The 111443-nt window shown below is 63.0% G+C and carries 116 protein-coding genes, 1 tRNA gene, 2 pseudogenes and 2 riboswitches (2 of these 121 running past the window's edge); of the genes and pseudogenes, 41 read left to right on the top strand and 78 right to left on the bottom strand.

Annotation, left to right across the window (positions count from 1 at the left end; all coding sequences use genetic code 11):
* The 4 genes from gntR to AC56QX_RS18195 form a co-directional block, all read right to left on the bottom strand.
* Nucleotides 1-433: the 5' end (the start) of an HTH-type transcriptional regulator GntR gene (gene gntR, locus AC56QX_RS18210; RefSeq protein WP_497109789.1), read on the bottom strand. The gene continues 596 nt to the left of window position 1, outside the view; 433 of the gene's 1029 nt are visible here — the first part of the coding sequence; the start codon lies at nt 431-433; its stop codon lies beyond the left edge, outside the window.
* 131 nt (nt 434-564) lie between these two features.
* The gene (locus AC56QX_RS18205; protein ID WP_497109787.1) at nt 565-1794 is read right to left on the bottom strand and encodes an MFS transporter; all 1230 of its coding nucleotides are present in this window, start codon (nt 1792-1794) and stop codon (nt 565-567) included.
* 193 nt (nt 1795-1987) lie between these two features.
* Entirely contained in the window at nt 1988-2764 is a 777-nt protein-coding gene (locus tag AC56QX_RS18200) for a FadR/GntR family transcriptional regulator (protein ID WP_497109785.1), read from the bottom strand.
* A gap of 115 nt (nt 2765-2879) precedes the next feature.
* Complete coding sequence (locus tag AC56QX_RS18195; protein ID WP_497109783.1) at nt 2880-3776, bottom strand: NAD-dependent epimerase/dehydratase family protein; 897 nt, start codon at nt 3774-3776, stop codon at nt 2880-2882.
* A 119-nt stretch (nt 3777-3895) separates the two neighbouring features.
* Between AC56QX_RS18195 and AC56QX_RS18190 the strand changes: the two genes are divergently transcribed.
* A complete protein-coding gene (locus AC56QX_RS18190; protein WP_497109782.1) occupies nt 3896-4834 on the top strand; it encodes an NAD(P)-dependent oxidoreductase in 939 nt (312 codons plus the stop codon).
* Between the two features lie 20 nt (nt 4835-4854).
* Here AC56QX_RS18190 and AC56QX_RS18185 read toward each other — a convergent pair whose 3' ends face one another.
* On the bottom strand, nt 4855-5637 hold the full coding sequence (locus tag AC56QX_RS18185; RefSeq protein WP_497109780.1) for a FadR/GntR family transcriptional regulator: 783 nt from the start codon (nt 5635-5637) through the stop codon (nt 4855-4857).
* Nucleotides 5638-5818: 181 nt separating this feature from the next.
* On the bottom strand, nt 5819-6808 hold the full coding sequence (locus tag AC56QX_RS18180) for a sugar-binding protein (RefSeq protein WP_497109778.1): 990 nt from the start codon (nt 6806-6808) through the stop codon (nt 5819-5821).
* A 441-nt stretch (nt 6809-7249) separates the two neighbouring features.
* Here AC56QX_RS18180 and AC56QX_RS18175 point away from each other — a divergent pair, with 441 nt between their 5' ends.
* The 11 genes from AC56QX_RS18175 to AC56QX_RS18125 all read left to right on the top strand — a co-directional run bounded on the left by AC56QX_RS18175 (nt 7250) and on the right by AC56QX_RS18125 (nt 17376).
* Complete coding sequence (locus tag AC56QX_RS18175; RefSeq protein WP_497109776.1) at nt 7250-7993, top strand: ATP-binding cassette domain-containing protein; 744 nt, start codon at nt 7250-7252, stop codon at nt 7991-7993.
* A 61-nt stretch (nt 7994-8054) separates the two neighbouring features.
* The gene (locus tag AC56QX_RS18170) at nt 8055-9053 is read left to right on the top strand and encodes an ABC transporter permease (protein WP_497109774.1); all 999 of its coding nucleotides are present in this window, start codon (nt 8055-8057) and stop codon (nt 9051-9053) included.
* 209 nt (nt 9054-9262) lie between these two features.
* Nucleotides 9263-10090, top strand: coding sequence for a helix-turn-helix domain-containing protein (locus AC56QX_RS18165; RefSeq protein ID WP_497109772.1), 828 nt, complete (start codon nt 9263-9265; stop codon nt 10088-10090).
* A 118-nt stretch (nt 10091-10208) separates the two neighbouring features.
* Complete coding sequence (locus AC56QX_RS18160; RefSeq protein WP_497109770.1) at nt 10209-10652, top strand: SRPBCC family protein; 444 nt, start codon at nt 10209-10211, stop codon at nt 10650-10652.
* An 11-nt stretch (nt 10653-10663) separates the two neighbouring features.
* On the top strand, nt 10664-11458 hold the full coding sequence (locus AC56QX_RS18155; protein WP_497109768.1) for an FAD binding domain-containing protein: 795 nt from the start codon (nt 10664-10666) through the stop codon (nt 11456-11458).
* A gap of 61 nt (nt 11459-11519) precedes the next feature.
* A complete protein-coding gene (locus tag AC56QX_RS18150; RefSeq protein WP_497109766.1) occupies nt 11520-12002 on the top strand; it encodes a (2Fe-2S)-binding protein in 483 nt (160 codons plus the stop codon).
* A 12-nt stretch (nt 12003-12014) separates the two neighbouring features.
* Nucleotides 12015-13382 carry a xanthine dehydrogenase family protein molybdopterin-binding subunit gene (locus AC56QX_RS18145; protein ID WP_497109765.1) on the top strand — a complete coding sequence of 456 codons (1368 nt, stop codon included), beginning with the start codon at nt 12015-12017 and terminating at the stop codon, nt 13380-13382.
* Nucleotide 13383: 1 nt separating this feature from the next.
* Nucleotides 13384-14388, top strand: coding sequence for a xanthine dehydrogenase family protein molybdopterin-binding subunit (locus AC56QX_RS18140; protein WP_497109763.1), 1005 nt, complete (start codon nt 13384-13386; stop codon nt 14386-14388).
* Between the two features lie 8 nt (nt 14389-14396).
* Nucleotides 14397-15278 carry an AAA family ATPase gene (locus AC56QX_RS18135; protein ID WP_497109761.1) on the top strand — a complete coding sequence of 294 codons (882 nt, stop codon included), beginning with the start codon at nt 14397-14399 and terminating at the stop codon, nt 15276-15278.
* 92 nt (nt 15279-15370) lie between these two features.
* Nucleotides 15371-16489 (top strand): vWA domain-containing protein, encoded by a 1119-nt coding sequence (locus AC56QX_RS18130; RefSeq protein WP_497117800.1) that lies wholly within the window; start codon nt 15371-15373, stop codon nt 16487-16489.
* Nucleotides 16489-17376, top strand: a complete 888-nt coding sequence (locus tag AC56QX_RS18125; protein ID WP_497117799.1) for an amidohydrolase family protein — start codon at nt 16489-16491, stop codon at nt 17374-17376. Before AC56QX_RS18130 ends, AC56QX_RS18125 begins: the two co-directional genes overlap by 1 nt.
* Nucleotides 17377-17422: 46 nt before the next feature.
* On the opposite strand, the gene AC56QX_RS18120 is transcribed toward AC56QX_RS18125, so the two are convergent.
* From AC56QX_RS18120 to AC56QX_RS18065, 12 genes are all read right to left on the bottom strand, one after another.
* Nucleotides 17423-18688, bottom strand: a complete 1266-nt coding sequence (locus AC56QX_RS18120) for an ABC transporter substrate-binding protein (RefSeq protein ID WP_497109760.1) — start codon at nt 18686-18688, stop codon at nt 17423-17425.
* A 24-nt stretch (nt 18689-18712) separates the two neighbouring features.
* Entirely contained in the window at nt 18713-19543 is an 831-nt protein-coding gene (locus tag AC56QX_RS18115) for a carbohydrate ABC transporter permease (RefSeq protein ID WP_497109759.1), read from the bottom strand.
* On the bottom strand, nt 19540-20463 hold the full coding sequence (locus AC56QX_RS18110; protein ID WP_497109758.1) for a carbohydrate ABC transporter permease: 924 nt from the start codon (nt 20461-20463) through the stop codon (nt 19540-19542). Before AC56QX_RS18110 ends, AC56QX_RS18115 begins: the two co-directional genes overlap by 4 nt.
* Nucleotides 20456-21613, bottom strand: a complete 1158-nt coding sequence (locus AC56QX_RS18105; RefSeq protein WP_497109757.1) for an ABC transporter ATP-binding protein — start codon at nt 21611-21613, stop codon at nt 20456-20458. The genes AC56QX_RS18110 and AC56QX_RS18105 overlap by 8 nt, the downstream gene beginning before the upstream one ends.
* Entirely contained in the window at nt 21610-22446 is an 837-nt protein-coding gene (locus AC56QX_RS18100; RefSeq protein WP_497109755.1) for a metallophosphoesterase family protein, read from the bottom strand. The genes AC56QX_RS18105 and AC56QX_RS18100 overlap by 4 nt, the downstream gene beginning before the upstream one ends.
* 245 nt (nt 22447-22691) lie before the next feature.
* Complete coding sequence (locus tag AC56QX_RS18095; RefSeq protein WP_091581186.1) at nt 22692-23099, bottom strand: carboxymuconolactone decarboxylase family protein; 408 nt, start codon at nt 23097-23099, stop codon at nt 22692-22694.
* Between the two features lie 383 nt (nt 23100-23482).
* The gene (locus AC56QX_RS18090; protein ID WP_497109754.1) at nt 23483-24979 is read right to left on the bottom strand and encodes a sugar ABC transporter ATP-binding protein; all 1497 of its coding nucleotides are present in this window, start codon (nt 24977-24979) and stop codon (nt 23483-23485) included.
* A complete protein-coding gene (locus AC56QX_RS18085) occupies nt 24979-26028 on the bottom strand; it encodes an NHL repeat-containing protein (RefSeq protein WP_497109753.1) in 1050 nt (349 codons plus the stop codon). Before AC56QX_RS18085 ends, AC56QX_RS18090 begins: the two co-directional genes overlap by 1 nt.
* Nucleotides 26025-28148: an ABC transporter permease gene (locus AC56QX_RS18080; protein ID WP_497109752.1), complete on the bottom strand. Its 2124-nt coding sequence runs from the start codon at nt 28146-28148 to the stop codon at nt 26025-26027. The genes AC56QX_RS18085 and AC56QX_RS18080 overlap by 4 nt, the downstream gene beginning before the upstream one ends.
* An 80-nt stretch (nt 28149-28228) precedes the next feature.
* A complete protein-coding gene (locus AC56QX_RS18075) occupies nt 28229-29254 on the bottom strand; it encodes a sugar ABC transporter substrate-binding protein (protein WP_477224542.1) in 1026 nt (341 codons plus the stop codon).
* A gap of 64 nt (nt 29255-29318) precedes the next feature.
* A complete protein-coding gene (locus AC56QX_RS18070) occupies nt 29319-30305 on the bottom strand; it encodes an ABC transporter permease (RefSeq protein ID WP_497109751.1) in 987 nt (328 codons plus the stop codon).
* Between the two features lie 269 nt (nt 30306-30574).
* Nucleotides 30575-32008: a DHA2 family efflux MFS transporter permease subunit gene (locus tag AC56QX_RS18065; RefSeq protein WP_497109749.1), complete on the bottom strand. Its 1434-nt coding sequence runs from the start codon at nt 32006-32008 to the stop codon at nt 30575-30577.
* A gap of 121 nt (nt 32009-32129) precedes the next feature.
* On the opposite strand from AC56QX_RS18065, the gene AC56QX_RS18060 reads away from it, so the two are divergent.
* Nucleotides 32130-33131 carry an ornithine cyclodeaminase family protein gene (locus tag AC56QX_RS18060; protein WP_497109748.1) on the top strand — a complete coding sequence of 334 codons (1002 nt, stop codon included), beginning with the start codon at nt 32130-32132 and terminating at the stop codon, nt 33129-33131.
* Nucleotides 33128-34636 (top strand): HAL/PAL/TAL family ammonia-lyase, encoded by a 1509-nt coding sequence (locus AC56QX_RS18055; RefSeq protein ID WP_497109747.1) that lies wholly within the window; start codon nt 33128-33130, stop codon nt 34634-34636. The genes AC56QX_RS18060 and AC56QX_RS18055 overlap by 4 nt, the downstream gene beginning before the upstream one ends.
* Here the strand turns inward: AC56QX_RS18055 and AC56QX_RS18050 are convergent, their stop codons facing one another.
* Genes AC56QX_RS18050 through AC56QX_RS17985 form a run of 14 tightly spaced genes read right to left on the bottom strand, consistent with a single transcriptional unit; the run spans nt 34637 to nt 48718 of the window.
* A complete protein-coding gene (locus AC56QX_RS18050; protein ID WP_497109746.1) occupies nt 34637-35440 on the bottom strand; it encodes a 3-methyl-2-oxobutanoate hydroxymethyltransferase in 804 nt (267 codons plus the stop codon).
* A 53-nt stretch (nt 35441-35493) separates the two neighbouring features.
* The gene (locus AC56QX_RS18045; RefSeq protein WP_497109745.1) at nt 35494-35805 is read right to left on the bottom strand and encodes a MocE family 2Fe-2S type ferredoxin; all 312 of its coding nucleotides are present in this window, start codon (nt 35803-35805) and stop codon (nt 35494-35496) included.
* 27 nt (nt 35806-35832) lie between these two features.
* Complete coding sequence (locus tag AC56QX_RS18040; RefSeq protein ID WP_497109744.1) at nt 35833-36915, bottom strand: fatty acid desaturase family protein; 1083 nt, start codon at nt 36913-36915, stop codon at nt 35833-35835.
* Between the two features lie 49 nt (nt 36916-36964).
* On the bottom strand, nt 36965-38140 hold the full coding sequence (locus tag AC56QX_RS18035) for an aldose 1-epimerase family protein (RefSeq protein WP_497109742.1): 1176 nt from the start codon (nt 38138-38140) through the stop codon (nt 36965-36967).
* A 10-nt stretch (nt 38141-38150) separates the two neighbouring features.
* Entirely contained in the window at nt 38151-38933 is a 783-nt protein-coding gene (locus tag AC56QX_RS18030; protein ID WP_497117798.1) for an ATP-binding cassette domain-containing protein, read from the bottom strand.
* The gene (locus tag AC56QX_RS18025; protein WP_497109741.1) at nt 38930-39934 is read right to left on the bottom strand and encodes an ABC transporter permease; all 1005 of its coding nucleotides are present in this window, start codon (nt 39932-39934) and stop codon (nt 38930-38932) included. The genes AC56QX_RS18030 and AC56QX_RS18025 overlap by 4 nt, the downstream gene beginning before the upstream one ends.
* A gap of 58 nt (nt 39935-39992) precedes the next feature.
* Nucleotides 39993-40937: a sugar ABC transporter substrate-binding protein gene (locus AC56QX_RS18020; RefSeq protein ID WP_497109740.1), complete on the bottom strand. Its 945-nt coding sequence runs from the start codon at nt 40935-40937 to the stop codon at nt 39993-39995.
* 25 nt (nt 40938-40962) lie between these two features.
* Nucleotides 40963-41877, bottom strand: a complete 915-nt coding sequence (locus AC56QX_RS18015; RefSeq protein ID WP_497109739.1) for a sugar phosphate isomerase/epimerase family protein — start codon at nt 41875-41877, stop codon at nt 40963-40965.
* A 55-nt stretch (nt 41878-41932) separates the two neighbouring features.
* Entirely contained in the window at nt 41933-43018 is a 1086-nt protein-coding gene (locus AC56QX_RS18010) for a Gfo/Idh/MocA family protein (RefSeq protein WP_497109738.1), read from the bottom strand.
* A 35-nt stretch (nt 43019-43053) separates the two neighbouring features.
* Entirely contained in the window at nt 43054-44115 is a 1062-nt protein-coding gene (locus AC56QX_RS18005; protein ID WP_497109737.1) for an ABC transporter ATP-binding protein, read from the bottom strand.
* A 1-nt stretch (nt 44116) separates the two neighbouring features.
* Nucleotides 44117-45208, bottom strand: coding sequence for an ABC transporter ATP-binding protein (locus tag AC56QX_RS18000; RefSeq protein ID WP_497109736.1), 1092 nt, complete (start codon nt 45206-45208; stop codon nt 44117-44119).
* Nucleotides 45205-46164 (bottom strand): carbohydrate ABC transporter permease, encoded by a 960-nt coding sequence (locus AC56QX_RS17995; protein WP_497109735.1) that lies wholly within the window; start codon nt 46162-46164, stop codon nt 45205-45207. The genes AC56QX_RS18000 and AC56QX_RS17995 overlap by 4 nt, the downstream gene beginning before the upstream one ends.
* Entirely contained in the window at nt 46161-47021 is an 861-nt protein-coding gene (locus tag AC56QX_RS17990) for a carbohydrate ABC transporter permease (RefSeq protein WP_023769530.1), read from the bottom strand. Before AC56QX_RS17990 ends, AC56QX_RS17995 begins: the two co-directional genes overlap by 4 nt.
* Complete coding sequence (locus AC56QX_RS17985) at nt 47018-48718, bottom strand: ABC transporter substrate-binding protein (protein ID WP_497109734.1); 1701 nt, start codon at nt 48716-48718, stop codon at nt 47018-47020. The genes AC56QX_RS17990 and AC56QX_RS17985 overlap by 4 nt, the downstream gene beginning before the upstream one ends.
* Nucleotides 48719-49075: 357 nt before the next feature.
* Between AC56QX_RS17985 and AC56QX_RS17980 the strand changes: the two genes are divergently transcribed.
* Nucleotides 49076-50104: a LacI family DNA-binding transcriptional regulator gene (locus AC56QX_RS17980; RefSeq protein WP_497109733.1), complete on the top strand. Its 1029-nt coding sequence runs from the start codon at nt 49076-49078 to the stop codon at nt 50102-50104.
* Here AC56QX_RS17980 and AC56QX_RS17975 read toward each other — a convergent pair.
* The 9 genes from AC56QX_RS17975 to AC56QX_RS17935 form a co-directional block, all read right to left on the bottom strand.
* Nucleotides 50101-50580 (bottom strand): aconitase X swivel domain-containing protein, encoded by a 480-nt coding sequence (locus AC56QX_RS17975; RefSeq protein WP_497109732.1) that lies wholly within the window; start codon nt 50578-50580, stop codon nt 50101-50103. The genes AC56QX_RS17980 and AC56QX_RS17975 overlap by 4 nt on opposite strands.
* Nucleotides 50577-51827: an aconitase X gene (locus AC56QX_RS17970; RefSeq protein ID WP_497109731.1), complete on the bottom strand. Its 1251-nt coding sequence runs from the start codon at nt 51825-51827 to the stop codon at nt 50577-50579. Before AC56QX_RS17970 ends, AC56QX_RS17975 begins: the two co-directional genes overlap by 4 nt.
* Before the next feature lie 74 nt (nt 51828-51901).
* A complete protein-coding gene (locus AC56QX_RS17965; protein WP_497109730.1) occupies nt 51902-52969 on the bottom strand; it encodes an ABC transporter ATP-binding protein in 1068 nt (355 codons plus the stop codon).
* Complete coding sequence (locus tag AC56QX_RS17960; protein ID WP_497109729.1) at nt 52969-53757, bottom strand: ABC transporter permease; 789 nt, start codon at nt 53755-53757, stop codon at nt 52969-52971. The genes AC56QX_RS17965 and AC56QX_RS17960 overlap by 1 nt, the downstream gene beginning before the upstream one ends.
* A complete protein-coding gene (locus tag AC56QX_RS17955; protein WP_497109728.1) occupies nt 53757-54626 on the bottom strand; it encodes an ABC transporter permease in 870 nt (289 codons plus the stop codon). The genes AC56QX_RS17960 and AC56QX_RS17955 overlap by 1 nt, the downstream gene beginning before the upstream one ends.
* A 67-nt stretch (nt 54627-54693) precedes the next feature.
* Entirely contained in the window at nt 54694-55755 is a 1062-nt protein-coding gene (locus AC56QX_RS17950; RefSeq protein ID WP_497109727.1) for an ABC transporter substrate-binding protein, read from the bottom strand.
* Nucleotides 55756-55793: 38 nt separating this feature from the next.
* Nucleotides 55794-56777: a PfkB family carbohydrate kinase gene (locus AC56QX_RS17945; RefSeq protein ID WP_497109726.1), complete on the bottom strand. Its 984-nt coding sequence runs from the start codon at nt 56775-56777 to the stop codon at nt 55794-55796.
* Complete coding sequence (locus AC56QX_RS17940; RefSeq protein ID WP_497109725.1) at nt 56774-57817, bottom strand: ADP-ribosylglycohydrolase family protein; 1044 nt, start codon at nt 57815-57817, stop codon at nt 56774-56776. Before AC56QX_RS17940 ends, AC56QX_RS17945 begins: the two co-directional genes overlap by 4 nt.
* A gap of 3 nt (nt 57818-57820) precedes the next feature.
* Entirely contained in the window at nt 57821-58546 is a 726-nt protein-coding gene (locus AC56QX_RS17935; protein WP_497109723.1) for a GntR family transcriptional regulator, read from the bottom strand.
* 189 nt (nt 58547-58735) lie between these two features.
* Here AC56QX_RS17935 and AC56QX_RS17930 point away from each other — a divergent pair, with 189 nt between their 5' ends.
* The 3 genes from AC56QX_RS17930 to AC56QX_RS17920 all read left to right on the top strand — a co-directional run bounded on the left by AC56QX_RS17930 (nt 58736) and on the right by AC56QX_RS17920 (nt 60919).
* Nucleotides 58736-58993 carry a hypothetical protein gene (locus AC56QX_RS17930; protein ID WP_096447729.1) on the top strand — a complete coding sequence of 86 codons (258 nt, stop codon included), beginning with the start codon at nt 58736-58738 and terminating at the stop codon, nt 58991-58993.
* A gap of 206 nt (nt 58994-59199) precedes the next feature.
* Entirely contained in the window at nt 59200-59493 is a 294-nt protein-coding gene (locus tag AC56QX_RS17925; RefSeq protein ID WP_497109722.1) for a hypothetical protein, read from the top strand.
* Between the two features lie 355 nt (nt 59494-59848).
* Nucleotides 59849-60919 (top strand): sensor histidine kinase, encoded by a 1071-nt coding sequence (locus AC56QX_RS17920; protein WP_497109721.1) that lies wholly within the window; start codon nt 59849-59851, stop codon nt 60917-60919.
* 6 nt (nt 60920-60925) lie between these two features.
* Here the strand turns inward: AC56QX_RS17920 and AC56QX_RS17915 are convergent, their stop codons facing one another.
* The 14 genes from AC56QX_RS17915 to AC56QX_RS17850 form a co-directional block, all read right to left on the bottom strand.
* Nucleotides 60926-61411 (bottom strand): pyridoxamine 5'-phosphate oxidase family protein, encoded by a 486-nt coding sequence (locus AC56QX_RS17915; protein ID WP_497109720.1) that lies wholly within the window; start codon nt 61409-61411, stop codon nt 60926-60928.
* A gap of 17 nt (nt 61412-61428) precedes the next feature.
* A complete protein-coding gene (locus AC56QX_RS17910; RefSeq protein WP_497109719.1) occupies nt 61429-61602 on the bottom strand; it encodes a hypothetical protein in 174 nt (57 codons plus the stop codon).
* A 270-nt stretch (nt 61603-61872) separates the two neighbouring features.
* Nucleotides 61873-62037, bottom strand: coding sequence for a DUF3309 family protein (locus tag AC56QX_RS17905; RefSeq protein ID WP_080680761.1), 165 nt, complete (start codon nt 62035-62037; stop codon nt 61873-61875).
* Nucleotides 62038-62223: 186 nt separating this feature from the next.
* Nucleotides 62224-62763: a hypothetical protein gene (locus AC56QX_RS17900; RefSeq protein ID WP_497109718.1), complete on the bottom strand. Its 540-nt coding sequence runs from the start codon at nt 62761-62763 to the stop codon at nt 62224-62226.
* Between the two features lie 345 nt (nt 62764-63108).
* Nucleotides 63109-63735 (bottom strand): hypothetical protein, encoded by a 627-nt coding sequence (locus AC56QX_RS17895; RefSeq protein ID WP_497109717.1) that lies wholly within the window; start codon nt 63733-63735, stop codon nt 63109-63111.
* 557 nt (nt 63736-64292) lie between these two features.
* Nucleotides 64293-64988 carry a methyltransferase family protein gene (locus tag AC56QX_RS17890; RefSeq protein WP_497109716.1) on the bottom strand — a complete coding sequence of 232 codons (696 nt, stop codon included), beginning with the start codon at nt 64986-64988 and terminating at the stop codon, nt 64293-64295.
* Nucleotides 64989-65154: 166 nt separating this feature from the next.
* Entirely contained in the window at nt 65155-66171 is a 1017-nt protein-coding gene (locus tag AC56QX_RS17885; RefSeq protein WP_497109714.1) for an ABC transporter substrate-binding protein, read from the bottom strand.
* Nucleotides 66164-66931, bottom strand: coding sequence for an ABC transporter ATP-binding protein (locus tag AC56QX_RS17880; RefSeq protein ID WP_497117797.1), 768 nt, complete (start codon nt 66929-66931; stop codon nt 66164-66166). The genes AC56QX_RS17885 and AC56QX_RS17880 overlap by 8 nt, the downstream gene beginning before the upstream one ends.
* Nucleotides 66928-67749, bottom strand: a complete 822-nt coding sequence (locus AC56QX_RS17875) for an ABC transporter permease (RefSeq protein WP_497109713.1) — start codon at nt 67747-67749, stop codon at nt 66928-66930. The genes AC56QX_RS17880 and AC56QX_RS17875 overlap by 4 nt, the downstream gene beginning before the upstream one ends.
* A gap of 33 nt (nt 67750-67782) precedes the next feature.
* Nucleotides 67783-68391 (bottom strand): YkoF family thiamine/hydroxymethylpyrimidine-binding protein, encoded by a 609-nt coding sequence (locus tag AC56QX_RS17870; RefSeq protein WP_497109712.1) that lies wholly within the window; start codon nt 68389-68391, stop codon nt 67783-67785.
* Nucleotides 68382-68495: riboswitch (TPP riboswitch) on the bottom strand. (Overlaps the previous gene by 10 nt.)
* Before the next feature lie 173 nt (nt 68496-68668).
* Nucleotides 68669-68995 carry a hypothetical protein gene (locus tag AC56QX_RS17865; protein ID WP_497109711.1) on the bottom strand — a complete coding sequence of 109 codons (327 nt, stop codon included), beginning with the start codon at nt 68993-68995 and terminating at the stop codon, nt 68669-68671.
* Between the two features lie 70 nt (nt 68996-69065).
* On the bottom strand, nt 69066-70136 hold the full coding sequence (locus AC56QX_RS17860; protein ID WP_497109710.1) for a formyltransferase family protein: 1071 nt from the start codon (nt 70134-70136) through the stop codon (nt 69066-69068).
* Nucleotides 70137-70453: 317 nt separating this feature from the next.
* Entirely contained in the window at nt 70454-70972 is a 519-nt protein-coding gene (gene msrA / locus AC56QX_RS17855; protein ID WP_497109709.1) for a peptide-methionine (S)-S-oxide reductase MsrA, read from the bottom strand.
* A 174-nt stretch (nt 70973-71146) separates the two neighbouring features.
* Nucleotides 71147-72694 carry a glycosyltransferase family 39 protein gene (locus tag AC56QX_RS17850; RefSeq protein ID WP_497109708.1) on the bottom strand — a complete coding sequence of 516 codons (1548 nt, stop codon included), beginning with the start codon at nt 72692-72694 and terminating at the stop codon, nt 71147-71149.
* Nucleotides 72695-72892: 198 nt separating this feature from the next.
* On the opposite strand from AC56QX_RS17850, the gene AC56QX_RS17845 reads away from it, so the two are divergent.
* Together AC56QX_RS17845 and AC56QX_RS17840 are read left to right on the top strand one after the other, a co-directional pair.
* Nucleotides 72893-73600, top strand: a complete 708-nt coding sequence (locus AC56QX_RS17845; protein ID WP_497109707.1) for a hypothetical protein — start codon at nt 72893-72895, stop codon at nt 73598-73600.
* Between the two features lie 70 nt (nt 73601-73670).
* A complete protein-coding gene (locus AC56QX_RS17840) occupies nt 73671-75071 on the top strand; it encodes a flavin monoamine oxidase family protein (RefSeq protein ID WP_497109706.1) in 1401 nt (466 codons plus the stop codon).
* Between the two features lie 127 nt (nt 75072-75198).
* Here the strand turns inward: AC56QX_RS17840 and AC56QX_RS17835 are convergent, their stop codons facing one another.
* The 6 genes from AC56QX_RS17835 to AC56QX_RS17810 form a co-directional block, all read right to left on the bottom strand.
* The gene (locus AC56QX_RS17835; RefSeq protein WP_497109705.1) at nt 75199-75669 is read right to left on the bottom strand and encodes a GNAT family N-acetyltransferase; all 471 of its coding nucleotides are present in this window, start codon (nt 75667-75669) and stop codon (nt 75199-75201) included.
* 152 nt (nt 75670-75821) lie between these two features.
* Nucleotides 75822-76139, bottom strand: a complete 318-nt coding sequence (locus AC56QX_RS17830) for a hypothetical protein (RefSeq protein WP_497109704.1) — start codon at nt 76137-76139, stop codon at nt 75822-75824.
* Nucleotides 76140-76236: 97 nt separating this feature from the next.
* Complete coding sequence (locus AC56QX_RS17825; RefSeq protein ID WP_497109702.1) at nt 76237-76431, bottom strand: hypothetical protein; 195 nt, start codon at nt 76429-76431, stop codon at nt 76237-76239.
* Nucleotides 76416-76655, bottom strand: a complete 240-nt coding sequence (locus tag AC56QX_RS17820) for an ABC transporter permease (protein ID WP_497109701.1) — start codon at nt 76653-76655, stop codon at nt 76416-76418. The genes AC56QX_RS17825 and AC56QX_RS17820 overlap by 16 nt, the downstream gene beginning before the upstream one ends.
* Nucleotides 76652-76852, bottom strand: coding sequence for a hypothetical protein (locus AC56QX_RS17815; protein WP_497109699.1), 201 nt, complete (start codon nt 76850-76852; stop codon nt 76652-76654). The genes AC56QX_RS17820 and AC56QX_RS17815 overlap by 4 nt, the downstream gene beginning before the upstream one ends.
* A 2-nt stretch (nt 76853-76854) precedes the next feature.
* Nucleotides 76855-77595, bottom strand: coding sequence for a glycoside hydrolase family 108 protein (locus AC56QX_RS17810; RefSeq protein ID WP_497109698.1), 741 nt, complete (start codon nt 77593-77595; stop codon nt 76855-76857).
* Between the two features lie 327 nt (nt 77596-77922).
* Here AC56QX_RS17810 and AC56QX_RS17805 point away from each other — a divergent pair, with 327 nt between their 5' ends.
* On the top strand, nt 77923-78936 hold the full coding sequence (locus AC56QX_RS17805) for a class I SAM-dependent methyltransferase (RefSeq protein WP_497109696.1): 1014 nt from the start codon (nt 77923-77925) through the stop codon (nt 78934-78936).
* 282 nt (nt 78937-79218) lie between these two features.
* Nucleotides 79219-80358, top strand: a complete 1140-nt coding sequence (locus tag AC56QX_RS17800) for a class I SAM-dependent methyltransferase (RefSeq protein ID WP_497109694.1) — start codon at nt 79219-79221, stop codon at nt 80356-80358.
* A gap of 416 nt (nt 80359-80774) precedes the next feature.
* Here the strand turns inward: AC56QX_RS17800 and AC56QX_RS17795 are convergent, their stop codons facing one another.
* A complete protein-coding gene (locus AC56QX_RS17795; RefSeq protein WP_497109693.1) occupies nt 80775-82880 on the bottom strand; it encodes a hypothetical protein in 2106 nt (701 codons plus the stop codon).
* 175 nt (nt 82881-83055) lie between these two features.
* Between AC56QX_RS17795 and AC56QX_RS17790 the strand changes: the two genes are divergently transcribed.
* Nucleotides 83056-83871, top strand: coding sequence for a class I SAM-dependent methyltransferase (locus AC56QX_RS17790; RefSeq protein ID WP_497109691.1), 816 nt, complete (start codon nt 83056-83058; stop codon nt 83869-83871).
* A gap of 151 nt (nt 83872-84022) precedes the next feature.
* Here AC56QX_RS17790 and crcB read toward each other — a convergent pair whose 3' ends face one another.
* Complete coding sequence (crcB, locus tag AC56QX_RS17785) at nt 84023-84490, bottom strand: fluoride efflux transporter CrcB (protein WP_497109689.1); 468 nt, start codon at nt 84488-84490, stop codon at nt 84023-84025.
* Between the two features lie 69 nt (nt 84491-84559).
* Nucleotides 84560-84622, bottom strand: a riboswitch (Fluoride riboswitch).
* Between the two features lie 266 nt (nt 84623-84888).
* On the opposite strand from crcB, the gene AC56QX_RS17780 reads away from it, so the two are divergent.
* The 3 genes from AC56QX_RS17780 to AC56QX_RS17770 all read left to right on the top strand — a co-directional run bounded on the left by AC56QX_RS17780 (nt 84889) and on the right by AC56QX_RS17770 (nt 85766).
* Entirely contained in the window at nt 84889-85158 is a 270-nt protein-coding gene (locus tag AC56QX_RS17780) for a hypothetical protein (protein WP_497109688.1), read from the top strand.
* Between the two features lie 49 nt (nt 85159-85207).
* Complete coding sequence (locus AC56QX_RS17775) at nt 85208-85369, top strand: DUF3309 family protein (RefSeq protein WP_477443496.1); 162 nt, start codon at nt 85208-85210, stop codon at nt 85367-85369.
* 91 nt (nt 85370-85460) lie between these two features.
* Nucleotides 85461-85766: a hypothetical protein gene (locus tag AC56QX_RS17770; RefSeq protein ID WP_497109686.1), complete on the top strand. Its 306-nt coding sequence runs from the start codon at nt 85461-85463 to the stop codon at nt 85764-85766.
* Nucleotides 85767-85774: 8 nt separating this feature from the next.
* Here the strand turns inward: AC56QX_RS17770 and AC56QX_RS17765 are convergent, their stop codons facing one another.
* Nucleotides 85775-86200 carry a DoxX family protein gene (locus tag AC56QX_RS17765; RefSeq protein ID WP_497109685.1) on the bottom strand — a complete coding sequence of 142 codons (426 nt, stop codon included), beginning with the start codon at nt 86198-86200 and terminating at the stop codon, nt 85775-85777.
* 223 nt (nt 86201-86423) lie between these two features.
* On the opposite strand from AC56QX_RS17765, the gene AC56QX_RS17760 reads away from it, so the two are divergent.
* The gene (locus AC56QX_RS17760; RefSeq protein ID WP_497109684.1) at nt 86424-86792 is read left to right on the top strand and encodes a VOC family protein; all 369 of its coding nucleotides are present in this window, start codon (nt 86424-86426) and stop codon (nt 86790-86792) included.
* A gap of 57 nt (nt 86793-86849) precedes the next feature.
* On the opposite strand, the gene AC56QX_RS17755 is transcribed toward AC56QX_RS17760, so the two are convergent.
* Nucleotides 86850-87809 carry a prohibitin family protein gene (locus tag AC56QX_RS17755; RefSeq protein WP_497109683.1) on the bottom strand — a complete coding sequence of 320 codons (960 nt, stop codon included), beginning with the start codon at nt 87807-87809 and terminating at the stop codon, nt 86850-86852.
* A gap of 768 nt (nt 87810-88577) precedes the next feature.
* Between AC56QX_RS17755 and AC56QX_RS17750 the strand changes: the two genes are divergently transcribed.
* The 4 genes from AC56QX_RS17750 (at nt 88578) to AC56QX_RS17735 (ending at nt 90079) form a co-directional block, all read left to right on the top strand.
* Entirely contained in the window at nt 88578-88757 is a 180-nt protein-coding gene (locus AC56QX_RS17750) for a DUF3606 domain-containing protein (RefSeq protein ID WP_027052489.1), read from the top strand.
* Between the two features lie 262 nt (nt 88758-89019).
* Complete coding sequence (locus AC56QX_RS17745; protein ID WP_497109682.1) at nt 89020-89478, top strand: GFA family protein; 459 nt, start codon at nt 89020-89022, stop codon at nt 89476-89478.
* Between the two features lie 107 nt (nt 89479-89585).
* Entirely contained in the window at nt 89586-89822 is a 237-nt protein-coding gene (locus tag AC56QX_RS17740) for a DUF982 domain-containing protein (protein ID WP_497109681.1), read from the top strand.
* An 11-nt stretch (nt 89823-89833) separates the two neighbouring features.
* A complete protein-coding gene (locus AC56QX_RS17735; RefSeq protein WP_497109680.1) occupies nt 89834-90079 on the top strand; it encodes a DUF982 domain-containing protein in 246 nt (81 codons plus the stop codon).
* Between the two features lie 83 nt (nt 90080-90162).
* Here AC56QX_RS17735 and AC56QX_RS17730 read toward each other — a convergent pair whose 3' ends face one another.
* The 4 genes from AC56QX_RS17730 to AC56QX_RS17715 all read right to left on the bottom strand — a co-directional run bounded on the left by AC56QX_RS17730 (nt 90163) and on the right by AC56QX_RS17715 (nt 91927).
* A complete protein-coding gene (locus AC56QX_RS17730; RefSeq protein WP_497109678.1) occupies nt 90163-90297 on the bottom strand; it encodes a hypothetical protein in 135 nt (44 codons plus the stop codon).
* 83 nt (nt 90298-90380) lie between these two features.
* A complete protein-coding gene (locus tag AC56QX_RS17725; protein ID WP_497109677.1) occupies nt 90381-90668 on the bottom strand; it encodes a hypothetical protein in 288 nt (95 codons plus the stop codon).
* A 111-nt stretch (nt 90669-90779) separates the two neighbouring features.
* Nucleotides 90780-91301: an MgtC/SapB family protein gene (locus tag AC56QX_RS17720; RefSeq protein ID WP_497109676.1), complete on the bottom strand. Its 522-nt coding sequence runs from the start codon at nt 91299-91301 to the stop codon at nt 90780-90782.
* 224 nt (nt 91302-91525) lie between these two features.
* Nucleotides 91526-91927 carry a hypothetical protein gene (locus AC56QX_RS17715; RefSeq protein WP_497109675.1) on the bottom strand — a complete coding sequence of 134 codons (402 nt, stop codon included), beginning with the start codon at nt 91925-91927 and terminating at the stop codon, nt 91526-91528.
* Between the two features lie 3 nt (nt 91928-91930).
* Between AC56QX_RS17715 and AC56QX_RS17710 the strand changes: the two genes are divergently transcribed.
* Both AC56QX_RS17710 and AC56QX_RS17705 read left to right on the top strand, forming a co-directional pair.
* A complete protein-coding gene (locus AC56QX_RS17710; RefSeq protein WP_497109674.1) occupies nt 91931-92227 on the top strand; it encodes a hypothetical protein in 297 nt (98 codons plus the stop codon).
* Nucleotides 92228-92261: 34 nt separating this feature from the next.
* Nucleotides 92262-92335, top strand: a tRNA-Gln gene (locus AC56QX_RS17705).
* 1586 nt (nt 92336-93921) lie between these two features.
* On the opposite strand, the gene AC56QX_RS17700 is transcribed toward AC56QX_RS17705, so the two are convergent.
* Both AC56QX_RS17700 and AC56QX_RS17695 read right to left on the bottom strand, forming a co-directional pair.
* On the bottom strand, nt 93922-94119 hold the full coding sequence (locus AC56QX_RS17700) for a hypothetical protein (RefSeq protein WP_497109673.1): 198 nt from the start codon (nt 94117-94119) through the stop codon (nt 93922-93924).
* 1673 nt (nt 94120-95792) lie between these two features.
* The gene (locus tag AC56QX_RS17695; protein ID WP_497109671.1) at nt 95793-95957 is read right to left on the bottom strand and encodes a hypothetical protein; all 165 of its coding nucleotides are present in this window, start codon (nt 95955-95957) and stop codon (nt 95793-95795) included.
* 280 nt (nt 95958-96237) lie between these two features.
* Between AC56QX_RS17695 and AC56QX_RS17690 the strand changes: the two genes are divergently transcribed.
* Nucleotides 96238-96444: a hypothetical protein gene (locus AC56QX_RS17690; protein WP_497109670.1), complete on the top strand. Its 207-nt coding sequence runs from the start codon at nt 96238-96240 to the stop codon at nt 96442-96444.
* A 5-nt stretch (nt 96445-96449) separates the two neighbouring features.
* On the opposite strand, the gene AC56QX_RS17685 is transcribed toward AC56QX_RS17690, so the two are convergent.
* Nucleotides 96450-97577 (bottom strand): sensor histidine kinase, encoded by a 1128-nt coding sequence (locus AC56QX_RS17685; RefSeq protein WP_497109668.1) that lies wholly within the window; start codon nt 97575-97577, stop codon nt 96450-96452.
* Nucleotides 97578-97656: 79 nt separating this feature from the next.
* Nucleotides 97657-97896, bottom strand: coding sequence for a hypothetical protein (locus tag AC56QX_RS17680; RefSeq protein WP_497109667.1), 240 nt, complete (start codon nt 97894-97896; stop codon nt 97657-97659).
* A 273-nt stretch (nt 97897-98169) separates the two neighbouring features.
* Between AC56QX_RS17680 and AC56QX_RS17675 the strand changes: the two genes are divergently transcribed.
* Both AC56QX_RS17675 and AC56QX_RS17670 read left to right on the top strand, forming a co-directional pair.
* Nucleotides 98170-98475, top strand: coding sequence for a hypothetical protein (locus AC56QX_RS17675; protein ID WP_497109666.1), 306 nt, complete (start codon nt 98170-98172; stop codon nt 98473-98475).
* Between the two features lie 191 nt (nt 98476-98666).
* The gene (locus AC56QX_RS17670; protein ID WP_497109665.1) at nt 98667-99668 is read left to right on the top strand and encodes an aldo/keto reductase; all 1002 of its coding nucleotides are present in this window, start codon (nt 98667-98669) and stop codon (nt 99666-99668) included.
* A 47-nt stretch (nt 99669-99715) separates the two neighbouring features.
* Here the strand turns inward: AC56QX_RS17670 and AC56QX_RS17665 are convergent, their stop codons facing one another.
* Nucleotides 99716-100246 (bottom strand): dihydrofolate reductase family protein, encoded by a 531-nt coding sequence (locus tag AC56QX_RS17665; RefSeq protein ID WP_497109664.1) that lies wholly within the window; start codon nt 100244-100246, stop codon nt 99716-99718.
* Between the two features lie 161 nt (nt 100247-100407).
* Here AC56QX_RS17665 and AC56QX_RS17660 point away from each other — a divergent pair, with 161 nt between their 5' ends.
* The gene (locus tag AC56QX_RS17660; RefSeq protein WP_497109662.1) at nt 100408-100662 is read left to right on the top strand and encodes an aldo/keto reductase; all 255 of its coding nucleotides are present in this window, start codon (nt 100408-100410) and stop codon (nt 100660-100662) included.
* A 338-nt stretch (nt 100663-101000) separates the two neighbouring features.
* Here AC56QX_RS17660 and AC56QX_RS17655 read toward each other — a convergent pair whose 3' ends face one another.
* From AC56QX_RS17655 to AC56QX_RS17645, 3 genes are all read right to left on the bottom strand, one after another.
* Nucleotides 101001-101816, bottom strand: a complete 816-nt coding sequence (locus AC56QX_RS17655; protein ID WP_497109661.1) for an oxidoreductase — start codon at nt 101814-101816, stop codon at nt 101001-101003.
* 70 nt (nt 101817-101886) lie between these two features.
* Nucleotides 101887-103188, bottom strand: coding sequence for a beta-ketoacyl-ACP synthase II (gene fabF / locus AC56QX_RS17650; protein ID WP_497109659.1), 1302 nt, complete (start codon nt 103186-103188; stop codon nt 101887-101889).
* A gap of 47 nt (nt 103189-103235) precedes the next feature.
* On the bottom strand, nt 103236-103814 hold the full coding sequence (locus tag AC56QX_RS17645; protein ID WP_497109657.1) for a TetR/AcrR family transcriptional regulator: 579 nt from the start codon (nt 103812-103814) through the stop codon (nt 103236-103238).
* Nucleotides 103815-103945: 131 nt separating this feature from the next.
* Here AC56QX_RS17645 and AC56QX_RS17640 point away from each other — a divergent pair, with 131 nt between their 5' ends.
* From AC56QX_RS17640 to AC56QX_RS17625, 4 genes and pseudogenes are all read left to right on the top strand, one after another.
* On the top strand, nt 103946-105010 hold the full coding sequence (locus AC56QX_RS17640) for an efflux RND transporter periplasmic adaptor subunit (protein WP_497117796.1): 1065 nt from the start codon (nt 103946-103948) through the stop codon (nt 105008-105010).
* Nucleotides 105010-108107, top strand: a pseudogene (locus AC56QX_RS17635) (efflux RND transporter permease subunit). Before AC56QX_RS17640 ends, AC56QX_RS17635 begins: the two are co-directional and overlap by 1 nt.
* A gap of 88 nt (nt 108108-108195) precedes the next feature.
* Nucleotides 108196-109137 (top strand): alpha/beta fold hydrolase, encoded by a 942-nt coding sequence (locus AC56QX_RS17630; protein WP_497109655.1) that lies wholly within the window; start codon nt 108196-108198, stop codon nt 109135-109137.
* Between the two features lie 61 nt (nt 109138-109198).
* A pseudogene (locus tag AC56QX_RS17625) lies at nt 109199-109576 on the top strand (efflux RND transporter permease subunit); the annotation flags it as partial.
* Between the two features lie 218 nt (nt 109577-109794).
* Here the strand turns inward: AC56QX_RS17625 and AC56QX_RS17620 are convergent.
* On the bottom strand, nt 109795-111443 hold the 3' portion of the coding sequence (locus AC56QX_RS17620; RefSeq protein WP_497109654.1) for an AI-2E family transporter. 370 nt of this gene lie beyond the right edge of the window; the window shows 1649 of its 2019 coding nt (coding positions 371-2019); its start codon lies beyond the right edge, outside the window; its stop codon occupies nt 109795-109797.

The raw sequence follows: 111443 nt of genomic DNA, 5'->3' as shown, positions 1-111443 counted from the left end.
GCAGTCTTCGCGAGGTTGGCGTCTGGTCGATGCCGGCGACGATGAGTGCTGCCGGCCGCTGCGAGCCGAACACCTGTAGGAGCCGCTCTTCCTCGAGGCCGGAATAATGCGTGTTGCCGAGCTGGATGCGGAATGGACTGTCCGACAGGCTGTCATAGATGCCGCGCACCACTTCGGCGAAGACGTTGTTGGTGAGCGACGGCACCAGCACGCCGAACACCTCGGCGCGCGCCGAGGCCAGCGCCCGCGCATTGGGGTCCGGCACATAGCCGAGCTCGTCGACGGCGGCCTGGATCTGGCGGCGCAATTCCTCGGAGACACGCTCCGGCTCGCGCAGCGCGCGCGACACGGTGATGGCGCCGACGCCGGCCTTGCGCGCGACATCCGATATGGTCGGGCGGCCGCCGCCCCGGCGCGAGCGCGGCTTGATCAAGGCCACTGCCCGCAGCCGCCGAAGCGCACCCGCAATACGATCATCTGAGCTGTCGCCATCTCACCGGCCTGTTGCGCACCCCTGGGCCTCTGGGGTCGCGCAGTGCCTGCCTATTGTCAAGCCGAGGTGTCTCAGGCCGCTATGACAGCCCTTTGCCTTGCCTTCCACATGAACAGCCCGACAGCCAGTATGTTCAGCAAATTCCAGGCGATGCCGTTGAGGAAGGCAGCGGCGTAGGAACCGGTCAGGTCGTAGATCCAGCCCGACATCCAGCCGCCGATCGCCATACCGAAAATCGTCGCCATGATGACGATGCCGATACGCTGACCAGCCTCCTTGGCGGGCAGATAGTCGCGGACGATGATCGCATAGCAAGGCACGATGCCGCCTTGCGACAGGCCGAACACCAGCGACACGACATAGAGCGAGGCGAGCCCGTCGAAAGGGATGTAAAACAGCAGCGACAGGCATTGCAGGACCGAGCCGATAAGCAGCGTCTTCACGCCTCCGATGCGGTCGGCGAGAAAGCCGGAGGCAAGCCGGCTGACGACGCCCGCCGCCATCATGATCGACAGCATATCGGCGCCATGCGCCATGCCATAACCGAGATCCATGCAATAGGCGACGATGTGCACCTGGGGCATTGACATCGCTACGCAGCAGCCGAGGCCGGCGACGACCAGCAGCCCCTGCAACGCCGCCGGCGACATCGGCATCGGCTGCACGGGCCGGCTTCCCGGCGAACCGGCGGCCGCCGCCTCCGGAGCCCCGCGCCGCAGCAACAGTACCAACGGCACCATGGTGACCAGGCAGAAGATGCCGATCGCCGCATAGGTGAAGCGCCAGCCTTCCGCCTTGATCAGCGTGGGCATGATGGTTGGCCAGAGCGCGCCGGCGAGATAGTTGCCGGCCGCCGCCGCCGTGACGGCGACGCCGCGCCGGCGGTTGAACCAGTGCGAGATATCGGCGATCAGCGGCCCGAAGATCACCGACGTGCCGACACCGATCAGCACGCCCTGCGCAAGGGTGAATTGCAGGATCGAGGTCGACAGCGCGGCAAGCATTAGGCCGGCGGAGAGCGCCACGGAAGAAATCAGCGCCGGTATCCAATAGCCCATGCGGTCGATGGCGCGGCCGACCAGTACATTGCCGGCGGCAAAACCAACCATGGTCGCGGTGTAGGGCATGGATGCCGCCGCACGGTCGACGCCGAACTCGGCTTGCACGGCGGGCAACACCACGACGACAGCCCACATGCCGACCGCGCCGATCGTCGCCAGCACCATCGAGATGGCGAGCCGCATCCAGGCGTAGGAGCTGTCGACGCCGGGGCTGGCCTGGCTCAAGTCGGTTCGGGTCAAAGGCGTTTTCCTGTCGGCTGTCTCGAAAACCGGCTGCCGTTTGCGCCACTATCGGCACATTCTCAGGAGGCAGCAGCGCCACGGCGGGCAAATCCGTGGCTCCAGACCTGAAGTATGTGCAAAGACCTACCGCCGGGATCGCTCGCAAATAGGCAAATAGCCAGAGCAATCATGCTGCTGGCTGATTGGTTGTCTAACGCGACTTGATAACGTGGTCAGTGTTGGCGAGCAGCTTGCGCACCGCTGCCCGTGCGGCGTCCGGTCGCTGCAGGCGGATATTCTTCTCGATCGCCTCATGCAGCTTCTGCGCATGATTGAGATCGTCGACCGCCCGCGTCGTATAGGCGAACAGGTGATCGAAAGCGGATTCGATCAGCACGCCGAGCGGCACCAGCAGATCGTTGCCCGAGGCCCGCAGGATGGCAAGATGGAAGCGCGTGTCGGCACGCGTGCGCTCCTGCAGGCTGGCGGCCTCCCCCATCTCGCGGCAGGCCTGGCTGATCTCGGCCATCTGCTCGTCGGTCCGCCGCATGGCGGCGAAGGCGGTCGCCTCCGGCTCGATGATGTGGCGGAACTCCTGCACCGTCTTCAGGAACACCTCGCGGTCCGGCGACGTCGCGTACCAGGCGAGCACGTCGCGATCGAGCAGGTTCCAGCGCTCCTTCGGCTCGACCCAGCTGCCGATCTTGGGGCGTGAGGCCAAAAGGCTCTTGGCCATCAGCATCTTGATCGCTTCGCGCACAGCCGAGCGGCTGACGCTGAAGGTCTCCGACCATTTGGCTTCGTTGGGCAATATGGTGCCGGGCGGATAGTCGCCGCGCACGATCCGCAGGCCAATCTCGCTGGCCAGCGACGTGTGCACGCTGGCGCCCGGAATGCGCGCCGCATCGGCCCGGCGAACACCGGCCGGGCGCTCGACGGCAGCCGCCTTTTTCGGCGATTTTTCCTTGTTCGGCTTCGCGTCCCGCATATGCCTCAGAAAGGCCGGTTTACAGAAGCTGTCAAGCACCACCGAACGGTTGAGCCGCAAAGCGCGCCGCTATGCACAGCCCAGCCCCATTTACCGCTCGCTCCGTTGGGCATGCTCAGGCGGTTTTGACGTATTTGCGCCAGCTGTGTTCCGGGCGGAAGCCCAGCATGTCGCGTGCCTTGCGGTTCGACAGCAGCGTCTCGTATTCACCGAGTTCGGCCTTGACCGGCACGTCGGGATAAAACCGCTTCAGGAGTTCAGCCGTCGGCAGATCGGACGAGGTGTCGTCATTGGCGGCGTTGAACACCTGGAAGCCGAGGCCGTCCTTCTCGACGGCGCGCAGGGTGATCTGGCCGAGGTCGCGTGCATCGACATAACTCCAGGCGATCCGCTTGCGGAAACCGGGATCGGCGAACCATTTCGGGAACAGCGAATATTCGTGCGGCTCGATGACATTGCCGATGCGCAACGCATAGATGTCCGTGCCATTGCGCTGGGCGAAGGCACGAGCCGTCTTCTCGTTGACGATCTTGGACAGCGCATAACTGTCCATCGGGTCGACGTCATACGCCTCGTCCAGCGGGAAATATTGGGGATCGCGCGGTTCGTTGGCGAACACCAGGCCGTAGGTCGTCTCGCTGGAGGCGATGATCACCTTGCGGATGCCAAGCTTCACCGCCGCCTCGATGACATTGTAGGTGCCCATCGCGTTGATGCGGAACACCTCATTGTCGGGCGTGATCATGATGCGCGGGATAGCGGCGAAATGCACCACCGCATCCACCGGCTGCGGCCGCAGCGACGGATCGAATTCGTGCAGGCCCATATAGCTCGACAGCGCGTTGAACACCTGCCCGCTGTCGGTGATGTCGGTGATCAGCGTGCGCACCTTGGGATTGTCGAGCGGCTTGGTGTCGATGTTGAGCACCTGGCAGCCCTGCTCGACAAGATATTGCACGACATGACGCCCAGCCTTGCCGCTGCCGCCGGTGAACATGATCCGCTTCGTCATTCTGGTCTCCATGACAGGCTCTGGAATTCCCGTCTATTGTCAGACAATATTGCTTTCTGCAACCGTATATGGCTAAAACGGCGGTGCAATTATCGATAATCCGGGATAGGAACGACGACATGAACACCTCCGCCGCGCGCGAAAAGATCGGCTTCATCGGCCTTGGCCTGATGGGGCACGGTATCGCCAAGAACATCGTCGACAAGGGTTATCCCCTGACATTCCTTGGCCGTAAGAACCGCAAGCCGGCGGAGGATCTGCTGGGCCGGGGCGCCAAGGAAGCCGCCACTTCGCGCGATGTGGCAGTGGCGTCCGATATCGTCTTCATCTGCGTCACCGGTTCACGCGAAGTCGAAGCCATCATCCGCGGCCCCGGCGGCCTCAAGGAAGGCTTGAAAAAAGGCTCGGTCGTCGTCGATTGCTCGACTTCCGATCCAGTTTCGACCGTGGCGCTCGCCGCGGAACTGAAGGAGATCGGCGTCGACTTTGTCGATGCGCCGCTCAGCCGCACGCCAAAGGAAGCCTGGGAAGGCACGCTCGACGCCATGGTCGGCGCCCCCGACGCTCTCTTTGCCCGGGTCAAGCCGGTGATCGAAACCTGGGCTGGCCGCATCGTCCATATCGGCGACACCGGCGATGGCCACCGCATGAAACTGCTCAACAATTTCATCTCGCTGGGCTATGCCGCCATCTATTCCGAGGCGCTGGCTCTGGCCGAAAAGGTCGGCATCTCACCGCCGCGCTTCGACAGCGTCATCCGCAACGGCCGCATGGATTGTGGCTTCTACCAGACCTTCATGCGCTGGACGCTGGAAGGCGACCGTGACGCCCACAAATTCACCATCGCCAACGCCTTCAAGGACCTGACTTATCTCGAGTCCATGGCGGGTGCGGCCGGCATCGCCAACCCGCTCGGCAATGCCACCAAGAATTCCTTCGCCGGCGCCCATGCCACCGGCCCGGCCGAACAATTCGTGCCGATGCTGGCGACCCATATCGCCAAGGTGAATGGGGTGGACCTGATGCCGACGAAGGATGGCAAGAAGCAGACGATCTGAAGCGCGAACGGCCGGCCGGTCTACCGCCGCCGGCTTCCGATCCCCTCATCGGTGTCGGCGAGCAGCTTGTGCACGGCATTGCGGGCCGCCGCCGGCCGTTGCAGGCGGATGCTCTTCTCGATCGCCTCGTGCAGTTTCTGCGCCCGCCGCTGATCACCGACCTGGCGCGTGGTGAAGACGAAGAGATGGTCGAGCGCGGACTCGATCAGCACGCCGAGCGGCACCAGAAGGTCGTTGCCCGAGGCCCGCAGGATAGCAAGGTGAAAGCGCGTGTCGGCACGGATGCGTTCCGGCAGGTTCGCAGCCTCCCCCATCTCGCGGCAGGCCAGGCTGATCTCGGCCATCTGCTCGTCGCTGCGCCGCATGGCGGCAAAGGCGGAGGCTTCGGGTTCGATGATGTGGCGGAACTCCTGCACGGTGCGCAGGAACGCTTCGCGGTCGGGCGCGGTCGCGTACCAGGCAAGCACGTCGCGGTCGAGCAGGTTCCACCGCTCCTTCGGCTCGACCCAGCTGCCGATCTTGGGGCGCGATGCCAAAAGGCTCTTGGCCATCAGCATCTTGATCGCCTCGCGCACCGCCGAGCGGCTGACATTGAAAGTCTCGGCCCATTTGGCTTCGTTGGGCAGGATGCTGCCGGGCGGATAGTCGCCGCGCACGATCCGCAGACCGATCTCGCTGGCGAGCGAGGCATGGACGCTGGACCCGACAAAGTGCGCCGCATCCGCCCTGCGCACGACCGCCGGATTGCGGCTGGCCTGCGCCTTGGCCTGGCTGGCTTTTTTCTTTGACGTTTCGTCCGGCATCCACGTTCCAATGCGTCGGCCGTCTGTCATCCCGAGGGATCTGGCCTTGCGTGGCCCGGCAATCCCGTTGCCGACAATCCAAACCATGGACGCGTCAAAACCGGAGCCTCTGGCCCCCGCCGCCGCATCTCATCAGGGAATTGACGGGGCGCCCGTCAGCCGGGCGCCCCCTCATCGCAAACTACTTCTGGATACAGGTGTCGACCGTGTCCTTGGTGCATTCGTCGAGGCCGGTGAAGACCGGATCGTCGACCTTCTTACCCGTGATCAGGTCGATCATCACCGACGGCGCCTTGTAGCCCATTTCAAAGGGCCGCTGGCCGACCAGCGCGGTGACCAGGCCATCCCTGGCGATCGCCACCTCGTCGCCGATCGTGTCGGCGGCACCGATGACGAAGTCGTTCTTGGCTATCCGGTCCTTCAGCGGTCCGAACAGATCGCGATAGGGCTGCGGTGCGCCGAACAGCGGCCAGCCGCCCATGATGCCGAAGGCGTCAAGCTTTGGGTTGGCGGCGAGGATGTCGGTCATCGCCTGCACGCCCTTGGCGCCGTCGTCATTGGTGAACACCGGGCAGCCTGCAACTTCCGTCCAGCCGCCTTCGCCGGCAAGTGCAGCGAGGCCTTCCTTGCCCGACAGTGCGTCGCGCATGCCCTGGGCACGGCGCAGGATGTTGTCGGCCGCCGGATTGCCCTCGATGGTGCAGATCGTGCCGCCATTCGGCTTGCCCTTCTTGATATACTCGCCGATCTTGTGACCCATCAGATAGTTGTCGGTGCCGAGATAGGTCTTGCGAAGGGCCGCATCTTCCTTACTGAGGTCGGCGTCGACCGTCATGATCGGGATCGTTGGATTGGCGGTCTTGATCGTCTGCGCGATCAGCGGCGCGTTGGACGGTGAAATCGCCATCGCCACCGTATCGGCCTTGCTCAGCATATCCTGGACGATCTGCGCCTCGCCGGCCTCGTCGGACGTCGATGCCGGTCCGGTGTAGAAGCATTCATATTCCGAACTGGCGTTTTCCTTGTTCCACTTCTCGCAACCCTGGTGGATGGCTTCGAAGAACGGATTGTCGAGACCTTTCACCACAATGACGAGTTGCTTCTTGGCCAAAGCCGGCCCGGCGCCCAGCGCCATGGCGGCGACGGCGGCAAGCAATACTGTTTTCCTCATATCAGTCCTCCCTTGGAAACAGACGGACACGGCGTGCCCGCCATACAAATCGACCTAATGCGAGATGGCAGAGCCAACGCTCGTGCCGCCGGGCAAGGCCGATAAGCATTTTCAGATGCGACTGGACCGACAACGTGCCGGAACGGCCGATAACCTCCCGCCGGTCCCGCTGCAACGACGGCTTGGGACCAGGTATCTTTCTCCGACCATCAACTAATAACGGCGCGGCGCCAACGTCAATTGCTATTTGTCCTACAAAACGGATTTTTCGGAACCGTATGTCACTATTCGTCTGACAAATAGCATATTTCGACAATTGACGCACGCGCGAGCATTCGCGTAAATGCCGCTCAACGTTGCTTCCGGGAGGAATGGGGAGCACGATGTAAGGGCTGCGAGCTGGAACAGGCCGGCAGCAAGGCATGGGGAGGCTATAGGCTGGTGGCGGTTCTCGAACTCACCAATATCTCGAAGCATTTTGGCGCCATCCAGGCGGTCAACGACGTGTCGCTGTCGATCGAACCCGGCCAGGTCGTCGGCCTGATGGGGGACAATGGCGCGGGCAAGTCGACACTGGTCAAGATGATCGCCGGCAATTTCCACGCGAGCCATGGCATCATGCGGATGGACGGCAAGGAATTGATACTGAACAAGCCGGCGGAAGCCCGCCAGCACGGCATCGAGATCGTCCACCAGGATCTTGCGCTCTGCAACAATCTGACGGCCGCCGCCAATGTCTATCTCGGCCGCGAGTTGCGGCGCGGCGTCGGCCCGTTCCGCATCCTCGACTATGCCGCGATGTACAAGCGCGCCGGCCAGCTCTTTGCCGAATTGAAATCCGAGACCCGCCCGCGCGATCTCGTCAAGCAGATGTCGGGCGGCCAGCGCCAGGCGGTCGCGATCGCCCGCACCATGCTGTCGCAGGCCAAGATCGTACTGATGGACGAGCCGACGGCGGCGATCTCGGTGCGGCAGGTCGCCGAAGTGCTGAACCTGATCCGCCATCTGCGCGACCAGGGCATCGCGGTGGTTCTGATCAGCCACCGTATGCCCGACGTCTTCGACGTCGCCGACCGCGTCATCGTCATGCGGCGCGGCAGGAAGGTCGCCGACAAGAAAATCGCCCTGAGCTCCCCCGAGGAAGTCACTGGGCTGATTACCGGCGCCATCGAACAGGTGTCGTGAACATGGCGCACCCGGAATTCACCACGCCGACGCGCATGGCCGCTGGCAGGAAAGGTCGATAATGGCAGCCACCCTTGACCAGACGATCGCACAGAAGCAGCACAGTTTCCTGTCGCGGCTGTTCTCCACCCAGACCTTCTGGGTGGTGATCGCCGTCATCCTCGCCTGCATTTTCCTGTCCTTCGCCACCGACGCCTTCGCGACGTCGAAGAACCTCTACAACATCACCCGCAACATCACCTTCGTCGCCATCATCGCGCTCGGCATGACCTTCGTCATCATCACCGGCGGCATCGACCTGTCCGTCGGCTCGGTGCTGTGCCTGTCGTCGATGGTGCTGGCCGTCACCATGCATGCCGGCTATTCGATCGAGATCGGCATCTTGGCCTCGATCGCCACCGCGCTCGCCATCGGCGCCTTCAACGGCATCTTGATCGCCTATCTCGGCTTTCCGCCCTTCGTCGTCACGCTTGGCATGCTGTCGATTGCCCGCAGCCTGGCCATGGTCGCCTCCAACAACACGGTCGTCTTCCAGTTCGGCCCGGACCACAACAAGCTGCTGGCGCTCGGCGGCGGCGCCTGGGTGTTCGGCATCGCCAATCCGGTGCTCTACATGATCCTGCTGGCGCTGATCACCGGCTTTACCCTGCGCTGGACCAAGTTCGGCCGCCATATCTTCGCCATTGGCGGCAATGAGCACGCGGCAACGCTGACCGGCGTCCCGGTGCGCCAGATCAAAGTCGCCGTCTACATGATCTCGGCGCTGTCGGCCGGCATTGCCGGCATCATCCAGACCGGCTGGCTCGGCGCCGTCACCACCAATCTCGGCACCGGCATGGAGCTGCAGGTGATCGCCGCCACCGTCATCGGCGGCGCCAATCTCGCCGGCGGCGTCGGCACCGCCTTCGGCGCCATTGTCGGTGCTGCCCTCATCGAGGTGATCCGCAACAGCCTCGGCCTGCTTGGCATCAACGCCTTCTGGCAAGGCGTCTTCATCGGCGGCGCGATCCTGCTTGCGGTGCTGTTCGACCGCATCCGCAATTTCAGGCGCAGCGACTGACACTCAAGCGCCTGTCCTTCTCCCTTGTGGGAGAAGGACAATGCCGAAGCGCTATTCGTTCCGGTTCCTATCGCTCAGTCTGAAAATCGGCCGGAGCTGCCCGCCATGGCTGCCGGCCAACAGCCTATGCCTTGACGGAGACCGGAAACCGGTCGCACAATCCTCGATGCAGGCGAAGGGAGGCCAGTCGTCTGCGGGAGGTTATACCCATGACGGACGCGATCAGGCTCTACTGGGGCCGGTTCGGACATGTTTCTGTCCTGAATGTCGCAAGCGACTTCGTCACCCATGCCCATGTCGAGGCACATCTGATCATCTGGCTCGAAGGCACCGCCGGCGAGATGACGATCGGCCGCGAAACGGTCCGGCTCGGCCCATGCACCGCCGCCGGCATCAATTCCTTCCAGCCGCACAGCCACGTCCTGTCGCAAAACGGAACGCCCGGTCTGTTCCTCGCCTTCTACATCGATCCCGACTGGGCGCGCCGTCGCCGCGACCTGCCCTCCTCCGCGCCGCTGTTTTCGCAGGCGGCGATCACGCTGGAGCCCTGGCTGCACCAGGCCGCAGCCAGCCTGCTCGACCATCTGACCGACAATGAAAGCGTCGACGATATCGCCAACTACGAGATCGAGCGCTTCATCGACTCGGTGCTCGATGCCGCCGATGCCGCGGCGCCGCAGGAGGCGCGCATCCGCATCAACACCATGCAGGATTACCGCGTCCGCAAGGCGATCCAGCTGATGAGGGCCAATGTCTGCGAGCGCATCTCCTTCGACGATGTGGCGCGCAGCGTCGGCCTGTCGCGGCCGCATTTCTTCGCTCTGTTCAAGGAACAGACCAATCTGACGCCCAATGTCTACTGGAACACGCTGCGCATGGAGGAAGCGGTGCGGCAGCTGCAGTGGTCGCAGGAGCCGCTGATTTCGGTCGCCTGCAATCTCGGCTTCACCACGCAGGGCAATTTCTCGCGCTTCTTCCGCGATCATGTCGGCGTGCCGCCGACGCTCTACCGTGAGGCGGCGCGGGCGATTGCCTGAGCCGCAGCCGCCTGTTTTTCATACTGATTGATAGGCGGGCAAGACGCTTTGATAAACGTCGTCCGGAGCAGCGCCCTACTCTTGCCCAGCTGTCGCATTCGCAAGGGAACATTTTGATATGGCCAAAGTCACCATCTCCAGCGTCATCGACGCGCCGGTCGAAAAGGTCTGGGCGCGCATACGCGACTTCAACGGCCTGCCGGGCTGGCATCCTCGCATGGTCGAAAGCCATATCGAGGACGGCAAGGACGCCTCAACGATCGGCTGCGTGCGCAATTTCGAACTCGCCAGCGGTGCCCGCATCCGTGAAAAGCTGCTCGACTTCTCCGACGAGAACTTCCTCGTCAGCTATTCCATCCTGGAGACGCCGCAGCCGCTCACCAACCACAAGGCGACGCTGCAATTGCGCCGCGTCACCGATGGCGACCGCACCTATGCCGAATGGGCCGCCAGCTTCGATGCCGCCCCCGAAGAAGCCGACAAGATCGCCGCTGGCATGGGCGCCAACGTCTTCCAGGGCGGCTTCAATGCCCTGAAGAGCCATTTTGCCGGCCAGAGCTGAGGGAGCGGGCCATGGCGCTGGCACTCCAGACTTTTGCAACGGTGAAGGACGCCAACGCGGCGCTGAAAGCCCAGGGCATGCGCTATCTCGGCGGCGGCACGCTGGTCGTGCGCGCGGCCAATGAAGGCGATGTCTCCGTGTCCGGCCTTGTCAGGTCGACTGATCCAGCCCTGTCGGCCATCGCGGTCGCCGGCGGCAAGGTCCGCATCGGCGCTTCGGTGACGATGGCGGCGATCGCGGGCCATCCAGAACTCGGCGCGCTCGCCAAGGCCGCGCGCGCTGTCGGCGGCCCGGCAATCCGCAACATGGCGACCGTCGGCGGCAATCTGTTCGCGCCGGCGCCCTATGGCGACTTCGCCGTTGCCTTGCTGGCGCTCGATGCCACGGTCGGCACCGAGGATGGAGAGACACCGATCGGTACCTTCCTGGCCGGGCGGGACGGCAGCCGTACCATCGCCACGTCAGTCAGCTTCACGCTGCCGAAGGCCGACAGCTTCCGCTTCCTGAAAGTGTCGCGGGTCAAGCCCAAGGGCGTCTCGGTGCTCAGCATCGCCGCGGTTCTGGAACAGGCTGCCGACGGCACCGTCTCTTCGGCGCGGATCGCGCTTGGCTGCATGGCCGACCGGCCGCTGCGTGCCAGGGCGGCGGAAAAGGCGCTCAAGGGAAAGTCGCTCGACCAGAACGGCATCGCGGCAGCGCTGGCCGCCGCCGCCGAAGGAACCGCACCGATCACCGATCCGATCGCCAGCGCCTGGTACCGCGCCGAAGTCCTGCCGGTCCATCTCGGCCGGCTGCTGCTGACCTGAAATCACCCGTTGGGGGGCGCGCGTCTGTCCGATCCGTCGGGCAGGCGCGCAAGGAGGAAACATGGCGAAGATCCCGGTCCAGTTCACGCTCAACGGCTCCGAAAAGGCCGAATTCATCGACAGCGGCACGACGCTGCTCAACGCCTTGCGCGACAAGATCGGCGACACCTCGCCGAAAGGCGGCTGCCACCAAGGTACTTGCGGCGCCTGCTCCGTCATCATCGACGGTGAGCTCCGGCTGTCCTGCCTGACGCTGGCAGAAACCTGTAGCGGAACAACAATCACCACGACGTCGGGGTTGTCGGAAAGTGGCGTCCTGCATCCGCTGCAGCGCGCCTTTCTCGACACCTTCGCCACGCAATGCGGCTTCTGCACGCCGGGCATGATCATGGCCGCCAAGGTGCTGCTCGACCATACGCCCAACCCCAGCCGCGACGAGGTTGTGGAGGCGCTGTCGGGCAACATCTGCCGCTGCACCGGCTACGAGCCGATCATCCAGGCGGTGCTCACCGCCGCGCGGTCCAACTCTCAGAACGCGGCTTGAGGGAGCAAAAGAATGGAAATGCGGAAAAACTACTTCGCCGATGTGCGCAAGGATGATCTGCACGAGATCGGCCAGCCAAGGCCGCGCTCGGACTCACCCGGCCATGTCACCGGCAAGACCGCCTTTTTCGCCGACCGCAACTTTCCCGGCATGCTGCACCTGAAGATGGTGCGCAGCCCGCACCACCATGCCCGCATCCGCTCGATCGACACGTCAGAAGCGGAGAAGCATCCGGGCGTCGTCAAGGTGCTGACCGCCAAGGACGTGCCGCACAATGTCTACACCATCCTGATCCTGATCCAGATCGGGCCGGAGGACGAAACCGTGCTGGCCGACGGCAAGGTGCGCTGGAAGGGCGAGGCCGTGGTGGCGGTGCTGGCCGAGACCGAACGCGCCGCCCAGGAAGCCGCCGCCAAGGTCAAGGTCGACTACGAAGTGCTGCCGGCCGTCTTCGACATGGAGGAAGCGCTGAAACCCGGCGCGCCACTGGTCAACGAATATCACGGCCAGAACTACTACCTCTATGACAGCGGCGAGTGCCGCAAGGTGCGCTTCGGCGACGTCGAGGCGGGTCTTTCTGCCGCCGATCACATCCTCGAGCAAAGCTACCAGTCCTCGCCGATCGAGCATGCGCCGACCGAAACCACCGGCTGCGTGGTGGCGCCCGAGGGCAATGATCGCTTCACCTGCTACACCAACACGCAGGCGATGTTCTTCACCCTCGACAACGCCTCGATCATCTTGCAGATGCCGGGCAGCAAGCTGCATTTCGTCGGTGGCACCGTCGGCGGCGGCTTTGGCGGCAAGGTCGACGTTATCGTCGAGCCGATCGCCATCCTCGGCGCCAAGCTCACCGGACGCCCGGTGTCCTTCATCTACAGCCGCGAAGAGGAGATGCAGATCTCGTCGCCCCGCGCGGCCGAAAAGGTCGTCATCAAGGACGGCGTCATGAAGGATGGCCGCATCATCGCGCGCAAGGTTACCGGCTATACCGACGCCGGCGCCTATTCCCGCCATTCGCCCTATGGCGCGCAGAAGGGGGCGGGGCACTATCCCGGCCCCTACACCATCCCCAATGTCTGGATCGACACCTACTGCGTCTACACCAACCGCACGCCGTCCTCGGCCATGCGCGGCTTCGGCGTTACCATCGGCGATTTCGCGCTGGAGGTGCAGATGGACAAGCTGGCGCGGCTGATCGGCATGGACCCGCTCGAATTCCGCTTCATCAACGCCTATCGCGACGGCGACATGAAGGCGCATCGGCAGCCGACCGAAGGGGCAGCACTCATCGAATGCATGCAGGAAGCCTCGCGCGCCGCCAACTGGCCGGTGGCGGAGAAATACATGGCGATGTCCTCCTACAAGAACGGAGCTTGAGATGGCGATCCGGCGCGGACGCGGCGTTGCCGCGATCAACTATCCCACGGGCATGAACCTCGGCGGCGACCCGACGCAGGCGCTGGTGCATTCGACACCGACCGGCAACTTCATGGTGACTTTGTCCTCCGTCGATCTCGGCCAGGGCATGAAGCAGATCATGGCGCAGATCTGCGCCGAGACGATCGGCGTGCCGACCGACCGCGTCGTCGTCGACACCGCCGACACCGATACCGGCCCGCACTGCATGGGCACCTTCGCTTCGCGCGGCACGCACCGCGCCGGCAACGCCGTCATCCAGGCGGCCAGGGAAGCCCGTCAGGTGATGCTGGAAGTTGCAGCGGAAGAGCTGGAGGTCAACGCCTCCGACCTTGAGACCGATGGCCAGGGCAACATACTGGTCAAGGGCGCGGCGCAAAAATCGATCTCGATCTTCGACGTCGCGCTGTCGGCGCATTTCAAGCGCGGCCGCTCGATTTCGGGTCGCGGCATGTTCCTGATCCCACGCTCCTATCCCGAGAAGGAAACCGGCGCGATGAAGCCGTCGACCTGCTACGCGCATGCCTGCACGGTGGCCGAGGTCGAGGTCGACGATGAGACCGGCGAGGTCACCGTGCTGACGGTGAAGAACGTCTTCGAGATCGGCCGCGCGCTGAACCCAAAAATGGTCGAGCAGCAGTTGGTCGGCGGTTCCTGGATGGGCATCAGCCACGCGCTCTATGAAACCACAGAGCCCTACTACCCCAACCGCGACCATGGCGGCACCGACTTCAACCAATATCTGATGCCGGGTCCGGGCGATCTCGCCGAGACCGAGATCATCGTACTGGAGCGGCCATCGGCGGATGGGCCTTACGGCGCCAAGGGGCCAGGCGAAATGTGCGCCAACCCGCAAATCCCCGCCGTCGCCAATGCCGTCTTCGACGCCGTCGGCGTGCGCATCGACACGCTGCCGATCACGCCCGAGCGCATTTTGCGCGCGCTCAAGGCGCAAGCGGCGAATTGAGAGACGAGATGTCTGGAGTGAATGCAGAGACTGTCGCGACCTCGCCGGAGGCGGTGGCGCAGCATCTCGCCGCCTCGCGCTATCTCGCCGATGACAGCCTGGCGACCGCCATCTTCCTGGCCATCAGGCTCGGCAAACCGCTGCTGCTCGAGGGCGCACCGGGCGTCGGCAAGACGGAGGCGGCGAAGGCGATTGCCGAACTGCTCGGCCGCGATCTGGTCCGGTTGCAATGCTACGAAGGCATCGATGCCGCGCATGCGCTCTACGAATGGAACTACCAGCGCCAGCTGCTCGCCATCCGCCATGCAGGCGAGCATGAAATCGACATTTACGACGACCGCTTCCTCATCGCGCGTCCGCTCCTGCAGGTGTTGAGGGCACCGGAGCAGCGCGTGCTGCTGGTCGACGAGATCGACCGTTCCGACCATGAATTCGAAGCGCTGCTTCTGGAATTCCTCTCCGATTTCCAGATCAGCATTCCCGAGCGCGGAACCATCCGCGCCGCCGCCCAGCCGATCGTCATCCTGACCTCGAACCGCACCCGTGAGCTCGCTGAGGCGCTGCGGCGGCGCTGCGTCTACCACTGGATCGGCTATCCCGACGCCGAGCGCGAAGCCGCCATCATCATGCTGCGCGCCGGAGATGTCGCCGAGGCCACGGCACGCGCCGTGGCGGCTGCCGTACAGACCATTCGCGCCCGCCCACTGGCCAAGCCGCCCGGCATCGCCGAGGCGGTCGAATGGGCCAACGCCGCCACCATCCTCGAAAAAGGCGGCAGCCCGTGGCCCGAAGCCTTCCGCCGCGCCATCGGCGTGCTGATCAAGGATGAGGAAGACCTGTCCTATATCGCACCCGAACTTGGTCGCATCGTCGAGGAGGCGCTGGCGTGAGCCGCGACGTCAACGACCCCTTCTCCCCGTTCACGGGGAGAAGGTGCCCCGAAGGGGCGGATGAGGGGCAGCGCTATCGGAGACAGGAAAGCCTGCCTCGCGCCGCAGCCCCCCTGCTCGGCTTCGGCCGCCTGCTGCGCCGCTACGGCTTCGCCGTCGCCCCCGAACAAGTCTCCAGCTTCATGCAGGCCGTGACCTTGCTCGGCCCCCGCTCGATGGCCGATATCCGCGAGGCCGCGCTTGCCACCCTTGCACCGCCACCCGACCGCCGCGAAGAATTCGACGCGCATTTCCAGAGCCATTTCTACGGCAACACCTCAGCCGTGGTCGAAGGTGATGCGGATGAGGAACCCCGCATCAAGGATGATGGTGGCGCCGACAACCCGCGGATTGAAGCCGAGCACAGCCGCGAAGGCGGCGAACTGTCCTCGGCTCTGGAGCAGTTGAGCATGCGCGACTTCCAGCGCGACGACGACAGGCTGACCGCCTTCCGCCGCAAGCTGTCGACCGCCCTGCCCGCCCGCCGTTCCTTCCGCACCGTGCGCACCCATTCGCGCGGCAAGCTCGACTTGCGCCGCTCGCTGCGCGAAATTGTCAGCGCCGACGGCGATGTGCCCTCGCCACTGCTGCGCCGCCGCCAGACGGTGCCGCGCAAGCTGCTGCTGCTGATCGACGTCTCCGGCTCGATGAAGCTGCACACGGCGGACTATCTCAAGCTGGCGCATGCCGCCGTGCAAGGCGCGGATCGCGCCGAGATTTTCACCTTCGGCACACGGCTAACCCGCATCACCACGGCTCTGCGCATCCGCGACCACGACCAGGCGCTGGCGCGCGCGGCCGCCCAGGTCGACGACTGGGACGGCGGCACCCGCATGGGACCGACGCTGCTCGCTTTCCTCTCGGTGCCGCGCTTTTCGTCCTTCGCGCGCGGTGCCGCGATCGTCATCCTGTCCGATGCGCTGGAGCGCGGCGACCATGCCGAGCTGGAGACGGCGATGCGAAGGCTCAGCGCACGCGCCTTCCGGCTGTCGCTGGCCACACCCTTGGCTGGCGACCCGCGTTTCCGCCCGGTGACGGCGGCTCTCCGCGCCATCCTGCCGGCGCTGGACGATCTGGTCGACGGCTCGTCGCTCGCCGGCCTCACCGATTTCATCCTGTCGCTTGCCCGCCCTGCCCCCGCGGCATCGGCAATCTGGAAAAGGGTTTCGTGATGCAGAAAGCCATCGACGCACATTTCCACATCTGGCGCCAACAGGACCAGCCCTGGCTGGTCGGACCGATGGTGCCGCGCATCTTCGGCCCCTATGAGCCGATCCGCCGCGACTATCCGATAGGGGAATTCCTCGAAGACCAGCAAGGCTCGGGCGTAGAAAAGGCCGTCTATGTCCAGACCAACTGGGCCAAGGAGGATTTCGAAAAGGAAGTCGCCTTCCTGCAGAAGACCGCTGACGAAACCGGCTGGCCGCATGCCATCGTCGGCTATGCCGACATGACGGTCGACGATGTCAGGCCGCAGATCGACCGGCTGATGAAATACAGGCTGCTGCGCGGCGTGCGCATGCAACTGCACTGGCATGAGACGCCGGCCTTCCGCTTCGCCGCCTCGGCCGACCAGGTCATCGACCCCAAGGTGCGCGCCAACGTGGCGCGGCTGAAGGACTATGGCCTGTCCTTCGACCTGCAGCTCTTCCCCGCCCAGATGAAGGACGGGGTGACGCTGGTCGGTGAAAATCCGCAAACCAACTTCATCCTCACCCATGCCGGCATGCTGACCGGCATGGAGCCGGAAACCACCGATGCCTGGAAGGCCGGCCTGCGCACGCTGTCGGCAGCGCCGAATTTCTACGCCAAGCTCTCTGGCCTCGGCACCTTCGTCCACCGCAACGACCCGGCGCTCATCGCCTACATCATCGACAACGCGATCGACATTCTGGGCTCTGGCCATCTGATGTTCGGTTCGAACTTCCCGATCGAGAAGCTGTGGACCAGCCACGCCGAGTTGATCAAGGCGCACCGCGATGCGGTGGCGAAGCATGGTGCAGCCGCCGAGGCCGACATCTTCTGGAACACGGCCGAGCGGGTCTACCGGCCGGTCTGACATAGAGCAGCCGCCGCGCTGGCGCGGCGGCTGCTCTGGAAAACCCTTACTGCGTCGGCAGCATGCCTTCGACGTCGCTGGCCGCGTCGGTGAGCGCTTCCTTAGGAGAGGCCGACTGGTCGACGATGCGCGACAGGTTGTCGACGATGGTCTGCGTCACCTTGACGCCGTTGGTGCCCGGGAAGGCATACCACGGAACCATCAGCGGCATCTGGCTGAGCCCGGCCTGGAACAGCGGGTTCTTCTTGTAGAAATCGCCGAGATAGTCCGACGATTTCGCCGCCAGCTCATTGTTCGGCACATAGCCCGTGCCCGGCACGACGACGGAAGCGCCGTAGGGGCCGGCGGCGAATTTCGCGAACTTCCAGGCGGCTTCCTGCTTGGCCGTGTCCTTGGTCAGGATGACCACGGCATTACCGCCGGTCGGCAGATGGCCATTGACCGGATCGATCAGCGGGATTTTGGCGGTGCGTAGCGTGAACTTGTCGCCGACATTCTTGATGGTGTTGACCAGCGCACCGGTGGTCTGGAATTCGAAGCCGACCTTGCCGGCCGCGAAGGCCTGCTCGCCCGCCGGCTTGGTGAAGACCGGCATGCCACCCTCCTTCACCATGCGCGCCAGGATCTCCACCGCCTTCTCGCCTTCCGGCCCGTTGAAGGCGACCTTGCTTTCGTCCTCGTTCAGCATCCTGCCGCCGGCGCCGAACAGCAGCGCCGAGAACATCCAGTCGTCGCCCTGCCAGCGGAAGTCGATGCCGTCGACACCGTTGCCAAGCGCCTTGATCTTGCCGCCGAGCGCGATGACCTCGTCCCAGGTCTTGGGCGGATTGTCCGGATCGCCACCGGCCGCTTTCACCAGATCGGCATTGTAGTACATGATCGGATTGGACGTGGCGAAGGCGAGGCCAACCTGCTTGCCGTTGACCTGCGCGAGCTTCAGGATCGTGTCGGAGAAACCGAGTTCCGCCATATTGCCTTCCTTCTTGACCAGCGGGCCAAGATCGACGGCAACGTCACGCTCGTTGAGCATGCGCAGGCGGTTGAGGCCGATAAAGGTGATGTCGGGCATCTCGTCGGTGCCGGCCTGGCGAAGAATGGTCTGGATGCCTTCCTCATAGGTCGCCGACGGGCTGGCGAACTGGATCTTGATGTCGGGATTTTCCTCCATGAACTTCTTCGAGATCGTGTCCATCACGTTCTTGAAGAAGCCGGGCATCGGGTAGTGGACCGTCAGCGTCGTTTCGGCATAGGCCGGAAGGGCCGCCGCCAGCGACACCGCCGCCGCCGCGAAAATCCTGGAGATATGCTTCATTGCTCGTGCTCCTTGTTGGTCCGGTCAACCTTTGAGACCGGTCATGGTGATGCCCTCGACGAAACGCTTCTGCGCGAGCAGGAAGGCGGCGACGAGAGGAAGGGTGATGATCAGCGTGGCGGCCATCAGCGCGCCGTAGTCGTCGCCGGCCTCGGCGGCGCGGAAATACATCAGGCCGAGCGGCGGCGTAGCGTAGGCCTGCTTGCTGACGACGATCAGCGGCCAGTAGAGATCGTTCCAGTGCGCGACGACGGAAAAGATGGCGAACGCGGTCACCGCCGGCCACGCATTGGGCACGATGACGCGGGCGATGATGCCGAGTTCCGACATGCCGTCGAGCCGCGCCGCGTGCAGGAGGTCGTCGGGCATGGCGCGAAAGAACTGCAGGAACATGAAGATCGCGAACACCGATATGGTGAAGGGCGCAACCAGCGAGGTGTAGCTGTTCAAGAGCGACATCCTGTCGAAGGCGACATAGAGCGGCAGCGCCGTCGCATGGATCGGCACCAGCAGGCCGAGCATGACCAGCACCATCATCAGCCGCGCGGCGCGGAACTTCAGCTTGGCTATCGCATAGGCGCAAGGGATGGCGACCACGACCTGAAAGAAGAAGATCAGGCCGCAGACGATGACGCCGTTCCACAGCAGCGTCGCCATCGGCACCTTGGCAAACGCCTTGGCGAAATTCTCGGCGAAGTAGAAATGCTGCGGGATGAGCGTCAGCAACGAGGTGAAGATATCGCTCTGCGTCTTGCCCGCCGTCGAGATCATAAAGATGTAGGGTGCAAGGATCATCAGCGCGCCGAGCGTAAGCAGCGCGAAGCGGATGATGCGGCCAGCCGGGATGCTCGTCATGTGTAGTGCACCCGCCGGTCGAGCACGCGGTAATGCAGGAGCATCAGCACGACCAGAATTGCCAGGAAGACGACCGTCATCGCCGAGGCGTAGCCGACGCGCAGATAGACGAACCCTTCCTGGTAGATGGTAAAAAGCAGCACTTCGGACGCCTTGTTGGGGCCGCCGTCGGTCAGCATCTTCACCGTCTCGAAAACCTTCACCGCATTGGTGATGCTGATGGTGACGACGAACAGCGTCGTCGGCCCGAGCATTGGCCAGGTGACGAGGAAGAACCGGTCGAGCGCCGATTTCGCGCCGTCGACATGAGCGGCGGCATAGAGCTCGCGCGGGATCGCCGTCAGGCCGGCCAGGAACAGCACCATGTTGAAGCCGATCGACTGCCAGATGCCGATGATCGACAGGCTGTAGAGCACGGTATTCGACGCGCCGAGCCAGTTCGGGCCGGGAATGCCGGCCAGCGAAAGCAGCGCGTTGAGCGGCCCGATCGTCGGGTGGAAGATGTATTGCCAGACGGTCGCCATGGCGACGATCAGCGAGGCGACGGGCAGGAAATAGACGGTGCGGAAAAAGCCGCGCGCCCGCCCCTCGCCTTCGATCAGCAGCGCAACCCCGAGGCCAAGCGCGATCGAGACCGGCGCGACGATCGCCGTATAGACTGATGTGTTCCACAGCGACCGGCGGAAGGTGCGGTCGTTCAGGAGATGCGCATAATTCTCGAAGCCGACGAAGCGAAACTTGCCGTAACCGAGCTCGAAATCGGTGAAGCCGAGGAAGATGACGGCGGCCACCGGCAAGAGCACGAACAGCAGCAACAGCACGATCGCCGGCGCCGCCAGCAGCCAGGCGGTCCGGTCCTCGCTGCGCGCACGAAGCGCCGCGGCGCTCGGGACATTGCCCGCCAGCGCGACGCTAGACATAGGCCGGCTCCTGCCGCGCGCCAGCCAAGTCCGCAATGCGCAGCCGCTTTCCCTCCGGCCCGAAGACCATCGCCTGTTCCTGCGCCAGAAGGACACCCACCGGCATTCCGGCGATCAGGTCCCTCGCCTCCTGCGGCGCCAGCTTGGCGATGACGCTGTCGCCGGAGGTATCGAGACGGCAATGGGCAATGACTTCCGAACCGAGGAATTCGAGGCGCTCAATCCGCCCAGCAAGGCCGCTGCGCCCGCTGGGAGACAGTCTCACGAATTCAGGCCGGATGCCGAGGCTGACTGGACCGTCCGCCACCTTCTCCAGCAGGGCCAGCCGGATGCCTTCGAAGCCGACGCGGCCGTTTTCGGCGAGCGCCTGGATGATGTTGATCCTCGGCTGGCCGACGAAACGCGCGACCTCGATATGGGCGGGATCGTTGTAGATCACTTCGGGCGCGGCGAGCTGCAGCAGATTGCCGCCGATCATCACCGCCACGCGGTCGGCCATCGAAAGCGCTTCGGCCTGGTCATGCGTCACATAAAGCGTCGGCACGCCGGCGCGGCGATGCAGTTCGACGATCTCGCCGCGCGCATGGACGCGCAGATTGGCATCGAGATTGGACAGCGGTTCGTCCATCAGGAAGATCCTGGGCTGGCGCACCATGGCGCGCGCCAGGGCAACGCGTTGCCGCTGGCCGCCCGACATCTGCCCCGGCTTGCGGTCGAGCAGATGGTCGATCTTGAGCAAACCCGCCATCTCGCGGACATCGCGCGTGATGCCGGTGCGGATTTCCCTTTGGCCGGGCAGCAGGGAGCCGACCAGCGGCAGGCGCTGCGACCGGCTCAGCCGCTTCATGGCAAGCGGCACGGCGATGTTCTGGCCAGCCGTCAGATGCGGATAGAGCGCGTAGGACTGGAACACCATGGCGATGTTGCGGTCGGCCGCGGCAACCGGCGACATGTCCCTGCCGCCGACGAAGATATCGCCGCTGTCGGCATGCTCGAGCCCGGCCAGGATGCGCAGCAAGGTGCTCTTGCCGCACCCGGACGGGCCGACCAGAGCGATGAATTCGCCCGCTTCGACATCGAGGCTGACGCCGTTCAAAATGGCGTTGCCGCCGAAGGATTTCCTCAGGCCGCGAAGCGACAGCGCGCTCATGACGCGACCCGCTTTCGAACCTTGTGCGCCTCGTGCGGATATACCTCCTCGACCACATCATCGAGGACGTAGGTGGTCATGCCGGGGATGGCGACGATCTCGCTGGCAACCGTGTCGCCGAATTGGTGGATGACGGCGCCAAGCAGCCGCTCGCCCGGCATTTCCCGCTCCATGTCACCGACGACGAAGGCGGCCGACGGGCCCCATATCAGCGACGTGTTTTCGTACCGGCCTTGCCAGGCCCGGTGCAGGTGGCCGCTTGCAAACAGCACAACATCGTGGGCCGCGATCTGATCGTAGAGGCGCTGGCGTTGCGCCGGCCTGACACTCCAGTAGCCGGTATCGCCCTCGCCGGGTTCATCGATAAACAGCGGCTTGTGGGCGAAGAGCGCAACGCGCCGGCCGCCGCGGCTTTCCAGTGCGCTCCGCAGCCAGTCGAACTGCGCCTCGTCCTCGGCATCGTCAAACCCCATCAGCAGGCTGTCGAGCCCGACGAGGCGCCAGTTGCCAGTGTCCTCCATCCAGTAATCCGGGCCGACCAGCCGGCGCCAGCGCTCGAGACGTCCGGCATTGACTGGCTGCAAGGAACCCGGGAGATGGCCGACATCGTGATTGCCGGGCACCAGCAGCATCGGCGTGGAGATTTCCCGCATCAGATCCATGCAGAAGGTGATGTCGTCGTCCTTGTCGGCGCCGTCGACGCTGAGGTCGCCGGTATGGATGACAAGGTCCGCGCCGCTCTGCTCGATCCAGGCGGCCAGCGGCTCCCAATTGCCGTTGAAGTGCGGCTTGGTCGGGCTGAAATGGGTGTCTGTGATTTGAACGATTTTCATGCCGGCTCCACCATGCGAGCCGCGCCCCCAGGCGAGCGGCATCGCATGGGGCTTCCTTAATGTCGTTCCATGTCACTTCCTTAACAGCGGCTGGGATAAATTGTGCAATTGCGAACAGCCGCCGACGAAGAGTCTCAGCGAAGATCGCCGCAGCGCGGAAATTGAAGATATTTCAGATACTTGCTGTCGTTAGTCGGCGCATCGTCCGCGCTCACAATCCTTTGACACGCGGCAGCAAGACAGGTTCACTTCACCTCGAATTGCGGATCAACCGGGATCTGCATCGCCGTCACCAGATGGTTGGTCTGGCCAGCCAGCCCGATAATCGACACCAGCTCGCCATGCTGCGCGTCGGTCATCCCCTTGGCGCGCGCCGCCGCCGTATGCGAATGGACGCAGTAGGAGCAGCCGTTGGCGGTCGACACCGCGATGTAGATCATTTCCTTGGTCAGCGGATCGATGGCGCTGTCCGCCACCATGACTACTTTCAGCTGTTCCCAGATGCGCTTCAGCGCCGGGGGATCATTGGCGAGCCCGCGCCAGAAATTGTTGACGAAATCGGATTTGCGCGTCGCCCTGATATCGTCGAACACGGCCTTCACCGCCGGGATTTTTTCGACCTCGGCATCGCTGAGGAGTCTTGTGGCGGCCATGGTGTTTTTCCCTTCTTTGAATCGGTGGATCAGGTCGTTGAATCAGGTCGCGAGCAAAGATGGCTAACCGGCTTTTCTGATTCAGTTTTCGTGCGCATTGGAGCAGAACCGTGGAGGTTTGCGGAGCCTCCCTCACCTTCGTCATCCTAGGGCGGAGCAGCCGCGAAGCGGCGTCGCGGAGACCCTGGGATCCATTCCGTGACGCCTATCGAAGTGTGCAGCGGAGCAGAATCCTGCACCGTGGCGGCGCATCCGAGTCCCGGCATGGATCCTGGGGTCTGCGCCGCGTCGCTTCGCTCCTTGCTACGCCCCAGGATGACGAAGGGACAGGCGTTATCGCCAATTTCCAACGCATACGCACCACCAAGCACCAGCCAGCACCCCTAATGCACCGCCGCATACATGATCTTCTCCTCCGTCGCCTCCGCCGGCGAAAACTCCTCGACGATACGCCCTTGCCGGCACACCAGAATCCGGTCCGACAGGTTCATGATCTCCGGCAGGTAGGACGAGATGACGACCACGGCCAACCCCTCATCGGCCAGCCGGTTGATGATCTGGTGGATCTCGGCAATCGCCCCGACATCGACGCCGCGTGTCGGCTCGTCGAAGATGACGATGCGTGGCTGCTGCACCAGGCCCTTGCCGATCACAACCTTTTGCTGGTTGCCGCCGGAGAGCTCGACGACACGCGCATTGTCGTTGATCGCCTTGATGTTCAGCGTCTTCGTCCATTCGGCCGAGAGCTGCCGCATCTCCTGCTGGTTGATCACCCAGGCCTTTTCGCGGCCCGCTGCCAAGAGCCCGCCAAACAGGTTCTCGGCAATGCCCATCGTCTCGAAAATGCCTTCGCTCTTGCGGTCTTCTGTGACATAGACGATGCCGTCGGCCACCGCTTCGCTCGGCACGAGATAGCGCACCGGTTTGTCGTCCAGTTCGATCGCGCCACCGCGCAAAAAGTCGCGCTTGTAGATGCCGGAGACAATCTTGAAGGTCTCGGTGCGGCCCGAGCCGATCAGCCCGAACACACCGGTGATCTGGCCCTCGAAGATCGAGAAGGAGTTGTTGCGCACGACATTGCTCATCGAAATGTCCTGCACCGACAGCACCTTCTTGCCCGCCTTGCGCAGCTTGGCCTCGTCGCGCTGGCGATAGATCTGCCCCGACAGTGTGCGCCCGACCATGGCGGCGACGATCTTGTCGCGATCGAAGGCCGATGTGTCGTCGGTGATGACCAACTCGCCATCGCGCAAAATGGTGATGCGGTCGGCAATGGCAAGCGCCTCTTCCAGCGCGTGGCTGATGAAGACGATCGACACGCCGCCCGCCTTCAGCCGACGGATCAGCGCGAAGAAGTGGCGCTTTTCTTCCGGCGTCAGCGTCGCCGTCGGCTCGTCGAAGATGATGATCTCGGCATTGTGGTGAACGGCGCGGGCGATCTCGACCATCTGCCGCTTGGCCGCACCCAGCGTCGCCACCATCGCGTTGGGATCGACCGGGAAATTCAGCGACTGCAGGAATTGCTGTGCTGAAATATACGTGCCGCGCAGCCGGTTGAGGAATTTTTCAGTACCGAGATAGAGGTTCTGCGCCACCGTCATCGACGGCACCAGGCTGGTTTCCTGGAACACCATGGCAATACCGGCCTCGAGCGCTGCATGCGGAGAGGCGTAGGCGATCTCCCGGCCCTTGTGGAACATCTTGCCCGACGTGGCGTCGACGACGCCTGCGATGATCTTGGTCAGCGTCGACTTTCCCGCGCCGTTCTCGCCGAGCAGCGCGTGGATTTCGCCCTTGCGCAGGTCGAAACTGACGTTCTTGACCGCTGGCACGCCGCGATAGTTCTTGGTGACGTTCTCCAGGCGAACGATCGGTTCCATCAGAAACCTCCCGTATCGACGGCAAGTACACAGTCGCCGCCCCTGGAGGCGATGAACAGCCGGCCGTCCTTCTCCGCCACGCTGCAGATGCCGTGGCGCGTGCCGTTAGCGCGGCTGTGCAGGCTGAATTGCGGCTGCATCTTTGCGTCGAGCCTGACCACCAGCCCGTAGGAACGGCTCGGCGACCATGGCTTGTGGATGCCCATGGTTCTGATGCCGCCGCATTGCAGCGGTTCGAGGAAACTGCGGCTGGAGGCCAGCGTCGGCGCGATCCAATAGGCCGGCGGCACTTGGTCGATCATGTCCTGCCGGTAGTGCGTTTCCTGCAGCACGAATTCGATCAGCCGATTGCGCGGCGCGAACAGCGCCAGCCACGCCCCGCCATCGCTGGCGGGCGACAGCCGCGCCGGATAGCCGGGCAGATGCGTCAGCACCGTCGAGCGATTGCCGGTCGCGCCATCGAAGCGGACGAGCTGATGGCGCCAGCTTTCGCTGACCAGCGCATCCTTGCCGATGGGATGGAGGCCGTATGGAAACGCGATGTCGCCGGCGACCTTGCGGAATTCGCCACCTGCCGCGTCGCGTTTCCAAAGCGAACCGGACGCACCCTTCTTCATCAGATCGGCCGCCCATTGCGATGGCGCATGCTCGGCCGAACCATTGGCCAGCCACAGCGTGCCATCCTCGGCATAGGCAAGCGCGGTGATGCAGCGGATTTCGGCCGGCAGCGAAACCTCCTTGCCCGATATCAGCAGCTTGCCGCTGTCCAGCCCAACCGTCAGCTCGCCCAACGGCGACAGAGCCAGTGCCGCGATCAGAGACGGAAAGGTCTCGATGAGCTTGGGCTCGGCTCCGGCGGCAAGCGAATAGACCGCATTGCCGCTGGAGGCGAGCAACTCGTTCCTTGAAACAACCAGATTATCCGGCTCGGTCAGCTCGGCAAACGCCGGCGCATCGTCGAGGCGCGTGTTGGGCCGAAAAGCGCCGTCGAGCGGCGGGATGGTCACCGCCTTGCCGCGAAACATGTCCAGGATCGGATCGAGGATCATGACTTCGCTCCCCAATAGGAAGCGGGGCTGGTCCAGTTCGGGTCGGCGCCAGCTATTCTGTAGCGGCCGATGCGGTTGTTGAGGATGCCGCCGACGAAGAGATATCCCTTGTGCTCGCGCATCGAGGTGACCATCGGGTGCGCGCCGCCGCTGAGGTCGCCCATCGCCTCGACGATCCCGCCCGTCTCGTTGAATTTCACCACGCCGCCGGTGTTGATGTTGGGAAACAGCCACTCGTCCTGCGGCAGCCGGCGCGTCATGCGCTTGCGCATATCGGGATGGCGGAGTGAGAGGTCGAAGCTCGGCGTGCGCATGCCGAGCCACGCCATCCAGTAATTGCCGTCCGACGCGCGGTTTATGTTGTCGGGATAGCCCGGCATGTCGCGGATGACGCATTCGGCGGTGCCGGCCTTTGGCCCCTCCAGCCAGTAGCGATGCACGCGGCAGGCCCAGCTTTCGGCGAAGAACAGCGACTCGCCATCGTGCGCCATGCAAACGCCGTTGGTGTAGCGGTAGCCGTCGAGCAGCGTCTTGGTCGAACCGTCCCTGGGGTCATAGACCAGCAGCCGCCCGGTGGCGCGGTTCTCGATCGAATCCAGCGCCCAGTCATGCGCGTCATAGCGCTTCGTCGAATCCGTAAAATAGATGCGGCCGTCAGGTGCGATGTCGCAGTCGTTGGGATCGCGCAGCCGAGCATCGTCGACGATCGAGGTCCAGGAGCGGGACGTCTCCGCCGACAGGCGCTTCACTTCGCGCTCCGGCGAAACGGAATACAGCCCCATGGCGCCGACGCAGCTGATCAGATTGCCCGATCTGTCGAAGGCCAGCCCCAGCGGAAAGCCGCCTATGTGGGCAAACACTTCCGACTTCACATAGTCCGGTGCGAAAAAACGGACGATCTCGCCATGGCGCGTGCCGCAATAGAGATGGTCGTCGCGGTCGAGGATGACGTCTTCCGGCCCTTCCAGTTCGCCAAGCCCGATATGGTCGGCAGCCGACAGACGGTTGTCGAGTTCATAGGGCGTGCCGGACCCAGGCACGGCCGACTGTGTCTCGCCCATCTTGAGGTAGACCGGCGCGACATAGACTTCGTTCAGCACCTTGTGGCGGTTCTTCAGCCAGCGGATATCGATCGTCACCGCCACCGCCAACATGATGCCGAGCACCATCTGGTTGGTGCCGGTGCCGTAACCCAGCCGGATCAGCCCATTGGTCATGGTCAAGACAATGATGGCGCCCATCAGCCCCTTGATCACCGAGCCGCGGCCGCCGCCGAGGCTGACACCGCCGACCACCGCCGCCGTCAGCGCCATGATTTCGAGGTTGAGGCCGGTGCCAGGCCCTGCACCGCTCAGCCGGCAGGCGATGAGAAAACCGCCAATCGAGGCGCAGAAGCCGGAGAAAACATAGGTCATGAACACGGTGCGGCGCACGCGGATGCCGGCATTGTGCGCCGAGCGCCGGGAGCCGCCGACCGCCAGCACATGCCATCCCGGCCGCGAGCGCGTCAGCGCGATATGGGTGACGATGGCGAGAATGATCGCCAGCCACACCGAGACGGACAGGCCCCAGAAGGTGCTGTCACCGATGAAGTCGAGCACATCCGAGGTGGCGGTCGAAAGCTGCACGTCGGCGGCGTAGGTGGTGACCAGGATGTCGAACAGCGCCCGTCCGAAGATGAAGGTCACCAGCGTGGTGAGAAAGGCGCGCAGCCTGAGGTAGCCGACGAGGTAGCCGTTGATGGCGCCGAAGACGAGACCGGTGGCGAGCGAAGCCGCCAGCGCCAGCCAGATCGACTGTTCGAGGATGAAGAAGACGTAGACGGCGGAAAAGCAGGACAGCGCGAAGATCGAGCCGACCGAGAGATCGATGCCGCCGCCCAGCATCACCACCGTCATGCCGGTGACGACCATCGAGAACTCGCCAAGCTGCCGGGTCGATTCCTGCAGCGCGTTCAGCTTGAAAAAGCCCGGAATGATCGAGCCGAAGGTCGCCAATGTCACCACCAGCGCCAGGAAGGGAATGGCGTTGTCGGTCCAGCGTTTGGTCAGGATCTCGCCGACCAGATGGTCGGGCACGAGATTGTAGCGCCAGGACTGGAGGCGTTCGCGAAAGGACATCGGTGGCTGCTATTCCATGAGGGAACGAGGTGACCAGATTGTTCCGGCCACCCCGTTTATTTCAGTCGAAAAAGCGCGGCTTACTTCGCCGCCGCCTCGGCCTGCAGCGCCTTCAAATCCCAGCAGCTGTCGGGCTTGAGGTCGGCCTTGGTCGTCGCCTTCTCCAGTGTGTAGATATAGGTGTGCGAGGTGCCGGCCGGCTGGCCGCTCTGCAGCAGGAACTTGATGATGGCGTTCATGTCGCCCGACTGCCGGGCGAGATCGGTCATCACCACGGCGCCATAGGTGCCGTCGGCCAGCTTGTCGCAATCGGCCGCCTTCTCGCCGCCGCCGGTGGTGACCAGAAACACCTTGCCATCGAGCTTGGCGTCGCGGATCGCGGCCGACGCGCCAGTGGCGTCACCGTCCCAGAAATCGATGATCGAGCAGATGTCCGGGTTCTGCTGCAGCATCGTCGTCGTCACATTGCGCGATGTCGTCGCGTCCCAGTTGGAGTCGGGCTTGGCCACCACCTTGAAGTCGGGATGCTTGTCCAGCACCTTCATGATGCCGGCATACTGATAGAGGCTGGAAGAGTTCGCTTGGTCGCCCTGCACCAGGCCGATCTTCTTCGACGAATTTTCGCCGCAACCCTTGATCGCCGCTTCGGCCTCGAGCTGGCCGAGCCGGTCCCAGTCGCTGCCGACGAAGGCATCGGCCGGGAAGTTGGCGGGATTGTCGACCAGTATGACATAGGTGCCGGCGGCCTGCGCCTTCTTCATCAGCTTGGAATAGGAGTTAAGATCCGGCGCGTGGATGATCAGCACGTCAGGCCTGGTGTCCGACGAGATCGCGTCGGTGATCGCTTGCGCACCGGCATCGACGACCCAGTTCGGATCGCGCGTTTCGAACGTGCCGCCCCAGGCGTCGACTTCCTTCTTCAGGTAATGCGCCCAGCCCTGCGCCAGGTCGAAGCCCATCGCCAGCGGCACCAGCATGACGCGCTTGCCCTTGAGCGCCTGCGCGTAGGCCGCCGGGCCGGGATCGTCGGCGGCGAAGGTCGGCGCCACGAAGGCGGTAACGGCGAGCGCCGTTGCGGCGGCCATAAGTGTCTTGATCAGTCTCATGTCACGTCCTCTGGTTTGGTGTTGTTATCGGCGGCCGGCCCCAACCGTCCGCCGCAGTTCCGGTCTAGATGTCGCCCTGTTGCGCGGTCTGTTCGTCACGCGGATTGATGATGCCGTCGACGATGATGGCGCCGAGCAGGATCGCTGCCTTGATCAGGTTCTGGTAGAGCAGCGGAATGTCGATGATGGTCATGGCGTTGAGCAGAATGCCGATCAGCGCGGCGCCCACCAGCACGTTGCGCACCCCGCCCCTGCCGCCCGACAGACCGATGCCGCCGATCACCGCCACCAGCACGATGTCGTAGAGCAGCGTCGAATTGACGATGCGGGTGTTGATCGAGTGCAGGCTGGCCGCCGTCAGCAGGCCGGCGATGAGCGCGACGAAGGCCGAAAGCACATAGCGCAGCACCAGCATCGGCCGCACCGGAATGCCGATGTTGCGCGCCGCGACCGGATTGTCGCCGGCGAAATAGATGTAACGGCCCCATTTGGTATAGCGCAGGAAGAGAAAGAACAGGAAGGCGAGGCCCGCGAAGACGAAGACCTCGATCGGGATATCGAGGAAGCGCAGGCCGCCCAACAATTCCACCCAATGGCCCTGCGGCACCGGCACCGCATCCTGCGTGATCAGTTGCGAGCGTACATAGCCGAAGACGAAGGAACCGGTCGCCAGCGTCACGAAGATCGCCGGCACGTCGGCATAAGCGACGAGAAAACCGTTGAGCAGGCCGATGGCGAGCACGCCAGCCAGCACATAGGCGAAAGCCAGCCCGTCCGAGGTTCCGGTGTTGAGCAGTTGCAGATACCAGGCAACCGACATTGCCATGATCGCCACCGCCGACAGGTCGATGCCGCGGCCGATGATGACGACAGCCATGCCGAGCGCCAGAATGCCCAGCACCGACACCGAGCGGACGATGGCGACGAGGTTGTTGGGATCGATGAAGCCCGGCAGGCCTATGGCCGCGCCAAGGAACAGCACCACCGCGATGGCAAAGACAATGCCTTCCTGATTCAGGCTCCTGAGATTTAGCCAGCCAATCGCGTTCATGTCTGCATTTGCCCCGATGGCAGCGCTGCCATCCCGAACGCAGAGCTAATCGCCTCGGCGCCGGTTCGTCAAATGAATCTGCGTTCAGAACGAGGCTTGGTGTCGATATTCGCCGAGTGGACGCATCGATTGCCGAAACTGGCGCAATGCCCGGAAACTCCTGCGTTTTTGGCAATCGATTGCGCCATCGCAGTCATTCGCGAAAGGAGAGCATCAAGGCGAAAGGATGAGGTGGAATTTATCTCCGCATCGGGCGAAGAAACTCGATTTCAATTCCGAGCTTCATGCCCGGAAACCTCCGCCCCGGCGGCGGGCGGCAACACCAGAAAACGCAGTGCCGCGACCAGCCCGATGGCGCCGATGACGAGAAAGGCGATTCGAAAATCGACGAGGTCGAGCGCCGGTTGCGCCCTGGCGATCTGCGACAGATTGAGGATCGCCGCCGCCACGGCGACGCCGAACAGCATCGCCACCTGCTGCAGCATGGACGACAGCGTCGCCGCCGAGCTGCGCTGCGCCGCATCGATATCGGCGAAGGCCAGTGTGTTGAGAGCGGTGAACTGCATCGAGCGCGACAGGCCGGCGATCAGCATCAGCGCCACCACCAGTGCCTGCGGCGTCTGCGGCGAGATTGCCCCGCAAGCCATGATCGAGGCCGAGGCGATGATGCCGTTGACCACCATCACCGAGCGGAAGCCGAAACGCCGCAACGTTGGCGTCGTCACCGTCTTCATGCCGAGATTGCCGAGGAAATAGGCCAGGATCATCAGGCCGGCATCGACGGGCGAGAGGCCGAAGCCGACCTGGAACAGAAGCGGTAACAGGAACGGCGTGGCATTGATCGCCACCCGGAAGATCGTGCCGGCGGCAAGTGTCGAGATGGCGAAGGTCAGCACCTTGAACGAGGAGAGATCAAGCAGCGGATGGGGAGCGCGCCGGAGATGCCGGACCGCCAGCCAGCCGATGACGATGCCCGCCGCGATCAGCAGCACCGTCGACAGCACGCCGTCCTCGGGATGCGCGATGCGCTCGAGGCCGTAGAGCAGGCAGGCGAGCCCCAGCGACGTCAGGAAAAATCCCGGCCAGTCCAATGGCTTGGGATCTGCTTCGCGGTCGCCGGGGATGAACCGCGCCACCAGCGCCAGCCCGATCAGCCCAAGCGGGATGTTGATGAAGAAATTCCAGTGCCAGGACAGGTAGGTGGTGATGAAGCCGCCGAGCACCGGACCGACCACGGGCGCGAACAGCGCCGGCCAGGTGATCAGCGCGGTGGCGTTGAGGAGTTCGGACTTAGAGGCATTGCGCAGGACGAGGATGCGGCCGACCGGCGTCATCAGCGCACTGCCCAGCCCCTGCACGGCGCGGGCGACAACGAATTGGGTCAGATTCCCGGAGAAACCGCAGGCAAGTGAGGCCAACGTGAACAGCGCGATCGCCACGAGAAAGATGTTGCGCGCGCCGAAGCGGTCGGCGAGCCAGCCCGACAGCGGCACGAACACCGCCATGGTGAGCATGTAGACGGTGATGCCGATGCTCATCGCCACCGCCGGCACGCCGAAGGATTCACCCATCTGCGGCAGCGAGGTCGAGATGATCGTCGAATCCAGCAGCTGCATGAAGAAGGCGATGGCAACGATCAGCGCCACGCGCCGCGCGTTGGTGGCCGTTTCGGCTAAGGCTTCGGTGTCGGGAATGGCAGTCATGTCGGTTCGGTTTGAACAGCATTTAGCCGGCAGCGTCCAGACAAAGCGCAACAAACTTTCGTGTCACGCCGCGGCCTGCTATGGGATGGGAGGGGTGGACCGAGGAAAGCATGCGCGTAAAATGAAGCCCATCTATATCGATTATCTCAATGCCCTCGACATTGAAGCGCTAGATATGACCGATGGCGAAATCATTGCCGCTGTCGAGGCAGGCCTTATCGCGCAAGGCAACGGGCAGACTGTGATCGAGCCGCGCGTCCATCTTGAGCCGGACCCATCCTTCCACGGCCATTTCAACGTGCTGCGCGGCTACGTGGCGCCGCTCGACACGGCGGGCGTGAAGATCGTCGGCGACTATGTCGACAATTATCTGCATGGCCTGCCTTCGGAATTCGGTATCCTCAATTTGTTTGATCCGCGCACCGGCACGCCGCGTGCCATCCTTGACGCCACCGTCATCACCGACATGCGCACCGGCGCCGTCACCGCCATCGGCGCCAAGCATCTGGCACGCAAGAACTCCAAGGTGCTCGCCCATATCGGCGCGCGCGGCACCGCCTATTGGAATGTGCGGCTGCTCGACCATGTCTTCGACTTCGACGAGATCCGCGTCCATTCGCGCCGCCCGGAAAGCCGCGGCGGCTTTGCCGCCAAGCTTTCGGCCGATCTCGGCAAGACGGTGACGGCCGTCTCCGACTGGAAGAGCTGTGTGGAAGGAGCCGACATCGTCGTCGAGGCCTCGCGGCTGCCGGAGCCGCAGCCGCTGCTCAAGACCGAATGGATCAAGCCTGGCGCACTGGTCGTGCCCTATGGCACGATGAGTGCGGTGGAGCTGTCGCTGACCGACATCATGCAGAAAATGGTGGTCGACGACTGGGGCCAGTGCAAGGGCGGCAAGTTCGGCTCACTGCGCGCCCATGTCGAGACCGGACGTCTGAGCGAAAAGACGCTGCATGCCGAACTCGGCCAGATCGCCGCCGGCCTCAAGCCGGGTCGGCAGAGCGACGACGAAACCATCCTGTTCTGGCATCGCGGCCTGTCGCTGTCCGACATTGCGCTGGGCAAGGCGATGCTCGCCAAGGCAGGCGAAAACGGCATCGGCCAAAGGCTGCGTTTCGCATGAGCGCGCTCGTCCTCACCGGAGCCGGCGTCAGTGTCGGCGATGTCGCCAGCGTCGCCCGTGACGCACGCAAGGTGGAGATCGGACCTGAAATCATCGGCAGGCTGGAGAAGGCGCGAAAAGTGCTCGACCAGGCCGCCGCCTCCGGCCAGCAGATCTATGGCCTGAACACCGGCCTCGGCGCCAATCTCGGCACCTCCGTTGAAGGCGACGCTAGCGCCTTCCAGCGCCAGCTCCTGGAAGGCCGCAGCGGCGCAGTCGGCGAAGCGTTGCCGGTCGAGACCGTGCGAGCAACCATGCTCGCCCGCCTGGCGATGCTGTCAGCCGGCGGCTCCGGCCTTTCGCCCGCCGTGTTTGTTGCCCTGGTCGATGCGCTCAACGCTGGCGTCCATCCGGTCATGCCGTCGCTCGGCTCGATCGGCGCCGGCGACCTCGTGCTGATGACCGCGCTTGCCCGTGTGCTGATCGGCGAAGGCGAGGCCGATTATCAGGGAAGGCGCATGCCGGCGGCCAAGGCGCTGATGATGGCCCGCCTCGCCCCGATCAGCCTGGCGCCCAAGGACGGGCTGTCGCTGATCAACGCCTCGGCGGTCTCCGCCGGCAGCGGCGCGCTTTGCGTTACGGATGCGCTGTCGGCGCTGGCCCAGCAGCAGCAGGCCGGCGCGCTGACCATGGAAGGTTTCGGCGCCAACCGCACCATCCTCGATCCGCGCCTGCAGATGGCGCGGCCGGCGGCGGGCCAACAGGAAGCCGCCAAGGCGCTGAACGATCTGCTTGCTCGCGAAGAGGCGCCGGCGCCGACCACTATTCAGGACCCGCTGTCGATCCGCTGCATGCCGTCGATCCATGGCGCGCTGATCGAGGCGATCGGCCAGGCGAAGCGTGCCGTCGAGATCGAGCTCAATGCCGCCGCCGACAACCCGCTGGTGCTGGGCGATGACGAACTGGTGCTGTCGACCGGCAATTTCCACACGGCCGCACTCTCGCTTGCCTTCGAGACGCTCGGCCTGGCGATCGCGCAATGCGCCGCCGCGAGCGTCGCCCGCTTCATCCAGCTCAGCGGCTCGGGCCGCAATGGCCTGACCAGATATCTGTCGCCCATCGGCGGCGCTTCGGCCGGTTTCGTGCCGCTGCAGAAGACGGCGACGTCGATCCTGGCCGCCATCCGCCACAAGGCCAATCCGGTGATGCTCGACTTCCTGCCCGTTTCGGAAGGCGTCGAGGACCACGCGACCCAGTCGCTTCTCACCGTATCGAAATGCGCCGGCATGATCGCGCTGTGGCGGCGGCTGATCGCCTTCGAGCTTATGGCCGCCGCCCAGGCCGTCGACCTGCGTGAAGGGTTGACGCTGGCACCACGCACCGGTGCGATCTATGCGGCGGTGCGCGCCCATGTATCGATGCTGAAGGAGGACCGGCCGCTGGGGGCTGACGCCGAGGTGCTCCACGCCATGCTCGCCGACGGAACGTGGCAAGGCGCTGCGGCGGCCAGCAAAGACCCCGAGTAATCAGCTCTTTGCGTCCACCTTTTTCATGAACAGGCTGAGCTCGGCCGGGTCCATGTGGACGACGTGCCTGTCCTCGGGATAGGCGCCGCTGTTGACGTCGGCGACATATTCGGAAAATGCCGCCACCCGCTCCGCCTGCAGCCGGTCATATTCGGCGGCGAAGTTGCGATAGACCTTGGAGTGGCGCGGCATGTGGCCCCGGTTCTGGCCAAGAATGTCCTCGGCGAACAGATATTGCGCATCGCAGCCGGTGCCCGCCCCCATCGACAGCATGATCAGCGAGGTGCGCTCCGAGATCGCCTTGGCCACCTCGACCGGCACGACCTCGATCTCGGCGCCGATGGCGCCGGCCGCTTCCAGTTGCTTCACCGCTTCGAAAACCTGGATGGCGGTGTCGGCGGTCTTGCCGACCGCCTTGAAGCCGCCGGTCCAGGTGGCGCGGGACGGAATGAGGCCGACATGACCGATGACGGGAATGGCGTCGTCCGCCATACGCTTGATCGTGGCATAGCCGGCGCTGCAATAGACCGCGTCGGCGCCGGCCTTGTAGAGCCGGAAGGACCAGCGGACAAAATCATCCGCCGTACCGATCTCGAAGAAGTTTTCGCCCGGCATGGTGAACAGGCTGGGCGCCGCATCGCGGTATTGCGGGTTGAGCACCAGTTCGGGCGGCACCGAGACGATGTCGACCCCTGCCCGTTCAGCGGCCTCCGCCTCATCCAGGTTGAGCACGCGCAGCATGGTCAGCTGGCGCTTGCCCTTCATCGCGCGCAGATCGGCGACGGTCGGTCTCTTTCGGCTCATGAAAACGTCCCTCTGTGCTTGCTTGACGCGGCGCCCGATCGGTCGCCACGTTTTCAGATCTGGATCATGACCTTACCGGCCTCGATCTTGACCGGATAGGTCGCGAGATTGACGCAGACCGGCGCGCCCTTGGCCTGGCCGGTCTTGTAGTTGAAGCGGCCATTGTGTTTCGGACATTCGATGATCTCGTCCATCACCAGCCCGTCGGCCAGATGCGCCTTCTCATGCGTGCAGTAGCCGTCGGTGGCGAAGAACGCGTCATCCGGTGAGCGGTAGACCGCGAAGGTCCGGCCGCCATAATCGAAGCGGATGACGTCTTCTTCCTCGACATCATCCACCGCGCACGCTTCAACCCAATCGGGCATCTCGGTCTCCTCAGGAATTCGCGACCGCTATTCGGCCGCCGCCGACATATCGACCTCGTGGAACTCGCCGCGATAGGGCCTGGCCGTCGGCGGCAATTCGCGCATGAGATAGAAATCCTCGTATTTCAGTTGCCGGAGCAGAACCGGCCAAACCTCGCGATAGGCATGCCACATTGACGGGTTCGGCTCGGGCAGATCGTGCTTGATCAGTTCGTGCAACCTGGGCAGCGCATGATACGGCACCATCGGGAACATGTGATGCTCGACATGATAATTCATGTTCCAGTAGATGAACCGGCTGATCGGGTTCATGTAGACGGTGCGGGTGTTGAGCCGGTGGTCGATGACGTTGTCGGCAAGGCCGATATGCTGCAGCAAACCGGTCGTCACCATGTGCCATGTGCCGTAAAGGCGCGGCAGGCCGATCAGCACCAGCGGTATCCATGACTGCAGCGCGATCGCAAGCGCGATCGTCGCGATATAGATGGCGACGTGCCAGCGGGCGGCGACCACGGCCTTCTGCTGTTCCATCTCCGGGATATAGCTCTTCTCCTCCTCAGACAACGTGCCGAAGGCCTGGCGCACCAGCGTTGGCAGCGAATAGCGGAAGTCGAGAATGCCGGTGAAGGCCAGTCCCGCCTTCAACAGGTCCGGCGGCCGCATAACGGCGATCTCGGCGTCGCGGCCGACGATGATGGTGTCGGTGTGGTGACGGGCATGGCTCCAGCGCCATTGCACGGGATTGCGCATCAGCATGAAGGAGGCGATGTGGTAGACGACGTCGTTCATCCAGCGCGTGCGGAAGGCCGTGCCGTGGCCGCATTCATGCCAGCGCGAGTCGCTCGACGAGCCGTAGAGCACACCATAGACGAACAGGAACGGCACCACCCACCAGGAGCCCCAGAACCAGACGATGCCGGCAGCCGAGCCCAGAATGACAGCTAGCCAGATGATGGTGTCGCGGATCGCCGGGCCGTCGGAGCGCTGCATCAGCTCCTTCATCGCCTTGCGCGGCACGTCGGTGTGGTACCACTCGGCCGAAGCCAGGCCGGTCTTTATGGCGGCCCGCGTGCTTTCGCCGACCAGGCTGTAATCGCGCTTGTTGCCCATCACACCGACCTCCGGTTTCCGGCCCGCCAGCCGGAGCATTCCTGTCGCATCATGCCCCCAATCTCGGAAAATTTCCCGACGGCCTGGGATAATCCTGCAGCGGCTGCCTGGCGATCGCGCCGATCCTGCCTTCCGCCGCCGCAATCTCCCCGGCGCCATCGAGGACACGAAACACCGCATCGTAGGCCCGGGCTTCGCCATGCTCCAGCCAGATCATCTCGCCGCGTTCACGCGCGGCGAGATCGCCGAGCACATGATGGGTCGAGGGCTCGATGCCCAGCGCATACTGCCCGGCCTGGAAATTCTGCCACTGATAGGCGCAGGGCAGTTGGTCCTTGCGCGTCACCACTTCGAAGCCGAGGCCGAGCCGGTCGTTGACCACCGCCACCGGCACTTGCCCCTTTGCGTCGGCGCCCATCTCATGCTGCCAGACCTGCTCGCTGAACCCCATTTGCGGCGCCGGCGCCGTGCGGTAGCCGACCTTCTGTGCCTCGTAGTGCTCGCCTGCATGGCCGGCCCATACCACGTCGCGGATCGGCGCCAGATAGCGCGAGCCCGCGTCGAGCAAGGGATGACTGACATTGACGTGGTAGAAATACATATGCGGCGTGCGGTTGAAGCCGTGGTTGACGACACGGTCGGAAAGCCGGATCTCGTTGCCGCCGACATCGGCCTCGATGCGCCGGATGAGATGCAGGTCCTCGCCGAACACCGCCGACTGCTGGACGATGCCTTCGGCCCACAGCACGCAGCGGTCACCATCCCAGCGCTCGCCATAGCCGGTCAGCCGCGCCGGGATCGCGCCGACGCGGCCGTGCAGCGAATGGGTGACGGTCTTCTTGCCGGGATAATTGTAGCTGTCGGCCGGCACTTCCTCCCGGCCCAATATGTGGTCGAGGCCGCAGGTGACGAGCAGGCCGGAAAAGGAGCGTGCCCAGGCGAGCCCGCTCTCCCCTTCATAATCGTGCAGGCCGGGATGGCGGAAGCCGCTCGGCGAATGCCAGCCGATCGCCTGGCCCTTGAAGTCGCAGTCAGAGATATCAAGCGCCCGGTCGACCAGCGCGGTGAAGCGCAGGCCCGAGCCGGTGCGAAACTCCAGCATGCGGATGCCGCGCTCCACGCCATCGCCAAGCGTCATCAGCCGCACGCCGGCGAATTGCGACAGCATGCCGGACCGCTCGGCCACTTGCCGTCGCGACAGCGTCTTGCCGTAAAGCTCTACCATGCGACGCCCTTCACTTTGCCCTCGCCTCCTTGAGCAGGGCCGACATGTCGGCGCCGGTGATGATGCTTTCCACGGTCAAGAGGTCGGTGTCGGCGACGATCTGTTCGGCGACGATTTCGCCGCGGCGCATGACGATGATGCGGTCCGCGACCTGGAACACATGGTGGATGTTGTGGGTGATCAAGAGCACCGAATGGCCGGCGTCGCGCACCTCCTTGACGAAGCGCAGCACGCCATGGGTTTCCTCGACACCGAGATTGTTGGTCGGCTCGTCGAGGATGATCACCTTGGCGGCGAATTGCATGGCGCGCGAAATGGCAATCGACTGGCGTTCGCCGCCCGACAGCGTCGAAACCAGTGCATCGGCGTCGAGCTTCTTCGAGATACCGACGCGCTTGAGCAATTCGGAAGCGGCCTTGCGCAACTTCGCCAGATCGAGCGGTGCGAACACACCAAGCCAGCCGAAATTGACGGGCTCGCGGCCGAGGAAAAGGTTGCGGGCGATGCTGAGATCCGGCGCTAGCGACGTGTCCTGGTGGATGGTCTCGATGCCGAGGTCCATCGCATCGCGGGTCGAACGGATCGAGACCTTCGCACCGCGCACGAAGATGTCACCACGATCGACCGGGAATACGCCCGAGATCGCCTTGATCAGCGTCGATTTGCCGGCGCCATTGTCGCCGAGCAGCGCTACCACCTCGCCTTCCCGCAGGGTCAGCGAGGCGTTCTTCAGCGCGCGCACGCTGCCGAAAGATTTTTGCAAATTCTGCAGCCGAAGCACTTCCATCGTCAGCTCCTTGCGGCGTTCTTCTGCAGCAAAGCGTGCAGGATGAGCATGGCCAGGATGATGAGGCCGACGAAGATGTTGTAAGCGAGCCCAGGCACGCCGATCAGCACGATGCCGTTGCGGATGGCGCGCAACATCAGCGCGCCGACGATGGTGCCGAGGATCGTGCCGCGCCCACCGGTCAGCGCCGTGCCGCCGACAACCACCATGGCGATCACTTCGAGTTCGTAGCCGGTGCCGGCTACCGGCGAGGCGGCTGAGATGCGGAAGGCGCTGATCATGCCGGCAAGGCCAGCCAGCACCGAGGTGGCGATGAACAGCCAGATCTTGACGGCGTCCGCCGGCACGCCGCGCGCCACCGCCGCGTTGCGGTTGGACCCGATGGCGCTGATCCAGTTGCCAAGCTTAGCGTAGCGGAGGATGTAGATCGCAAACAGCGACAGGCCGATGAACCACCATAGCGAGGTGTAGAAGCGGAACGAACCGACATTGAAGCTGCCGGCCAGCAGCGTCACGAAGAAGCCGGGCTGGTCCCAGGATTTCAGCGGAAACCCTTGCGTGATGTAGAGTGCTGCGCCGCGCACGACGAGCAGCATGGACAGCGTCACCAGGAAAGATGAAATGCCGATCTTGGTGACGATCAGCCCGTTGATCGCGCCGATCGCGATGCACAGGAGAAGCCCGGCCAGAAGGGCGACGCCGATATCCCAGCCGCCGTTCTGCACCAGCAGCATCACCACCACCGGCGCCAGTCCGAACACGGCGCCGACGGACAGGTCGAATTCGCCCGCCGTCAAAAGCAACGTCATGCCGAGCGCGATGATGCCTAGCTCTGGCAGGAACGCCATCATGTTGGAAATGTTGAGCGGCGACAGGAAATTGCGATCCGCGATAGCGAATACTGCAAGCAGGACAATGAGGATGACGAGCGAGGAGAATTGCGGCGAGCGTATCAGGCTCGATCTGCGTTTCCCGACAGGCATCTCGTCTTCAGCGGCGATCGTCATGACTGTTTGAACCATGCTTGAAAGACGCCCGCCGCTTTCGCAGCGGGCGCTGCTTTTCTCACTTCTTGTCGTAAAGCTTCAGGATCGGGTCGACGCTGGAGGCGTCGTAGAGACCGAAAGTGTGGATGTCGTAGCCTATCGGTTCGCCCGAGGCTGCGAGCCCGAGCAGTGCCACCGGCATGAAGCCCTGCGCCGACGGGTACTGCCAGGCGGCAGCGTTGACGAAGCCGTCCTTGACGGCCTGCGCCGTTTCCTTGGAATTGCCCCAGCCGACGACCGGGATCTTGCCCGCCGGCACGCCCGCGCCGTCGAAGACCCGCTTGACGCTGGCCGCCACGGAATCGCCGAGCGCGATGATCGCCGGCGGATTGTTGGCGACCATGTAGTCGGTCATCTTGGCGATGATGCCGGCCGGATCGGTGCCGCAATCGACGACGTCATATTTGATCCCCAACGGATCGAACACGCTGGCGATGCCTTCGGTTTCCAGCTGCTGATAGCTGGCGCCGGGAACTTCCACCGGCAGGAACACCTTGTCGCCCTGTTTCACCATCTTGTGGTCGACCAGGTACTTGGCCCAGATGACGCCGGCTTCCTTGAGGTCGGCGCCGACATAGGCCTGGCGGCCCGTCGCCGGATCGTCAGTGTTGAAGAACACGATCGGGATGCCGGCCGCTTTGGCTGCCTTGACCTCCTCGGTCCACAGGCCCGGCTGCGCCGACGTGGTGGCAATGCCGTCGGGCTTCGCCGCCAATGCCGAGTTGAAGGCCTCCTTCTGCGCCGCCATGTCGCCGCCGCTGAAGGAGATCTTGCAGGTCACCTTGAGCTGGTCACACGCCTTGGTCGCGCCGGCGTTCCAGTCGATCCAGAACGCATCGGACGGACCGCCATGCGACAGCAGATAGAAGGTCTTCTGACCATCCTGCGCCTGTGCAGCCGTGCCGAGGGCGACGCCGGCGAACACCGTCGCGGCGGCCGCCAATTTCCAAACGAATTTCAACATGCTTTCCTCCCTCTGTTTGGAGCCATCACAGGCCGTTGGCGCGGAACTTCCCGTCGAGAAATGTCTTGGCGCGCGGCACGTCGTCTTCCGAGAGGTGCTCGATGATGACCGGGATGTTCGGATGCTTCTCAGCCAGCCGCTTGAGGTAGAGATCATAGTTCAGCGAGCCGAGACCCGGCGCCGGCAGTTCGATCTCGCCGACGCCACGGAACGTATGGCTCTCCAGCGCATCCTCGTCGCCGATATCGGCGTGCTTCTCGGACTTGTCGCCACCCGAGCGCTTGACGTCCTTGGCGTGCGCAATCTTGATCTTGTCGGTCAGCGTGTCGAACACCTGATTGAGGATCTGGTCCATCTTGTCGATGTTGTGCGTCTCGAAATAATTGGTCGGATCCATCAACAGGCCAAGGCCGGGGTGGTCGACCTGAGCGAACATCTTGACCGTCTCCTCGACCGAGCCGACGACGTTGTTGACATAGGTTTCGAGCAGAAACACAGCGCCGTGGTCGTAGGCTGTCTGGGCAAGGTCGGCGATCACCTTGCGGCATTCCTCAAAACCTTCCTCGGTCTTGTTCTTGGGGTGATGCACCCAGTCGGATTCGGTGTTGTAGGTGCCGGTTTCCGAGATCACGTAAGGCGAGCCGAAATGGCGGGCGTTGCGGATGATCTCCTTCAAGTAGCCGACGCGCTTGTCGCGCTCGGCCTTGTCGGGATGGATGATGTTGGTGTAGCCCGACACGCAGCAGACCGGCAAATTGTGGTCGCGGAAGACATCGCGCACCTTCTTCGCCTTGTCCTTGGTGATCTGGCCGGCCGACAGGTCGACATCCTTGAAGTGCAGGTCGAGCTGCACCGTGTTGAAACCGAGGCCGCGGATCTTCTTCGCCGTCTCTTCGAGGCCGTACGGGAAATAGCCCGTGAAAATACCTGCCTGCATCATGGTGTGAATTCCTCCCTGTAAGCGATTCAGTTGTCTGGTGTTTCAGTTGCGGTGATCAGATAGCGATTTCGGAAAGCTTGACCGTGCGGCCCGACGCCATCGAGAGGTAGCCCGCCTCGACCAGCGCCATGGTCTTGACGTTGTCGGCGACGGAAAGCGCCGGCGGCGTGCCGGTCTTCACCGCGTGCTGCAGCTGCTCCATGACGCCGATGAAGGCATGCGGAAACCACATCGTGTCCCAGCTTGGGCTCACCCACTCGCCGCCAGTGGTCTCGGCCGAGGCATAGGTCAGCGTCGAGGCTGCCCCTGTCGGCCAGCCGATCGTGCCCTTGGCGACACCTTTTGTGCCATCGACGCGCCAGTTGATGTGCTGGTCGTCCTTGTAGCCGTCCTGGCGCGGGCCGGACCAGACATCCTCCAGCGACACGGCAAGTACGCCGGACGGGAAGCGCAGCGTCGACACGGTAATGCCGTCCAGATGGTCGAATTTGGTGCGCGGATCCTTGCGCGTCAGCGTGGTGATCTCAGCGGGGTCGCCAAACAGGAAACGCAGCACGTCGAGATGGTGCACGCTCATATTGGCAAGCGTCAGCCGGTCATAATCCTCGAGAAAAGTCTGCCAGTGCGGAATGGCGTGCATGTCGATCTGCGCGAAGACGATGTCGCCCAGCGCGCCGCTGTCCATGATCTGCTTCAGCACGCGCATCGACTGGTCGTAGCGCATGTTCTGGTTGACCGAGAGGATCTTGCCGGCCTTCGCCGCCTCGTCGCGCAGCTTGACGGCTTCCTCCACCGACAGCGCCAGAGGCTTCTGCGCGAGGATTGCCTTGATATGCTTCTGCTTCAGCGCATGGCGGATCAGCGCCGGCTGCAGGTCGGGCGGAAAGGCAAGGTCGATGATTTCGACGTTGGTGTCCTCGATCAGCTGTTCCGGCGTGTCGTGCACGGTCGGGATGCCCCAGCGTGTCGCAACCTTCTGCGCGTTCGCAGGGGTGCGCGAGGCGATCGCCACCACGGGAAATCCGGCCTCCTTGTAGGCGGCCAGATGGCACTCGGCCATGATCATGCCGGCGCCGACGCAGCCGATCTTGTATTCCTTGGTGCGGACCTTCACGTCCGGCTCGAAGCCTTTGGCTGCCATGCTTTCCTCCCGAAATTCTGTCCTCGCGGCCGCAATCATCTCGCCAACGCGCCTCCGCTTTGCCCGAAATAATGCACGCGGGCCGGCTCGCAGGATATCGCCACCATCGCATCGGGCCTGATGTCGGGCTGGCCGCGCAGCAACGCCTTCAGCCGCGCCTGCCCGGCGGCGAGCGTCACGACGGTGTAGCCGCCGAGCGGCTCGACCTCGAACACCCGCGCCGGGCGGCCCTGGCCCCCATCCGCCCACGGATTGACCTTGATGTCTTCCGGCCTCAGCCCGATCTCGACAGCATCAACGGGCGCAGCTTTGTCGGCGATGCGGATCGTGCCTTCGGCCGCTTCGACGCCGCCCTCGCCGCGCGCCGATTTGAGGATATTCATGACAGGCGAGCCGAGCAGCCGCGCCACATAGGTGCTGGCCGGTCGGTCATAGATTTCGGCTGGCGCGCCAATCTGCCTGATCCTGCCATTCTCCAATATGGCGATGCGGTCGGCGATCGACATCGCCTCTTCCTGGTCGTGGGTGACATAGATCAGCGTCTTGCCGAGCTCGCGCTGGATGCGCTTCAGCTCGACGCGCGTCTCCTCGCGCAGCCGCGCATCGAGCGCCGAGATCGGGTCGTCCATCAGATACGCGTTGGGATCGCGCACCAGCGCACGCGCGATCGCCACACGCTGCCGCTCGCCGCCCGAGAGCTGCGCCGGCGGCTTGTGCAGGATGTGGCCGATATGCAGCTTGGCGGCGACGTCGGCGACGCGCTTTTTGATCTGGAGCTCGGCGACGCCGCGTTCGACCAGCGGAAAGCGCACATTGTCGAGCGCGCTCATATGCGGGAACAGCGCGAGGTTCTGGAACACCATTGCCACATTGCGCTCGGCCGGCGACACCGCGTTGACCGGCTTGCCGCCGATAAGGATTTCGCCGGTGTCCGGCGCCTCCAGCCCGAGCACCAGGCGCAGGATCGTCGACTTGCCCGACAGAGGCGGCCCGAAAAAGCAGAAGAATTCGTTGTCGTTGACGGTGAACGAGGCGTCGTCGACGGCGAGTGTGTTGCCGTAGCGCTTGGTCACATTGCGAAAGACGATGTCAGCCATCTCAACCTGCCTTCATCGCAACACCAGAGGCGGCATCGAAGACACGTACCGACGACGCGTCGGGGGCGACAACCGCGGTTTGCCCGATCGACAACCCGACATCATTGTCGAAGACCGCTTTCACGGCGCCCCCGCCTTCTCCGAGATGGACGATGGTGCGCGCACCGATGCGCTCGACGAAGGTGACAGGCATGGCAAGCCCGCGCCCATCCTGCGCCAGCGCCACCTGCTCCGGCCGGAAGCCGTAGAGCACATCGCCGCGTGCGCCGCGCAAGGTGGCCGCGAGCTCGTCCGGCAGCGGCGGCGTGATGCCCAGCGGCCCGAGATCGACGACAAGCCCGCGATCACTTTCCGCCGGCTTGCCCTTGAGCAGGTTCATGCCAGGCGCACCGATGAAGCGGGCGACGAAGACATTGGCCGGATTGTTGTAGACTTCGAGCGGCGTGCCGACCTGCTGCAGCACGCCATGGTCCATGACGGCGATGCGGTCGGCCATGGTCATGGCTTCGAGCTGATCATGGGTGACATAGACCATGGTCTGCCTGAACTGACGCTGCAACTGTTTCAGCTCGGTGCGCATCACAGCCCGGAAGGCGGCATCGACATTGGACAGCGGCTCATCGAGCAGGAAGATCGCCGGCTCCATGATCGCCGAGCGGCCGATCGCCACGCGCTGCAAGATGTTGACCGAGAGCCGGTCGGCCTTGCGGTCGAGCAGCGGCGTCAGTTGCAGCAGCTCGGCGATGGCGCCGACGCGGCGGTCGATCTCGGCTTTGGCGGCGCCCCGCATCCTCGGCCCGTAGGCAAGGTTCTGGCGCACACTCATATGGGTGAAGATCGCATAGTTCTGGAAGACGAAGCCGACGCCGCGTCGCCCCATCGGCACGCCGGCCATGTCGCGCTCGCCAAACAGGATCTTGCCGCTGGTCGGCTCCTCCATGCCGGCGATCATGTTCATTGTCGTCGACTTGCCGCAGCCGGATGGCCCGAGCAGCGCCATGAATTCGCCATCCGCTATGTCGAGATCCATGGTCTTCAGCGCGGTGAAATCGCCGAATGTCTTGGTGAGGTTGCGCAGCTGGATCGTGCTCATGCCGTCACCTGCCTTGCCCGCGCCATGCGCTTCATGGCGAACACGGCGACGATGGAAAGCACGACCAGGATGGCGAGCGCGATTGCCGCGACATAGCCCCAGATCAAATCCTGCGTGGTGACCTTGTAGATGTAGACCGAGATCGTTTCGGTGGCGACGCCGGGACCGCCGCCGGTCATGATGTAGAGCGTGTCGAAGATCTTGAAGTTCTCGATTACCCGGATCGCCAGCGCGATGATGATGATGGTCTTCATCTTCGGCAGCACGATGGTGGTAAAGCGCTGCCACGGATTGGCGCCGAGCAAGGTCGCCGCCTTGATCTGGTCCTCCGGCACGCCGACCAGGCCGGCGAGCAGGATCAGGAACATCAGCGGCGTCCACTGCCAGATGTCGGCGATCATCACCGCGATCAGCGCCAGGGTCGGATCCGACAGCCAGGCGATGGTGACCTGCGTGCCTGACAGGGCTGACAGGATGTCGTTCACCGGCCCGCCCGACTGGAACAGCATAAAGAACATGTAGCCGGCCACCGCCGGCACCACCATCATCGGCATCAGCAGGATCGAATAGAAGACGCGCTTGCCGGGAAAATCGTCGGCAAACAGCGTCGCCAGCGCGAGACCCAGCAGGAACTCCGCCGGCACGCAGACGATCATGACGATCGCCGTGCGCTTCAGCGCGCTCCAGAAGCGTGCATCGGCGGCAAGATCGGTGTAGTTGGCAAAACTGTTCCACATCTCCCAGGCATTCCACCAGCCGAGACCCGAGAGCGGCGACCAGTCGGTGACGCTGATGTAGAGCTGCATTAAGAGTGGAAAGGCCGAGATGAACAGCACCAGGATCTGCGCCGGCAGCGTCAGCCGGAAGCCCAGCCGTGCCCCTTCGTCACGCATGGCCGGCTTCGCACGCGCGGCGCCCATGTCGTCCTCCGAAATGGTCACAGTCACCGCGCTCATTGCTTGAGCGCCCCGAACGTCAGCCCACGCACCAGATGGCGCTGGATGGCGATGCCCATGATCACCGGCGGCACGGCGGCGATCAAGCCGAGCGCCGCCTTGGCGCCATAGAGCTGACCGGTCATCGAGGACGACAGTGAGGCCATGTAGACCGGGATCGTCACCCATTCGCGCGTCGTCAAAAGCAGCGCGATCAGATAGTCCGACCAATTGAGGATGAAGACGAAGAGGGCGGCACTGGCGAGCGGCGCGCGCATCATCGGCAGCGTGATGCGGGTGAAGACGCGCAGCCGCGAACAGCCCTCGACAAGTGCCGCTTCCTCGATCTCGCGCGGCATGTCGTCGAAGAAGGTCTTCATCAGCCAGAAGGCGAAGGGCAGAGTGACGATGCCGTAGATCAGCGCCAGGCCCCACCAGCTGTCGGTGAAGTTCAGGAAGGCCCACATGATCATCACCGGGATCATCACCGCCATCGGCGGAAACAGCCTGAGCTGGATCAGTGCCAGCGGCAGGTTCTGACCCGAGCCGAAGCGCGACAGCCCGTAAGCCGCGGCCGTGCCCGCCGACATGGCGATCGCGGTGCCGAACACGGCCGACAGCAGCGACGACAGGATCGGCTTCAGCGCGGTGCGGTCGAGCGCGACGATCAGGCTGTTGGTGGATTCGCCGAAGACGAAGCGGAAATTGCTGAGCGTCGGGTTCTTCGGCCACCATGTCAGGTCGGCACCGGTCGCCGACCATTCGGCGATCGGCTTGAAGGCCATCGACACCATCCACAGGATCGGCACCAGCGTCACCGCCATCGCCGCGAGGATCGCGGCGTAGCGGAATATCTCGAAAGGAACGGAACGCTTCATCTGGCTGCTTTTGCTGGTGGCGTTGAGTGCGGAGGGGAAGAGCTTTCGCCCCTCCCCTCCGGCTCTGATCCAGGGAGACGGATCAGCTGATCGGATCGAGAACGGTCGGCCAGGCCTCCTTGTTGGTTCTGATGGCTTCGAGCAGTTTGTCCTCGCCGATGCGCCGGGCGATCTTCTTCCACTCGGTCTCGGTGTCGGCCATCGCCTGCTCCGATGTCTTGGCCTTGGTCAGCGAGGCCATGAGGTTTTCGTCTAGAGCGTTGTGGAAGGCGGTGGCGCCGGGATAGTTGATGGTCGGCACCGTGCGGGCGACCGTCTCGCGCACCACATCCATGTGGTAGGCGTGATAGGTCTGGCGCACCAGCGGATCGGAGAAATCCGAAAGCCGGAATGGATCGAGATAGCCGCCGGGATTGGCGCTCATCCAGGCGTAGATGCGGGCCGAGCCCAGCCATTGCAGCAAGAGATAGGCGACCTCCTGGTTCTTTGACTGCGCCGATACCATGCCGGTCAGCGAGAACCACAGCACCGAGCGGCTGATTAGCTTGCCGTCGATCTCGCGACCGGGCGGCAGCATCGAACCGATCTTGCCGGTGACGGCCGAGATCCTTGTTGCCGGCATTGTCGAGGAATTTCGGCAGGTTGGAGAAGGCGCAGGTCATCGCCGCACCACCCTTGGCGAAATTGCCGTACTGTTCCGGCCAGCCCCAGGAGATCGCATCCGGGGAGTGGTGCGCGAGCGAAGCGACATATTCGTTGGTGGCGGCGATGCCGTGCTCGGAATTGATCAGCGGCTTGCCGTCATCGCCGAACAGGAACTGGTTGGGCGAAGCCATCGAGACATAGCGCTGGTACCAGTTGGTGTAGCCCCAGCCCTGGTTGCGCAGGTCGGTCGAGCCGAACAGGCCCTTGTCCGGACGCTGGAAAAAGGCGGCGATGTCGCCATGCTGTTTCCATGTCTTCGGCGGCGCCAGATCGTAGCCGTATTTGTCCTTGAAAGCCTTCTGCTCGGCGGCGTCGCCGAACAGGTCGGAGCGGTAGACCCAGGTCTGGAAGTCGCCGTCCAGCGACACGCCATAGTTCGAGCCGCGATATTTGTTGAGCAGCGACACACCCTTGGCACCATCGACATAGCCGGTCTTGGGATCGTCCCATTCGGGCTTGTACTGGGCGACGAAGTCGTCGAGCTTGGCGATGCCGCCGGTTTCGGCGAGGTCGCCGAGGCGGTTCCATTCGGTCGAATAGATGTCATAGGCCCCACCCTTGGTGGAGATGTCCTGCATAGTCTTGGTGAATTCCTGGCCGTTCGGCAGGCCGACGATCTCGATCGGAATGCCGGTCTCCTTTTCCCACAACTCCTTGATCGACGGCGCGCCGGCCGGGAAAGGCTGCGTCAGCTGGCCGATCGAGCCGTCCGACAGGCCGAGCACGATCTTGGCCGGCGCCTTGCCGGCGCCCTTCAGCGCCTTGGCCGCCTCGATGGCGCGGCCTTCCGGCGTGTCGGCGCCATATTGATAACGCTCGGCGCCCTCGAAGCCCGTCGGGCCGCCGATCATGCCTGGCGCCAATGCGTCGGCAGCGAAGGCACGGCCGGGACGAATGAATTGCGGTGCGATACCTGTGGCGGCGACGAACACCGCCGCCTTTCCTCCGGACGCCAGCAACCGGCGTCGCGATATGCGGATCAGATCAGACATTGGGTTTCCTCCCTCAGGGCTCACGTTTCCTCCACGAGCCCATGAGGGATATTGACGGCAGTATAGGAAGGCTGTCAACATCATAACTAATCAAAACACCTCACAACATCGCAATGGGGCGAGGAAATGCGTCATACCGGGGTCCCTATACCGCTCCAGATGCCTCGATTTGATGGGAAATGTCACTTCCCGCCCCGGAACAGCAGTGCCGGGCGACCTGATTTAGCCCGACGGCTTGCGCTTCGGCCAAGGCCGGATACATCATTTCCCATCAGAATCGCCGATGGCGAGGAGTCGTGGCCATCAGGCCGGCTGCCGACATTGCGTGATCCTGGTGCGTTGAGGAGATGAGAGACGGTGCGTTCCACCCTGACTGACATAGCCCGGGAAGCCGGCGTTTCCGCCGCCACCGTCGACCGCGTGCTCAACAACCGGCCCGGCGTGCGGGCGCGCACGCGCGAGATCGTGCTCGAAATGGCGCAGCGCCTCGGCTACATCGCCGAAGGCCCGAACGGGACGCCGCCGCGCGCCTTGCCCGGCGAGGTCATCCGGCTCGACTTCGCGCTACCGGCCGGCACCAATTCCTTCATCAAGATGCTACACCGACACATCGAGACGCAGGCTTTGGGGCGACCCGATCTCGACGTCCACATCGCCACCATAGAGGGCTTCAATCCCGACCGGCTCGCCCGCCTGCTGCAGGATTTGCGCGGACAGACGCAAGGCGTCGGCGTCATCGCGCTCGACCATCCGACGGTGCGCGAGGCGATCCGTTCGCTGTCGGCCAACGACATCAAGGTGGTGACCATCGCCTCCGACATCCTGCATGTGCCGAGGGTCGCCTATATCGGCATCGACAACCGCGCCGCCGGGCGGCTGGCCGGCTATCTGCTCAACCGTTTCATGGGGCCGGAACGTCCCGGCAAGGTGGCGCTGTTCGCCGGCTCGCTGTCCTATCGCGGACACGAGGAGCGCGAGATGGGATTCCGCCACATATTGACCGAGGAATCACCCAATCTCGAGATCGTCGAGATGCGCGAAATGCTCGACGACCGCGAAAAAGCCTATTCGGAGGCATCGGCGCTTCTGGACCGGCACCCCGATCTTGCCGCGATCTACAATGTCGGCGCCGGCAACACCGGCATCGCCCGCGCGCTCAAGGAGCGCGGCCGCGCGCAATCCATGGTCTTCCTCGGCCATGAAGTAACGGATGGCACCAAGGACCTTCTGCTCGACGGCACGCTCGACGCTGTCATCGACCAGAATCCGCGCGTCGAGGCCCGCGAGGCGCTCAACACTCTGACCCATGCGGTGCGGGGATTGCCCTATGAATTGCACCAGCCGAGGCTGCAGGTGATTTTCAAGGAAAACATCCCGGAGATCTAAAGGATTTCATTGGTGGGTACTGCTGAATTGATGGCGGGTTGAATCGCAACGATCGCTAGGCCATCCACAGCTGTGCTGATCGCGATCCTGTCGCCGGACACAAGTCCGGCAATATCGCACACCACCAGCGGCATGCGGATCTCGTAAAGAAACTCGGCGACGATCGCCCCCACCGCCAGGATCGGGTCCGCCCGCTCTAGAAGAATACCGGCCGGCGCCGTCCCCCGGCGGATCGCTTCGGCCAGCACGGAGGACGAGGAGGACGAGCCGCGCCCGCTCGGCATGACCAGGATCCTGCCGGCTACGTTCTGGCCGAGGCCGGGATGGGAGTGGTCGATGATGTCGCCGGTCTCGGCGTCGATGCCGCCCCAGAAGCTGAGCGGCTGCGAGAACATCAGAGCCAGCCCATCGGCCTCGCCGGCAAGTTGGAAAGTGCCCGGCCGTTCGACGGCTCCCGTTGCAACCGGCTGCGTCATGAGGCGCTCCGCACGACATGCCCGACCGCCGCGGAGCGGATGCAATCCTTCATCTCGGCGAAGGCGACGGTCACGCCGATATTGCCCGGCGCGTAATGCGCCCATTTGCCGGAATTGGTCATCACCACGCCGTCGAGCCGCTCGAGGATGGAGGTGACATAGGTGCAGGTGTCGGCGACAGGGATCAGGCCGAAAGCCTCCATGCCGGCAAGCGCGCCCTCCTCCTGCAGCCGCGTCAGCGTCGCGCGACCGGTGTTGACATAGATCGGGATGCCCCGGCCCGGTGCTGCCTCACGCAGCAGCGGCAACAGGCGCATCCACTCCTCATGCGAAAAGTGCGGCGTGCCCAGTGAGACCGCCGAGAGCAGCGCGCCGTCGGGCACCATCGACAGCCTTGCCAGCGCATGATCGAGATCGGCACGGGTAATACGGATCGTCTCATCCGGCGCCTCGCCTTGGAAGGCCTCATCGAACGTTCCGGCCTCCGGCGTGATGCCGACCGCATGGAACAAAGCCACGGCACCCGTCGTTGCCGCCGCCGCGCCCAGCGCCTTTAACTGGTCCTCGTCACGTGGCTGCGGCAGGCCTGCGATCACCGGAACGCGGTCGCCACTGGCTTGCCCAATGATCAGCCCGACACCGACGAACAGGCTGTCGCTTGGTTCGGCCTCGGCGATGTCCAGTTCGAACAGGATTCTGCCGCGCCGGTTTTCGCTGAGATGCAGGCCCCAGGCGGGTGCACGTCCGGTCATGGCGCAGCACAAATCGATGAAATCGCCATAGCGATTGGTGCGCGCGCCGATCACAGAATTGGCGAATACGATGGCATTGGATTCGCCCCAGGCGATCTGTTGCCCGAATTCAGGCCGAAACCGCGTCTGATACGGCGCGCAAGTGAAGGTCGCCTGGCAGCCAAGCTCCATATGCGCCTTCATCAGCCGCCGCGCCGGCACTTCCTCTGCCGCCGGCATCTTCACCATACCGGGATGGATGAGGTCGAACGAGCCGACATTCAGCGTCGTCGGCACCTGCACGCGGCCGCCGCCCTCGACCAGCCGTTCGACGAAATCGAGCCCGGCCTTGCCATGGTAGAGGCAACCATCGATGTGAGCGCCTGATATGTCGAGCAGACTGCCTGCGCCAATGGCGTTGGAGAAGGCGACGAGGATCTTCATCGCAGCGGCGGCGGATGGGCCTTGCCCGCCGTCGAGCATGGATCGGTCCTGTGCGGTCAATTCTAGCGTCATCGGAATGCTCCGGACTTATGCCCGGCTAATGCTGTTCCCTATTGCCCGCTGTCTGGCAAGAGCCAGAGTGAGGATCAACTTGCCGCGATCAACACCGTACTTTCCGGCGACCAGCGCAGCACGACATCCTGCCCCTCGGCCAGCCTGTCGGCACCGGTGTTCTGCACGATGACCTTCAGCGTCTGGCCGGCACGCTCGACAAAATACGTGCTGTTGTTGCCGGCGAAGATGCGCTTGGAAACGTGGCCCTTCAGCATGTTGGCATTGGCGGCATCCGGAACCCCGGCGTCGGTGGCGATGCGGATGCGTTCGGGCCGTACGGCACAGCTCGCCTTGGCGCCGGCGGCAAGCGTCGCGCCTGCGCCGGCAGCGATCGCGGTGCCATCCGGCAGCCGGATGCCATTACCCGTCGAGTCACCGCGAAAAATGTTGGCGTCGCCGAGGAAGGTGGCGGCGAATTCGCTTTTCGGCCGGTCGTAGATTTCCTCCGGCGGCCCCTCCTGCACCACCTTGCCGTCGCGCAAAATGCCGATGCGGTCGCTCATCGTCAGCGCTTCCTCCTGGTCGTGGGTGACGAAGATGGTGGTGATGCCGATCTCGCGCTGGATGCGCTTGAGTTCGATCTGCATGTCGACGCGCAGCGCCTTGTCGAGCGCACCGAGCGGCTCGTCGAGCAACAGCACGCGCGGCTTGGTGACGATGGCACGCGCCAAGGCCACACGCTGGCGCTGGCCGCCGGAGAGCTGGTGCGGACGGCGGCCGCCGAGCTTGCCCAATTGCACGAGGTCGAGCGCGCGCTGCACTTCGGTCGCAATCACTGCCTTGGCTTCGCCGCGCACCGACAGGCCGAAGGCGACATTGTCGGCGACGCTCATATTGGGAAACAGCGCATAGTTCTGGAACACCATGCCGATGCGCCGCTTCTCGACCGGCACCCGCTCGACACTTTCACCCCCGATGGAAATACGACCGGAGTCGGGAAAGTCGAAGCCGGCGATCTGGCGCAGCAGCGTGGTCTTGCCGCTGCCCGATGGCCCGAGCAGCGCATAGAAGCCGCCATCGGCGAAATCGATGGAGACATTGTCCAGCGCCTTGTGCGCGCCGAAACTGCGGGAGACATCAGATACCTGCACGCCGGCCATTATTTCTCTCCGCCGAATTTGAAGAAGCGCGCCGTGAGCAGCATCAGCGCCATCGACACGACAATGATGATGGTCGAGACCGCATTGATCTCGGGCGTGAACCCCTTGCGGATCGCGGCGTAGATTTCGACCGGCAGCGTCGTCTGGCCGGGCGTCGCCAGGAAGTAGGAGACGACGAACTGGTCGAACGACACGGCGAACGCAAACAGCCCGCCGGCGATGACGCCGGGCATGATCCAGGGCAGCGTGACGCGCACTGTGACTTGCCACTGGTTGGCGCCGAGCGAGCGCGCCGCCTCTTCCAGTTCAGGCGCGAAGGTCTGCAGCCGCGCCGAGACGACGACGATGACATAGGGCAGCGCCAGCGCGACGTGGCCAAGCAGGATGGCGAACAGGCCGCGACCGATGCCGACGCCGAAGAAGAAGATCAGCATCGCCGTGCCGGTGATCAGCCACGGAATGGCGATCGGCGGAAACAGCAGCGCCTGCAGCACTTTCTTGCCTGGGAATTCATAACGATAAAGCGCCAGCGACGCCGCCGAGCCCAGCACCACGCTGATGATGGTGGTGATGACGGCAATCTCGAGGCTGTTCCAGGTGGCCGCGATCAGCTGGTCGTTCTGCCACAGCGAAGCGTACCATTCCGTCGTCCACTCGAACGGCAGCTGGTAGAAGGGCGAGACGTTGAACGACATCAGCGCCATGATGATGATCGGCAGATAGAGGAAAGCGAGCAGCAGTCCGATATACAGGCGGCCAAGCCCTTCCAGGATGCGCGTCGTCAGCATCACGCAGCCCTCCGCAGCACCGGCGAGGCAATCGCCAGGATGACCAGCACCACGGCCAGCAGGATGAAGGACAGTGCCGCACCGAGCGGCCAGTTGAACACCGCGACGAACTGGTCCTCGATGACGGTGCCGTAGAACGTGCCGGTGCGGCCACCGAGGATACGCGGCTCCATGAACGAGCCGACAACGGGCACGAAGATCAGTGCCGCGCCCGCCACCATGCCGGGCATCGACAGCGGGATGATCACCCGCTTCAGCACCTGCAGCCGCGAGGCGCCGAGCGAGCGCCCGGCCTCGATCAGCGAGTCGTCGATCGCTTGCAAAGTGAGATAACAGGTCAGCACCATGTAGGGCACGTAAGAGTGCACCAGCCCGATGATGACGGCGGGATAGGAATACATGAGATCGATGTTGATCCTGAACGGCAGCACCGCATTGAGCGCCGTATCGAGAATGCCGCCCTCGCGCAGCACCATTGCCCAGGAGAAGATGCGCACCAGCCCGTTCGACCAGAAGGGCAGGATGACGAGGAGAAAAATCGCCTCGCGGCTGCGGCCCTTCAGCACCTTGGCCAGCACGTAAGCGGCGGGATAACCGATGACGATGCACCACAGCGTCACTTCAAGGCCGAGGCGCAGCGAGGCGAGCAACAATGTCAGATAGAGGCTATGCGAGAAGAAGGCGGCGTAGTTGCCAAGCGTGAACGCCCACGGCTTTCCCGACAGTGGCAGCTCGGTCATGAACGAGAAAAAGACCATGGCCGAGAGCGGCAGGAAGATCGCCACCGTCAGCCAGAGATAGGCCGGTGCCAGCAGCGGCAGCGCCGATCTCAACCCGCCGCGCGATGCGGTCGCGCTCTGTGCTGCCATGCCACCGTCCTCCCCCAGGATTGAAGGACCAGCCGGCGCGAACCGCCGGCTGGTCCGGACGCGAACTTTACTTCACGTCGACCTTGAGCTGCTGCCAGAGCGCCAGATAGGCCTCGCGCTGGGCATCGGTGACCGGCGCCTGGAACTGGATGCGCTTGGCGACCTCGGGATCACCCATCACCTTGCGGTTGAAGGCATCCTCCGGCAGCGCGTCCACCGCCTTGGTGTTGGCCGACACCGGAGCGCCGACCTTGGTGACCCATTCGACATAGAATTTCGGGTCGATCATCCAGTTGATGAAGGCCTGCGCGCCTTCGACATTTTTTGAACCTGCCGGAATGGAGAAGGCATCCAACCAGGCGACAGCGCCTTCCCTTGGAATGACCAGCGAAACCGGCAGCTTGAAGTGGGTCTTGGCGCGGTCGGCCGAGCCGCTCCAATAGGTGCCGATGTCGATCTGGTTGGAGGCGACCATCTGGTTCCAGTCGTTCTCCGAGCTCCAGAAGGTCTTGATCTGCGGCATCAGCGAGGTGAGCTTCGTCTTGACCGCATCCATATCCTTGATGTCGTTGATGTTCTGGCCCGTGGCGATGGCACCGAACTGCACCGCCTCGACGGCGTCGTCGCGGATGACGACGCGGCCCTTATGCGCGGGATCCCACATTTCGGCGATCGATGTCGGCGGCTTGTCGAAGGATTTTTCGTTGATGGCGAGCGCCGTCAGCCCCCACACCCACGGCACGCCATAGACCTTGCCGTCATGGTCGAGCATCGGCGAGCCGGCCTTGTCCTTGCTGATGTCGGCATAGTTCGGCAGTTTCGAGGTATCGATCGGCTGGATCAGCTTTTCCGCCATCGCCTGGTCGTTGAAGGCGGCGTTGATCATGACGACGTCGTAGAGGCCGGGATTGGTCCGGATCTTGGTCAGCATTTCCTGTTCGGAATTGAAGAAATCGTTGACGACCTTGTTGCCGGTCGCTTTCTCGAAGGCCTCGACGGCCCAGGGCTCGTCGGCGCCGTAGCCTTTCCAGTTGAGCACATGCACTTCAGCGGCACTTGCGGCCAGCGTGAGCGCGGTGGTGAAGACGGCGGTCGCCGTCAAGAGAGCAGTCAGTCTTGGCATGCGCATGTTGGTTCCTCTCTTTGTTTGCCCGCTTCCCGGGCTTGTCAGGCTGTTTGATGGGCCTTCTGGTTCTGGCCCGGCGTGCCGGTCGAAGGACCATTGGCCTGGCTCAGGAAAGTCTGGATTTCGGCATCGGTCGGCGCCGATGAACCGCCATGGCGGGTGACCGAAATGGCCGCCGCCGCATTGGCGTAGCGCGCCGCCTCGAAGGGTGGCGCACCGCGCGCCAACGCACTGACGAAAGCGCCGATATGGGTGTCGCCGGCGCCGTTGGTGTCGATGGCATCGACCTTGAACCCGGCGATGGTCTGCGCCGTGCCGTCGGCCAGCCTGATATGGCAGCCCTTGGCGGCGCTGCGGATGACGACACCGGCGGCCTGCGGGCAATGGTCGGCAAGCAGCCGCGCCGCGAGGCCCTCGACATCACCAGGGGCGGCGATCTCGGCGGCTTCCGTCGTGTTGCAGCTCAGCCATGTGGTGCGGGCGAGCACCCGCGACAGGATGGAGCGCGGAATGTCTGAAATGACCGGCGTCGGGTCGAAGACAAAGGGAATGTCTTCCGGCAGCGCCTCGATCCAGTCGGTAAGCGCATCGCGGCTGCCCGGATAGCTCAACGTATAGCCCGAGGTGAACACCCAATCGCCCGGCGCCACCGATACCGGCGCCATCATGTCGAGGCTGAGCACGCTTTCAGCACCTGGCCACGACACGAAAGTGCGTTCGGCATCGCTCGAGATCATGGCAACGCAATTGCCGCTGTCCATCACAGGCGATGGTGGTGTCAGCGTTTCGATGCCCTCGGCGGCGAAGGCAGCGCGCAGGAAATCACCGTTCGGCCCGCTGCCGAGCTGGCCGCCGAACACCACTGTCATGCCGGTGCGGGTGGCCGCGACCATCATGTTGAAACCGCCGCCGGCGACCTGGGCATAGCTCGATGCCGTCTTCTCCGTGCCTGGCGCCGGCAAGGCGTCGATGCGGTAGACATAGTCGACCACCGCGCTGCCGATATGGACGAGACGCCCGCTCATGCCGCCGCGTCCGTGCCGGAACCGGCTTTTGGCGCAAGGCCTTTGGACGTCCGCGCCGCAACAAGGTCGGCGGCAAGCGCGCGAACCTCCGCCATGTCGATACCCCTGAGGCCGGCGACGCGTTCGCTTGGCAACCGCGAAAAACCGGTGCAGGCGCCGGCCATGCCGGCCGCGATGGCGCCGATCGTGTCGGTGTCGCCGCCGAGATTGGCGCTGATGACCGCCGCTTGCCAGGGGTCACCGCCGGCGACTTCCAGCACAGCGAAGGCCGCCGGAACCGATTCCTGGCTGGCGACGCCGGTGCCGACCAGATCGGTGATCAGCCGGATCGCGTCCCTCATCACCTTGCCGCGCACCAGATCCCGTGCCCAGACGATACGCGCGGCGATGTCGCCGCCGGTCACCCAATGGCCAAGCGTCGCCGCTCGCCCCGCCGCAGCGACGGCACTGTCGGAGGCGGCGTGCCAGTCGCCGCCGGCAACACCGCGGCTGACGGCGGCCGCGACGGCGGCGGCCGACGCTATGGCGATCGAGGTGTTGTGCGTGGCGCGGCAGGTCTCTGCCACCTTGGCGACGAACGCGTCGAGCGGCTCCAGCGGCATCATGATGCCGACCGGCGCGATGCGCATGGCTGCCCCATTGGTGTCGCCGCTGCGTCCCGCCTCCTCGGCCGGCACGCCACTGTTGATGGCATCGATGGCACGCTTGGTCGATGGCCCCAGAAGATCGTAGCTGCCGCGCGCCTTGACCTCGCGCTCCCAGTCGAGCAGCGCGTTGACCCAGCGCGCATGGTCGAAACGCTCGCCTGACTCAACCAGGATGCGGCCAAGCAACAGCGCCTGTTCCGTATCATCGGTGATGGTGCCGGCCGCGAGCCCCTTCGACACCGGATGGTCGGCGAAGGGCGCGATGAAATCCTCGACATGGCCATAGAGTTCGGCAATGCGCGCCGGCGACAAAAGCTGCGTCGGCATGCCGAGCGCGTCTCCCAGCGCTCCGCCGACAAGCGCGCCCATGGCGCGATCAAGTGTGTCCGGCATCGCTCAGAACCTCATATGCAGCGCGAAATGCGCGGGATTGAGCAGGCTGGTGACATATTCGATCGGCCGGTCGTCGGCGGCACGCGTCAGCCGGCGGCCGCGCAGAAAGGGCGTGCCTTGCGGGCAACCGAGAATGGCCGCGTCCTCGGCGTTGAGCATCTCGATGCCGACCCATTCCTCGCCATGGTCGGGAATGAGACCGGCGCCGCGCAGCGTCTGGTGTAGCGAGCCTTCGCGCAGGCCACGCAGCGGCACATCCTCCAGCTCCGGCGACAGCGGCAGGCGACTGCGCTCGATGGAGATCGCATGGCCGTCGCTGGCATTGGTGCGCACCCGGTCAACGGCGATGAAGAACGGGCTTTCGATGCCAAGCAAGGCAGCCAGGTCGACGTCTTCGATGACCTCCAGCCGCAGCGTCCTAGTCTCGGCATTGGCACCGGCATTGGCAAGCGCCCGTGACCAGCCGATCGAATCGTCGACCGGCTTGCCGTCGAAGGTGACGAAGGAGCCGATACCGACCTTGGTGGTGATCAGCCCGCGGCTGGACAGTTCCTCGAGGCCCTTGCGGACCGTGTTGCGGCTGACGGAGAAGCGTTGGACGAGCTCGTTCTCGCTTTGCAAGCGATCGCCGAAGCCGAGAACGCCGGAGCGGATTTCATGCTCCAGAACAGTTGCGATCTGCTCGGGCTTGCCCGTGCCGGGAGACAGTTGAACCGCGCGCCGCTTCATATGCATACCTGTTCAGTGAACCTGTATAGTCCTGTTCAATATATGGTCAAAAACCGCTTGTCAATGCGACGCCGAATGCAACTCAACGCAGGCAGCGGGTTCCGGAAGACACCAGCAAAATCCGGTTGAAAACCAGACAGCGCCCCCCTGGGTCTGGTAGTGTGATAGGTTCCGCGTCGAAGGAGCACCATGTCCCATTCAACAGAGCATAAGAATCCCAAGCTGATCGTCGTGGTTGCTTTCGATCGCGGCGAGGACGGTGAATTGTTTCCAGCCTTCGGCCCTGCCGACCAGCAGAGCGAAGACCGCGCCATACGCACCGCCAGGGCGCTGGCGGCAAAGCATGTCGGCGTCATCGCCTGGAGCCGCGATGCCGACCCGACACTTGGCGACTACGGGCCGCCGACCACGCTGTTTGTCAGCGGCGACGTCCCGGACATGGAGTAATCAGCCGGCGTCAGGGTTCTGGCCCGCGTCCAATGTCGCGGACCAAGGTGGGAAATATCGCTGGAGCTCCAATTGCGGGTCCCCGTCAGAGCCAGAGAAATAAAATATCGTTTTAATATATATTCATCCAGGGGAACTGTTTTCTCTCGGTACCGTTTGTCCGCAGGTCGTTTATTCCAATGACCTCGACAGAGAGGAATTTCCCGATGAACTTCAAGATGCTCACGATGGGCGCGATGGCGCTTGCGATGATGACCGGCTCGGCGCTGGCCGCTTCCGGCGGCAACACCTCCGCGCTCGACAATCCGGACAAGATGACGCCTTTCTATACGGACTCCGGCATGAAGACGATGAAGTCCGAGAAGGAATTCAAGGTGGCCTGGATGGCGATGAAGGAAGAAGATCGCGCAGGCATGACGAAGGAATGCGGTGACAAGGCTATTGCCAAGTCGCATGACAATTTCTGCAAGATGACCAAGCAGCTCGGCGGCGCGAACTGACGCAGCGGTTTGGGCACAGGCCTGAACAGAACAGCTGAAAGAAGGCGGGCCTGATGCCCGCCTTTTTCTGTTTGGTGGGCGCAAAAACCCGCCACCTCCCCCCGAAGGCAGCGGGTTCTTCGCGCGACCGGTGAGGGCATCCGAAAGACCGGCCGCCACGAGCGGACTATCGATCGCACCGTTGCCGAGGCGCCGTCATTCAAATTTGACATAGGACAAGCAACCTTGCCGTCGGCGGGGCTGGGATGGGATCATCACATCGCCGGGCCATCAGATTCAATTCGCGACAACGGTCAAGCAAAGATATAGGGTTTACCCTTGGAGCGGCAGAACGCCGTTCGTCTGGCTTTTGCCCATGTTTCAACCCATCGCGAATATCGAGGATGCGCAGACGTTGGCGCAGGCGATCGTCAATACGATCACCGAACCATTCCTGGTGCTCGACGAGCGATTTCGTGTGCTGGCCGCCAGCCGTTCATTCTACAAGACATTTGAAGTGGACCCCGCGCAGACCCAGGGCACGCTGCTCTACGCACTCGGCGACGGTCAGTGGGACATTCCAGCACTTCGCCTGCTGCTGGAGACGATCATTCCGGAAAAGACCGCCATGGACGGTTTCGAGGTCGAGCACGATTTCCCGCGGATCGGCCGCCGCACCATGCTGCTCAACGCGCGCAAGGTGCTTTACGATCATAGCTCGGCGATCACCATCCTTCTCGCCTTTAATGACATTACCGCCCGTCGTATCATCGAGCGGGAAAAGGAAGAGCTGCTGCGCCGCACCGAGGATCTGCTTCAGCAGAAGGACGTGCTGCTGCGCGAAATGGAGCACCGGGTTGCCAACAGCCTTCAGATCATCGCCAGCATCCTGTTGCTGAAGGCACGCTCCGTCACCTCGGAAGAGACGCGCCAGCATCTCAAGGACGCGCACCAGCGCGTTCTGTCGGTGGCCGAAGTGCAACGGCATCTTCACACCTCGGCAGGCATCGACGAGATCGATGTCGGCTCCTACCTTCCGAAACTGTGCAGCAGTCTCGCCTCGTCAATGATTGGCGAAAGTCAGCCGATCACGGTCACAGTAACGGCCGAAGGCGGCAGGATGGACTCGCAAAAGGCAGTAAGCCTCGGTCTGATCGTCACCGAACTCGTCCTCAACGCCATCAAATATGCCTTCCCCAAAGAGAAGGACGGTGCCCGCATACAGGTGAGCTATGAGACTGCCGGCAGCGACTGGAAACTGACGGTTTCGGACAATGGCGTCGGCAAGATCGCCAACGACCTGCCGGCCACCGGCCTTGGAACGGCCATCGTCGAGGCACTGGTGAAACAGCTCGATGCCAAGGTGGACGTCGTAAGCGACACCGAAGGCACAAGCGTCTCGGTCACCCGGGCGACGTTCACCTCACGTGTGCCGCGCGCGGCGTAAGAACCGCTACCACAAGGCCTGCCTTCCCGACATCGTCTCGATCCTGATCTGATAGAAGAGATGGCTGCCCGAGGGCGCGAGGGTCTCGCCGGGCTTCAGGGCTCCCGGCTCCCACCAATCGGCGTGCGCAGCAAGAAGCGACCAGGCAAGCCGGCGGTCGCTATCGGCTGGAGCGGTCATCCTTTCGACGCCGGTCATGCCGGCATCCGGATCAGGCGCTTTAGGCAATTCCTCGAACAGGCCTTCCACGACGACGCTCCTCCACCCATTGCCACCGCCGACATCGTCGACCTGCAGGCAGACATGGGGATCGGCTCGCATCCAGTCGACTTTTCTGCCGGGAAGCGAGAAACTGAAAATGGAATTCTCGCCGAACGCGAAATGGACCGGCACCACATAGGGTTTCTGGTCACGTACGCAGGCCAGGCGACCAAGACGTTGCGTCTTCAAAAGGGCGACGCAGTCCTGCCGCGTCATCTCCTTGATGTTCATACAATCCTTCTTCCTGTTCAGGCCGACCGATCGATGCGGCGTATCCCCTTGATAGCCTCTGCTTCCGCAATGCCGATCAGCGCATCTATGCCCTGGATGGTCTCTATATGGCCACGAGCCGCCACCATCCGCCGCAGGACGTGAAGATCATCGCGAATGTCGCAGAGTGTCGTTCCGAGTGTTGCGGGCATTGGGCAGCCTTCCGCAACTCAACTGTCTCGACGCGAGCCGGTTCCCCTTCAACGCAAAAGCCCGCTCCGGCATGCCGGGGCGGGCCTTGGAGGAGGATGAAGGGGTGGGACCCTCTCCTCTTGTTTCCACGGGGGGTGTGGACCGAAATCAACATACGAGATTCCAGCCGGATTTCGGATCACAAGCCGGCTTGCATCCATCACAATCCGGTGCATGTCGGCCGCGCCGCGGTCACGAGATTGCGATTGTCCGAAGGCTTGCGCGCGCCTCTAGATCCGCCCTAGCACGACAAGGACAATAATGATCAGCAGCACAAGGCCAAGGCCGCCGCCGCCATAATAGCCGGTGCCATAGAATGGGCCACCGCCGAGGCCGCTAAAGCCGCCAAGCAGCGCGATGACAAGAATGATGATGAGAATGGTGCCGATGCTCATAGTATTTTCCCGCTCCTGTAGGCGCTGACACGCCAGTTGAACATCGTCGGATGCGATGTTTCGAAGACCAGAACGTTCGAGCAGCCTTACCGTTCCGACTGATCATGACGAGGCGCGCGCACGGAGAATATTCGCCGGAAAAAGGCCCGCCACCTCGCGGCAGCGGGCCTCATGACGTTTACCGCCTCAGCGGCGCGAGATCATCAGGCACAGCTGCCGCAGGTCGCGGTCGTAGCTGCCTGAGCTGGCCAGCACATCGACGCAGCGCTTCTTCATCCGCGCCACCTGGCTGTCCGACATGTCGGCGACAACACCTGGCAGGCTGGGACTGCTTGCATTGGACGGATTGCTTGGGTTTGTTTGACCAGCGCCAATGCCAACACCCGCACCGACGCCACTACCGATACCGACACCCGCGCCGACGCCAACACCACTTTGGCCGCCTACCGAAGCGCCGAGTCCTGCAGTGACGCCGTTGTTGCCGCCGACGCTGGCTCCTGCGCCCGCATTGACGCCTGTGCCGCCACCGATCGATGCACCGGCGCCAGCATTGATGCCACCACCGCCGCCGACAGAAGCACCGACGCCGGCATTGACACCGCCACTACCGCCGACCGAGGCGCCGGCGCCAACGCCGATCCCAGCGGCGTGGGCCGGCATGCATAGAGCGGCCACCACTGCGCTGCCCGCGAGGATTGTGGAAAGTCTTTTTGCGATACCAAACATGGCTCTCTCCTTGGGTTGTCTTGAACGAACCGGACTTCAAAACCGGCTGTATCACCAACCCGAGCCTCTATCGTTGGTTGCTAAAATACGAAGGACAATCATAGGTATAGTTACCCATGTACCAGCCAATTCTAGACAACTGAACCCATTGGGAAGGTATTGCCTCGGCCGAGACGTTCTTCGCCTGGAAGCCTGAGAACCGCCCCCCTGATTGTCGACGTTACGAACACGCTCCACAGCAGAAAGCCCGCCGAAATGGCGGGCTTTCCGACCGGCCGGAGGCCAGGAGAGTGCGGTCAAAGCCTCACGGCTGGTTGTGCACTTCCGATCCCGGCACTCTTAGCCTCAGCGCCTTGCGATCAGCAGGCAGAGCTGCCGCAGGTCGCGATCATAGGTGCCCTCACTGCTGAGCACGTCGACGCAGCGCTTCTTCATGCGCGCCACCTGGCTGCTGGACATCTGGGCCACCACACCCGGCAGGCCGGGATTGCTCGGGTTGCTGGGGTTCGAGGGATTGCTGGGGTTGGACGGATTTGACGGATTGCTGGGATTGGTGCCACCACCGATGCCCACGCCGACACCGACGCCGATGCCGCCGGTGCCGCCGACATTGGCGCCGAGCCCTGCAGTGACGCCGCCAGAACCACCAACATTGGCACCAGCGCCGGCATTGATGCCACTGCTGCCGCCGACGGAAGCGCCGAGCCCGGCACTCACGCCGTTCGAGCCGCCGACATTCGCACCCGCCCCGGCATTCACGCCGTTGGAGCCGCCGATCGAAGCACCAACGCCGGCGTTGATGCCGCCGCTGCCGCCGACCGAAGCGCCGACGCCGGCATTGACGCCGCCGCTGCCGCCCACCGAGGCGCCGACACCGACGCCGAGCCCAGCCGCGCTTGCCGGCATGGAAAGAACGAGGACCATTGCACTACCTGCCAACACACTGGCGACTGTTTTGATGGTAAAAGCCATAACACTCTCCTGTTGTCGTTGCGCTAAGTCAGCCGGCATACAACCGGCTGCAGATTCAGCTACGTGGCAGGTGAGCTTCAGTTTCAAATCAGCGCATACATGTGAAAGCGATGGTATTTATTGGTAAAATAAGGAAACTTTAAAAGTAATAAAACTCTAATACATGTGTAGAAAAAATTCTACATCAAAGAGGCATATTATCGATATATTTTTCTGCACAGAAGGAAAACCGATTCCTGGGAAATCGCTGCTTCCGTCATTGCCGGTAAACATCTGCGCTTGGTGCATAGCGTGAGGATTGGACATCGACCACGATGGCCGAGCCCGTAAGCAATCCGCAGTATCCGGCGCGCGGTATTGGAAAACCAGGCAGTCGACAGGCCTAAAACAGTTCCAGGAAATGTGGGGACCGGTTTTCCGCAGGAACTGCGCCAGAAACAAGAGAGGGAGCGGTCAGCGTTTCTGTGAAACGGCGAACCGCCCCAAGAAAGCGCTGTCAGCCAACCCCAAGCCAGATGGGATCGGCCACTCCAACCTCTTCATCGACAGTCTTGCCTTCAGAATATCCGGTAAAACAGCCTGTAGTGCACACGTTCCATGTAAGCGCGATACTCCGGCGCGGCTGCCAGCAAGGCTTCTTCGCGCAGGATACGATACAGCTGCAGATAGGTGATAACCGCATAGACCGCGAGGTTGTGGAAGGAAAAGGCCGACAGCAGATAGAGCACATGGCCGGCAAGGTAGCCGGCATAGATCGGGTGCCGCACAATCCGGTAGGCGCCGCCCGTCATCACGCCGCGATTGCCAGGCAGGATGGCGAAGGAACGGCCCAGCGATATCTTGCCCCAGATGACAAAAGACAGCGCGAGGAACTGCAGTGGCGCGGCGATGTAGACCGGAACAAGCACCACGCCGGGTTCGAGGCTGATCAACGCGACCCCGAAACTGGCGGTCACGGAGACGATGACCGTAAGCGGATTCCAGTCACGCGTCACCGGGCGGCGCGACAACAGCAGCCAGGTGAAGGTGAGAATCTCGGAAATCGCCACCAGCGCGGCGTTGATCCGGGTCGGATCCTCCACGACCTGATACACGCCGCGATAGACGAACAGCCCCGCGCAGGCCAGGGCACAGAGGCGAAAGAAGCCTTCGCGCAGGTCGACCAGCAGGTCACGCCTACGCGCGGCGGAGAAGTATCCGCCCCCGTTGTTATCCGAAAACGCTTCGCTTTTTGACGTGAGCAAGGCAAGCACCCCGATGATCCCTCGAGGCGACCATTGCACGCAACCATTGCCGGGCAGTTAACCGGCAAGATCGGATCAGCATCAAATGGGGCAACGCCCTCGAAACATGCGGGGAGGATGCGCCCCGGATACCAATCCGGTGGGCCGCGCGCTGCCGAGCGATGCGCATCCAGCCTCACTCCAGATATAGATTTGCGAAATACGCCGCGAAATCAGGGTGTTGCGTCAGAATTTTACCATCGGCGTCGTGCAGAATGCCCGCCGTGAAGAGATAATCGCCGATCGCGTCCATCTTGGCCGGATCCATCGTGCCGATGGCGCCGTTTTCTGCGCGCAGATAGTGGCCGTCGATCAGCGCCTTCAGCGACGCCTCGACCAATCCCGGACTGGTCAGGGCATCCTTGTTGGCGGCGATCAGCAGCGTGGCGGCTTCCCCGGGATGATCGACGGTGAACTGATAGCCGCGCCGCGTTGCCTGGACGAAGGCCGACGCCAGTGCCGAGTTTGCCTGGAGATAGGCTTCGCTCGACGAGATCAGCGTCGTGTGCTCGTCGGGCACGCCATGGTCGGCGTAGACGAAGCTGCGCTGCTTGATGCCTTTGAGTTCGGCCTCGACGCCCTCCCAGGTCGAGACCTCGAGCGTGAAATCGACCGAGCCATTGGCCAGCGCTTCATAGGCCGAGGTGCCGAGCGTCACCGTCTCGAAATTGCCCTTGCCGCCGTCATGGCGGATGATGGTCGAGATCAGCGCGTTTTCCCAAGCGCTGCCGAAACCGCCATAGGTCAGGCCGTCAAGGTCCCTCGGGCTCTTGATCTCGCTGCGTGCCGCATTGAACACCACGCGGCCGGTTTCGGACTGCACCACCGCATAGACGGCCTTCAAGTCGGCACCGGCGGTCTTCTGGGTGAACAGGCTGATCGTGCCGTTGATGCCGAAATCGGCGACACGGTTGGCGACCAGCGTGCCGGCGCCGGTGTCGCTGTAGGGCAGGATCTCGACCTCCAGGCCGGCCTCGCGATAAAACCCCTTGTCGCGGGCGACGAACAGCCCGATGTGGTTGGTGTTGACCGTCCAGTCCAGCGCGACGGTGACTTTTTGCGTTGCCGCGAAGGAGCGGCTCGGTCCGGCGATCAGCGGAAGACTGCTGGCAAGAGTGAGCAGCAAAGCCTGCCGGCGCGTCAAGTCAATCATGGTCATGTCCTTTGGATGGTTGCGGGTTGAGCAAAATGTCGAGGATCTCGGCTTCGAGTGCGCTGGCCTGTTGTGCGGCGGCGCCGGTCGGATCGCGCGGACGCGGCAACGGCACCCTGATTTCACGCACCACACGGGCCGGGCGCGCCGACAGCACATAGATGCGGTCGGACAGGAACACGGCCTCGCGCACATCATGCGTGATCAGCAGCGCCGTCCAGCGGTGGTGCCGCCACATCTGCTCGAGCCAGCGCTGCATGGCCGCGCGGGTCAGTGCGTCGAGCGCGCCGAACGGCTCGTCGAGCAAAAGCATGTCGCGCTCCTGCACCACCGTGCGCAAAAGCGCCGCGCGCTGGCGCATGCCGCCCGAAAGCTGTGCCGGAAAATGCCGCTCGAAGCCGGCAAGCCCGAACTCGGCAAACAGCGGCGCGACGCGCGCCCGCGCCACCTTGCGCCTGACGCCTTGCACTTCGAGCCCGAGCGTCGCGTTGTCGAGGATGCGCCGCCACGGCATCAGTGCGTCGCGCTGCGGCATGAATGCAAAATGCCTGCCATGGTCGTCGAGTGGCGTGCCGTCGAAGAACATCTCGCCGTCGCCATGCTCCGCCCCTGTCAGAAGCTGGAACAGCGTTGACTTGCCGGCGCCCGAAGGCCCAAGGATCGAGACGAATTCGCCGGCACCGACACTGAGCGAAATGTCGGCTAGCACATCGAGCGTGCCAAACGCCTTGCGCACATGCCGCAATTCGAGCCGGCTCATCGCCACGGGCCCTTCCCTGCCGGCTGCGGGTCGGCCCGCTCCCAAGGCATGACGAGGCTCTGCAAGAGCACTGTCAGCCCGAACAGGACGAGGGTGAGTGCGGCACTGACACCGACGGCGGCCAGCACCAGATCGGGGCGGAAATTGTTCTTGGCGTTGAGCATGTAGATGCCCAACCCTTTAGCCGCACCGGCATATTCGGCGAAGATGGCGCCGACCACGGCATAGGTGATGGAAATCCTCAAGCCCGCGAAGAAATAGGGCAGCGCCGAAGGCAGCCGGGCCAGCACGAAGACGCGCCAGCGCCCTGCCCCCATGGCGCGCAGCATCTGGCCGATCTCGGCCTCGGTCGCCTCGTAGCCCTGCACCAGAGCCACCAGCATCGGGAAGAAGGTGACCAGCGCCACCAGCATGATCTTGGGGGTGAGTCCGAAGCCGAACCACAGCACCACCAGCGGCGCGATCGCCACCAGCGGCAAGGTCTGGCTCACGATGAAGACGGGAAACAGCGCGCGCCGGAGCGGCTGGAAGAAGTCGACCAGCATCGACAGCAGGAAGGCGGCACCGAGCGAGCAGGCAAAGCCGATCAGCGTGGCGCGGATGGTGGGAATGGCATTGTCGATCAGCGCGTCACGATTGAGCACCGCCTGCTCCAAGACGCGTGAGGGTGCTGGCAGAATTGTCGGCTTGATGCCGGAATAGGTGGCGTAGAGTTCCCACGCAACAAGGAGCAACCCGACCGAGATGACGGCGGGTATTGCCTTGGCAAGGGAACCCGCGAGCGGGCGCGACGCGACTGATGATGGGACCACGGGCATAACCTTTGACGGCGCGCGGAAGCGCACCTGGTTTCAGACAGCCGACGGGCTGTTGGCCGAAACCGTGACGTCGAGGGTTACGTGGCCGGCGCCCGGGCCGAAGCGGCAGAAGGCTTCGTTCAGCGCCGAAAAGATCGCGCCCGTATCGCCGCGCAATTTGGTGCAGAAGTTCTTGGAGCGATCGTAGACGCCGGACTGTTTCAGGAAATCGATGCAGCCATAGATCTCGTCCATGTGGTCGCCGGTGCCCATCACGTAGAGCGAGAACTGCGCCGCCGCCGGCTGGCCGGTGGCAGCAGCATTGCGCACGGCGCTGATGGCGGCGTCCTTGCGTGGGCCGAGCGGGCCGACAGGTCCGCCAAACGCGTCGGAGCGGCAGATCGGATCGTCCGGCTCGCCGGGGCAGCCGCGCGAAATGGCCGCCGACAGCACGCAATGCTTGCCGCTCAGCGCCGCCGCCACGAACAGATCGCGCAAAGCCGGGAACAGCACCTCCGGCGGACCGACCAGCAAGGTCGAGATGTCGTCGGTCTCGATCCTGAGCCTGTCCCGGTAGGGATCAAGCGCGCCGAGCGCGCCGAGGATGACGCCGACGAAATCGTCGGCCATGGGGTATAGGGAAATCTGTGCGCCTGAAAACATCGCCCGCCTCGCTCCGCTGGTATTACCCAGATCAGCTTCTAGGGTCTGTGGGCTTGCCGCCCCCGTCTCAGCCCCGACTGTACGGAGCACCCCTGTGGATGGGCGCGTTAAAGCACCATTCGAACCCAAGGGGAAGCCGCTTTTTCTGCGCACCACGCCAAAAGCATTGCACCAGATCTGTTCCCAGAGAGGACGCTGGAGGGTCCTGCCCCAGTGAATTTTATGGGGAACCTTCGCCAGGCCGGGAGGTTGTGCCACCAGTCGCAACGCGACGAGTTCACAGAAATGGAGACAGAACCATGTTCATGAAAATCCTCGCAGCTTCGGCGTTCACCGTCGCTCTTGCCACCTCGGCGATGGCGCAGAGCAACGGTGCAAACGGCACGGATGGATCCGGCGGCAGCAGCAAGACGATCACCGTTGACCCGAGCACACCGGCTTCGCCCAATACGGTCGATCCAGCGGCAACCAACAGCACCACCACCGCGCCGGGCGACATGAATTCCAACGCGGACAGGAATTGCCCGACAAACCCGCAGGGTGCGCAGACCGATGCCAATGGCAACGCGACGGCGCCGACCGTGAACGACAAAAACTGCGGCAAGTAATTTCCGATCGCAGTAAAAGCGAAGCCGCGGAGCGCAGGCTCCGCGGCCTTCTTGTTTGCATTGGCCTCACTGTCCCAGGCGGTCGATCCCAGGCACTTCACCTGCCGACCCGCTTTCCGTCTCACCGAACAGCCTTATCTCAGTCCGCGACTTTCTGACTTGAGAGCGCGCGAATGTGGCGTGCACTTTTACGAGCCGTTTGAGCAACCGGCCATAGGTGAGGTGCTGGACCCTGCCATCGGCAAGATCGAATTCCACGACCCCCCACCGCCTGACGGGCACCTTTCCCGTCGGCGGGCCTAGCCGTCTGACCTGGAACGCGAGCCTGGCCTTGCGGCCGGCGACATCGAGATAGATGCCTGGAATGGTGCCCAGCACATGCCACATCAGGGCAACATGCTCGATCGACATCTCAGGCGAAATCATCGTGTGGGCCGGCTCCAGCCGCGCCCAGATGAAATCACCGGCCGGCTGCCGCATCCCCTTCAGGCTGCCTTTGCAGTAGGCGGGCGCGACCTCGCTCACCAGCGCGCGCATCGCAGTCGCCACGCTGTCGGCCAAGGCCTGCAGCGATACCCAGTCTGCCTCCGAAAACGACACCTGCCCGAGAATGTCGCCATCATCGAAACTGGCGGACATCTTGTGCAGCGTCACACCACCATGAACGGCGTGCTGGCCGTCCACGGCCAGGCGATGGAGTGGGTGCGGCCCCCGATAGTTGGGCAGCAACGCTGGATGAAGATTGAGCCCGCCTTTCGGGAAAACACCAAGCAACTCCGCCGGGATAAGCGCCGGAAACGCAAAGCAGATCAACACATCGGCTTTGAGCTCCGACAATTGGCTGCCGAGTGTGTCCCAATCATAGGGCCGGCCAAATTCGATCAGCCGTGCCGGCGCGTTGCCGATATAGCGTTTGAGCAACAATCTGCGTCTCAGCCTTCGGCGAAAATTGCCGGTGCTGAAATGTTTTCGGCGTTGGCGGACCGCCGGCACGACGATCGCATGGATGTCATGACCTGCTTCAAGCCATCCTGCCAGCAGCGGTCCGGTGTAGTGGGTGATGTCGAGCACAAACACGGCCGAAAGCCGGCTCGAGCCGGTCTGCGGGCTCAACAGCGCCAGCCGTTCAAGGCGCACATCAAGCCAATCCCCATCGGGGCGCATTCGAACGGCAAGCCAGCCTCATCGGACGGGCCTGACCGGTTTGCCAAGTAAGTCCGTCGGTCAGGGAGCCTTGACAAGTGAAGACGGCACCGTGGCGGTGACATGGGAAAGTCGTCCGCCTTTCACCAGAATGGGCTTCTCATAGACTTTCTTCATGCGTATCTCCTGCAGCAAATCAGCATGCGCAGTTGGCCAGCAACGCCACCAACTGTCAATCGCCAGGTGGCGGCTGACAGTTGGCATTCACGCGGTCACACGAAGCCTTGCTTCTCGAAATTGATCCGCAAACCCTACGAGACGGCCTTCTCGCGCACCGGCAGCTTCCAGCCCGGCCTGACGAAATGGCAGGTGTAGCCGTTGGGATATTTCTCCAGATAGTCCTGGTGCTCGGGCTCGGCCTCCCAGAAGGCACCAACTGGCGCGACCTCGGTGACGACCTTGGCGGGCCACAAGCCGGAGGCATCGACATCAGCGATGGTGTCTTCAGCAACGTGCTTTTGCTCGTCGCTGGTATAGTAGATCGCCGAACGGTAGCTCATCCCGACATCGTTGCCCTGGCGGTTGCGCGTCGTCGGATCATGGATCTGGAAAAAGCGCTCCAGCAGCGTGCGATAGCTGATCACCGCCGGATCGAAATTGATCTCGATGGCTTCGGCGTGGGTGCCGTGGTTGCGGTAGGTGGCGTTGGGTACATCGCCACCGCTGTAGCCGACACGGGTGGAGATGACGCCGGGATAGCGCCGTATCAGATCCTGCATGCCCCAGAAACAGCCACCGGCCAGCACTGCGCGTTCGGTCGAAGTCGCCATGTCACGTCTCCTCAAAAGGCAATTCCGGCTGTGTAGCGGTTTCCCGTCCGGAATTGCGCAGACAAAATTGGATTTCCCAATAAATGGGCATTGTCATCTGCTTCGTCCAGTCGCGTGGAACGAACGCGGCCATGCGCGAACGATATCACGACCCGGTCAGGGGATCGAACCGCTTCAGCCGCGCGGATGCCGGGTCCGGCTGTCGGCATCAATCGGCAGATACCGCATGCCGGGCGGAATGGCGGCAAAACTGATTGGCACGGGCGGCGCCTTGCGCGACCAGTTGAAAAGAACAGTCTTGACCGGGAGGTTGCCCAGCCATGCCCGCAGTTGCGGCGGCACGCCATGACCAGGCCAAACCATCAGCATGCCGTGGTCGCGCAACCGCTGACTGGTGATCCAGGGCGCGAACCGCATATCGAGCTCGGTGAAGATCGACGGCTTGTCATAGGCATTGAGACCCGCCAGCATGGCCAACTGGGTATTGCCGCCGACAATGTCGAGCCGGCCGGGCGTTGCTGCGTGCCAGACAGCCTCGGCCTCGTCCGAGATCGGTTGCGCCGGCCAGCAGACGGCATCCATGCGCCCACGCACATTGCAGTCCGTCCAGCGGATGGCCGCATAGGCGCCTGACATGGTGACGATGCAGAGGAACGCGCAGACCGCCAGCCTTCGCATCTCGATGGCGCCGAGCCGGTGGCCGAGGAAGGCGAGCGCCGCGACGCCGACAAGATTGTACATCGGCGCGCCCCAGGCTTCGCCGGTACCGGTGAACAGCGAGGCTACCATGATCAGCGTCGCCGGCCCGAGCCCCATCCACACGAGATAGGCCAGAATGCTGCGCTCGACGGGCGCTTCAGGAGCGGGCGAGCGTCGCAACAGCCCTGATACCGCCAGCACCAGAAGAAAGCCGGAGAGCCCGGCAAGCTGGACACCGATGTAATAAAGGCGCGCCCGGTGTTCGGTCACCCATTCGTCGCGGCCGGCGAAATAGGTCAGCGGCAGGAAATCGATGCGGTAGAGCGCGATGGCCAGCGGCGTGGCAATGGCGAGAAAAACGGCAAGGCCAAGCCATGGCCAAGGCGTCGCCAGCCGGCTGCGCGCGCGTGCATCGGACAATAGCCAGAGAGCGCCGAAGGCAAGCAGCAGGCCGGTGGAGAACTTGGCATAGAGCCCGACGCCCGACACCAGTCCGAGCGCCAGCCACCAGCCCGGCCCGCCACCGCGGCCGGCGCGCCAGAGCAACCAACAGATGGCTGCCCAGAACGGCATCTGCGCATAGTCATGATTGAATTGCGGGGTCGGCCAGCCGAAGAAATAGACCGACGGCATCAAAAGCACGGCAGCCAGCGCGCGGCTTTGGCCGAGCATGTCGCGGGCCAGCAGGTAGACCAGGACGAAGGTTCCCGAGATCGTCAGCTGGGCCAGCAGATATTGCGGCCAGCGGAACGATCCGGTCAGAAGATGGCTGGTTTCGAGCAGCCAACCGGGAAGCTGCGGGTGCTTGTAGGTCAACAGCACCCATTCGCGGCCCCACATGAAACCTTCCACGACATCGCCGGGCGGCGCGGGATCGATCAGTGCCGGCACCACCGTCCAGCACAGGATCTGCACCAGGCATAAAAGCGCCAGCAAATGCCAGGGATGGCGAAGCAGACCGGGCCATATCGATGACGAGTCGAGGCCCGTGGCAGTCAGCCCCGCCGGCGCCCAACCATCCATGGAGTCATCGATTCCGACCATGCGGCGCTTAAACCACATCGTCCGGTTTGCCGAACAGCCCCAACCTCAAAGCTTACGAAAAAGTATACTTGCAGGCCATAGCAAGACCAAGATTGAGCAGGAGTTTCAGCGCTCCATTGCCCTCCCCAGGCAAAACAATCCGTACATCTGATCCTGTCTGAAAATCCCGGATATTCGATGCGTCACCAGCATGCCGTCATCCACCACCGCGCGCTCGACTTCTGGCTGGCGCGTGCGGCTGTCCTCGTCATCATCTGTCTGCAGCTCCTGGTCATCAACGATCTTTCGTTCGGCCCGCGCTGGCTGGCGCCGGCGCTGGAGGCCACCTTGCTCGTGCCTCTGTCCGTCGCCACCGCCTGGACACAGGCTGCCACCCAGAAGGCGATCGAGGACGAGCACTGGTATCTGATCGGCCGGTTTCGCATCATGATCCGCAGGACGGCGCTGGTGATGACCGGCGTCGTCAGCGTCATGAACTGCGGAGCGCTGGTGTTTCTGGTGCGCGCCTTGCTGGCGGGCCATGCCGGCTCCAGCGGCGAGACGCTGCTGATCGACGCGCTCAACATCTGGGTCACCAATGTCATCGTGTTTGCCTTGTGGTTCTGGAGCACCGACCGCGGCGGGCCGCCGACCTGCGGCCTTGTCAACCGCGCCCATTCCGATTTCCTGTTCCCGCAAATGACCTTGAACGACCGCGAGATCCGCGACTGGCTGCCGGGCTTCGTCGACTATTTCTTCCTCGCCTTTACCAATGCGACGGCGTTTTCGCCGACCGACACTCTGCCGCTCTCCCAGCGCGCCAAGCTTTTGATGATGGCCGAAGCAATGATCTCGCTGCTGACGATCGCGCTGGTCGCGGCCCGTGCGGTCAACATCCTCGCTTAGGTCTTGCCAAGTCGGGTGATTGACGCAAAGTTCGGTCCGGCCGGATGGCTGGGCTTTTGGCGGGGGCCAGGTGGAAACGGATGTTGCGATTGTCGGCGGCGGCATTGCCGGACTGTACGCCGCCTGGCGGCTCGCGATGGTGGGTGGCAGGCGCATTCGCCTGTTCGAAGCGTCCGGCCGGCTTGGAGGGCGTATCCATACGCTTCACCCCGCGCCGGGCCTGACGGTCGAACTCGGCGCGCAGTCAGTGCGCGACGACCATCATCTCCTCATCCGGCTGCTGCGGCAGCAGCATATCGACACTGTTCCCGAACAAGGTGACGATGCAGGGCTGGCGCATCTGCGTGGCCGGACCCGGTCGTTGGCCGAGGTCCGCAAGGCGCGCTGGCGCCGTCCCTTCGCCTACGATGTCGCCGTCCGCCTGCAGCGCGGCGGCTCCGGCAAGTTGCTGCGGACGGCACGCAAAAGGTCGGCGGGCGTGGCAGCGCTTGCCGCGGAGCTCGGGCCGCGGCTCTCGCAGCTTTTGAGTGCCGAGGAGATCGCCTATTTGTCGGACCGTTCGGGCTACGGTTTCTGGACGGCGCGTGCCAATGCCGACGCTGTGCTCGACTGGGCCGAGCACAGCCTGTTCAAGGGCGCGCACCAGCTGTTCGACGTCCCCTCCGGCATGTCCAGCCTGGTCGATGCACTGGCGGCGGCAGCGCGCGGCCTGGGCGTGGAAATCATCACCGGTTGCGCCCTCGCCAGCCTGGCGTGCGACCCCGACGGTTCGGTCACACTGGGCTTTGCAGCAGGCCGGCCACCGGTTCGCGCGGCAAGCGTGATCCTGGCACTTCCCAAGGCGGGCATCGGCGGAATCGATGGCTTCAACCGGCTCGGCACGGTCCGCGCATTGCTTGCCGCCGTCGACGCCTGGCCGGTGGTGACCTCGGCCATCCTCTATCCCGACTGTTGGTGGACACGGATCGGATTGCGCACGGCGATCGCCGTGACCGATCTGCCGCTCGGCATGACCAGGCATTTCGGCGCCGAGGACTGGCGCGAACCCCATGGCATGGGCGCGCTTGCCATGTTCGCCAATGGCGAACGCAGCGCCTTCTGGCGCGACATGTCGCTTCCTGATGGTGAATGGCTGGCACCGGGTCATCCCGCCACGACCGAAATCCACCGCATGGTCGAGGCTGTCTATGGGCCGAAACTGGGGCATGCGCCTCCGCTTCCGCTCAAGGCCATGATCCGCGACTGGACCGCCACGCCATTCGGCGGCGGCTTCCATCTCTGGGCGGCCGGCAGCAAGCCCGGCGAAGCCGGCGCACTGGCGCTGCAGCCGGTCGCCGATGCGCCGGTCCATATTTGCGGTGAGGCATGGTCGCCCAGGCAGGCATGGATCGAAGGCGCGTTGGAGACCACGGAATGCATATTGTGCCGCCATTTCCAGGTGCCGGGTTTTCTCGAGGGAACCGCGCCCTGAGCAAGCCATAGCGACAAACGCAAAATAGCCCGCCCGGCGAACCGGAGCGGGCTATTGATTTGTCTGCGGTCGCGTCAGTGGCGCTTGCTTTGCATCACCGCGGAAACGCGAATGGCGGGCGACACCCTCAATCGGCGCCGAGGTCGCGTTCGAAGACCACCTGGTCGCGCAGCGGAATGCCGTTCACAGCCAGGCCTTCGGGGTAACCGGTCGATGGCCCGAACGCATCCTGCACGATGCGATACATCCGAAAGCCCTGTCGCTGGTAAAACCGCAAATTGCCGATATCGGCCGTCGCGGTCGCAACGATCAGGCGTCGGCCGTTGCGCTCGCGGCAGCGGCTGATTGCCGCCGCGACAAGGGCACGCCCCAATCCCTCGCTCTGCCTTGCCGGACGGACCGCCAGGCTCTTGATTTCGAAGACGCCGCCCTCGCCTGTCTCGATGATCTGCACATGGCCGACGATCCTGTTGCCGTCGCGCGCGACCAGCACCTCGCCCTTGTCGATATAGGAGGAGATCTGCGTCGGAGAATCGTCGGCAAGGGCAAATAGCGGCCGTAAAGCCTCGCGGTCCCCGTCATATCGTTCAATCTGCATCGAAAAGCCCGGGCTGGATCGACGCCGCCACGAGTGCGGCAGCCTTGCACCGGATATAGCAGTGGCCGGTCAGGGGCCACAAACGCAAAAAGCCCGCCCCGGCATGAGCCGAGGCGGGCTTTGGATTCTCGGACGCTGGACAAGGCCCGGAGCTATTCCTCAGGAATTGGCCTGAACTTCCGCATGATCACCTCGAACAGAACATCCGATATCCACATGGCGCAGACGCCGATGAGAAATGCCGCCGCCAGCGTCGTCGTGTCGTCATTGGCCAGCGGCAAGCCCGTGGCGCGGGAATATTGGACCACGGGCAGCGTCAGATAGGCGGCGGCGAGCGCGCCGCAGATCGGCGACGCCACCATTTCGCGCAGCTTGTAGCGGTGCCGCGACAGGGCGCGCAGGACACCGCCGGCCAGACCGGCGACGACGACCGGTCCCTTGATGCCGAGCAGGTCAAAGAGGTCATGCATCATGTCATCGCCCTCGCGATGAGAAAACCGAAGACCGATCTGGCGCCGAATATGATCCGCCCGCCGAGCAGCATGGGCGAGTCCAGGGCGACGACCGTCATGGCTTCCACCCGCACAGTTTTTCGCCCTTGCGGTTGTGCGCCAGCAGCGCCTTGACCTCGGCGTCCGACAGCGCATCGACAGCGGCCGCGGACAGTCGCAGCGGACTGGACACAGGGCAGAATCCGCCTCTGACGGTCGTGCAGCCGGCCAGAGCGGCCAGGACGGACACAAGCATCAATCCCTTGCCCATGATTTGAGCTCCTTTCGCGCGGTGGCGGCCGGCAGCGCGCCGATATCGTTCTGGACCTGGTCAGCAATGTCGTGCGCCGCGGCCTCGGCTGCGGCCTGCCGGGCACGCTCGCTGCGCTCGCCGGCAAGCCGCTGGCGAACACCCCAGCCGAGCGCCGCGAGGATCGCCGCACCGATGCCGAGAAGGGTCGGATTGCCAAGCAGGAATGTGAGAAGCGCGCTCATTGGTTTGGCTCATCCTTGACCAGATAGCCGATGGCAAAGACCGCGATCGGCAGAAGCGTGGCCCATGTCTCGGCGTCGTACCAGGACGGCCAGAAATTGCGCACGAAGACGCCGGAGACCGACACGGCCGCGGCGGCGATGGTCGCGGCCGTCAGCTTGTTGGTAGGGCGGACGGTTGGTTGGGTGATGGTGGCCATGATCAAAAAATCCCTTTCAGGGCGACGGCAATTTGGTGCCAGGCGGCATAGGCGAAGAGCAGGCAGGCGGCGATGATCCCGCCTGCCTTGGCGGCAACCGGAACACCGGAACCGGCAGGGGCCGGCGACGCCGGCCCGGGCATAGGCGTTTTGCCAGCCGCCGTTTCAACCTCGAGCGGCCGCGGGGCCGGTCCGGGCACCGGCGTCGCAGGCTGCACGGGCGCGGGCGCCGGGCCCGACATCAGCAAGGCCTGGGCTCGCACCGACTTGACGCGATCGGACCAGCCGCGCCCGAATGTTGCCCATGTCGGCAATCGCTTGAGAAACGCCAGCCGTGCATCGCAAAGCTGGTCGATGACGACGCCGGCCGGCTTGGCCCTGGCCGCCGCCAGCGTGGCCGGACCGATGCGGCCATCCTGCGAGACGCCGACGGTGGCCTGCAGGTATTTGGCCGCCCTGCCCGGTCCGCTGTTCACCGCGAAGTCGAACACGGCGTAGTCGACGCCATCGGGCAATTCGGCGCCGAGCACGGCGTCCCAATAAAAGCGCCGGTAGACGGTCGCGACCTGGTCATCGCCGATCTTCTTCAGATCGGCCTTGCTGGCGTCCGCCTTCACATAGCGGCGAAAGTTCGCCAGCGTCACGCCCTTCATCGTGGCGCCGCCCGGATCGGCCGGATTGTCCGACCAGCCGCCCTCGGATTTCAAGACAAGCGCAAGCGCCCGCGCGAAGTTGCGGTCCATGGGTTTTCCTTTCGGATGATGGTTGGTTGAGGCCGGCGTCAAGAAGCGCGCCGATGAATTTCACTGTCGAGTTGATGCATGGCGGCAACGACGTGAAACGTGCCGGGGTTCAGGCCGGCGGCGATGTTGAAGCCGCACGCTCATAGAAAAAGGAACTCGATGCGCAGGACGAGGATAACGTCCAGGGATCAGTCTCAATTGACCCGTCAGGTTCGATGAAGAGCCGGCTTGACCTGATCGTGCTCGCGGTCGTTTGGGGAAGAAGTTTGCGTTTTCTTCTGCGCTCGCCTAAAGCACCCTGGGCGGCAACGGGGGTGTAATTGGCGTATGGGTGCTGGACGTATTTCCACAAACGAGCTCGATGAATTTGTATTGGAGTGTGACCGCCGAGGCGGTCCGCAGCACCCCAACTGCGGCTCTTATTTCAGTGATCTTTCACTTACTTATACGACTAAAGTAGACGAGGGACTTGACCCGTTTTCGGAAGCCTACACGGGACAACAGATCGCGCTCTATGAGGAAGTATCAGGGCGCAAGCTTGACCAGATAACCGGCGAACAGTCTGAGATCGGAATAGATGCCAGGACGAACACGGCCAATCCGTACGGCATTCGTCATGTCAGTTTTATTGCCAAGCATTCGCGGGCCGTTCTTTCCGCCCTTATGGCCGCCAATGTGCCGCCATCTCCCAAGATTCTCGATATGGGCAGCGGCTGGGGGCTCAGTTCGGAAATCATGGCCTTTTGCGGCGCCGAAGTCACTGGCGTCGACATCAATCCCGATTTTGTGGAACTGAACCGCAGAAGAGCGGCGCGCATTGGCCTGCCCATCACGTCTATTCATTCGACATTCGATGCCTTCGAAACTGATGAACGATTCGACATGGCGTTTTTCTACGAATGCCTTCACCATGCCGTACGCCCTTGGAGCGTGCTTGAACGTGTCGGCAAATTCGTCAAGCCCGGTGGCAAGATCGTAGTTGCCGGCGAGCCGATCAACGATCAATGGCGGCATTGGGGCATACGCACCACGGACCCTCTCGCTCTCTACTGCATCCGTAAACACGGCTGGTTCGAAAGCGGCTGGTCCATGCCATTCCTACTTGCGGCTTTTGACCGTGCTGGCTTCCGACTGGCAATTGCTCACGGCGTTGGCATCGACAACGGGCCGATAGGCGTCGCAGTCAGGAAAGATGAACCGGACCAGCATGATTTCACAATTGCTCTGCCGTACATGACGGCGCTCAGCCAGCTTCACGAGAGCTTGGCGAAGCGGTCCACCGAGCCACTACGCCGCCCTGCGAGGATGTTGGCGCCGCTCCTCCGGCTTGTCGGGTTGTAAGGTTAACGCAACCACCTTCTTGGCTGTCAGCGTGCTGGGTGCGATATCCACGCTAGCTTCCCCCCGATGACCGCTCCAAAGGCAGCGATGTCAGGGGCGGGAAAGTGTGGGGACCGGTGAAGGTTCGGCTCGGCAGAGAGCCGGACTATGGCGAGCTGATACAGGTGACGCAGACTGGCGTCGGGATGAGCCCGTCTCAAGTTGGAGCGTGATGTATTTGCGCGGCCAGGTTGCCGATGCTGTGGTTCTGCTCTAACGCTGGTGGACATGGAGGAACCGGCCATGATCAGAGAGATCGCGCGAAACACTCTGCCTCTTGGTCTGCGAATCGCCGTGCGAAAGTACTTTCCGCCTGACCCGCGTCGTGTCGCAATTGCCGACTTGGCGAGTCGCATCCGAGCAGCGGATCATACCAAAACACCGAACGCGACAAGTGAGCCGGCCACCATCAAGGAAGACGTCCTGCTGGCCCCAGAGGTCAGTGTGGAGGCGGTAAGGCCGGAGCCAGCTATCGCTCCGATAGCAGCGCCACGGGCGTCAAGGCCGATTTCATCGCTCGAGGAATTCGACAGCGTTCTTGCTGACGTCAAGGCCTTGCCGACAGAGTTGGAGCGCGTGAAGGTGCTTGCCAACTGCCATTTGGCCGACCCCAGCATCGTGACGATGCCGGAGGATCCCTTCTCGCCCGAGTACCATCAGCGCGTCCTCGAAATCTACTACAAGCTCTCCAATCGCAAAGAATACAGCGCGGCCGAGTGCGAGCGAAGCCCGATTAACGTCGAAAGGACGATCTTGAAACCCGGCGTTTACACGCACGATGGCGGGTTCCTTGGGAACTACCTCGAAGCATACGGTCAGATCATCAAGCAGATGAATGTGAAGCCGGGAATGCGGGTTTTGGAGTATGGCCCAGGCGACGGGCAGATATCATTGTATCTGGCAAGGCTCGGCTGCGATGTCACCGTCGTGGATGTTGACGAGTCTTATCTTTCCATCATCCAGGGGCAGGCCCAACGGCTCGGCGTATCCATCAAGACCGTGCATGGCGACTTCCTGACCGGAGTCGATTTCGAGCCGTTTGACCGAATTTTCTTCTTCCAGGCCTTTCATCATTCGCTTGTTCACCAAGAAGCCCTGCAACAGATGCGCGGTATGTTGAACCCTGGGGGCTTTCTTCTCTTTGCCGCTGAGCCGATCATCGATCCCACCGGCTATTGGGCTGATGCGGTTCCCTACCCGTGGGGACCTCGTCTCGACGGATTATCCCTCAGAGCCATTATGGCTCACGGCTGGATGGAACTAGGCTTCCATGAGTCATATTTTCGCGAGGCGCTTACGCGCGCCGGATGGATACCCGGCAAATATGATTCGCCCACTAATGGTCTGGGCAATTGCTATTTTGGAAGGCTCACCGTTGCTTAAAACCACGCGCTAACAATCCAGCGGCCGAGAGGCGGAGCCTTACCTGGATCCGCTTGCCTATGTCCTCGCGGCCGCTCTGCCCAGTACCGCACCGGTTCTGTACGTCGGCATAACTGTAATTCGAGCCAACCTAAGTACCGAGATCGACGGCTCCATCCGCGGGCACTGCCACGGAATTACTTGGATGACTATGCTGAAAGCTGCCAATTGCCAACCGTGGCGTGAAAAGTTGTCCTAGCTGAATGCGTCGGATGGTAGTGGCATATCGGTTTCGAGCTAAGCGGTTGCCTCACCAGCCCTTTGCGCCTTGTGACATCAAGCGCATCAATCTTGATGCTGAGATTCGCAACAGCTGAATTGCTAAGGACAATCCGCGGGAATTGGGCGCTGGCCCTCTCTGTGCACAGCGTTGGCGCTTATCTAACTCGCCTAGCCCTGATGATGCCAAAGACGCTGCAAGTGCTGACGGCGAAGACGGCATTCGCCACTGCAAAGATATTGGTATTCCCACTTACGGATATCCGTAGTGGCGGTATAGCGAGGCCAATGGTGGACAAGGTGTTGAACGAAGTCGCGCCTGTGAATGGAAGTCCGACTTGTCTACCGACAGTGTTGTCCAACGTCGCCGTGGTGAGCGAGAGCGAGCCGATCAGGACTGTCAACGTCGTTGTTGCACCGCCCTTAAATTCAAACACGACATCGACGTCCCAGTCGCCGGCAGTCAACGCCAATGTTCCCATGTTTGCTGAAACACTATTGGTCAGTGCGACGGCCGACCCGGTGGCGACCACCGTCTCCAGATACTCTCCCACATTGCCAGCTACGGCGTTGTCATTTGTCGCGGTGCCGACGATCTGACCGTTGTCGTTGGCGGTCGAGGGTAGATTGCCGTTAACTTTCTTGGAGGACGCCGCCGTGTGGCCAGTAATCGCACCGCCCGCGTTACCCTGGAGGTCAACGCCCTTGATGATATACTTGTCGTTGGAGCCACCTAGGCCGATGCCGAAACCACCATTGCCGGTAAGGCCGTTACCGTCGCCGATCTTGCCACCAACAACGCGGAACTTTTGGACGCCGTTGCCGAATTGCAAACCATGGTTTCCGTTCTGGCACACGGCGGGGTTGATGAAAGAAATGTTTGAAACACCGCTGTCGACCGCATTAAAGCCGAAGGATCCGTTCAAAAAGATGTGTGGGTTAATGAAGTCGATACCGTTAATGGTACCGCCCACAGAGGTCTGCAGACGAATCCCTTCATTGGCCGACGACGAAAACCAGCACTGATCGAATATGCATCTTGACACTGCGCCTCCGGACGCATCGATAAGAAGCGCCCGCTGAGAGGTGTCAAAAAAGCAATCATTTGCCCACAAGGAATTAATGCCTGCCGCGCCTGGGCTTAGGCAGAGATCATTCCCTCCGTGGATGATTTGGCATTCTGCCAGAGTAAGGTCCCCGCAGGCACTGACGAAAATACCGGCGAACGGCTGCGATGCATTAGGAGCATCCATCAGGATATCGGAAACGGACAGGTCGAAACCACCCTCGATCCGAATGCCGATACCAGAAGTTGCGACAGTGTTGATGATGTAGCCTCTCTCGATCGAGACGGACGCAGGACCATTGGCGATACGGACACCTTGAAACGGCGAGTCCATATAGAAGTTTCTTAGCAAAAAGCGGCTAGCGCTGGCCTGTGCGTTGACATAGTTGCCGCCCGTGCGAGGCACGGACGACTTGAACGCCAGATCGCGGATCGAAACAAAGGAGGCCGCGACATCAATTACGTTGGCCGTCGCGGAAGTCGTGCGAAGCACGGTAGCGCTGCCCTGACCGGCAAACGTAACGTTGGCTGCCAGCGGGATGACTGTGCCGTCGACATCGAACACGCCAGCCGGAAGCTCAACCAGTGCACCATTGGCGCCAGCTGCGTTTACGGCGTTGTTGATCGCAGCGCGATTGACAGCACCACTGGCTGCCGTACTGGCGCCAAAATGCGTTGGCCTGATCCGCTCCTTGAGCACGGCTGGGATGGCAAGGGCGACTGCACCCGTTTCCGAACGCTGGAAGAAGGTGCCGTTCTGAATCGCCTGCTTCGTCTGCAGCGGCGACATGATTTTGTTGGAAATAGCGCCAGCTTCCGCCTCGGCCTGGCTGGCATATGTCAGGGCAGCCGCCGACGCGGCCGCAGCACCAGCCGAGCCGGCGGCAGCGGTCGCTGAATTCCCCGCATTGGTCGCCGATGTCGCCGCACTCGACGCCGAGCCGGCCGCCGCCGTGGCCGAATTGCCGGCGTTCGTCGCGCTGGTGGCGGCTGCGGATGCCGAGCCCGACGCGGCAGTGGCCGAGCTGCCGGCATTCGTTGCGGAGGTCGCGGCATTGCTCGCGCTTGTCGAAGCGGCAGTGGCCGATCCGGCGGCGGCGGAAGCACTGCCGGCCGCGGCCGTCGCGGCCGCTTGCGCATCGCCAAGCGTGTCGTCGGACAGATAGAGCGACAGCGTGATGTTGTCGGTGCCGATCACCGGCTCATCGGTCTGGAATGAATGGCTGCCCTCACCCGGTCAACGGTTTCTAAGAAAAAATTCCTAGCTAACTATTTGCCGGCGCTGCAGCGTTCGCCCTCGAGGCCCTCCGGCGCCCGCGCGTTGCCTAATGCATTCATTGATGGGAAGCTGCGCCTTGGGATGGAGGACGGCCATGAGCAACGTCACCACGCATTACGGCAGCGACGGCATCGTCGAGCGCATACTGGCCGCCATCCCCGATGCCAAAATCGATAGCCTCAGTGCCGCGCAGCTCTATCCGTTCGACCAGCTTCACGGCCGCGAACTCGTCGCAACGCAGGAGCATGCCGCCCGTCTTGCACCCTCGCCCACCGACCGGATCCTGGATATCGGCAGCGGCATTGGCGGCCCGGCGCGCTTCCTTGCCGCCACCTATGGCTGCGATGTCGACGGGGTCGACCTGACGCCGGCCTTTGTCGAGGCGTCCACCCGGCTGACCAAGCTCAGCGGCCTTAGCGACAAGGTTCGGTTTCAACAGGCCGACGCAACACAATTGCCGTTTGCCGACAACATTTTCGACGCGGCGATCTGCTTCTATGTCGGCATGAACATCGCCGAGAAGGCCACCGTCATCGGACAGGCTTTTCGCGTGCTGCAGTCGGGAGGCAAGCTGATCTGGACCGAAGCGGTGCTGGCTGGCGGCGAGCCGTATTACCCCTTGCCCTGGGCAGTCGCGTCGGCGGCCAGCCATCTTGTCGATCGACACACCCTGAAAGCCCTGTTCGTCGACGCCGGCTTCCGGATCGACGAAGTCATCGACGAAACCGGCGAGCATGTCGAACTGGCACTGAAAAGAGCCAGCTCCGGCATCCTGCCGTCACCCGCGCAGCAGCAAGCCAATGAAATCGTGCTGGGCGCCGAATTCGTGCAGCGGCGCAAGAACTACATTCGCAGCCTGAGCGAGGGCAAGCTGGCATCGCTCGCCGTCGTCGCTTCGAAGATCGGGTGATCGGGTGATCGGGTGATCGGAGCTGGCTCGCTGCAAGATAGGGCCAACAAGTCAGGGCCAACAAAAAAACCGCCTCGGCGGCGGGTCATCGGCGCAAATCAGCACCATGGGCAAATATGTAGCATGGCTGCCCTCACCCGGTCAACGGTTTTTAAGAAGAAATTCCTAGGCAGTTAGAACCGGCGCCGCGAGCCTCCTCCTCGATCACGCTTTGCGCCACCTCAGTGGCGCCGCCATTGAGGCGGGCGGCGATGACGTGGCCGAGCGCCACCGCACCAACGCACAGCAGCACCGACAGGCCGATGTTGAGCGCCGCCCGGCCGAAATCGCCAGCTTGCAACAGGTCGAGCGTCTGCAGGCTGAAGGACGAAAAGGTCGTATAGCCGCCGCAGAGGCCGATCATCACGAACAGGCGCAGGCTTTCGGAGGCCGGATAGCGCCCGCCGGCCAGCGTCAGCGTGCCGAAGAAGCCGATCAGCAGCGAGCCGCTGATGTTGATGATGATCGTGCCCCAGGGCAACTGGCTGCTCATCGGCAGCGCCCAGTTGGAGACGAGATAGCGCGCCAGCGTGCCCAGCGCACCACCGACCATGACGACAAGACAATTCGAAAAAGACATGCTCGATCCTCTCTGAGGCGAGCATTTAGCCCGCCATGGCGGCGGGATCGACAGACTCCCACCGCGGTTTTCGCGGCAGGAGTCATCAGCCATCACTGGCGGTTTCGGGAGAACTCCATTCCCATCGCGGCCAACATGCCAGACCTCGCCAAGCTCGACAAGGCGGCGAGATCGAGAAGCCGAAAAAACAAAACCCGCCTCGGCGGCGGGTCATCGGCGCAAATCAGCACCACGGATGAAATCATAGCACAACTGCCCTCACCGGACAACCAGATCGGCGTTAACCGGACGCCTCCACCCCGCATTGGCTAGCCGGCTTTTCATAAACCGGCAGCTGTGGGATCATCAGCTAAAGCTCATGGAATGATTCGCGTCGCACCGCTTTGTCGGAGAGGACGATGGACAGACCAGCCATGGCATCCGTCTTCAGGATGCGGCATGCTCCAGCCTCGGTTTCCGGTGTGCGCAGCACCGGTCAGGGCCAGGCCGACCCGGTGATCCGCGTGAACTCGCTCGGCGACGCGATCCGTTTCGTCGCCAGTGCCTTTCCCCACTACGACATCAGCGCCGTCGCCATCACCTGTAACGATCCCTCGATCCCGCGCCTCGGCAGCCTGGACGTCAAGGCGCTGTGGCGCGAATATGGCGAGCGCCTGGTCCAGGAATAGGCTATTTTCCATCAGCTTGCCTTCCACCTTCCCGACATCCGGACAGAGGATGACCGTCCCCGGCGCCTTCACCATCATCACAATCATGCTGGTCCTGGTCGGTGTGCTGCCGATCTGGCCGTGGTCGCGCGGCTGGGCCTGGCGGCCGGCCATCATAGCGGCGGCGATCCTGCTGGTGCTGCTGGTCCTGCTGTTCGCCAACAGGATCTGAGCCGAGCCAATCCCGTCGCCCCATCCCTCCATTGCGGATCGGAAACGCCGCTGGCGCGTTTCACCTTTGGTCAATGGAGGGAACAATCGCCATGAACGTCGCCAATCTGCAACTCGAAGGCCTGCTGATGGCCGTCGCATCGATCAACCACGTCCTGGTTCGAAAAGGGGTGCTGACAGCGCAGGAGATCGACATCGCGCTGCGCAAGGCCGAGGCCGGCGAAACCGGTGAGGAGCGATCCGGCGGCATGTCGGCATCGAGCCGCGACGCCGTCAATTTCCCGATCCGGCTGCTGGAACTCGCCAACCAGTGCCAGCCCGAGGCGGACATGCCGTCCTTCTCGAAACTGGCTCGCATGGTCGGCCAGATGAAGGAGCCCTACAACGATCAGCTGTGAGGCTCGCCCTACGCCCGGCCCGGCCACCCCAGGTTCAGCGCCAGCACCCTGCCCGGCCCGTGCACGGCGGCGAACAGCAGCCCGGCCGTGAAGGAAAAATGGTCGACGAAGAAGCCGAACTCGGCCTGGTTGCCGGCCCAGTGGCTAGGGCCGTGGAAAGAGAAGCCGAGGAACAGAACATAGGCCGCGGCGACCAGGGCCGCCTGGGTGAAGAAGGCGCCGCTCAGGAAACACAGCACCAGCGCCACCTCCAGGATCGCCGCGCACCAGGCGAGGAAGAGCGGAAAGGGAAAGCCGGCGGCGGCGATGAAGCTTGCGGTGGCGCCCATGCCCATGAACTTGAACGTCACCGCCATCAGGAAGACGGCGGCAAAGATCAGGCGGGCAATGAGAAGGGCCGCGGTCTGCCACGGCGATTGAGTGATGTCCGGCATGCTGTCTCTCCAGGGTTTGTAATGGCTGTCGACCCAAGGACGAGCGACCCTGTGCAGTTCCGACACCGGCCCGACATTTTTTGTCCGAAAGCGCTGCCGCGCCGGATATCGGCACCGGTCTGGAGACCGCGGACAGGATGTTTTCGCCGGGGCTCGAGCCTTGCAGCGTCTGGCTCCGGACGCTATTCCTCGCACTTGATCAGGTTGTGAGGAGAGCCAGCGGATGGCGACGGTCCGGTATCTCGTCAGCGATGTCGAGTTGGCGATAGCATTTTACACCAGGCATCTGGATTTCCTGCTGCAGCAGCAGTTCGGTCCGGCGATGGCCATCCTGAAGCGCGACGACCTGACGTTCTGGCTTGCCGGCCCGATGGCGTCGGCGGCAAGACCGATGCCGGATGGCCGCACGCCCGAGCCGGGCGGCTGGAACCGCATCGTGCTCGAGGTGCAGGACCTGCCGGCGCTCGCCGCCCGGATGCGCGAGGCCGGCGTGCCGTTCCGCAACGAGATTGTCGACGGCCCGGGCGGCCGCCAGATTCTGTGCGAGGACCCGTCCGGCAACGTCGTCGAGCTTTTTGAACCACGTGCATGATCCCTCCCGAGGTCCGTTCGGGATCATGGTTTGGCTCTTCGCTGCCTCACCGCGGGCTCAGTTCGCCACCGGCGCCGGCGTGCTGAGTTCGAGGAACGGCACCGTCGAGCCGGGGATCATCGACTTCGGCAACTGCCCGTCCCACTTCTCGGCCTTGGTCAGTTCGACCAGCAGCGGATTGTTGGCGAGCGCCGCAGCACGCGCCTTGATCGCTTCGGCCGTCGCCTCGCCTTCGATCTTGGTCTTGTAGGCGCTGGCCTCGGCTTCCGCCTTGACGCTGTCGGCGCGGCCCTTGGCCTGGGTGACCGCGATGTCGGCCTTGATCTTTTCCTGCTGCAGGTTCTGTTCCTGCTTCTGCACTTCCACCTGCGCCGTCATCCGCGCCTCGACCGCCTGTTCGTAGGCGTCGGAAAAGTCGATGTTCTCGACCTGGACGCTGTCGACCATGACCGGACCGTCTGTCACCGCCGAAATGGCGTCGGCGACATCCTTGTTGAATTTGGCCCGGTTCTGGATCACCGACACCGCGTCATACTGGCCGAACACCGTCTTGATTTCCTGCGGCGCCTTGCGGGCGATGACGCGGTCGGCCAGCGCCTCGATCGACCCGTAATTGGTGTAGACGTTGGACACCTCCGCCGCCGGCACGTGGAAATTGACGGTGACGCGCATGTCGGCCGGCTGCTGGTCGCGCGAATAGGCCTGCATGGCCGGCAGGTTGCCGCAATCGCTCTGGTTCTCGCAGCCCCATTTCAGCACCTGCTGGCGCAGGCTGATCTTCTCGACCCGCTGCAGCCAGGGCAGTTTGAAATGCAGCCCGGGATCGACGACCGAACTCAACGCGCCATTGGTCAACAGCACGCCGCGGTCGCCCTGGTCGATCGTATACCAGGACCCCATGACGGCGCCGATCAGCGCCAGCACGATCGCCAGCGCGACGATGCCGGTGCCGATCGAGCGCGTACCCACGGCACCGTGCTGTAGGGCACGGTTCGAATTGCCTTGCGTGTCAGTCATTGCCAACCCCCGTTGTCATTGCCCGATCCCAGGATTGCCCGGAATCATGGCGGCAAGATTGCCATGATGTGGAGTGCCCCGGCCCTCAGCGCCAGTGAAATCGGATTATTTCGGTTTGCCGGCTGATGGTATGATCGTCCCGCCCAAGGGAGGGAATCTAGCATGGCCAAGGCCTTGACCATCGGCGCGCCGCAGCCTCCGACGCGCTGCTCGACAAGGTCGAGGCCGTGGCTGGGATCGTGGCTGAAACCGGCCTGAGGCAGGGGGCAGCCAACGCCTCGGACCTGCCATCCGCCGGCATTCACGAACAATTAATGATCATGAAACTTGTTCGTAACCGGCGACGTGCTACTTTTAAGCCGGGGCTAATGCACAGGCATGTCCGGTGCAGCTATTTGGGTGGGTTGTGTTGTGGGCGCGAGCGTAAGGTTCGGGACGAAGTCCTATCTGGTTCAGTCATCGGTTCTGGAATGTAGCGGCTGCGGCGGCACCGGGCAGGTTTTCCAATGCCCGCGCTGGACAAGCTCCAACGGCCTTTGCTGCCCCGCCGGCACGCATCACCGTGGCTGTCCTGGCGCCAGCGCGCCTTGTGCCGATTGCAGCGCCACCGACCAGCACGGCGCCGACCCGACCCAGCCGTCGGCCTGAATCGGCAGCCTCCGCCGCCTGCCGTGGAACCGGCAGCACAAATCTCTGTTATGTCTGATCGCGGCATCCCATATACCGGTGTCCGCGCGACCGTGCGGCTGACAGAAAGTGAGGCACGCCATGCCCGACGACAAATCGAAGATCAAACAGGACCGCAAGCTGGTTTCGAGCGAGGAGACCTATGAGGTCGCCGCCTTCGCGCGCAAATACGGCATCCCGCAGAGCGAAGCCCAGACCATCATCAAGCGCTACGGCCCTTCGCGCAAGAAGCTCGACAACCACATGGCCGCGCGCGGCTAATGCATGTCGCCCAAAAGTGACCTCGGTTTTGGGGGGACGACATGCATAAAGACAAAGTTCTAAAGCGCGTCGCATGAATCCGCCTCGACGCGACGCGCTTTAGAAGGTGGCGGCCGCAAGCCGCAACCAGTTCGCCGGCATGGCGTTGAAGGGTCGACCCGGGCTCGGCGCTACGGGTGAACGAAATGGCCGGCGAGCCTCTGTCCCGCCCGGCCCGTAGCGTGCCAGACTGACGAAAGCCAGACCGAGGGAGGCTGCAACCATGTCCGACACCATACGCAGGACCGGCAGTTGCCTGTGCGGCGGCGTGCATTTCGTCGTCACCGGCCAGCCGACGCGGATTGGTCTTTGCCATTGCAAGGACTGCCGCAAGGCAGGCGGCTCGGTCTATTCGGCCTTCGCCATCTGGCCACGCGACGTCTTCAAGACATCGGGCGAAGTCGCCAGTTACGGCACGCGCAGCTTTTGCCCGACCTGCGGCAGCCGCGTCGCCTGGGTCGGCGACACCGAGGTCGAGGTGATGCTCGGCAGCCTCGACGTCGCGCCGACCGACCTGGAGCCGCAATACGAATTGTGGATCACCCGCCGCGAGACCTGGCTGCATGCCTTGCCCGGCACCGAACAGTTCGAGCATGACCGGCCCGATGACCAAACACCGGAAGCTGCCGATCCGCCGGCGCCGAGACCTTTGTCGGACGCGTCGCGCACGATTGAAAATTGATCTTTCGGGCCTGGAACCCTGCCTTGCCGGCGGCGTTATCCGGCGCCCCTTGTGAATGCCGTTGATTCAAAACGGCCGTTCGGGGCGACATGCCACGGAGACTTCCGTTGAACGACAAGATGTTTCCCCGACCGATCCGCCTGAAATTCGCCCCCGAGCGCGAGCGCGTGGTGCGCAGCGCCTGGGAGGGCCTGGAATGCCTCGGCGACTGGCCCGCCGGCCAGGGCCGGCAATACCGGGCAGCCTTGCGCAGCTGCCGCGACGCGCTCGATGGCTGGACGCCGCCGGAAAAGGCGATGCGGGCGATGATCGACGCCGCACGCGAAGCACACATCCTCCAATAGCGGGAAAGACAATGGCCGAAATGATGCTGTCGACACCGATGCGGATCAAGCCGCATGGCGCGGAGACGATCCGCGAGGTGGCGACGCTTCAGGACGCCAGTGAAATCCTGATCGACTGGCCGCATGCCAGCCGCGGCCCTTTCTACCAGGCGGCGCGCGAAAAGGTCGAGGCGGCGCTGGAAAACAAGGACGGCGTGGCACAGGCGCAGGAAGCCTTCACGGCGCTCTGCGATCACGCCGGCGTCTTGGTTCGCTAGGCCTATTCCGGGAAGCCAGCAGGTCCCTTCCAACAAAAAAGCAGGCGATGCCCTCGCCTGCTTTTTTTGGAACCGAGACCGGATTATTCTGCGGGCAGATCGCCATCCACGATCGGATGTGAGGCTTCAAACCCAAAACCCTTCGGCGCCATCAACATCAGGACGATCACTATGGCGATAGAGGCAATAATGGTGACCGTTCCGGCAATATCCTTCAAGACCTTGTCCTTTCAGATTAAACTCTCGAAAGAAACGTTTCCTGCTGGATGAGGTTCCGTTTCGCGGAAACAAGGTCCGCCTTCTATTGCGCTGGCGGCTGCGCCGGCACCTCGCCCGGCTTGATCACCGGAGTCTTGCCTTCATCGGGCGCCGGCGCGGCCATGCCCTGATCGCCGGTGGCCGGCGGCTTCAGCACCCCACCACAATCGTTGAGCTTCTCCGTCAGATTGCCGCCGCCGGACTGCTGCTTGCCGCCTTGATCCGTCTCCATCCGGCATTTGTCGGCATGCTGTGCCGGGTTCTGCTGCGTCTGGGCGGCCGCCGGTACGGCCAGGGCCAGCATCAGCGACGCAAAAGTGAGAGATTTCATCTCGGCCTCCTTCCACGGCCACCCGCGGCGGCATTGCCTTCGCAGGGACAACGCCCAACCGCGCAAAAGGTTGGCGCCAAAGGTTGGCGCCAAAAAGCGTATCGAACGAATCTAGCCGCGCGGCCGTTTGGCGGGCGCCGATCCGGGTTTCTTCTCTCCCCCAGGGCCGGCCCGTGGTTGGAGCCGATGCAGAAGCCCCGCGACGACCAGCACGATCAGCGTGGCAAACCCGGCCACCTGCCACAGGCCGAGGCCGCAGGCGACGCCGATCGCGCCGGCAAGCCACATGCCGGCCCCTGTCGTCAGCCCATGAACTTCTCCGCGCGAAAACAGGATCGACCCGGCGGCGAGGAAAGCGACGCCGGCCGTGACTGCCTCGACCACACGGATCGGGTCCACCTTGACGGACTCCTGCGCGAACATCGGTGCATGGATGATCTCGATGGTCAGGATGCCGAAAGTGGCGGCGGCGACGCAGACGAGAATATGCGTGCGAAGCCCGGCGGGGCGATTGCGCCATTCGCGCTCGAAGCCGATCGCCGCGCCGTAAAGCGTCGCCAGCAGCAGCCGCGCCGCGATGACCGGAAACGAGGTGTAGGTGGGATGGCCGAATTCCTCGACGAGCTGTTCCATGATTTTCCTTTGGAGCCTGACGGCCACAACGTGTGCGGCGAGCGGCGGTTCCTTCGGCGTCTTCAAGGTGAGGACTCCGGGCCAAACAGGCAAACACAGCCCGTCACCTCTTGGGGTTTCGTCAGCGCCGCGTCGAGCCGCTTGGCTGCGTCTCTGTTCGGATGACTGTCGGGCCGACCAGGTCGTCGAGTGAAATGCCAAGCTTGTCCAGCCCGAGCGTCTGGTCAGCGAGATTTCTCCGCCTCGTCCTCGAACGGGACATCTGGCGGATCGGTTCTTTGCGGGCACGCTTCGTAGCGGTGGTCGCGGCTGCCGCAGAAGGAACAGCACATGGCTTCGCGGCCTTCGTTTCCCGGCCACCATAGCGGCGTTTCGTAAGGTTTCCTGCTGTCCATGCCCAGCAATGCGCGACGCGTGATTTGGTTGCGCGGCGGACCGCGCCGCGTCTCGCCACGCGCATTCGACGCCCCGTGATGGAACCAGCGGGACAGATACCGGGTTCTGTAGGGCAATGCACGCCTGCTGGAGCAGTTCCAGAAAAAGTGAATCGGTTTCCTCGGGAAAAACGCGTAGCGCTTTCCCCAGTGAATTGCGCCAAGACAAAGAGAACAAGACAGAGAGAACATGTGATGTCTGCTCGCCTTCTTATCCTGTCGGTGACCTTGGGCACCGTGCTTGCGGCGACCGGGTTGGCCGAGGCGCGGCCCGACAGCCGCAGCATGAGCTGCTCCGAGATCCGGGCCATGATCCAGAGCCGTCGCGCCGTGGTGCTGACCACCGGCCCGAACACCTATGACCGCTATGTCCGGCAGTTCGGCAATGAATGCGACTGGCCCGAAATTCCGATGTCGGCCTATATCCCGGCGCGCGACGGGCACTGCCCGGTTTATCGCTGCGACGAACCAGTCAACAACTTCCCGAATTGACGGCGCGCCGTGCTGCCTGCATAACCGTCCCAGCTCCCGCTTCGTCTAATGGTAGGACAGCGCCCTTTGAAGGCGTGAATCGTGGTTCGAGCCCATGAGCGGGAACCAGGCCAACCTCACCATTTGTTTTTTGGAGTCCCGGCCGGCGAGCGGCGGTCAGGACTTCTTGACCCCGTCTGGATTGGGTGCCGGTGCCTCTCTCACGTCTCGCGGTGGCGGATCGACGTGTCGGGGTTCTGGCGACGCTTCCTTGTCGGGACGACGGACAGGTGTCTCCTTCGGGTCGGGCCGCAATGGGTGTTTGATCTTGTCTGGCATATCCATTTCCTCCATCCTCAGAAACCGCGGCGCTCCCCCTCTTGTTCCCATCAGCCTTTAGAAGGCCCCGCCCCTGATGCCAGTGGGCCGCCAGCCCGGTGCAACAAACGCCGGCATAGCGCGTTGAAGCTCGTCCGAGATGGAGCTTCAAGACATGGATCTGGCAACTTCCGCGGTGATGGTTGTGCTCTCTTGCAACCCTGGCGCCCCATCCGTCTGCAAGCCGAGCGATATGCCTCCCACCTCTTTTGCATCGCTCGACGAGTGCCAGCTGGCATTGGCTGACAGACTCGCAAGCGCCCCCAATGGGGAAATGGTAGGGCGCTGCCGTTCGGTCGACCCGGCCGCAACAGGTTCACTGCCTGCCGGCTATAGGACGGTTGTCGTCACACGCGGCAAAGGGGCTGATGCCGTGAGCAGTCGGTATATCGTCCCGCACAAAGACTGAAGCCCGCTACAGGCCCGCCGAGAAAACCCCAAATCTCAGCGAGCCAGCCGCCCGGGTACAAGGGACAAAAGGGCGGCCAATTGATTTACGAGTCCATCGTCGGCCGGAAATCGTCATGCCACCTCGAGTCCTAAGCCCGGCTTCCGCGATCACACCATAGCCAGGGATCGTCTTCGGTATATTAGCATCTGCTTGCGGCGGACCTGATGTCCGCTTGGCCGGCGTCATCCCAAGCCCACCCCAACTGGGCGCCGGCCATTTTCATTCACCCTCGGCGTGAACTCTTCGATCCGCGCCCTAACGCCGTCCTGGACCATCGCCTGTCAAGCGCCTCTGCTTCTGCCCTGCTTTTGGGAGAAGCGTGCGAGAATATATTAGCGCAAGCGCATTTATACTGCGACAGGCGGCCCATCTAATTCAATAAGGCGCCAGCTTGGCCCTGGTGGTCAGCACCGTGCGCCAATGCGGGTCGTCGCTAGTTCTTTTTAAGTCGTCTCTAAGCCTATTGGCTCGTTGTAGCCGATACTGTGAATGGTAAAATGGACTTTGCTAATGCTGGGGGTTTGCTGAAATGTCGATCAAGATCTCGGAAGATCAAGCGCGTCGCGACTTCCTCAAGAAGGCGGGGCGTTTCGCGGCGGTGACACCGCCGGCTATAACACTTTTGCTCGGGACAAGCCTGAACTCCAGGGCGATTGCCAAATCGGGTGGATCAAGTCCGGGCAGTGGCGGTCTGGGCAGTGGCGGAGGAGGAGGACAATTACCACATCCACCTCCTCCCCGCCGTAAAGTCTTTGGGTTCGGCCAATCAGGCGGTGGTGGCCGTTCCGACAGCTACGGCGGTGGATCCCACGGGGGTTCCAGGTCTGGCGACCCCAACTAGAGCAATTCCAGGAAAAGTGTGAGCGGTTTTCCGTCAGGAATTGCGTCAAAACAAGGAGTTAGAGCGGTTCGCCGTTTCCATGAAACGGTGAAACGCTCTACCAGCGGCTTCAAGGATTTCGTCCGGGGCGACGAACGAGCCGAGCGCTTCAGCCTCCGCCTGGTCCTTGGTGGTCAGGATGGTGCGCCAGTGCGGCTTGCCGAAGACGCTGACGATGTAGGTTGTGGCCGGCTTGTGCTCCACCTTTTGCTGCTTCCATCGTTCATATTGATAAGTCCCAATTATATTAGCAAAGGCGTATACATTAGCTAGCCGGACGCGCGCCCGTCCTCAAGGCCACTGCCCGGCGAGGCCCAGCGGCTTTCCGCTGCCAGTCCCTCTTGCAACCAAGCCGCTGGGCCGCCGTCCTAAGTCCCCCGTTTGGTGCTTCGACGATCGGCTTCCTGTCGCGATTTCGCTGCCGATCAGCTTCAAGTTGCATGCCGAACTTACCGTTTGTTGAGCAGATTAGCGCACCATCATATGCGGACATGGAATGTAGCTCGTACATGTGACTAAAGGCCCCGGCGCCTCACCCAGCGCCGGGGCTTTTCGCATCTAGGAAGCATGTGGATGGCAAGCTCGCCGGACGAAGACCCCAACAACCTCAAGCCCGGCGAGCCTACAACCTGATCAGAGTACGCGATCAGGGCCGGGATCAACCGGCACGTTGTTAGACGCAAAAGCAGTGCCAACACCGCCGTCCCGAAATGGCACAAATCGGGGGAAAACGGCCGCTCAGGGTTTTGTTGCAGACTTGCTAACGTTACGGTCACGCCAGCCGGCTTGCCCTAGCCGGTTAGGCCCGACGGTCAACCAAACCCACCCCAACGGGGACTGTCGGGCCGCAGGAAGCCAGGCTGCAATGGGTCTTTGATCTTGTCTGGCATATCCATTTCCTCCCATCCCCTGAAAACCCGATTACTCCTGTTCCCGTCGGCCATTCGCTAAGCCCCGCCCCCTGCAGGCACCGGCGGTCAGCCCGGTGCAACAAACATCGGCCATCGCGCGTTGAAGCTCGTCCGAATGGAGCTTCAACAATGGATCTGGCAACTTCCACGGTGATGGTTCTGCTCTCTTGCAACCCTGGCGCTCCATCCGTCTGCACGCCGATTGCTATGGCTCCCACCATTTTTGCATCGCTCGACGAGTGCCAGGTGGCGTTGGCTGACAGGCTCGCAAGCGCCCCCAACGGGGAAATGGTTGGGCGGTGCCGTTCGGTCGACCCGTCCGCGACGGGTTCAATGCCTGCCGGCTACAGGACGGTTGTCGTCACGAGGGGCAAAGGGGCGGATGCCGTGAGCAGCCGGTATATCGTCCTGCACAAAGACTGAAGCCCGCCACAGGCCCGCCGAGAAAACCCCAACGAAATCTCAGCGAGCCAGCCGCCCGGTACAAGGGACAAAAGGGCGGCCAATTGATTTACGAGTCCGTCATCCACAAAGTTGCCGGAAATCGTCATGCCACCTCTAGTCCTAAGCCCGGCTTCCGCGATCACACCATAGGCTAAGGCGATCATGTGGTTCACAGTACAACCACAAGCGGTCGATTCCCCAGGGATGTAGCCACTTAGAAAGCCCGCCGCGGGTCGCTCCTGTGGCGGGCTTTTCCTATTGGGACCAAGGTCTTGGGTGCCTCCCACAAAGGTCTGACGTAACCGCTTTGGTTCCGGTATCGTCCATTGGACGTTCCGTTATTTTATCCAATTGCAATATAAGGTGATCAGGCTTTGCGGGCGGGCAGAGACCCGCCGCCCCATTCACGGCGGCGGCGGGCGCCCCTAGGGATCGCGGGACTTGCCGGAGCGTTGGAACCCCTGCCGCAAAATTAACTCTCAACGCCGCCTGAGGTTCCGGCGCGCACTCTTGGCGGCGCCTTCAACGCGTCTTTGGCTTCGGCGTGATCTCATCGACACGCACCTTGTCGCCGATCTCTTTCGCCAGCGCCAAGGCCTTGGTTTTGTCCTTCGTGGTCAAGACCGTACGCCAGCTGGGCTTTTCAAAGACGCTCACGACGTAGGTTGTGGCCGGCTTTTCAGTCATCGACGGCCTCCCCGCATCTGCATGCTATAGGAATATTAGCAGATGCGCATGTAATTGTCAGCCGGCAGCCGCCCCACGCCGGTTGAGCCCCGGCGCGCCGCTTCCCTAAGCAGTGGTGTGAGGGCCGCGACCCCTTTTGCGCGAACTTCGAAGGCGCGAAGCGTGGTTCGAACCTAAGCAGCCTTCCCGCGAGCAGCCCCGGGGCTTTGAACCGGTCTTCCTGAAACCATTTCATCGACCCCGCGTTGAACGACGGGGGATGGCCACACAGGAGATATTCATGACCGTCAACTGCCGCATATCCATCGACAACCGGCCGGACGCCACCGACGCCATTTTCCAGGCGGTGCCGCGGATTGGCGAAAGCGTTTCGCTGTCGGTCGACGGAAGTCCGCAGGATCTCCGGGTTTCACGTGTCGTGCATGTCCCCGACGGCACGTTGGAAGGCGCCGCCATCATCGTCGAGGTGACGTCCAATATTCTCTGAAGAGGCTAGATGCCGAAGCCCAGCGCGGAGGCGCCATCGTCGTCTTCGACGCCGGCTTGCGGCACGATGATCGAAGCCAGCGGCGCGCTGAGGCGCCAGCTGAGATGTCCGGGCGAGCGCTCCAGTTCGGCCAAGCCGCCCAGCGACTGCGGCGCCACACGCTGCAGGACGACGGTGCCGAACCCTTTGCGCACGCTGTCGTCGCTGCTTTCGCTGAGGCGGGGCGTGGATGTTTCGGTCCAGAGCAGTTGGAATTCACGCCCGCCCGAAACGCACGAGCCCTGGCCACCGGAACCCTGGGCGCCGGACTCGATTGTCCAGGTGATCTCGACCCGGCCGTCTTCGCTGCCCAGCGCACCATATTTGGACGAGTTGGTGCCAAGTTCGTGGAAAGCCATGCCGAGGTTCTGCACCGCATTCGACTGCAGCGTCAGGACCGGGCCGGAAAGCAGGATCTGCTCCTCACGGCCGAACGGCTTCAAATGTTCCTGGATCAGGTCGAACAGGCTGGCGCCGGCCCATTCCGAGGTGACAAGCAGATCGTGCGAACGCGACAGCGCCATGATGCGGGCACGGATCAGTTCCTCGAATTCGCGCGGATCGCTTGAGCGCTTGCTCGTCTCCCGGACCATCGACAGGATGACCGCGAACTGGTTCTTGACGCGATGGTTGACCTCTCGCATCAAGAGCCTGATGCGGCGCTCGCTCTCCTTGGCGGCGGAGATATCGCGGGCGATCTTCGAAGCGCCGACGATCTCGCCATGGGCGTTCTTGATCGGCGAAACCGTCAGCGAGACGGAAATAGGCGTTCCGTCCTTGCGCTTTCGTGTCGTCTCATAGCTCGCCACACGGTGGCCGCCGCGAACCTTGCCGATGATCTCGGTCTCCTCGCTCTTGAGGTGATCGGGGATAAGCATGAGGATCGACTGGCCGACCGCTTCCTCGGCGCTGTAGCCGAACATGCGTTCGGCAGCCAGGTTCCAGCTGGTGATGATGCTGTTCAGGTCCTTGCTGATGATGGCATCGAAGGAGGAATCGACGATGGCCGCGAGGCGTGCGTCGGCGGTCGCGCTCTGTTTTGGGTTGCTTGTTGCAATGTCAGCTGTCGCCGGCACGATGTCGCTCATTCGCATGAGGTAGCGCGCAAGCGGATCAAGGCAATCTCCGCCCGGCGCAATTCGCACAGGCCGCGTATCACGGCCCACGCGGGCTTCACTCCGAAGGCCGATCGGTCGTCTTGCCTTCACCGTCAGGCAGCACACCGAACTCCTGCGACTTGACGCCCTGCTCGGCCATCAGGAACCCATCCGAGGCCAGGCCGCGCCGCAACAACTCCCTGACCGCGGCCGAGCGGCTTGGCATGCGCTTTTCGAAGCGCCAGTTTTCCAGGGCCGCCAATTCGTCCGTCGTGAGCATGATCTGCAGCCGTTCCGGGCGTTCCAGTTCAGCCATGTGCGCGCTCCTCGCTCAGGACTAAAAATACTGTGAGTTAGTATCTAACTCATTCGGCTTATAATTAGGATAGCTCTCATTATGCGTCAAGACCGGCCAGCGAGCGCTCCACACATCAAACTCATGATGCGCATCAGACGCCGGATGCACATTCCTGTAACTATTCTAACTAATTGATTTTATTCAGATATCATGAGAATTTCACTTGCCAGGCCAGCACGTCGAGCGCATGCTCCAAGCTCAACAGAAAACCGTTCTCTTTGGGAGGTTTCGATGCGGTACGAATACTCCACGCGTCTGCGCGACGACGTCCATTCAGCGGTCCAGAGCGCATTCGCCACCGCTGGCATCGTCAACATCTCGGCGACGGCCGAACAGGTCAGGGTCAGGAATCTGGCCGAGAACGTCGCCCTCGAGGACATTGAATATCTGGTGCTCCAGGCAGCCCAACTGATTGGCGCGGCAATTGAATTCGACGCCTTGGGCAATGGCTTGGCGCTGTCGGGAAACGACATTGTCGATGGTGAAGAACCAGCGATCAGTCCCGTCATTTTTTCGCAGCCGACCTCAATCCAATAATGTCGACCTGACGGCCCTCCAGCGTCACGCCGCCTCCATCGTGCGAATGAACGCCGGATCGCTTCCCGGCCTGGACGGCGCGGGGCCCTCGCGCCCTCGATCACAGTCGATTGAGACAGCGCCGAACACCTTTGGGAATCGAGCGCGCGCTCTATATGGTGCTGCAGAATCTCAACCGGAGCACCGCAGCCATGACCCTCGCCACACGCAAACTCGGCAGCCAGGGACTACAGGTCTCGGCCATCGGTCTCGGCTGCATGGGCATGAGCCAGTCCTACGGTCCCGCCGACGAGGCTGAATCCATCTCCACCCTGCATCGCGCCATCGAGCTTGGCTGCACCTTCCTCGACACCGCCGAGGTGTACGGTCCGTACACCAACGAAGCGCTGCTCGGCCGGGCATTGAAGGGCAAGCGCGACCAGGTGACCATTGCCACCAAATTCGGCTTCCGCATCGAAGACGACAAGCAGGTCGGGGTCGACAGCCGGCCGCACCATATTCGCGAGGTTGTCGAAGCCTCGCTCGGCCGGCTCGCCACTGACCATATCGACCTGCTCTACCAGCACCGCGTTGACCCTGATGTGCCGATGGAGGATGTCGCCGGCGCGGTCGGCAGGCTTGTCGCCGAGGGCAAGGTGCGCTTCTTCGGCCTGTCGGAGGCAGGTGCCGCCAACATAAGCCGGGCGCATGCCGTCTTTCCGGTCTCAGCGGTGCAGAGCGAATATTCGCTGTGGGAGCGCAATCTGGAGCCCGAGATCATCCCGCTGCTCCAAAAACTCGGCATCGGCCTGGTGCCGTTCTCGCCGCTCGGCCGCGGCTTTCTCACCGGCGACGTCAAGCGGGCCGAGGATTATCCCGAGAGCGACTACCGCCGCAACGACCCGCGCTATCAGGGCGAAAACTACGACGCCAATGTCGAAGCGGCCGCCAAGGTCCGCGACATCGCAACGGCCAAGGGCGTCAAGCCAGGCCAGATCGCGCTGGCCTGGCTGCTCGGCAAAGGCAGCGATTTCGGCATCGACATCGTGCCGATCCCCGGCACCAAGCGGCGACAATATCTGGAGGAGAACATCGCCGCGGCGGCGATCAAGCTCGATGCAGCAGAGATGGCCGCGCTGGACGAGGCGCTGGCGCCAGGGAAGATCGCCGGCCCACGCTATGGCGAGCGTGGGATGGCGATGGTGGATCGGTAGGGTTTTCCTATGTCCCGGACATCCGGCCCCGCCGGCCAGTCGCGGGATCAGGCGGGAATGTAGGTCAACCTGATCACATCCCCGTCCATCCGATCATGAGCCATGAGGCGGAGCGGCGGCCGGGGCCCGGCGAAATATGGCTTGCCGCCACCAAGCACGACGGGGTGCAGATAGATCCGATACTCGTCGATCAGGCCAAGTTCGGTAAGGCTTTGCGCCAGGCCCGGGCCAGCTACTTCGATCTCCCCTTCTCGCTCGGCCTTGAGCGCACGGATCGCGCTCTCGAGATCACCCTCGACAAGCCGCGCGTTGGGGCCGACCGATTTCAACGTGCGCGAGACGACCCATTTCGGCTGCTTGCGCCACGCCGCCGCGAAGGCGTGCTCATCCGCATTCCATTCGGGACGATCATCGTCCCAGTAACGCATGATCTCGTAAATTTGCCGACCGTACACACTGCCCGCCTGCCGTTCGGCCTCCTCAATGAAGTGGCGGAAGAGCACGGGGCCTGGCGCGAATCCCGTATGGTCGACGTAACCGTCCAGCGACTGGTTCATTCCGAACACAAGCCTTGCCATGCTCGCTCCCTTTCCTCGCGCCGTATCCGTACGAAATCCGATTGCGTTATGCAATCAGTTGTAAGCTATATCGCCTGAGCTTCGCAATTGGTTTTTGGCGTCCATGAACGCCTTACGAGCCTGGTTCGCCGTTGCCGTGTCCTGAAGATCGACCGCTCCCGGTGCACGTCGTCGCAACCGCCCTGGGCGACAAGCCAGGCCAGATTGATCCGACCTGGCTGCTCGGCAAAGGCAGCGACTTCGACATCGTGCCGATCCCCGGCACCAAGCGGAGACAATATCTGGAGGAGAATGTCGCGGCGGCGTCGCTGAAACTCGACGCCGCCGAAATGGCCGCGCTGGATGAGGCGCTGGTGCCAGGGAAAATCGCCGGCCCACGCTATGGCGAGCGTGGGATGGCGATGGTGGATCGGTAGACGCGCCGATTCGTTCCATTCACCGCAACGCACAGTGAGTGCCGAGAGCGGGCGCGTTGCCGCAAAGCTCTCGACGTCTCGATCTGGCCGGGAGGAGACTTGCGGCTTTGAGGCTGGGACAGTGAAAAACAGACTTTCAGATGCCCTACATGCATCGAAGCTGATCGCAATGATGGAGATATCCGTCCATCGTTCGTCAACACTAGGCTTTGCTCGTCACCCAGTCACCGACCGATTGCGAGCGACGGTTTCTTGGTGGCTGAGCTTGCCACCCGCCGTCATAAATTCCTTGAGAAGGGCGTCGCGATTGCGGCTGTTGGATGTCGTGGATGCTGACGTCAAACTGGCAGCCCGAGCTGCTTTCGCAGGCTTTTGTCGAAGGCGGACGCAGGGACGAAGCGGCGCAGCAAACTGACCTGGCGTGCCATTTTTCCCGCCGCATAGCGTTTCTTGGGAGCGGGATCGATCGCAGCGGCCAAAACGGTCTTGGCTACCACTTCCGGCTCATCGCCTTTTTCCATCGATTTCCGTACGGCTAAGGTCATGCCGGCGCGCGCGGAGTCGTAGATATCGAGCAACTGGTCGGGGGCGGCGAGATTGTCCTCGAATGACGTACGGGTATAGGCGGGCTCAACCAACGAAACGCGAATGCCGAACGAGCGCAATTCGTGATCGAGCGATTCGGAATAGCCCTCGATGGCATGTTTGGTTGACGCGTAAAGCGCGAAATAGGGAGCGGGGATGAACCCCTGTACCGAACTCAAATTGACGATTCTGCCCTTTCCTTGGCGTCGCATTGCCGGCAACACCGCGTTGGTCACGCGGAAAACGCCGAAGACGTTCACGTCGAACAGCGCCTGGGCCTGGGCGGTCGAGGACTCCTCCGCGCCGCCAAACAGACCCATGCCGGCATTGTTGACAAGCAGGTCGATGCGCCCGGCCTTGGCCAGAACGTCATCGACCATTTTCGCAACGGACGCGTCGTCGGTCACGTCGCAGGTCAGCATGGTAACGCCGTCGGATTGTTTGGAGGCTCCACGACGGCTGGTTCCGAATACGCGAAAGCCAGCGCTTAGCAAGGCTTCGGCGGTAGCCCGCCCGATGCCGGAAGATGCCCCTGTCACGAGAGCGACGCCAGGATTGGTCTTGGTCATGGAAATCATATCTTTCTCTGTGTTGGATCGGAGTTGGAGAAGCATGAAAGGTCGGTGTGAAGGGTGCCAATCATGAGCGCCCCTGGCCCTCGTGTCGCGCCGCCGGGGCGGTCCAGCGCCTGAACAAGGCGCTGGCATTCACGCCGCCAAAGCCGAAGCCATTGGAGATCGCGTATTCCATCTCCATTGGCCGGGGCTCGTTTGCGACGAAGTCAATGCCGTCGGCGGCCGGATCGGGAGCGCTCAGATTGAGCGTCGGCGGCGCCACCTGATCCCTGAGCGCCAGGATCGCGAAGATGGCTCCAAGCCCGCCGGCCGCGCCCAGCAGGTGTCCGGTCGCCGATTTTGTTGCGCTGACGGCTATCGCGAAATCGCGGCCGAATAGGCTCTTGATCGCTTCGATCTCGCCCAGGTCGCCGACTGGCGTGGAGGTCGCATGCGCATTGAGATGACGAACTTCGTGCGGCGAAATCCCCGCTTGCGCAATCGCGATCTCCATGGCCCGGCGCGCACCGCCGCCGTCCTCAGGCCCAGAGGTGACGTGGTGGGCATCCGCCGTCGTGCCGTAGCCGACTAGCTCGGCGAGCGGTGTTGCGCCGCGTGCCAACGCGTGGCTCAACGCCTCGATGACCAGCACACCGGCTCCTTCGCCCATGACGAAGCCGTCCCTCGATACGTCGAAGGGACGCGAGGCTTGAGCCGGCGCCCAATTGAAGCCGGTTGAAAGGGAGCGTGCGGCGGCAAACCCACCGAGACTGACGATGTTCATGCACGCTTCCGTGCCCCCGCACACGGCAATATCAGCCTCGTTCGCGCGGATAAGACGGGCCGCGTCGCCGATCGCCTGGATGCCGGCCGCGCACGCCGTCACCGGCGCGCCGAGCGGCCCCTTGAAGCCATGCCGGATTGAGATGTGGCCCGCCGCGAGGTTCACCAGGAAGGACGGAACCGTAAAGGGCGACAGGCGGCGCACACCGCGCGTGTCGACCGTGCGCACGGCCTCGGTGATGGCTGGGAACCCGCCGACCCCTGAAGCGATGATCGTGGCTGTACGCAGGCGATCCGTTTCCAGGGCAGGCTTCCATTTCGCCTGCGCAAGCGCCTCTTCCGCCGCCGCCAGCGCAAAGAGAATGAACCGGTCGACCTTGCGCTGATCCTTCGCGGACAGGATGCCATCAGGATCGAAGCCAGCGTCGGGGTCTTCTTGCAAGGAGGGAACCACGCCGCCAATCTTCGCCGGCAGGTCTCCCACCACATCGTCAGGAAGCCTACGGATGCCCGAATGGCCGGCCAGCAGACGCGACCAGGACGCTTCGACATTGGCGGCAAGGGGCGTGACCGCTCCCATGCCTGTGACAACAATCCGTCGCATTTATTTTCCTATCAAGTTGAGTGCGGCGCCAGCACTGCGCACGCCGTTCAAGCGCCGGCTGCTTCGCGAACCTGATCGGTCGCCGCATCCAGAAAAGCCTGTGCGAGGTCGGGATCGTTGACGACGCGCGAGAGGAGCACCGCGCCGACCATCGTCGAGAGAATGGCCATGGCCTTGCCTTCGGTTTCCTCGCCATTGGTCTCGGCAATGAAACGGCCGAGGATCTCGAGATGCTCCTTGACGCCGGTTTCGAACGACGCTTTCACGTCCTGGCCCTGCCTGGCGGCATCCGAACCGAGTGCCACGATCGGGCATCCGTCCATCCTTTCTCCGCGATGGCCCATGCTGAGATAGAAGGAGATCACTGCTTCGAGCGGATGCTCAGGGCTTGCAGCAGTTGCCGCCGACCATCGGTCGGTGGCGCTCTCCATAGCCCGCCTGGACGCTTGAGCTGCCAAGTCCTCTTTTGACTCGAATTGCTTGTAAAAGGCGCCCTGTGTCAGTCCGGCACCCTTCATCAGATCCTTGAGGCCGATGCCGTCAAAGCCGCGCTCGCGAAACAGGCGGCTTGCCACATTGATCACGGTCTCGCGGTTTTCTGCGGCTTGAATTCGGCTCACGCGCATCATCGATCTCCTTTTTTGATTGCGTTCGTAATCTATAATCGATATAGAGCACGAACGCAATCTATTTTGGATATGAGGCGACGAGCGTGAAAAAGAGAACCGTTATCGTATTGGGATCGACCCTGACGGCGATGTCATGGGCGGCGGCATTCGCCACGTTTGCTACTCCTGCGCAGGAAGCCCCTCTGGTGACCGACCCAAGGCAGGAAGCGCCTTTCGTCAGACTTGTGTCGGCAGCGCCGGTGACCGGATCAGAGCGCGGCTTCACCGGCATCATCGCGGCGAGGGTGCAGAACAATCTCGGCTTTCGCGTTCCGGGCAAGATCGTGGAACGATTGGTGGACGTCGGTCAGGAGGTCAAAGCCGGTCAGCCGCTGATGCGGATTGACGATACCGATCTGCGCCTTGCGCTTTCGGCGAAACGCAATGCCGTTACGGTAGCGCGTGCGACAGTCGCTCAGACACAGCCGGATGAACGGCGATACGCCAGTTTGCTTGGCAGTGGATGGGTTACACCGCAGCGCTACGAGCAGGCGAAGGCTGCGATGGATACAGCCCAAGCGCAACTTGCCGCCGCCGAAGCCGACGCACGGGTCGCTGAGAACGAAGCGGCCTATGCAGTCCTGTTGGCGGACGCGGATGGAACGGTGGTAGAAACGCTAGGCGAGCCGGGGCAGGTCATCGCTGCCGGCCAGCCAGTGATCCGGACCGCCAAGGCCGGCCCGCGCGAAGCGGTCGTCGCGCTTCCCGAAACGATCCGGCCGGCGATAGGCTCGGTAGCCGAGGCCAGCGTGTATGGTGGCGATGAGCGCCGCTATTCAGCACATCTGCGGCAGCTGTCGGACTCCGCCGATGCCCAGACCCGCACGTATGAGGCGCGCTATGTGCTAGACGGCGAGGCTGCCACGGCACCGCTTGGCGCGACGGTAACCATTCGGCTCGCAAGCCAGGTGAAACAGCCGGAGGTTCAGGTGCCACTGGGAGCCGTGCTTGATGACGGCCGCAAGACCGGCGTTTGGGTGTTGGATAGCGCCACCTCAACCGTACACTTTCAGCCCGTCCAGCTTGTTCGTGTTACCAGCGAAACCGCCGTGATCTCCGGATTGAACTCCAACGTTCCCATTGTGTCGCTCGGCGCCCACCTCCTTCAGGAAGGCGCTCTCGTTAGGACTGAATCCGAAAGCGGGAGCAACTGATGAACTTCAATCTTTCCGCGATCGCCGTTCGCGAACGCGCCGTCACCCTGTTCTTTATCCTTCTGCTGGTGGCTGCCGGCGCCTACGCCTTCTTCATGCTCGGCCGAGCGGAGGACCCCAGCTTCACCATCAAGACCATGACGGTCACGACGGCGTGGCCGGGCGCGACGGCGCGAGAGATGCAGGACCTCGTCGCTGAGCCGTTGGAGAGCGGCTTCAGGAACTGACCTGGTACGACCGGGTGGAGACGACCACACGGCCAGGTTATGCGTATATGACGGTCACGCTGAAGGACAGCACACCGTCATCCGCCGTGCAGGAGGAGTTCTACCAGGCCCGCAAGAAGCTCGGGGATGAAGCCCGCAACCTGCCGCCCGGAGTCTTCGGTCCGTTCGTGAACGACGAATATTCGGATGTCAGCTTCGCCCTTTATGCGCTGAAGGCCAAAGGCATGCCGATGCGGGAACTGGCGAGGGAGGCGGAGGTGATCCGCCAGGACCTGCTGCACGTGCCCGGCGTCAAGAAGATCAACATCCTTGGTGAACGTCCCGAACAGATATTCGTGGCGTTTTCCTATGCCAAGCTGGCAACCCTCGGCGTGTCGGCACAGGATATCGTCGCTGCCTTGCAGCGGCAGAACACGGTCACGCCCGCAGGCTCCATCGACACAATGGGGCCGCGCCTCTTCATTCGGGTCGACGGCGTTCAGGCGATCGCCGACACGCCGATTGTCGCTGGGGGGCGGACGCTGAAGCTCTCCGACATCGCCGAAGTCAGCCGCGGCTATGAGGACCCTCCGACATACCTCATCCGACGCCAGGGCGAGCCCACCATCATGCTCGCGGCGGTTATGCAGGAGGGCTGGGATGGTCGCGCGCTGGGCAAGGCCCTCGAGGACAGGACTGCCGCGATCACACAGACGCTGCCGCTCGGCGTGACGCTCGACAAGGTAAGCGACCAGGCCGTCAACATCACCTCGGCGGTCGACGAATTCATGTTGAAGTTCGCCATGGCGCTCGGCGTCGTGCTGCTGATCAGCCTGATCAGCATGGGCTGGCGCGTCGGCATCGTCGTGGCGGCTGCCGTCCCTTTGACGCTCGCCGTCGTGTTCCTCATCATGCTGGAAACAGGCCGGTTCTTCGACCGCATCACGCTCGGCGCCCTCATCCTGGCGCTTGGTCTTCTCGTGGACGACGCCATCATCGCCATCGAGGTGATGGTGGTGAAGATGGAAGAGGGCATGGACCGCGTCAAGGCGGCGGCCTATGCATGGAGCCACACAGCGGCACCGATGCTATCGGGAACGCTGGTGACGATCGCCGGCTTCCTGCCAGTGGGTTTTGCGCGCTCGACGGCTGGCGAATACGCCGGCAACATCTTCTGGGTCGTGGGGTTCGCCCTCATCGTCTCCTGGATCGTGGCGGTGGTCTTTACGCCCTATCTCGGCGTCAAGATGCTGCCCGCGATCAAACCGGTCGAAGGCGGTCACCACGCTATTTACGACACGCGCAACTATCGACGTTTGCGGCGGGCCATCACGTTTGCCGTGCGCCATAAGTTCGTAACCTGCGGTATCGTTGGCATCGCCTTCGCGCTTTCCGTCGTCGGTATGGCCGGCGTCAAACAGCAGTTCTTCCCGACGTCCGACCGCCCCGAAGTGTTGGTGGAGGTTCGCCTGCCGGAAGGTGGTAGCATCGAGACAACGACCGCTGCGGTGGAGAAGCTCGAAAATTGGCTGGACAGACAGCCCGAGGCCAAGATCGTCACGAGCTATGTCGGTCAGGGCGCTCCGCGCTTCTTCTTTGCGATGGCTCCGGAACTGCCCGATCCTGCCTTCGCCAAGATCGTCGTGCTGACCCCCGACGCCGAGGCGCGTGAGGCGTTGAAACACAGGCTCCGGGAGGCGGTAGCGCAGGGGCTTGCACCCGAGGCGTATGTCCGCGTTACACAGCTCGTGTTCGGCCCCTACACGCCGTTCCCGGTCGAGTTCCGGGTCAAGGGACCCGATTCCACGCAACTCTACAGCATTTCCGAAAAGGCCCTCGACATCATGCGGGGCGTCCCGGACGTACGACAGGCCAACCGCGACTGGGGCAATCGCACGCCCGTGCTTCGCTTTGTGCCGGATCAGGATCGACTGAACCTCATCGGCCTGTCGCCGGCGGAGGTCGCCCAGCAACTACAATTCCTCCTCACCGGCATCCCCGTTACGCAGGTCCGCGAGGACATCCGCAATGTCCCCATCGTGGCACGCAGCGCTGGCGGCGAGCGGTTGGATCCGGCGCGTCTGGCGGATTTCTCACTCGTGAGCCGAGACGGCCGCTCGATTCCGCTCGACCAGATCGGGCATTCGGAAATCCGTCAGGAGGAGCCAATCCTGAAGCGCCGTGACCGCACGCCCGTTGTCACGATCCGCGCGGACATCAATGAGGCGAGCCAGCCTCCGGAGGTCTCCAAGCAGATCATGAAGGCCCTTCAGCCGCTGATCGCGTCCCTTCCGGTCGGCTATCGTATCGAAATGGGCGGATCGATCGAGGAGGCTGAAAAGGCCAACACCGCGCTAGGCAAGGTCTTCCCGGCTATGATAGCCGCCATGTTGATCGTCATCATGCTGCAGGTGCGATCCTTCTCGACGATGTTCATGGTCATGCTGACGGCGCCGCTTGGCCTTGTCGGCGTCGTACCGATGCTGCTCACCTTCCACCAGCCCTTCGGATTCAACGCCATTCTGGGCATGATAGGACTGGCCGGCATCCTGATGCGCAACACGCTGATCTTGACCGAACAGATCAAGGAGAACCGCGGTGCCGGCATTGACGACTATCACGCCGTCATCGAGGCCACGGTGCAACGCACACGGCCCGTCATCCTGACCGCACTTGCCGCCGTGCTCGCCTTCATCCCCCTCACGCACTCCGTCTTCTGGGGTTCAATGGCCTATACGCTGATCGGCGGAACGGCGGCTGGCACGGTGTTGATCCTGCTCTTCCTTCCCGCGCTCTACACCGCATGGTTCCGGATCAAGCCTACCGCGGATGAGATCCAGGAGGTTTCGACGGAGGAACCGGAACCGCGACTAGCAATGGCTGCCGAGTAGGCACAGTTATCGAGCCTCGTTTCTCTGCACGGGCGACTGACGGATTTGCTTTGTCGATGCGCGTAGCTGACGGCGGGACATAACGGGAGTGCTGACGATTTTGAGCGCTGCCTCGCACGCCTTGCGGCATCTGCCATCAGTGCATCCTTTCGGCCTAATTAAAAGGACCAAACTCTCAATGGCTCAATTTGTTACTTGTTCAGAGGGGCGCTTCGCTTATTTGAGTTGGGGTGAAGAGGGTGCCCCCATCGTCTTTTGTCTGCACGGCTTCCCAGATACGCCGCATAGCTTCAGCGACTTCGCGACCAAGCTCTCCTCTTTGGGTTATCGAGTGATCGCACCTTGGTTACGAGGTTACGCGCCTTCCACGTTGGATGGCCCCATCACAACCGAACAGCTCGTCAAAGATATTAAGAGTCTGATTGAAGCAATCTCTCCAAACAAAAAGGTCTTTATCGTCGCGCACGATTGGGGCGCGGCCCTTGCCTACTTGGCGCTGTCGCAGTATCCGCAGCTATTCTTGCGAGCGGTGACCGCCTCTGTGCCGCATCCGACAGTTTTCTTTAAGAACATCGTGACAAAGCCAAGTCAGCTTAAAAAGAGCTGGTATATCTTATTCTTCCAGCTGGGCCCACTCGCTGATTACTTCGTGGAAAGGAATAACTTCTCCCTCATAGAAAAGCTGTGGAGGACTTGGTCTCCTGGCTATGCGCTCTCTGCGTCGCAATGGAACACTATTAAAGAATGCCTCTCTCAAAGTATGCCAAAGCCGGTAACGTATTACCGCGCGATATTCTGGCCGCCGTTGCCAGCCCTCAAGCAACTGCGGGCGGCCAACAAGATTCATACGCCGCTGTTGTATGTGCATGGCGTTGAGGACGGATGCATCAATCTTGAGTCTCGACGCGGCCAAGAGAATTATTTTATGGCGGAGCACCAAGAAGTCTTGCTTGAAGGCGTAGGCCATTTTGTGGCGCTCGAGGCCCCTGACAGACTGGCTCAAGAAGCGCATCGCTGGTTTCAAGGTTAGAAGTGTTCCGGCTTATGGAGACAGGGGGATAAGTCGCGGTGGCGGAGAGTTCGAGCGCCTCAACGCCATTCTGGGCATGATTGGACTGGCCGGCATCCTGATGCGCAATACGCTGATCCTGACCGAACAGATCAAGGAGAACCGCGCTGCCGGCATTGACGACTATCACGCTGTCATCGAGGCCACGGTGCAACGCACACGGCCCGTCATTTTGACCGCACTTGCCGCCGTGCTGGCCTTCATCCCCCTCACGCACTCCGTCTTTTGGGGATCAATGGCCTATACGCTGATCGGCGGAACGGCGGCTGGCACGGTGTTGATCCTGCTCTTCCTTCCCGCGCTCTACACCGCGTGGTTCCGGATCAAGCCGACTGCGGATGAGGTCCAGGGGGTTTCGACGGAGGAACCGGAACCGAGACTAGCGATGGCTGCAGAGTAACGGTTCAAATTCTGACCCGCTGGGTTGCCAAATGTCAGGTCTGGAGAATGGCTACGAATAACTGGAATTGGCGCACCCGCGACGGCCAGCGCGGGCGCCGGCAATGTCCGCTTCTAGGCAGGGGCACAGCCAACTTTAATGACTGAGATGCGGCGCGGACCAATCTGCAAGTCGGCTTCGGGCCAAACGCGGTCGTTCTGAGCGCTCGGCTTTCGCCCCTAGCCCGCCGCCGCCGCAACCTTCCTCGGTGCCGCCCTTTGCCGTCTTGCGCGGCGCTTGGCAACCAGCTTCAGCGCCACCGCCGGCTCGTTCGACAGCGCGCCTGTCACGGCGTCGACCATGCCGTGCGCGACGAAATCCGCGTTGATGTCCTGGGCGAGCTTGGCGGCCGCTTCCTTGTCGTTGTTGCCGGTTTCCGACCAGAACACGATGCCTACCCGCAGTGCCGCCTTCGCCCGCTTCAGCCGGCGCACCAGGAAGCGGGCGTGCTTGACGGAATCGCGGTTGAGGAAGCCGACCACCACGGTGTCGATGGTTTCGAGATCGAGGCCGCGGATGCTTGACGGCTCCATGTCGGCAAAGCCCGCCTTCGACGCGGTCGCGCCCTGGACTTCCAGCACCTGCGCCAGCATGGCGGCGGCGGCATCGTCGAGTTCCCCTCGCCCGCCGGCGCAAAGCACCGATAGGCCAGTGCCGTCGGGCAGGTCGGCCGCATCCTCGCCGGCGGCATCGCCGGGCTCGCCCGCCTCCCCGGTTTCCCCTGCGATGTGCGGGGCATCTTCCTCAGCCGCTTCCTCTTTCGCATCGTCGTCGAGATTGGCCACCAGCGTCAGCGCGCTGGCCGCCACTTGCCGCCGCTGCAGGTCGCCCATGACGCCGCGCACCCGGTCGCGTTCGCCCAGCAGCAAGGCGGGAATGGCAACCTTGTCGTAGAAGTCGACCAGATATTTTTCCTCGAGCATCTCCTCGGCGTGATCGGTGGCTTCTTCCGGGTCGCCGGCCAACAGCCGCTGATAGAGGCGCGCATGCGGTTCCAGCACCGGCTCGTTGCCGAACAGCACGTCGAGGAATTCGAACTGCGGCACGTGCCTGCCCAGCACCACCAGGCAGACGGTGAGCGGCGTCGACAGCACCAGCCCGAGCGGCCCCCACAGCCATGTCCAGAAGATCGCCGCGACGATGATCGCCAGCGGCGACAGTCCGGTTCGCGACCCGTAAAGCCAGGGTTCGACGACATTGCCGGTGACCAGCTCCATCACCACGAACAAGGCGGCCGTCCACGCGACGAGCTCCCAGCCGGGCGCCACGGCCAGCGCCAGGAACAACGGCAGCAGCGCACCGATGACCGGGCCGATATAGGGAACGAAACGCAGCGCCAGCGCCAGCAGCCCCCACAGCAAGGCGTTGGGAATGCCGAGGATCCACAGCCCGATCGCAATCGGTATGGCGTAGACGATGTTGACCACCATCTGCATCAAGAGATAGCGGCCGACCCTTTTTCCCGCATCACGAAGGGCCTCGGTGGTGCGGTGAAGGTCGCCATAGCCGACAAGCCGGATGAAGCGGTCGCGCAGATCCTCGCGCTCGAGCAGCATGAAGATGACGACGACGATGATCAGCCCCGCCGACCCGAGCGGGCTGAGCAGCGGCCCGACGATGTTCTGCAGGACTTGGAGCGGCCTTTCACGCGCAACGATCTCGACCGGAACCGGCTCGCGCGGCTTGTCCGGCGTGGCGGCCGGCAGCGTGGCGTCCTGCTTGTCGATCTCCTGGCCGACACGCTCGACCACTTTGCTCAATCTGGCGATGATCCCGCCGCCGACGCCGGTTTCCTTGAGCGAGCGGATCTTGGCCAGGATGTTGGTCT

This window comes from Mesorhizobium sp. RCAM 06353, from assembly GCF_059683585.1.
The sequence above is the reverse complement of the archived record's forward strand: the minus strand, read 5'-3'. Positions and strand labels throughout refer to the sequence as shown.

Excerpts from the sequence above, each read along its gene's own strand:
- AC56QX_RS17695 (WP_497109671.1), bottom strand. The coding sequence starts at position 95,957 with ATGACTGAAAAGCCGGCCACAACCTACGTCGTGAGCGTCTTTGAAAAG.
- AC56QX_RS18000 (WP_497109736.1), bottom strand. The coding sequence starts at position 45,208 with ATGAGCACGATCCAGCTGCGCAACCTCACCAAGACATTCGGCGATTTC.
- AC56QX_RS18195 (WP_497109783.1), bottom strand. The coding sequence starts at position 3,776 with ATGACGAAGCGGATCATGTTCACCGGCGGCAGCGGCAAGGCTGGGCGT.
- AC56QX_RS18085 (WP_497109753.1), bottom strand. The coding sequence starts at position 26,028 with ATGATCCTCGATCCGATCCTGGACATGTTTCGCGGCAAGGCGGTGACC.
- AC56QX_RS17780 (WP_497109688.1), top strand. The coding sequence starts at position 84,889 with ATGGACAGACCAGCCATGGCATCCGTCTTCAGGATGCGGCATGCTCCA.
- AC56QX_RS17995 (WP_497109735.1), bottom strand. The coding sequence starts at position 46,164 with ATGAGCGCGGTGACTGTGACCATTTCGGAGGACGACATGGGCGCCGCG.
- AC56QX_RS18095 (WP_091581186.1), bottom strand. The coding sequence starts at position 23,099 with ATGGCCGCCACAAGACTCCTCAGCGATGCCGAGGTCGAAAAAATCCCG.
- AC56QX_RS17935 (WP_497109723.1), bottom strand. The coding sequence starts at position 58,546 with ATGAAGCGGCGCGCGGTTCAACTGTCTCCCGGCACGGGCAAGCCCGAG.
- AC56QX_RS17905 (WP_080680761.1), bottom strand. The coding sequence starts at position 62,037 with ATGAGCATCGGCACCATTCTCATCATCATTCTTGTCATCGCGCTGCTT.
- AC56QX_RS17825 (WP_497109702.1), bottom strand. The coding sequence starts at position 76,431 with ATGGGCAAGGGATTGATGCTTGTGTCCGTCCTGGCCGCTCTGGCCGGC.
- AC56QX_RS17775 (WP_477443496.1), top strand. The coding sequence starts at position 85,208 with ATGACCGTCCCCGGCGCCTTCACCATCATCACAATCATGCTGGTCCTG.
- AC56QX_RS17880 (WP_497117797.1), bottom strand. The coding sequence starts at position 66,931 with ATGAGCCGGCTCGAATTGCGGCATGTGCGCAAGGCGTTTGGCACGCTC.
- AC56QX_RS17665 (WP_497109664.1), bottom strand. The coding sequence starts at position 100,246 with ATGGCAAGGCTTGTGTTCGGAATGAACCAGTCGCTGGACGGTTACGTC.
- AC56QX_RS17985 (WP_497109734.1), bottom strand. The coding sequence starts at position 48,718 with ATGTCTGATCTGATCCGCATATCGCGACGCCGGTTGCTGGCGTCCGGA.
- AC56QX_RS18015 (WP_497109739.1), bottom strand. The coding sequence starts at position 41,877 with ATGATGCAGGCAGGTATTTTCACGGGCTATTTCCCGTACGGCCTCGAA.
- AC56QX_RS18160 (WP_497109770.1), top strand. The coding sequence starts at position 10,209 with ATGGCCAAAGTCACCATCTCCAGCGTCATCGACGCGCCGGTCGAAAAG.
- AC56QX_RS17715 (WP_497109675.1), bottom strand. The coding sequence starts at position 91,927 with ATGTTCTCTCTGTCTTGTTCTCTTTGTCTTGGCGCAATTCACTGGGGA.
- AC56QX_RS18200 (WP_497109785.1), bottom strand. The coding sequence starts at position 2,764 with ATGCGGGACGCGAAGCCGAACAAGGAAAAATCGCCGAAAAAGGCGGCT.
- AC56QX_RS17845 (WP_497109707.1), top strand. The coding sequence starts at position 72,893 with ATGCGTCACCAGCATGCCGTCATCCACCACCGCGCGCTCGACTTCTGG.
- AC56QX_RS17770 (WP_497109686.1), top strand. The coding sequence starts at position 85,461 with ATGAACGTCGCCAATCTGCAACTCGAAGGCCTGCTGATGGCCGTCGCA.
- AC56QX_RS18055 (WP_497109747.1), top strand. The coding sequence starts at position 33,128 with ATGAGCGCGCTCGTCCTCACCGGAGCCGGCGTCAGTGTCGGCGATGTC.
- AC56QX_RS17925 (WP_497109722.1), top strand. The coding sequence starts at position 59,200 with ATGAACTTCAAGATGCTCACGATGGGCGCGATGGCGCTTGCGATGATG.
- AC56QX_RS17965 (WP_497109730.1), bottom strand. The coding sequence starts at position 52,969 with ATGGCCGGCGTGCAGGTATCTGATGTCTCCCGCAGTTTCGGCGCGCAC.
- AC56QX_RS18010 (WP_497109738.1), bottom strand. The coding sequence starts at position 43,018 with ATGGCAGCCAAAGGCTTCGAGCCGGACGTGAAGGTCCGCACCAAGGAA.
- fabF (WP_497109659.1), bottom strand. The coding sequence starts at position 103,188 with ATGCGACGGATTGTTGTCACAGGCATGGGAGCGGTCACGCCCCTTGCC.
- AC56QX_RS17910 (WP_497109719.1), bottom strand. The coding sequence starts at position 61,602 with ATGCCCGCAACACTCGGAACGACACTCTGCGACATTCGCGATGATCTT.
- AC56QX_RS17690 (WP_497109670.1), top strand. The coding sequence starts at position 96,238 with ATGACCGTCAACTGCCGCATATCCATCGACAACCGGCCGGACGCCACC.
- AC56QX_RS18190 (WP_497109782.1), top strand. The coding sequence starts at position 3,896 with ATGAACACCTCCGCCGCGCGCGAAAAGATCGGCTTCATCGGCCTTGGC.
- AC56QX_RS17765 (WP_497109685.1), bottom strand. The coding sequence starts at position 86,200 with ATGCCGGACATCACTCAATCGCCGTGGCAGACCGCGGCCCTTCTCATT.
- AC56QX_RS17805 (WP_497109696.1), top strand. The coding sequence starts at position 77,923 with ATGGGTGCTGGACGTATTTCCACAAACGAGCTCGATGAATTTGTATTG.
- AC56QX_RS17750 (WP_027052489.1), top strand. The coding sequence starts at position 88,578 with ATGCCCGACGACAAATCGAAGATCAAACAGGACCGCAAGCTGGTTTCG.
- AC56QX_RS18110 (WP_497109758.1), bottom strand. The coding sequence starts at position 20,463 with ATGTCTAGCGTCGCGCTGGCGGGCAATGTCCCGAGCGCCGCGGCGCTT.
- AC56QX_RS17885 (WP_497109714.1), bottom strand. The coding sequence starts at position 66,171 with ATGATTGACTTGACGCGCCGGCAGGCTTTGCTGCTCACTCTTGCCAGC.
- crcB (WP_497109689.1), bottom strand. The coding sequence starts at position 84,490 with ATGTCTTTTTCGAATTGTCTTGTCGTCATGGTCGGTGGTGCGCTGGGC.
- AC56QX_RS17710 (WP_497109674.1), top strand. The coding sequence starts at position 91,931 with ATGTCTGCTCGCCTTCTTATCCTGTCGGTGACCTTGGGCACCGTGCTT.
- AC56QX_RS18145 (WP_497109765.1), top strand. The coding sequence starts at position 12,015 with ATGGAAATGCGGAAAAACTACTTCGCCGATGTGCGCAAGGATGATCTG.
- AC56QX_RS17675 (WP_497109666.1), top strand. The coding sequence starts at position 98,170 with ATGCGGTACGAATACTCCACGCGTCTGCGCGACGACGTCCATTCAGCG.
- AC56QX_RS17960 (WP_497109729.1), bottom strand. The coding sequence starts at position 53,757 with ATGCTGACGACGCGCATCCTGGAAGGGCTTGGCCGCCTGTATATCGGA.
- AC56QX_RS17790 (WP_497109691.1), top strand. The coding sequence starts at position 83,056 with ATGAGCAACGTCACCACGCATTACGGCAGCGACGGCATCGTCGAGCGC.
- AC56QX_RS17850 (WP_497109708.1), bottom strand. The coding sequence starts at position 72,694 with ATGGATGGTTGGGCGCCGGCGGGGCTGACTGCCACGGGCCTCGACTCG.
- AC56QX_RS17680 (WP_497109667.1), bottom strand. The coding sequence starts at position 97,896 with ATGGCTGAACTGGAACGCCCGGAACGGCTGCAGATCATGCTCACGACG.
- AC56QX_RS17645 (WP_497109657.1), bottom strand. The coding sequence starts at position 103,814 with ATGCGCGTGAGCCGAATTCAAGCCGCAGAAAACCGCGAGACCGTGATC.
- msrA (WP_497109709.1), bottom strand. The coding sequence starts at position 70,972 with ATGGCGACTTCGACCGAACGCGCAGTGCTGGCCGGTGGCTGTTTCTGG.
- AC56QX_RS17945 (WP_497109726.1), bottom strand. The coding sequence starts at position 56,777 with ATGAGCGGGCGTCTCGTCCATATCGGCAGCGCGGTGGTCGACTATGTC.
- AC56QX_RS17815 (WP_497109699.1), bottom strand. The coding sequence starts at position 76,852 with ATGGCCACCATCACCCAACCAACCGTCCGCCCTACCAACAAGCTGACG.
- AC56QX_RS17835 (WP_497109705.1), bottom strand. The coding sequence starts at position 75,669 with ATGCAGATTGAACGATATGACGGGGACCGCGAGGCTTTACGGCCGCTA.
- AC56QX_RS18005 (WP_497109737.1), bottom strand. The coding sequence starts at position 44,115 with ATGGCTGACATCGTCTTTCGCAATGTGACCAAGCGCTACGGCAACACA.
- AC56QX_RS18050 (WP_497109746.1), bottom strand. The coding sequence starts at position 35,440 with ATGAGCCGAAAGAGACCGACCGTCGCCGATCTGCGCGCGATGAAGGGC.
- AC56QX_RS17915 (WP_497109720.1), bottom strand. The coding sequence starts at position 61,411 with ATGAACATCAAGGAGATGACGCGGCAGGACTGCGTCGCCCTTTTGAAG.
- AC56QX_RS18100 (WP_497109755.1), bottom strand. The coding sequence starts at position 22,446 with ATGAAAATCGTTCAAATCACAGACACCCATTTCAGCCCGACCAAGCCG.
- AC56QX_RS17685 (WP_497109668.1), bottom strand. The coding sequence starts at position 97,577 with ATGCGAATGAGCGACATCGTGCCGGCGACAGCTGACATTGCAACAAGC.
- AC56QX_RS17950 (WP_497109727.1), bottom strand. The coding sequence starts at position 55,755 with ATGCGCATGCCAAGACTGACTGCTCTCTTGACGGCGACCGCCGTCTTC.
- AC56QX_RS18185 (WP_497109780.1), bottom strand. The coding sequence starts at position 5,637 with ATGCCGGACGAAACGTCAAAGAAAAAAGCCAGCCAGGCCAAGGCGCAG.
- AC56QX_RS18035 (WP_497109742.1), bottom strand. The coding sequence starts at position 38,140 with ATGGTAGAGCTTTACGGCAAGACGCTGTCGCGACGGCAAGTGGCCGAG.
- AC56QX_RS18040 (WP_497109744.1), bottom strand. The coding sequence starts at position 36,915 with ATGGGCAACAAGCGCGATTACAGCCTGGTCGGCGAAAGCACGCGGGCC.
- AC56QX_RS17810 (WP_497109698.1), bottom strand. The coding sequence starts at position 77,595 with ATGGACCGCAACTTCGCGCGGGCGCTTGCGCTTGTCTTGAAATCCGAG.
- AC56QX_RS18045 (WP_497109745.1), bottom strand. The coding sequence starts at position 35,805 with ATGCCCGATTGGGTTGAAGCGTGCGCGGTGGATGATGTCGAGGAAGAA.
- AC56QX_RS18115 (WP_497109759.1), bottom strand. The coding sequence starts at position 19,543 with ATGACGAGCATCCCGGCTGGCCGCATCATCCGCTTCGCGCTGCTTACG.
- AC56QX_RS18165 (WP_497109772.1), top strand. The coding sequence starts at position 9,263 with ATGACGGACGCGATCAGGCTCTACTGGGGCCGGTTCGGACATGTTTCT.
- AC56QX_RS17800 (WP_497109694.1), top strand. The coding sequence starts at position 79,219 with ATGATCAGAGAGATCGCGCGAAACACTCTGCCTCTTGGTCTGCGAATC.
- AC56QX_RS17735 (WP_497109680.1), top strand. The coding sequence starts at position 89,834 with ATGGCCGAAATGATGCTGTCGACACCGATGCGGATCAAGCCGCATGGC.
- AC56QX_RS18155 (WP_497109768.1), top strand. The coding sequence starts at position 10,664 with ATGGCGCTGGCACTCCAGACTTTTGCAACGGTGAAGGACGCCAACGCG.
- AC56QX_RS17670 (WP_497109665.1), top strand. The coding sequence starts at position 98,667 with ATGACCCTCGCCACACGCAAACTCGGCAGCCAGGGACTACAGGTCTCG.
- AC56QX_RS17920 (WP_497109721.1), top strand. The coding sequence starts at position 59,849 with ATGTTTCAACCCATCGCGAATATCGAGGATGCGCAGACGTTGGCGCAG.
- AC56QX_RS17725 (WP_497109677.1), bottom strand. The coding sequence starts at position 90,668 with ATGAAATCTCTCACTTTTGCGTCGCTGATGCTGGCCCTGGCCGTACCG.
- AC56QX_RS18080 (WP_497109752.1), bottom strand. The coding sequence starts at position 28,148 with ATGTCCTTTCGCGAACGCCTCCAGTCCTGGCGCTACAATCTCGTGCCC.
- AC56QX_RS17870 (WP_497109712.1), bottom strand. The coding sequence starts at position 68,391 with ATGTTTTCAGGCGCACAGATTTCCCTATACCCCATGGCCGACGATTTC.
- AC56QX_RS17755 (WP_497109683.1), bottom strand. The coding sequence starts at position 87,809 with ATGACTGACACGCAAGGCAATTCGAACCGTGCCCTACAGCACGGTGCC.
- AC56QX_RS17745 (WP_497109682.1), top strand. The coding sequence starts at position 89,020 with ATGTCCGACACCATACGCAGGACCGGCAGTTGCCTGTGCGGCGGCGTG.
- AC56QX_RS18060 (WP_497109748.1), top strand. The coding sequence starts at position 32,130 with ATGAAGCCCATCTATATCGATTATCTCAATGCCCTCGACATTGAAGCG.
- AC56QX_RS17640 (WP_497117796.1), top strand. The coding sequence starts at position 103,946 with ATGTCATGGGCGGCGGCATTCGCCACGTTTGCTACTCCTGCGCAGGAA.
- AC56QX_RS17930 (WP_096447729.1), top strand. The coding sequence starts at position 58,736 with ATGTCCCATTCAACAGAGCATAAGAATCCCAAGCTGATCGTCGTGGTT.
- AC56QX_RS18150 (WP_497109766.1), top strand. The coding sequence starts at position 11,520 with ATGGCGAAGATCCCGGTCCAGTTCACGCTCAACGGCTCCGAAAAGGCC.
- AC56QX_RS18025 (WP_497109741.1), bottom strand. The coding sequence starts at position 39,934 with ATGACGATCGCCGCTGAAGACGAGATGCCTGTCGGGAAACGCAGATCG.
- AC56QX_RS18070 (WP_497109751.1), bottom strand. The coding sequence starts at position 30,305 with ATGAACGCGATTGGCTGGCTAAATCTCAGGAGCCTGAATCAGGAAGGC.
- AC56QX_RS18090 (WP_497109754.1), bottom strand. The coding sequence starts at position 24,979 with ATGGAACCGATCGTTCGCCTGGAGAACGTCACCAAGAACTATCGCGGC.
- AC56QX_RS18170 (WP_497109774.1), top strand. The coding sequence starts at position 8,055 with ATGGCAGCCACCCTTGACCAGACGATCGCACAGAAGCAGCACAGTTTC.
- AC56QX_RS17970 (WP_497109731.1), bottom strand. The coding sequence starts at position 51,827 with ATGACGCTAGAATTGACCGCACAGGACCGATCCATGCTCGACGGCGGG.
- AC56QX_RS18120 (WP_497109760.1), bottom strand. The coding sequence starts at position 18,688 with ATGAAGCATATCTCCAGGATTTTCGCGGCGGCGGCGGTGTCGCTGGCG.
- AC56QX_RS18135 (WP_497109761.1), top strand. The coding sequence starts at position 14,397 with ATGTCTGGAGTGAATGCAGAGACTGTCGCGACCTCGCCGGAGGCGGTG.
- AC56QX_RS17955 (WP_497109728.1), bottom strand. The coding sequence starts at position 54,626 with ATGGCAGCACAGAGCGCGACCGCATCGCGCGGCGGGTTGAGATCGGCG.
- AC56QX_RS17830 (WP_497109704.1), bottom strand. The coding sequence starts at position 76,139 with ATGCATGACCTCTTTGACCTGCTCGGCATCAAGGGACCGGTCGTCGTC.
- AC56QX_RS17895 (WP_497109717.1), bottom strand. The coding sequence starts at position 63,735 with ATGGCTTTTACCATCAAAACAGTCGCCAGTGTGTTGGCAGGTAGTGCA.
- AC56QX_RS18075 (WP_477224542.1), bottom strand. The coding sequence starts at position 29,254 with ATGAGACTGATCAAGACACTTATGGCCGCCGCAACGGCGCTCGCCGTT.
- AC56QX_RS17820 (WP_497109701.1), bottom strand. The coding sequence starts at position 76,655 with ATGAGCGCGCTTCTCACATTCCTGCTTGGCAATCCGACCCTTCTCGGC.
- AC56QX_RS17655 (WP_497109661.1), bottom strand. The coding sequence starts at position 101,816 with ATGACCAAGACCAATCCTGGCGTCGCTCTCGTGACAGGGGCATCTTCC.
- AC56QX_RS18180 (WP_497109778.1), bottom strand. The coding sequence starts at position 6,808 with ATGAGGAAAACAGTATTGCTTGCCGCCGTCGCCGCCATGGCGCTGGGC.
- AC56QX_RS17940 (WP_497109725.1), bottom strand. The coding sequence starts at position 57,817 with ATGCCGGACACACTTGATCGCGCCATGGGCGCGCTTGTCGGCGGAGCG.
- AC56QX_RS17720 (WP_497109676.1), bottom strand. The coding sequence starts at position 91,301 with ATGGAACAGCTCGTCGAGGAATTCGGCCATCCCACCTACACCTCGTTT.
- AC56QX_RS17760 (WP_497109684.1), top strand. The coding sequence starts at position 86,424 with ATGGCGACGGTCCGGTATCTCGTCAGCGATGTCGAGTTGGCGATAGCA.
- AC56QX_RS18105 (WP_497109757.1), bottom strand. The coding sequence starts at position 21,613 with ATGAGCGCGCTGTCGCTTCGCGGCCTGAGGAAATCCTTCGGCGGCAAC.
- AC56QX_RS18125 (WP_497117799.1), top strand. The coding sequence starts at position 16,489 with ATGCAGAAAGCCATCGACGCACATTTCCACATCTGGCGCCAACAGGAC.
- AC56QX_RS17990 (WP_023769530.1), bottom strand. The coding sequence starts at position 47,021 with ATGAAGCGTTCCGTTCCTTTCGAGATATTCCGCTACGCCGCGATCCTC.
- AC56QX_RS17875 (WP_497109713.1), bottom strand. The coding sequence starts at position 67,749 with ATGCCCGTGGTCCCATCATCAGTCGCGTCGCGCCCGCTCGCGGGTTCC.
- AC56QX_RS17900 (WP_497109718.1), bottom strand. The coding sequence starts at position 62,763 with ATGTTTGGTATCGCAAAAAGACTTTCCACAATCCTCGCGGGCAGCGCA.
- AC56QX_RS18140 (WP_497109763.1), top strand. The coding sequence starts at position 13,384 with ATGGCGATCCGGCGCGGACGCGGCGTTGCCGCGATCAACTATCCCACG.
- AC56QX_RS18020 (WP_497109740.1), bottom strand. The coding sequence starts at position 40,937 with ATGTTGAAATTCGTTTGGAAATTGGCGGCCGCCGCGACGGTGTTCGCC.
- AC56QX_RS18065 (WP_497109749.1), bottom strand. The coding sequence starts at position 32,008 with ATGACTGCCATTCCCGACACCGAAGCCTTAGCCGAAACGGCCACCAAC.
- AC56QX_RS17975 (WP_497109732.1), bottom strand. The coding sequence starts at position 50,580 with ATGACGCAGCCGGTTGCAACGGGAGCCGTCGAACGGCCGGGCACTTTC.